We start from the raw sequence: 82,301 nt of genomic DNA, 5'->3' as shown, positions 1-82,301 counted from the left end.
GCCGGCGCCCGCCTGTCCGACATCCGCGCCGCCATCACCTCGATTCAAGACAAGGAGGCGGTGGTCGCCGCCGAAAACGCCGAGGCCAAGGCTGTCGCTTACAAGGGGGCATACTGGAGCTTCGCCATCGGCGGGGTCGTGGCCCTGGTCGTCGCCCTGGGCGCCATCGCCTGGCTGATCGGGGCGCTGAGCCGTCCGGTCGAGGCCATGACGCGCGCCATGGTCCGTCTGGCGGGCGGGGATCTGAACGTCGCCATTCCCGCGATTGGCCGTCGCGACGAGATCGGCCACATGGCCGACGCCGTCCTGACCTTCAAACAGAACGCCGAGGAGAAGGTGCGTCTGGAGGCCGAGGCCGAGGTGCAGCGCGCCGCCGCCGAACAGGCCCGCATCGCCCAGGCCGAACGTGACGCCGAGGCGGCCCGTCAACAGGCCCAGGTCGTGGAAGGCATCGCTTCAGGCCTCGACCGTCTGTCGAACGGTCAACTGGCCTATCGCCTGAACACCGCCTTCGCGCCCGAGTACGAAAAGCTGCGCGCTGACTTCAACGGGGCCATGGCCAAGCTGCAGGAGACCATGCGCGTCATCGTCGACCGCTCCAGCGCCATCGGCGCCAGCGCCCATGAGATCAGCCAGGCCTCTGACGACCTGTCGCGCCGCACCGAGCAGCAGGCCGCTTCGCTGGAAGAAACCGCCGCCGCTCTGGAACAGATCACCGCCACCGTGGCCCGTTCCGCCGAGGGCGCCATCGAGGCGGGCGGCGTCGTCGACGGCGCGCGTCACGAAGCGCTCGAAGGTCAGGCCGTCGTTGGTCGCGCCATCGTCGCCATGGGCGAGATCGAGCAGTCCTCGAACGAGATCGGCAACATCATCGGCGTGATCGACGAGATCGCCTTCCAGACCAATCTTTTGGCTCTGAACGCGGGCGTCGAGGCGGCGCGCGCGGGCGAGGCCGGTCGCGGCTTCGCCGTGGTCGCTTCGGAAGTGCGGGCTCTGGCCCAGCGCTCGGCCGAGGCGGCGAAAGAGATCAAGACCCTGATCTCGGCGTCCGGCCGTCAGGTCGGCGAGGGCGTGGCCCTGGTCGGCGACACCGGTCATGCGCTGGAACGCATCGCCGAACAGATCACCCGCCTGACCGCCATCGCCCGCGAAATCTCGGCTTCGTCGCAGGAGCAGTCCAGCGGTCTGCAGCAGGTCAACATCGCCGTGGCCCAGATGGATCAGGTCACCCAGCAAAATGCTGCGATGGTCGAGGAATCGACCGCCGCCAGCCATTCGCTGGCGCAGGACGCGCGTGAGCTGGACCGGATGATGGGGCAGTTCTCGCTGGAAGAGGCGGCGATGGACGCGCGCGGTCAGCAGCGGATGTTGGCGCGGGCGGTGGCGTAACGCGGCGCGTCATCCCGGCCGGAGCCTCGCGCAGCGAGGCGCAGAGCCGGGACCGCCCAGGACGCCGCCGTCAGCCTTTCCTGTGGTCCCGGATAGCGGCTTCGCCGCTTCCGGGATGACGAGCGTTCGTCAGGCCGCCTGTTGCAGCACCAGGGCGTCGAGGGCTTGGATCAGGTCGGCCAGGATGTCGTCCTGATGCTCCAGCCCGACCGACAGGCGGATCAGCCCGTCGGTAATGCCGGCGGTGACACGCGCCTCCGGCGTCATGGCGGCGTGGGTCATGGTGGCGGGGTGGGCGATCAGGCTTTCGACGCCGCCCAGAGACTCGGCCAGGGTGAAGATGTCGAGGGCTTCGATCAGGTCGCGCACGGCGTCCGTGCCGCCGTTCAGCTCGAAGCTGAGCATGGCGCCGGGTCCCGACTGCTGGCGCGCCGCCAGGGCGTGGCCGGGGTGGGACTTCAGACCCGGATAGTGGACGGCCTTGACCGCCGGGTGCTGTTCCAGGGCGGCGGCGACCAGGCCGGCGGTGGCCTGCTGGCGCTCGATGCGGGTGAACAGGGTGCGTAAGCCCCGCAGGGTCTGGTAGGCGTCGAACGGCGAGCCGGTGACGCCCAGACAGTTGGCCCACCAGGCCAATTCGGCGTGATCGGCCGGATCGGCCGCAATCACGGCGCCGCCGACCACGTCGGAGTGGCCGTTGATGTATTTGGTGGTCGAGTGGACGACGATGTCGGCGCCCAGCTCCAGCGGACGTTGCAGGGCGGGCGACAGGAAGGTGTTGTCGGCCACGACCTTGGCGCCGACGGCATGGGCGCGACGACAGACGTCGGCCACGTCCACGACGCGCAGCAACGGATTGGACGGGGTCTCAATCAGCACCAGCTTGACGCCGTCGGCGAGCGCGGCGTCGAGCGCTTCGCCGTCGTTCTGATCGACGAAGGCGACGCGGAAGTGGCCTTTCTTCGCGCGGGCGCACAACAGGCGGTGGGTGCCGCCGTAGCAGTCGTGCGGCGCGATCAGCAGCTCGCCGGGGTTGAGCAGGCTCAGCGGCAGGTCGACCGCGGCCATGCCGGTGGCGGTGACGACGGCGCCGGCTCCGCCTTCCAGCTCGGCCAGGGTCTCTGCCAGAACGTCGCGGGTCGGGTTGCCCGAGCGCGAGTAGTCGTATTTCCGCTTTTGGTCGAAGCCGGCGAAGGAATAGTTGGACGACAGATACAGCGGCGGCATGACCGCGCCGTGGGCCGTATCCTTGTCGACGCCCGAGCGGGCGGCGATGGTGCGGGGATCGGCGGGACGGGCGGCGCGGCTCATTGGTCGATGTCCTTCAGTACGGAAGTCAGGATGTCGGCGACCAGGGCGTCTTCCTTCAGGAAGGCGTCGTGGCCGTACAGGGAGGGGTGCTGTTCGAAGCGCCAGAGGTTGGGCAGGCGCGCGGCCAGCTCTCTCATGTCGTCGATGGGGCACAGGCGGTCGGTGGTGAAGCCGATCAGGGTGACAGGCGCCGTGATGGCCTCGGGCTCGACCCGGTGGCGGTCGATGGAATCCGACAGGCTCAGCCAGCGCGAGGGGGTGGTGCGGTCGCGATAGGCTCGGCCGCGCGCCGTCAGATAGTCGCAGACGGGATAGGCCTGCCCCGCATGGCTGGGGGCCTCGGAGTCGAAGCGCTCGCCGAACTCGTCGGGGGTGCGATAGGTGGTCATGGCCAGCTCGCGGGCCAGACCGACCGCCTGATCCACGCGGCCGGTCTCTAGGCCCAGTTGCAGGATGCGACGCTGGATGCCGCGCCAGGCGGTGGCCAGGGGGTGAGGGCGGTGGGCGGCGGACACCACCACCAGCTGCTCGGCCCAGTCGGGGAAGAGCTCGCCAAAGGCCAGGGCGATCATGCCGCCGTAGGAACAGCCGATGAAGGCCGCGACCTTGTCGACGCCGAGGTGGTCCAGCAACAGGGCCAGCAGCCGCGCCTGATCCTGGGTGGTGATGGTCAGCGGGGTCTTGGCGTCCTTGACGCCGTCGCCGAATTCCGGCGCGAAATCAAAGGCCAGGACGCGGAAACGGGTCAGGTCGATAGGGGCGCGCACGCCCACGGCGCCCGACCACCAGCCCAGGCCCTTGGTCTCGGTGCGATGGACGTAGCGGTCGGCCGAGATGCCGCCGGCCACGACGATCAGGGGGGCGCCGGCCTTGCCGTGCAGGCGGCCGACCACCTGCTTCTGGTTCAGGGTTCCGCCGAAATCGAGCGGGAAGCCGCCGGGGATGGGGACGAAGACGTCATGGGCCCCGTCGCGCGACAACAGCTCTGACGGGCGGCGTGCGGACGCAGGCCGACAGGCGGGCTCTTCAAAAGGGGCGACGGGGTCGATCAGGGCCAGGGTCATGGGTCTCGGTCACTCAGCAAAACGGCTCGCCAAGGAACCCATGCAGTGACAGACCGTGGAGCTTCGCCTCGTCGATGCTCCACCCATCTCTCGCGGCCCCCAAGACAAGCTTGGGAACCCCGCAGGAGTTGGCACCGTTTCGGGCGGAACCCGATGGTTGCCCCGGCGTCAAAGGGCCTAATCCCTCAGCCGGTCTTGATGAGTGACTTTACGTTGCGGTTGCGAAGGGCGTCGGTCAAGCGAAAAAATTCACCCCAATTTGGCTTGGTGCGGGATGAGGGTGGTGAAAACGCGCTTTTTGCGCTCGTTCGGGAAAAAATTGTTCTTTCGGGGCTTGACGCGACGCGGGGTCGTGCACCACCCTTTGGCTCAGGATTTTCAACCGGACGCCGCCTGTGCTTGACCGCCTCGCCAGCATGATGACGACCCTGATCGCCGCTTCGGCGACGGGCCTTGTCGCGTCCACGATTACCACCGGTACCACCACCACCATGCCCTTGCGGGCGGGGACCGGATGATGCGCGCCGATTAGGCGAAAAACGCAAAAACCGAACACCCCGCCCGGACCCCCGGGCGGGTTTTTTTATGGCCCGAGCCGACCCCAGATCTCCTCCCCAGACCCCGCCTCCAGGATCACTCCGATGCCCGCTTCCGCCCTCGCTCTCGTCGCCGATCAACAGAAACCTCAGCCCGTCCCCAAGGCCGAGGTCGTGGTGCTGAAGTTCGGCTCGTCCGTCCTGCGCAACGCCGCCGAAGCCCCCGCCGTGGCCTCGGAAATCTACGGCCACGTCCGCGCCGGGCGGAAGGTGGTGGCGGTGGTTTCGGCCCTGTCGGGTCACACCGACCGGCTGCTGGCCGACGCTCGCGCCCTGGGTCTGGATCACGAGAACGAACTTCTGCCCGCCTATGTGGTGCTGGGCGAGGAGAAGGCGGCGGCCCTGGTCGCCATCGCCTGCGACCGGGTGGGACTGGACGCGGTGGGTCTGTCGGTACGGGAGCTGGGCATCGTGGTCGAGGGGCCGGCGCAGCACGCCCGCCCGGTCAGCCTGAAGGGCGAGCGTCTGCAACAGGCCCTGGCCGAACATGAGGTGGTGGTGGTCCCCGGCTTCGGCGGGGTGCGCGCGAACGGGCGCGTGGCCCTGCTGGGACGTGGCGGATCGGACCTGACGGCGGTGGTCCTGGCCGCCGAGCTTGGTCTGGACCGGGTGCGTCTGGTGAAGGATGTGGACGGCCTCTACGACCGCGATCCGGCCTGTGAAACGGGCACGCCGCTGCGCTATCGCCGCGCCAGCTGGGAGACGGCGCGCCAGCTGGGCGGCGCCCTGGTCCAGCATGACGCCATAGATCTGGGGATGCAGCATGGCGTCGAGATCGAGGTGGCGGCTCTGGGCCGCGCCGAGGGCACGGTGGTCGGCGAGCGCGGGGCCCCTCCCGGCCCGGTCCAGCCGGAGGCGCCGCTGCGGGTGGCTCTGGCCGGCTGCGGCGTGGTCGGCGGCGGTCTGCTGAACCGTCTGCTGCCGGACAGACGCTATGAGGTGGTGGGCGTTCTGGTTCGTAATCCGGGCAAGAAGCGCGATGTGGCGGCGCCCGCCGATCTGTTCACCAACGATGTCGAGGCCCTGCTGGCCAAGAAGCCCGATCTGGTGCTGGAAGCCCTGTCCGAGGGCGAGGCCGGGCACGCCCTGATCCGCCGCGCGCTGGAGGCTGGCTGCGACGTGGTCAGCGCCAACAAGCAGGCCGTGGCCCGCGACCCGGCGGGCTTGCAGGCCCTGGCCGCCGCCAACGGCTGTCGCGTCGCCTGGTCGGCCTCGGTCGGCGGCGGGGCGCCGATGATCGAGACCCTGCGCGCCGCCCGCGCCGCCGGTCCCGTCGCCGGGTTCGAGGCGGTGCTGAACGGCACGGTCAACTTCATGCTGCAGCGTCTGGGCGAGGGCGCGGCCTTCGCCGACGCCCTGGCCGACGCCCGCGTGGCGGGCTTCGCCGAGGAAGATCCGTCCTCGGATCTGGAGGGCCACGACGCCGCCGCCAAGGTCAAGCTGCTGTCGTTCGAGGCCTTCGGCCGCGCCCCCGCCGACCTGCCGCGCGACGAACTGTCGGCCGAGACGCCGCTGGGCGACCGTCCGGTGCGCCAGATCGGCGCCTGCCATGATCGCGAAGGGCATCTGGAGGCCTCGGTCCGGCTTGACGGCGATCTGAAAGACGCGCTCTTCCAGTCGCTGAACGGAGAGAGAAACGCCTTGAAGGTCTATGGTCAGGACGGTCGCGTCTGGACGTGCAAGGGACGCGGCGCCGGGCGCTGGGCCACGACCGAGAGCGTGCTGGCCGACGTGGCCGACGTGGTGCGCGCCCGTCGCGCGGCGGCGGAGCTGGTCTAGTCATGGCTGTCTTCACGCCCGTCACGCCGGATCAGGCCGCCGACTATCTCATGCGTTACCCCTCGGGCGATCTGGTCGCGCTGACGCCGATCGCCGAGGGGGTCGAGAACACCAACTACAAGCTGGAAACGACGTCCGGCGCCTATGTCCTGACCCTGTTCGAGGGGCGGACGGACGCGGCGTCGCTGCCCTTCTGCCTGGGCCTGACGCGGCATCTGTCGGCGCGCGGGTTTCCGACGCCGTCGCCGGTGGCGGACCGACAGGGCGAGCTGATCGGCCATCTGAACGGCCGCGCCTCCGCCATTTTGAACTGGGCGCCCGGCGCCTGGAAGCGCCAGCCCTCGGACAAGGAGCAGTATCGCGCAGGGCAAGTGCTGGCCCTGCTGCACCTCGACGCCGCCGACTATGCGGTCGAGCGCCAGAACCCGGTCGGACCCGAGGCCTGGGCGGCGCTGGCCGCGCGCTGCGACGGCCCCGCCAAGGGCGTGGACCGAAAAATGCTGGATCAGATCAAGGCCCTGCTGCCGCGCCTGGCCGAGCCGTGGAGCGATCCCGCCCTGCCGCGCGGACCGATCCACGCCGACTACTTCCCCGACAATGTTCTGTTCGCCGTCAACGAGCACGGCCAGTGCGACGTCGGCGGGGTGATCGACTTCTACTTCGGCTGCACCGACGTCCTGGCCTATGACCTGGCCATCGCGCTCAGCGCCTGGGGCTTCGACGCCGAGGGGAGGCCCATGCACTCGGCCCTGCGCGCCTTCCAGAAGGGCTATGAATCCGTGCGTCCCCTGACGCCCGCCGAGGCTGAAGCCTTGCCCGGGTTGGGTGCGGCGGCGGCGGTGCGCTTCACCCTGACCCGACTGCACGACCGCTTGTTCCACGACCCCGCCAACCTGGTCACCCCCAAGGACCCGGCCCCCTTCTTCCGGCGGCTGGACTACTGGAAGGCGGCGGAGGTGGCGTGAGGAGGAGGACGAGACGCCGCTTTCGACTCCGCAGCGGACATAAGTGCGGTTAAGCTCGCTGGTGAGTGTCAACGGGACATTCTGTGGACATCACATGACGCTCCGGCGCGCTTAACTGCGTTCTGTGAGATCGTCCCCAAATGAACGATGTGCGATTCGACGGGCAATGGGTTGGGCGTGACGCCGGAGACACAAACGGATGGGTGACTCTAGAGCTTGAACGGCAAGGCGACCTTATCGAGGGCATTGCCTACCACTACCCAGACGATCCCGACATTGTCTCCATAGCTGTCGAGTTCGCGATGCCAGTTGGGCACACACACGGGTCATTCAAAGCTCTGCCGACGCAGCCATTTCGTCCCCATGACGGTCTCCGGTTCCGCCATGACGAGATGCCAAACTATTTCCCGAATGCACTGGCCTCTCGAACTATCGACCTTGACCTGACGTTTGACGGCCCGAATGTCCATTTCGCCTTCACGGGCCAACCGACAGAGGGCTTTCCTGGGTCAAAAGGTCACGGGACCGCGCTGCGTAGCCACGTCAGTCCGTCTAGGATCAATCCCACACCGATTTCTTGGGCTGATTTCCGCGCATCGGCGTTCACCCAAGAGCGCGGGCGGTTCATACATCGCGGGCAAGCCGAGCCGTGGCGACTGAGAACGTCATTTCATCGCTCGCCTCGCAAGAACCTGAACCGCTATAGGCAGGAGCTTGTCCCTGATGCCCATAGGATCATCGGCAGCCAGTGCGCCTATCGGTTCGATCTGAATCGCCCGGCAGACACGGGAGCTTTCTATAACCTGCTCCAGCACCACGGCTATCCGACCCCGCTCCTTGACTGGACTTGGTCGCCCTTCATCGCAGCTTATTTCGCCTTCGAACGTGTCCCTAGGGAGCGGACCGAGGGGAATGTCCGCATCTATATGTTTGACCGAAAATCATGGCTCGCACTTAGTCAGCGCGACACAGTCGCTTTCACTAGTCTGCAATTTTCTATTGTAGATGTGGAGTCGATTTCTAATAATCGTGTAGTTACTCAGCAGGCATGTGTGACGCTAGCAAATATAGATGACATAGAAGACTATCTAGAACACGCTGAATCGCTCACCAAAATCCCCTACCTGCGTGCAGTAGACATACCCGTTACGGATCGCGAACAAGCCTTGAGCGATCTCGCCTTGATGGGCATTCACCATGGAGCCCTGTTTCCTGGACTCGACGGCACATGCCGGTCGCTCGCCTTCAAACATTTTGGATTCTAGTCTGGGCGCAGTCTCAATTCCTAATAAGAGGCAGTCCGCTTCTCACCCTTAGCCGGCGCTCGCCGGGTCCCTTTACGCCCCCCGTGCAACGATCTCGCCGCGCGTGCCTTTGAGGCAGGGGCAGGCGAGGAGGTTTCGGATGACTGCGCGCGCGGAGGCATGGCCCGAACTGACGGCGGCGCGGCTGTGGCCGACGATGGAGACGTTGCAACTGTGGGCGCAGATCGTCGGCAAGACGCGGCTGTCGCAGACGCCCTGGCTGAACCACGGCTGGCACGTGACGCTGCGGGTCTCGGCGCGGGGGCTGACGACCGGCCTGATCCCCCACGGCGCGGTGGGGTTTTCGATGGAGTTCGACCTTGTCGCCGGGGCCCTGATCATCCGAGTCAGCGACGGGGGCGAGCGCCGGATCGTGCTGAAATCCGGGACGGTGGCCGACTTTTACGCCGAGGTTCAGGAGGCCCTGACCGCCCTGGGCGTGGCCTGCCACATCGACCTGACGCCGGATGAAATGGCAGAGGCGACGCCCTTTCCGCTGGATGAGCGGTTTCGACACTATGATCCCGAGGTCGCGCGCGACTACTGGCGGGCGCTGGTGCAGGTCGACCGGGTCTTCAACCTGTTCCGCACCGGGTTTCTGGGCAAGTGCAGCCCGGTTCATCTGTTCTGGGGCGCGTTCGATCTGGCGGTGACGCGGTTCTCGGGACGGCCCGCGCCCCTGCATCCGGGCGGGGTGCCGAACCTGCCTGATGCGGTGACACGCGAAGCCTATTCACACGAGGTAGCCAGCGCGGGCTTCTGGCCCGGCGATCCGGGGCGCGAACCCGCCTTCTACGCCTATGCCTATCCCGCCCCGCCGGGGTTTGAGGCGGCGACGGTCGCGCCAGTCGCGGCGCACTGAGACGCGGCTTTGGGCGAGTTCGTCCTGCCCTATGCGGTGGTGCGGGCCGAGGACGATCCCGACGCCGCCGTCTGCGCCTTTCTGGAATCCACCTACGAGGCCGCCGCCGATCTGGCGGCCTGGGACCGGGAGGCGCTGGAATGTCCGCGCGGCACGCCGCGCCATCCGCGTCTGGTGGGGTAGTCCTTAGTTCGCGAAACCCTTCACCGCCGCCAGGGCGGCTTCCGCCGTATTGTCGATGATGGTCAGGCGCTCGGGCTGGTCGCCCAGGGCGCGGATGACGGGGGCGGCTTCCGGCTCGAAACCGAGCACGTCGGAGACAAAGGCGCCGAACTTGGACGGGTGGGCGGTCGACAGGGCGACGACCGGGCCGTCAGCACGGTCCAACTGACGCGCAGCGGCCAGGGCCACGGCGGTGTGCGGGCAGACGACGCGGCCCCAGGCGGCGTGGGCGTGGGCGATCTCGGCCTTGGTCGTCGCCTCGTCGATGGAGACGGCGGAGACCTCGGCCTTCAGTGCGGCCAGCAGGTCAGGCGATAGGGTGACGGACCCGTCGCGAGCGAAGGTCTCGAACACCGCGCGGGTGGCCTCGGCGTCGCGGCCCGAGGCTTCATAGACCAGGCGTTCGAAGTTGGAGGGGGCCTGCACATCCATCGACACGCTGCCGCTCTCGACGGCGGGGCGTCGGGCATAGACGCCCTGGTTTATGGCGCGGGCCAGGGCGTCGTTCTGGTTGACGGCGGCGGCGAAGCCCTTGACCGGCAAGCCCATCTTCTTGGCGGCGATGCCGGCGAAGGCGTCGCCGAAATTGCCGGTGGGGACGACGAAGGTCGCCGCCTGACCCAGCTGGGCCGTGGCCGAGACATAGTAGGGAATCTGGCCCGCCAGACGGCCCCAGTTGATCGAGTTGACCGACGACAGGCGGCGGCCTTCGCGCAGGCTCTCCTCGGCCAGAAGGCCTTTCACCAGACGCTGGCAGTCGTCGAAGTCGCCGCGCACGGCCAGGTTCAGGACGTTGTCGGCCTGGACCGTGGTCATCTGCTTGCGCTGCACCGGCGAGACGCGGTCCAGCGGGTGCAGCACCACCAGGTTGATGCGCTCGGCGCCGGCGAAGGCGCGCACGGCGGCGGCGCCGGTGTCCCCGCTGGTGGCGGTCAGCAGGGTCAGCTTCTGGCCGGTCGCGGCCAGGGCCTCGTCCGACAGGGCGGCGACCAGCTGCATCGCCAGATCCTTGAAGGCGGCGGTCGGGCCGTGGAACAGCTCCAGCACGAACAGACCCGGCTCCAGCTCGACCAGGGGCGTCACCGCCGGGTGGTCGAAGCCGCGCGTCAGGCGGTCCAGGGCGCGGTCGAGCGCGCCGGCGGGCAGGGCGTCGCCGATGAAGGGCGAAATCGCTTCTTTCGCCATCTCCGCATAGGTCCGGCCGGGACGCGCCGCGTCGGCGGGCAGGGTCGGCCAGGCCTGCGGCATGTAGAGGCCGCCGTCGGGGGCGATGCCGCGCAGCAGGGCGTCGGCGAAACTGGTCGGGGCGGCGTCGCCGCGCGTCGAAAGATAGCGGTCAGGGGAGGCGGTCATGTCGGGTCGTTTCTAGCCGTCGTTCGGCGCTTCGTCATGATTATTTTGCGCCTGCGAAGGCGATTTCGCGATTTTGCGCAACAAGATGGCGATGCGGGGCGTACGGCGACGGCGACGGCGACGGCGGGGCTGGCGTCTCGTCGCGGTCCGGTCCATGTCAGGGACCATGAGACGCCGTTCCTTCCTGATCCGCGCGGGCGCCGCCGCGGCCGCCGTAGGCGGCGGCCTGTGGCTGAAGGATCATGTCATCTGGCGGCGGCCCCGCCTGACCTTCCCCGAGGGCGGGACCAGCGGCTGGTCGTCCTTCGTGGTCGCGGACGCCGCCACGCCGACCGTGCGGGTGCGGATCGCCGGGCGCGAGATCACCGCCCTGATCGACAGCGGCGCCCAGTATTCGGTGATCGACCGGGCCCTGGTCGAGGCCCTGGGCCTGACGACCTTCTTCGACATGCCGTTGGTGGCCTATGGCGTCGGCGGTCAGCCGCAGGTGGGGCGCGGCGTGACGCTGGACCTGAGCATCGGGTCCCTGGGCGTCGGCGCGCTGCGGGCGGCCATCCTCGATCTGGGGCCTATCGCCTCGGCGGAGGGGCTCGGCGCGCCTTTGGTGCTGGGACAGGATCTACTGGGCGAGGCGGTGCTGGGACTGGACATGAAGCGCCGTCGGGCACGGTTTGCCGATCCGGGCGGTCATGTCGTCTCGCCCGCTCTGCGTCAGGTTCCGGTCAGACGCAGCGGTACGGCGCTGACTGCCGAGGTCACGGTCGAGAGCGCGGTTCTGCGGGCGGTGGTCGATACGGGCTTTTCGTCCCTGATCGCCCTCAGCCAGGGCGCGGCCGAGGCGGCGGGCCTGCTGGACGGTCGGCCCGAGACCGCCGGGTCCAGCATCGTTCTGGGCGGCGTGGCGCGGGCGCGGGTGATCGAGGCGCGGACCGTCACCTTCGGCGACGACCTGTGGCGCGGGGTCGCGACGCCGGTCTTCGCCGACTCGCCCTTGCCGAACTATCCCGACGCCCTGCTGGGCATGGCGGCGTTTGACGATCGCGACGTGAGCCTGGACCTGGGGCGAGGGCTTTTGCACGTCTCGCCCCAGATGGACTTGACGGTGGGCTAGGGCGTCACAGCCCCTTGAAGGTGTCGCAGGACGCCGGATCGCCGGTCTGATAGCCGCGTTGCAGCCACTCGACCCGCTGGGCCGAGGAGCCGTGGGTGAAGCTTTCGGGCGAGACGCGGCCGCCGCCACGACGTTGCAGCGCATCGTCGCCGATGGCCTGGGCGGTCTTCATGCCTTCCTCCAGATCGCCCGGCTCCAGCGCCACCTGACCGCCGGACACGGCGGCGGCGTTGCGGGCCCAGACCCCGGCGTAGCAGTCGGCCTGAAGCTCCAGCGCGACGGAATACTTGTTGCCCTCGGCCTGTGAACGCGCCGTCTGCTGGGCGCGCTGCACCTGGTCGCTGGCGCCGGTCAGGTTCTGGACGTGGTGGCCGAACTCATGGGCGATGACATAGGCCTTGGCGAAGTCGGCGCCCGAGGCCCCGAGCTTGGTCTCCATCTCGCGCCAGAAGCCGAGATCGAGATAAACCTTCTGATCGGCGGGGCAGTAGAAGGGCCCCATGGCTGACTGGCCGAAGCCGCAGCCGGTCGAGGTGCCTTGTTCATAGAGGACGGTGGTCGGCGGGGTGTAGCCGCGCAGCTTGGTCTTCCAGACGTCGTTGATGTTGGAGCCGATGACCTCGACGAACTGGCCCGCCTGATCCTCGGGCGAGCCCATCTTTCCGGCCTGTTCGGACTGGCTGGCGCCGCCGAATTGGCTGGCGACCTGCTGGGTGGTGTTGGGGTCGATGCCGAAGACGAAGTAGCCGATGGCCGCCAGCACCAGAACGCCGATGCCGCCGCCGGCCACAGCGCCGCCGCCCATGCCGCGCCGGTCTTCAATGCCGCCGCCGCGCCGTCCGCCCTGCCAACGCATGATGTCGTCTCCGCCCTGAAATCCCGCCCCAAGCTAGGCGAAAACGCCGGGAGCGGGGAAGGGATGCAATTGTAACGAAGGCTCAGTGCGGGCGGCGGTCCAGCCAGGCGTCGATCTCGGTGACGCTGCGGGTCATTTCCTCGCGCCGGGCGGTCTGGGCCTCGCGGGCCTGCCGCGCATCTTCGGGCGATCGGACATAGGCGGTCGGCGGGGGCATGGGCGGCGTCGCCTGGCGTGCGGCCTGAAGCTGCAGGATGGTCAGTTGCGTCTGCAACCGCTGCTGCTGGACCAGAGCCTCGCGCTCGGCGGCCTGGTTGCGCAGGCGGTCCATCTCGATCCGGTGCTGGTCGGCGATGGCCGAGCCGCGGTCGTAGCCGGGCGGCGGCGGACCGGGCCAGCCGGGCCAGGTCTGGGCGTTCGCGGCCAGAGGCGCGGCGGCCAGAAGCAGCGTCATGAAGATCAGGCGGCGCATGAGGCGAACATGGGCGCCCGTCACCCTCGCGCCAAGCGTGGCCCTAGATGGCGAAGCTGACGCCGCAGCCGCAGCTGGACGAGGCGTTGGGGTTGCGCACCACGAACTGCGCGCCTGCCAGTTCGTCGACGAAGGCGATCTCGGAGCCCTTGAGGAAGGGGATGGAGACGGGGTCGATCACCGCCGCCTGACCGTCGCGGCGCACGACCAGATCATCGGCCTCGGGGGCGTCGACCAGTTCCAGCCGGTACTGGAAGCCCGAGCAGCCGCCGCCGTCGACGGCGACGCGCAGCATGACGGGCTTGCCCTCGATCTCGGCCAGCCCGGCCAGACGTTTCGCCGCGCTCTCGGCCAGAAGGATGCCTTCCGGAGCGCGGGGGGAAACCGAAAGCGACAGGTCGCGGACTGATTCTGTGGATTGGACGGTGCTCACGGCTCTCTATATGAGGAGCTGACAGGCGTTCGCAAAGGCCTGTGTCGCAATAGAAGTGCTGTCCGCCTTGAGCCAGACCCGCGCGTCCTTCGCTGAAGACCCCGCCGCCAGCCGCGGCCGCCATGTTTTCGAGCCCGCCAGCCGCACCCGCACCCCCTTCGCCCGCGACCGCGATCGCATCATTCACGCGACCGCCTTCCGTCGCCTGAAGGAGAAGACCCAGGTCTTCGTGGCGCACGAGGGCGACCACTATCGCACCCGCCTGACCCACAGTCTGGAGGTGGCGCAGATCGCCCGGTCCTTGGCCCACGCCTTGCGGCTGGACGACGACTTGGCCGAGACCATCGCCCTGGCCCACGACCTGGGCCACCCGCCCTTCGCCCACGCGGGTGAGGACGAGTTGCAGGCCCAGATGGCCGACTACGGCGGCTTTGATCACAACGTCCAGAGCTTCCGCGTCATCACCGAGCTGGAAGTCCGCTATCCAAAATTCCCCGGCCTGAACCTGAGCTGGGAGACGGTCGAGGGCGTCATCAAGCACAACGGCCCGGTGATGCATCACCTGGACGACCCGGCGTGGAAGACGGTCGCGGCCTATGCGCCGGGCGGGGCGGCCAACTGGGATCTGCGCCTCGACACCTTCGCCTCGCTGGAGGCCCAGTGCGCGGCGATCGCCGACGACATCGCCTATAACAACCACGACGTGGACGACGGGGTGCAGGCGGGCCTGTTCACCCTGGCCGATCTGGCCGAGGTTCCGCTGATCGGGCCGTGCCTGGCCGAGGTGCGCCGCGACTGGCCCGCCCTGGACGACCGCATGGTGCGTCTGGAGGCCGTGCGCCGCATGATCGGCATCATGGTCGACGACGTCCTGGCCGAGACCGAGCGGCGCCTGGCCGAGCATCGCATCGTCACCGTCGAGGACGTGCGTCTGGCGCCGCAGATGATGGTGCAGTTCTCAGCCGGCATGATGGCCGACCTGGGCGTGCTGCGCCGCTTCCTGTTCGAGCGGATGTATCGCCACTATCGGGTCAATCGCACCCGCAGTCAGGCGCGCCGCGTCCTGTCGCAACTGTTCCACCTGTTCATGGACGAGCCCGAGGTCATGCCGCCCGAATGGTCGGCCCCGGCGATGTCGGATGATCCGGTCAAGCGGGCGCGGGCGGTGTGCGACTATATCGCCGGCATGACCGATCGCTACGCCATCGAGGTCCACGGCAAGCTGTTCAGTCTCGACCTGGCGCTTGATCTGTGATTCGAAAGCGGCCACGGGCGGGTTAGACTGATGCTTCCCGGCGCCGATTCGCGCTGGGCCGATCCAGAAAGCGCGACCCATGTCCTACGACGACGATCACCGAGGCAACCCTAACGCCGGCCGCGAGCGGGGGGCTTATACGCCGCCCACCGACGACGACCTGCCGTTCGAGCGTCGCAGCTATGATCCGCGTCGTGCGCCGGCCGCCAAGTCGCCGCCGATCACCCTGATCATCAGCGCCATCGTCTTGCTGCTGCTGATCGTAGCCGTGGTGGTCTTCTATCGCTCGGGCGTGCGCTCCTCGAGCGACGCCCCGCCCGCCGTCGGCACGCCGGTTGAAAGCATGAAGGTCGAGGCGCCGCTGGACGCCCAGCCGATCGACCCGGAAGCCGGCGTGCGCGTCTATCGCGACGGCGGCGAGGCTGTCGGCGCTGCCCCCACCTTCACGCCTGGCCCTGAGGTGGTCGAGCCGCGCCCCGCGCCCCAGCCTCTGCCCGCCGCGCCGACGGCCCTGCCGCCCGCCGCGCCGGCCGTCGCCGCGCCCGCTCCGGCCAAGCCCGCGCCCGTGACCCCCGCCCCCACGCCCAAGGCGACCCCAGCTGCGGCTGCACCCGCCGCCGGTGGATCGTCGGGTGTGCAGATCGGCGCCTTCTCTTCGACCGCCATCGCCGACCGTGAGTACGCCGCCGTCGCCGCCCGCTTCGGCTCGTTCGCCTCGGGCGCTGAAAAGCGCGTGCAGGAAGTCACCGCCGCCAACGGCTCGACCGTCTATCGCACCACTTTCACCGGCATGAGCCGCGATCGCGCTGTGGCCTTCTGCAACGCGCTGAAGGCCGCTGGCCGCGACTGCATCGTCCGCTAAGGCCTGATTGATGACCTCCGCCGCCATCTACGGCTGTTCCGGCCACAGGCTGACGGCGGAGGAGCGCGCCTTCTTCGCCGAGACCAAACCCTGGGGCTTCATCCTGTTCCGCCGCAACGTGGACACGCCGGCCCAGGTCAAGGCGCTGGTTGACGATCTGCGCGACAGCGTGGGCCGCGCCGACGCCCCCGTCCTGATCGATCAGGAAGGCGGCCGGGTGCAGCGTCTCGGCCCGCCGCACTGGCCCAAATATCCGCCCGGCTCGGCCTATCTGAAGGCCGTCAATGATCCGATGGCGGCGCGCGAACTGGTGCGTCTGGGGGCGCGGCTGATCGCCCACGACCTGCGCGAACTGGGCATCACCGTGGACTGCGTGCCGGTGCTGGACGTGCCGGTGCCGGGCGCCCACGACATCATCGGCGACCGCGCCTATGCCCATGACCCCGCCACCGTGACCCAGCTGGGCCGGGCGGCGGCGGAAGGGCTGCTGGCGGGCGGCGTCCTGCCCATCATCAAGCACATCCCCGGCCACGGCCGCGCCTTCGCCGACAGCCACCACGACCTGCCGGTGGTCGAGACGGACCTGGCCACGCTGGACGCCTGGGACTTCGCCCCGTTCAAGGCCCTGTCGGACATGCCGATGGCGATGACGGCCCACGTCGTCTTTACCGCCGTCGACGCCAAGCGCCCGGCCACGACCTCGAAGAAGGGCATCCGCCTGATGCGCGAGCATCTGGGCTTCTCTGGCCTCATCATGTCCGACGATCTGTCGATGCAGGCCCTGTCGGGGACCCTGACCGAACGCGCCGAACAGTCGCTGAAGGCGGGCTGCGACGTCATCCTGCATTGCAACGGCGACCTCGCTGAAATGCGTCAGGTGGCCGAAGGGACCGGCAAGCTGAAGGGCGAGGCCCGGCGCCGGGCCCAGGCCGCGCTGGCCCGCATCGTCCATACGCCCGAACCGCTCGACGTGGCCGAGGCCCGCGCTCGGTTGGAGGCGGCCCTGAGCGGTCGTTTCGACGCCGCCAAAGGCCCCGATGTCGGCGAGGCGCAAGCCTGACATGATGGATCAGGCGTTCCAGCCCAATCTGGACTTCGCCGCCGTCGATGATGCTGAAGCCGCCGAGGCCTTCGTCGTCGATCTGGAAGGCTATGAAGGACCGCTGCATGTCCTGCTGGCGCTGGCGCGCACGCAGAAGGTGGACCTGCTGAAGCTGTCCATCACCAAGCTGGCGGAACAGTATCTGGCCTTCGTTCACGAGGCGCGGCGGCGCAACTTCGCCATGGCGGCGGACTACCTCGTGATGGCGTCCTGGCTGGCCTATCTGAAGTCGCGTCTGCTGTTGCCCCGCAACGAAAAGGGCAAGGCCGAGGAGCCGCCGGCCGAGGAAATGGCCGCAGCCCTGGCCTTCCGTCTGCAGAAGCTCGAGGCCATGCGCCGCTCGGTCGAGGCCATCACCAGCCGCCCGCAACTAAAGCGCGACGTCTTCACCCGCGGCGATCCCGAAGCCACTGTCATCATCCCGTCCGACCGCGTCGACGCCAGCCTCTATGAGCTAATGGCCGCCTATGTCGCCCAGCGTCGGCGCGAGGAACGTCGCAACTATGCGCCCGGTCAGCGGGTCGAGGCCTTCCAGCTGGAGGCCGCGCGCGACTGGCTGCGCTCCATGATGCCGCGTCTGGCCGACTGGACCCCGCTGGATCAGGTGGCGCCCGCCCGCGAGGACGAAGACGGGGAGGGGCCCAGCCAGGCCAGCTATACCGCCTCCACCCTGTCGGCCAGTCTTGAGCTGGTGAAGGAGGGGGCCATGGACGTGCGCCAGGCCGAGGCCTTCGCCGACCTCTTCCTCAAACGCCGGGGCTTCGGCCAACCGCTGGAACTGACGCCGTGAGCCTGACCTTCACCCCCGACGACACCGAGATCGAACGCCGGGTCGAGGCCCTGCTGTTCGCCGCTGCCGCCCCGCTGTCGGCGGCCGAGATCGCGCGCCGTTTGCCTGAGGGCGCCGACGCGGGCCGGGCCATCGCCGCCCTGCGTCAGCGTTATCAGGGGCGCGGAGTCGAGCTGGAATGCGTGGCCGACCGCTGGCGCTTCCGCACCGCCGCCGACCTGGCCTTCCTGATGACCGAGGAGCGCGAGGAGCCGCGCCGCCTGTCCAAGGCCGCGCTCGAGACCCTGGCCATCATCGCCTATCACCAGCCCTGCACCCGCGCCGAGATCGAGAGCGTGCGCGGCGTCTCCCTGTCCAAGGGGACGCTGGACCTGCTGCTGGAGATGGACTTCGTGCGGCTGCGCGGGCGTCGGCGCACGCCGGGTCGGCCTGTCACCTACGCCACGACCGATCGCTTCCTGGAGCATTTCAGCCTGGCCAGTCTCTACGACCTGCCGGGCGTGCAGGAGATGAAGGCGGCGGGCCTGTTGGATCTGTCGATCCCCGTGGGCTTCGAAGTCCCGGATCCGACCCGCAGCGGCGACAGCGAGGGCGAGGATCTGCTGACCGCGCTGGACGAGGCGTCGCCCGAGTTCGCCCAGGATTTCGTCAGCGAGGACTGAGAGTCGCGCTACAGGCAGCGACGCATCGCCACGGCCGAGACGGAACCAGCAATAAATGCTGAATTTTCAGGTTCTTGGCAGTCGGTTTCCGCGTCTTGACCTTCCGCCCCTCGGTCTATAGGTTCCGCGCCGAATTCAGACCTTCTCGGCGTTCTCGCCGGGCGCTGGGCGAAGCAACCATGTCTCCTACGAAGGAATCGCGCGAAGAGGTGATCGCACGCCTCGCCAAGAGCGCATCCGAACTTGAGGCGCGGACGGCCAACGCCCGGTCGGCGGAAATCTCGGCGCATGCCGTGACGAGCCAGGCCTACAAGATCATCGCCGAATTGCTCGGCGGCGTGATCGTAGGGATTGCTATTGGATTCGGCGTCGACCGTGTGTTCGGCACGGCGCCTTGGGGTTTGATCGGCGGGGTCCTGTTGGGCTTCGCCTTGTCGTTGTGGATGGCGCGCCGGACGGCCAATCGGCTGATGGCGCAGGCTAAGGCGGCGGGGATACAGGCTGAGGCCATCCCCTTCGAGGAAGCCGGCGAGAAAGACTAAGGAGCGAAAGGCCCCATGGCCGATCCGATTCACCAGTTCCAGATCCAGAAGGTCGTGGACCTTCCCGACGTCACGCTGCCCGGCGTGGGCGTGGTTGATCTCGCCATCACCAATTCGCACATCGCCATGACCCTGGGTTTCATCCTGGTGGTCGGCTTCCTGGCCATGGTCACCTCGGGCGCCAAGGTCGTGCCGGGGCGCCTGCAGGCGGCAGGCGAGAGCCTGTTCGGCATGATCGACAACCTGACCGACTCGATCATCGGTCACGAGGGGCGCAAGTATTTCCCCTTCATCTTCACCCTGTTCACCCTGATCCTGATCATGAACATCCTCGGCATGTTCATGACCTTCACCGCCACCTCGCAACTGGCCGTGACGGTGACCTTCGCGGTCCTGACCTTCGGTCTGGTGGTCGTGGTCGGTTTCGCCAAGAACGGTCTGGGCTTCTTCAAGCTGTTCTGGCCCATGGGCGCGCCGCTGGCGCTGCGCCCTGTGGTCGGCCTGATCGAGTTCGTCTCGTTCCTGCTGCGTCCGGTCACCCTGGCCCTTCGTCTGTTCGGCAACATGCTGGGCGGTCACGTGGCGCTGAAGATCTTCGCCGGTTTCGTCGTCTCCCTGGGCGCTCTGGCCATGGGCGGCGGTCTGAACCTGCTGGCCTTCCCGGTCGCCGCTCTGTCGCTGGGCATGGTCGTCGCGCTGACGGCTCTGGAATTCCTCGTGGCCTTCCTTCAGGCTTTCGTTTTCGCCGTTCTGGCCTGCATCTATCTCAATGATGTGGTCAACCTGGACCACGCCCACTAAGGGCTGGACCAGTCTCTAAACCCCAACCTCCAAACTCCAACTCTAGGATACACATCATGGACGCTGAAGCCGCCAAGTACATCGGCGCCGGTCTGGCTACCCTCGGCATGATCGGCTCGGCCGTCGGCGTGGGCAACATCTTCGGCCAATTCCTGTCGGGCGCCCTGCGCAACCCGTCGGCCGCCGCCGGCCAAGTCGGCAACCTGTTCGTCGGCGCCGCCCTGGCGGAAGCCCTGGGCATCCTGGCCTTCGTGCTGGGCGTCCTGATGATCTTCGGCTGATCGGTTCACCCGAACGCCTTTTCGAGTCGGCGCCGCTGGGCCTGGGGTCCGCGGCGCCGCCTTCATTCTGATTTTCGACAGCACGGTTATGGCCACGACACCTACCCCTATTGCTGCGATCCCGCCTTCGGTTGAGGCGGATCTGCACACCGAGACGGCGGTTCCGGAAGCCCATCACGAATCGGGCGGCCTGCCGCAGTTCGACTTCGCCCACTGGGGCGGGCAGATCGTCTACCTGCTGTTCCTGTTCGTCATTCTCTACATCCTGATCGCCAAGGTCTTCGCGCCGCGTCTGCGTCGCGTGCTTGACGAACGGGCCGAGACCATTTCGTCGGCGGTCGCCACCGCGCGTTCGGTTCAGGCCGAAGCCGCCGGTCAGGCCGAAGCCGCCAAGGCCGAGGTCGAAAAGGCCCGGGCCGAGGCTCGCGCCACCGCCGTCGCCGCCAAGGCCCGCGTCGCCGAGGAAGCTCAGGCGCGTCAGGCCCAGGAAGAAGCCGTCGTTTCGGCGCGCATCGCCGAAGCCGAGGCCGCCATCGCCAAGACCCGCGACGCCGCCATGGTTCATGTCTCGACCGTCGCCGCCGACACGGCTCACGCCATGATCGAGCGTCTGACGGGCAAGGCCCCGACCGCCGCTGAAGTCGCCGCCGCCGTCAAGGGAGCCGCCTGATATGAACATGTTCATGGAGCCGGGCTTCTGGAGCCTCGGCAGCGCTGAACTGTGGGTCCTGGTCGGCCTGCTGATCTTTGTGGCCATCGTCATCGCCGCCGGCGTGCCGAAAATGGTCGCCAAGGCCCTGGACGACAAGGGCGCCAAGATTCAGTCGGAACTGGACGAAGCCGCTCGCCTGCGCGCCGAAGCCGAAGCCATGCTGGCCCAAATCCGTCAGGAGAAGGCCGAAGCCGAAGCCCAGGCCGCTGACATGCTGGCCGCCGCCGAAGCTGACGCTCGTCGCATCGAGGCCGAAGCCAAGGCCAAGCTGGAAGAGGCCCTGACCCGTCGTCAGGCCCTGGCCGAGCGTCGCATCGCCCAAGCCGAGGCCCAGGCCACGACCGAGGTCAAGGCTGTGGCCGCCGACCTGGCCGCCAAGGCTGCTCAGGACATCCTGACCGCCCGTCTGGCCGCCGCCAAGTCGGATCCGCTGATCGACGCCGCCATCGCCCAGATCGGCGACAAGCTGAACTGACCGCGGTTACAGTGACAAGCACATCAGGCCCCGCCGGCGACGGCGGGGCCTTTTGCATTTCAGACGCGCGCCCTTCTTAGTGGGCGGGGGCGCCGTGGATGAAGCCGGCGGCGCGTTTCTCGCGAGCCAGCAGGCGGGCGAAGACATTGCCCATCACCCCGCCGAAGATCATGTGGGTGATCAGCATCCAGCCGAAGGTGCCGAAGCCGGCGCTGCCCGAGAAGGTGCGCGGATCGCCCATCATGCTGATGATCAGCATCATGCCTACCCAGGCCGCTACGGCGAACAATATGCCCTTGGTTTCGGGCGTATTGGTCGGCAGACGGGGATAGAGAAGCGCGAACAGCGGTCCCATGACCAGGGACCCGATCACGAAGTGGATGGCCCACCCCGCCATCAGGTTGTCGCCCAACTGGAACATGCGGGCGACGATTTCGGGGAAGGGATCGAAAATCTTGGCGAACAGCAGGTTCGCCGCTTCAAGAATGGAGACCGCGACGGTGGCTGCAAAGCCGGCGGCGATTCCCTGTTTTACGCGTGACATCATGAGAAAAGCGCCTCCCAACGCCATCTGCTTTTTGACTACGCGAGGATGAGCATACGCCGTTCGGCGCAAACGCGATCGCACCGCCGTTCACGTTACCGTGTGCGGCGAAGCGTCGCTGTTCAGCGGAAGGCGCGGCGCAGGACGCGGCGAGCGCGTTTGCGAACCCGGATCAGTTGCCGCGAGGGGCGTTTACGAAGCACCACCTTCTCGGCGCGCAGGGCCTGCTGCCAGAAGACCGGCGCGATCTCCGGCTTCTTCCGCATCAGGCGGCGGAAGGGATAGACCCACTTGGGCCGGGCGTGCTGGGCGCGGATGAACTGGCGCTTGGCCCACCAGGAATTGCGCAGCAGCAGAACCAGTCCCAGAGCGATGACCGGGACGCCGCCGGGGCCGGGCAGGGGGGCGATCAGGATGCCCAGGCCGATGACCAGGAAGCCCAGCGCCATCATGCTCAGACGCTTCGCACGACGCAGCAGGCCGGGCCTCGAGCGAGGCCGGCTGTCGGCGCGGAAGGGGATCAGGGCGAGGGTCACGGGCGTCACGGTCGGGGGAGGAGCGGCGACGGCCTTGGGAGAGGCTGTCAGCCTATCCTAGACACGGGTGACAAGGCCGAACCGTGGCGTGCCCATGAAGCTTTCGTAAGAGGCCTCTGAAATGCAAAACGCCGTGTCTCGAAAGACACGGCGTTTCACTTCAAGTCGGGTTCGCAGCCCTACTCGGCGGCGATGTTGGAGCCTTCCGGGGCCGACCAGCGCAGGCGCGGCGAGCGCGCGGCGCGGGTCTCGTCCAGACGCCGCAGGGGCGCATGGAAGGGGGCGCCCTTGAAGCGTTCGACCTCGCCGGCTTTCGCCGCTTCGGCCAGCAGGCGCATGGCGTGGATGAAGCGATCCAACTCGGCCTTGGATTCCGTCTCGGTCGGCTCGATCAGCATGGCCCCGTGGACGACCAGCGGGAAATACATGGTCATCGGGTGGAAGCCCTCGTCGATCATCGCCTTGGCGAAGTCGAGCGTGGTGATGTCCGTGCCCTTCAGCCATTCGTCGTCGAACAGGGCCTCGTGCATGCACGGCCCTTCCGGGAAGGCCGGGCTCATCAGGTCCTCGAGGCGGGCCTTGATGTAGTTGGCGTTCAGGACGGCGTCCTCGGCGACCTGACGCAGGCCGTCCGAGCCGTGCGACATCATGTAGGACAGGGCGCGCACATACATGCCCATCTGGCCCTGGAAGGCGCACAGACGGCCGAAGGCGTCCTTGGCCTCGTCTTCCTCACGCTCGACCAGCTTGTAGCCGTCGCCGGTGTTCACGACCCACGGAGCAGGGGCGAACGGGGCCAGGGCTTCGGACAGGACCACCGGGCCTGCGCCGGGGCCGCCGCCGCCGTGAGGCGTCGAGAAGGTCTTGTGCAGGTTGATGTGCATGGCGTCGACGCCCAGGTCGCCCGGGCGCACCCGGCCGACGATGGCGTTGAAGTTGGCGCCGTCGCAATAGAAGTAGGCGCCCGCTTCGTGGGTCAGGCGGCTGATCTCCAGGATGTCGCGCTCGAACAGGCCGCAGGTGTTCGGGTTGGTGACCATGATGGCCGCCACGTCCGGACCCAGCTTGGACGCCAGGTCGGCCACGTCCACGCGACCGTCGTCGGTCTGGGCGACCTCGACGACCGAATAGCCGACGAAGGCGGCGGTGGCCGGGTTGGTGCCGTGCGCCGAGGTCGGGACCAGAACCTTGCGGCGCTGCTCATGTTCGCCCTTGGCTTCGTGGGCGGCGCGGATGGCCATCAGGCCGCACAGCTCGCCGTGCGCGCCCGCCTTGGGCGACAGGGCGACCGCGGGCATGCCCGTCAGCGTCGTCAGCCAGTGGGCCAGACTATCCATGAGTTCGAGCGCGCCCTGCACCGTCGACTGCGGCTGCAGCGGGTGGATGTCCGAGAAGCCCGGCAGACGCGCCATCTTCTCGTTCAGGCGCGGGTTGTGCTTCATCGTGCACGAGCCCAGCGGATAGATGGCCAGGTCGATGGCGTGGTTCTTCTGGCTCAGGCGCACATAGTGGCGCATGGCCTCGGGCTCGGACAGGCCAGGGAGCCCAATGGGGGCCTTGCGGACCAGGTCGCCCAGGTCCGAACCGTCGGTGGCCGGCTTGGGCAGGTCGACGCCGGTCTTGCCCCAGCCTTCGCCTTCGAAGATCAGGGCCTCGTCCTGCAGCAGGCCGCGCGCGCCCGTCAGTGTCGGATGCTTGTAGTCGTTGTCTGGCAGGGCGTTCGGGGTGGTCGGACGGCCGACAGTGTTCATCGTGCTCATGGTTCCAAACTCCCTTTAGGCGGCCAGGACCTTGGCGAGCGCGCTCGCCATGATCTTGATGTCGGCGTCCAGCGTGGTCTCGGTGGCGGCGACCAGCAGGACGTCGTCGAGGCCCGCTTCCGGGTTCAGGCGGCTGTAGGGCACGCCCGCCAGGATGTGGTGGTCGGCCAGGGTCTGGACGACCTCGGCGGCGTTCCTGGGCAGCTTGACCGCGAACTCGTTGAAGAAGCGCGGGGTCAGGATCTCGACGCCCGGAATGGCGGCGAGGGCGTCGCGGGTGGCGAGCGCCTTCTCGTGGTTGAGCAGGGCCATCTGGCGCAGGCCCGTCTCGCCCAGCAGGCTCATGTGGATGGTGAAGGCCAGGCAGCAGAGGCCCGAGTTGGTGCAGATGTTCGACGTGGCCTTGTCGCGGCGGATGTGCTGCTCGCGCGTGGACAGGGTCAGGACGAAGCCGCGACGGCCGTCGGCGTCGACCGTCTCACCGCAGTAGCGGCCGGGCGTCTGGCGCAGCAGCTTCTCGCGGGTGGCGAACAGGCCGATGTAGGGGCCGCCGAAGTTCAGGGCGTTGCCGATCGACTGGCCTTCGGCCGCGACGATGTCGGCGCCCATTTCGCCGGGCGACTTCAGCAGGCCCATCGACACGGCTTCGGTGACGACGACGATCAGCAGGGCGCCGGCGGCGTGAGCGGCCGCGGCGATCTTCGTGACGTCGGTGGCGGTGCCGAAGACGTTGGGGGTCTGGACGACGACGCAGGCCGTGTCCTTGTCGATGGCGGCGATGACGGCGTCTTCGGCGTCAACGGCGGCGGTCAGGGCTTCAGTCTCGACGCCGACGGCGTGCACCACGGTCTCGGTGGCCTTGACGTAGTGCGGGTGCACGCCGCCTGAGATGACGGCCTTGTTGCGGCGGGTCACGCGGGTGGCCATCAGCACGCCCTCGGCCATGGCGGTCGAGCCGTCATAGAGCGAGGCGTTCGCGACTTCCATGCCGGTCAGGTTCGCGACCTGGGTCTGGAACTCGTACAGGTACTGCAGGGTGCCCTGCGCGATTTCCGGCTGATAGGGGGTGTAGCTGGTCAGGAATTCCGACCGCTGGATCACGTGATCGACCGTGGCCGGGACGTGATGCTTGTAGGCGCCGGCGCCGCAGAAGAAGGGGACGGTCGAGGCCGTGGCGTTCTTGCCCGCCATGGCCGAGAGGGCGCGTTCGACCTCCAGTTCGCCCGCCACGCGGGGCAGGTCGACAAAGCCGTCGCGGCGCGCGGCCTGCGGCACGTCGATGAACAGGTCGTCGATGGATTTGGCGCCGATGGCGGCCAGCATGGCCTCACGGTCGTCGGGCGTCAGGGGGAGGTAGCGCATTACTTTGTTCCGCTCATCCCCGCGGAAGCGGGGACCCAGGTTTAAGCTTCAAACACCGCTGCTTGATCCCAAAGAGCTGGGTCCCCGCTTCCGCGGGGATGAGCGGAGAAGGCGGGAGCCTTACAGGGTGGTCAGGTAGGCGTCGTAGGCGGCCTGATCCATCAGGGCTTCGACGGCCGAGGCGTCGGCGACCTTGATCTTGGCGAACCAGCCTTCGCCTTCGGGATCGGCGTTGACGGTTTCCGGGGCCGAGGCCAGGGCCTCGTTGCCCTCGATGACCTCTCCGGCGACGGGGGCGTAGACGTCCGAGGCGGCCTTGACCGATTCCACGACGGCGAAGCTGTCGCCGACCGAGACGGTCTTACCGGCTTCCGGCGTCTCGACGAACACCACGTCGCCCAGGGCGTCAGCGGCGTGCTTGGAGATGCCGACCGTGGCGACGTCGCCCTCGAGGCGAACCCACTCGTGATCTTTGGTGAAGCGCATGTGTCTGATCTCTCAGGCTTTAGGTTTGCGATAGTAGCGGGTGGCCACGAAGGGGGTGGCGACGACTTCGGCGGCGGCGGGTTTGCCGCGCACGATGACTTTCAGGTCCGAGCCCAGCTCGGCGAAGGCCGGCGGGACGTAGCCCATGGCGATGTTGTGCCCCAGGGTCGGCGACGGGCCGCCCGAGGTGATCTTGCCGATGACATTGCCTTCCATGTCGGCGATCTCGGCGCCTTCGCGGGCCGGGGCGCCTTCCTTGACGTGCAGACCGATGCGGACGCGCGAGGGGCTATCGGCCAGTTGCTTCAGGATGGTCTCGGCGCCGTTGAAGTCGGCGGCTTCCTTGCGCGACTTCGACAGGGCGAACGTCAGCGCGGCTTCGACCGGGGTGGTCCCGGCGTCGATGTCGTGGCCGTGCAGCGGCAGACCGGCTTCGAGGCGCAGACTGTCGCGGGCGCCCAGGCCGATCGGCTTCACGCGGGCGTCGGACAACAGCAGGTTCCACACCCGTTCAGCGTCGGCGTTCGGCACCGAAATCTCGTAGCCGTCCTCGCCGGTGTAGCCCGAGCGCGAGACATAGCAGTCGACGCCGAACAGCATCAGGCGCGCCGAATCCATGAAGCCCATGTCGGCCAGCACCGGTTCGTGCCTGGCCATGACCTCGGCGGCTTCCGGTCCCTGGATGGCCAGCAGGGCGCGGTCGTCCAGCACGGTCAGCTTGGCGTCGCCGGCCAGGTTGGCGTTCAGGAAGGCGAAGTCGGCGTCCTTGTTGCCCGCGTTGACTACGACATAGAGGCCGTCATGGTCCGGCTTTCCGGCCATCAGGTCGTCCATGATGCCGCCCTCGGCGTTCAGCAGCAGCGAGTACTTCTGCTTGCCGGCCTTCAGGATCTCGTAGTCGCCGGGGACGAAGCGCTGGAATTGCTGGATGGCGTCAGCGCCGGTGATCTTGGCCTGACCCATGTGCGAGACGTCGAACAGGCCGGCGTGTTCGCGGGTCCAGCGGTGCTCGGCCAGCACGCCTTCGTACTGGACCGGCATGTCATAGCCGCCGAACCCGACCATGCGGGCACCGAGCGCGCGATGCGCCGCGTTGAGGGGGGTGGTCTTCAGGGCCTGGTCGCTCATCGAGCATCCTCCGGTCGCGGGTTGCGGCGATAGCTTCGCCGTCGTCGCGCCCCCGCTGTCCTGAAGCCTGAGAGATTCCGACCATCCCCGGAAACGAGGGCGGCCTTGCTCCGTCGGCGCGCCCATGAATCCCGGGAAGGGGGGCGACTTTCCAGCGTCCGTGCGCTTTCGCGGTCCTTTTGCCTGAGCGTTTCCGGGGCGGTTGCGCCTTCGGCCCCGACAGCCGTTTCACGACCGCCGATCTCTCCCGCGAGAGCGCTCGACCTAAGGCCCCGACTCCGGGGCGAAGTCAAGCGGCGCCGGGCTTGCCGTGTACGATCCGAAGGGCCATGAGGGGCGCGAACAGCTCTCGTGACAGGATTGAACGCCGCCATGACCGCCCGCACCGACCTCGCCGCCCACCTGGCCTCTCTCGATCTGCCGCAGGGCCTGAGCCAGACCCTGACGGTCGCCGCCGCCGCCTGCGTCGAAATCCGCAAGATCGTCTCGGGCGGCGCCCTGGTCGGGGCTCTGGGCGCATCGGGCGCGGTGAATGTGCAGGACGAAGAGCAGAAGAAGCTCGACGTCATCTCCAACGACGTTCTGACGGATATGCTTCTGGCCTGTCCGTCCGTGGCGGGCGTGGCGTCGGAAGAAATGGACACGGTTCAGCCCGCGCCCAACCCGGCGGGCGAGTATCTGGTTCTGTTCGACCCGCTGGACGGCTCGTCCAACATCGACATCAACGCCCCCGTCGGCACCATCGTCTCTGTGCTGAAATCACCGTCGGCCACGCCGACCGAGGCCGACTTCCTGCAGTCGGGTCGTCAGCAGGTCGCGGCCCTCTATTGCCTCTACGGCGGCCAGACCATGCTGGTGCTGACGACGGGCAAGGGCGTGGCGGGCTTCACCCTGTCGCATGACGGCCAGTGGCTGATGACGCACGAGAAGATCACCGTCCCGGCGGACACCAAGGAGTTCGCCATCAACATGTCGAACCAGCGCCACTGGGCCGAGAGCGTCCAACGCTACGTCGACGGCTGCCTGCAGGGCGCGGACGGACCCCGGGCTAAGAATTTCAACATGCGCTGGGTCGCCGCCATGGTGGCCGATGTGCACCGCATCCTGATGCGCGGCGGCGTCTTCCTCTATCCGTGGGACAAGCGCGAGCCGAACAAGCCGGGCAAGCTGCGCCTGATGTACGAGGGCAACCCCATGGCCTTCCTGATCGAACAGGCGGGCGGCAAGGCGACGACGGACGGCCAGCAGGCCATTCTGGACGTGACCCCGACCGAACTGCACCAGCGCATCCCTGTGGCGCTCGGCTCGGCCAACGAGGTCGATCAGATCACGGCGGCCTGAACCGTGAGGATCACCGCATCAGACGCGCTTCTGGTCATCGACGCCCAGAACGACTTCTGCGAGGGCGGCGCCCTGGCGGTTCAGGGCGGGGCGAGGATCATGCCCCTGATCAACCGCCTGGCCGAACGCTTCGACACGGTGATCGCCACCCAGGACTGGCACACGCCGGACCAGATCAGCTTCGCTTCCAACCACGACGGAGCGACCCCCTTCACCGAGATCGAGGTCGCTTACGGCCCGCAGATGCTGTGGCCGGACCATTGTCTGCAGGGGACGACGGGGGCGGACTTTCATCCCGAGGTTGCGCCCGCGATCCGCAGGGCGCTGGCCGTGGTCCGCAAAGGCTATAATCCGGCGGTCGACAGTTATTCCGGCTTCTTCGAGAACGACCATCGCACGGCGACAGGCCTGGCGGGTCTGCTGCGCGACCGGGGCGTGACGCGCGTCTTCCTGTGCGGCCTGGCCTATGACTATTGCGTCCGCTTCACCGCCGAGGACGCGGTACGCGAAGGCTTTGAGGCCGTGGTGATCGAGGACGCCTGCCGGGCGATTGCCGAAGAGACGGCGGCGGCGGCCAAGGCGAGCTTTGCGGCGCTGGGGGTGGTTGAGGTCGAGGCGGTCTCGCTCTTTTAGCTGTCATCCCGGCCAAGCCTCGCATCGCGAGGCGCCGAGCCGGGACCGCAGGAAGCTCGACATTCAAACCATCGCGTGTTTGGCGGTCCCGGATCAGGCCTTCGGCCTGTCCGGGATGACGGAAGATAAAATCAGTGCGCCGCCGCGTAGGCGTCCACTTCGGCGATGCGGGCGGCCTTGTCGGCGTCGCTCAGGAAGCTGCCCTCGAAGCTGTTCTTCGCCAGTTGCGTCACCTGCTCGCGGGTCAGGCTCACGGCGTTCGCCAACTGCATGTAGTTGGCGTTCACATAGCCGCCGAAATAGGAGGGGTCGTCTGAGTTCAGGGTGACGTGCAGGCCGCGGCGCAGCATCTCGGGGACCGGGTGGTCCTTCAGATCCTTGACCACGCACAGCTTCAGGTTCGACAGCGGGCAGACCGTCAGCGTCATCTGCTCGGCGGCCAGACGCGCGATCAGGCCCTCGTCCTCCATCGAGCGGTTGCCGTGGTCCATGCGGTCGATGTGCAGCAGGTCCAGGGCTTCGTGCACATAGGCGGGCGGGCCTTCCTCGCCGGCGTGGGCGCACAGCTTCAGACCCAGCTCGCGGGCGGCGGCGAAGACGCGCTGGAACTTGGCCGGCGGATGGCCGACCTCGGACGAATCCAATCCGACGCCGATGAAGTGGTGCAGATAGGGCTTGGCGGCCTCCAGCGTGGCGAAGGCTTCGTCCTCGGACAGGTGGCGCAGGAAGCTGAGGATCAGGCCGCTGGTGACGCCCAGCTCGGCCTTGGCGCGGTCCATGCCCGCGATCAGGCCCTCGACCACCACGCTGAAGGGCACGCCCCGGTCGGTGTGGGTCTGGGGATCGAAGAAGATCTCGGCGTGGCGCACGTTGTCGGCGGCGGCGCGCTGGAAATAGGCGAAGGCCAGATCCTCGAAATCCTGACGCGTCAGCAGCACGGCGGCGCCCGCGTAATAGATGTCGAGGAAGTCCTGCAGGTTCGAGAAGTCATAGGCCGCGCGCACGGCCTCGACGCTGTCGTAGGGGATGGCGACGCCGTTGCGCTGCGCCAGTTCGAACATCAGTTCCGGCTCCAGCGAGCCCTCGATGTGCAGGTGCAGTTCGGCCTTGGGCAGGCCGGCGATGAAGGCGTCGAGGGACATGGGGAGGCTCCGTAACTTGGAGCGCAACCTAGCGGTCTGAGGCCTTGCCGTCATCAGCAGCAGCGATCCTCCCCTGCGTAGCGGGGGAGGGGGACCATGCGGAGCATGGTGGAGGGGGCGAGAGCGAACGCCACAATCGAAGGTCAGGCGCGGGTAGCGAAGATATTCGAGCGGAGCGGTTGAGGCCGCCCCCTCCACCGCTTCGCGGTCCCCCTCCCCCGTAAACGGGGGAGGATTGAGGTTACTACATCCGCTCGGGCGTCTCGATGCCCAGCAGGCGCAGCGCCGTCTCCAGCTGGTGCAGGGTCGCGGCGGCCAGGGCCAGGCGCGAGCCCTTGGCGGCGGCGTCGGGTGCGACCAGGATCGGGCAGGCGGCGTAGAACTTGGAGAAGCTCTGCGCCAGGCGATAGGCGTGCTCGGCGATCAGGTTGGGCGAGCGCTTGTCATAGGCGTCGGCCGTGGCCGCGTCGAAGGCGTCCAGCGTCAGGGCCAGGTCGCGCTCGGCCGCTTCCTCGATGACGATGGGGGCCAGGGCCACGCCCTGTTCCGCCGCCTTGCGCAGCAGGGATTTCACCCGCACGGCCTGATACAGCAGATAGGGGCCGGTCTTGCCCTCGAAGCTCATGAAGCGGTCGAGGTCGAAGACGTAGCTGGTCGTGCGGTTGTTCGACAGGTCCGAGAACTTCAGCGCGGCGACCGCCACCTTGCGGGCGATGTCCTCGAACTCGGCTTCCGGCAGGTCGTCGCCCAGCTTGGCTTCATGCAGACGCTCGCGCGCCTTGTCCGTCGCCTGATCGATCAGGTCGCGCAGCTTCAGGACGCCGCCCGCGCGGGTCTTGAAGGGCTTGCCGTCGGCGCCGTTCATGGTGCCGAAGCCGAGGTGCTCCAGCGACTTCTCCGGGGCGTAGCCGGCCAGGTAGGCGGCGCGGAAGACCTGCTCGAAATGCTCGGCCTGACGCTCGTCGACGACATAGAGGATCAGGTCCGGGCCGATCGACTTCTTGCGGTCGAGGATCGTCGCGAGATCGGTCGTTCCGTACATGGCCGAGCCTTCCGAGCTGATGACCAGCAGCGGCGGGGGCGACGGGGCTTCGATCACCGAGCCGTCGGCCAGCTTCTTCTTGCGGGTCTCGCCGTCGCGGGCGACGTGGACCACCTGGGCGCCGTCGTCCTCGACCAGCAGGCCCTTGGCCTTCAGATCGGCGATCATCTCGCCCATCAGGGGATCGGCGTCGCTTTCGCCGTTCCACAGGTCGAAATCGACCGACAGGTCGTCATACTCGCGCTTCAGCGCCTCGCGGCTGACGGCGACGAAATGCGACCACAGGGCGCGATAGCCGGGGCGGCCGCCCTGCAGCTCCGCCGTCGCCTTGCGGGCGCGGTCGCGGAAGGCGGGGTCTTCCTTGGCCTTGCTCGCCGCCAGCGGATAGAGGCGGTCGAGGTCGGCCAGCGTCACCGGCGTCTCGGCCGGGAAGGGGCCGTCGCCCTCGGCCATGAAGGCGTCGGCCAGACCCTCGTCGCCGCAGGCGGTGATCAGCAGGCCCATCTGGAAGCCCCAGTCGCCGAAGTGGGCGTCGCCGACGACTTCGTCGCCGCGCAGGCGGAACAGCCGCTTCAGGCTCTCGCCGATGATGGCGCTGCGCAGGTGGCCGACGTGCATCGGCTTGGCCACGTTCGGGCCGCCGTAGTCGATAACCACCTTGCGCGGCTTGACGCGCGAGGCGCCGGCCAGTTCCTCGTCCGCCGCGACCTCGGCCGCGCGCTGGGCCAGGGCGGCGTCAGACAGTTTCATATTGATGAAGCCGGGACCGGCGACCTCGACCGAGGACAGGCGCGGATCGTTGCTCAGGCGTTCGGCCACCTTGGCGGCCAGTTCGCGCGGATTGGCCTTCAGCGCCTTGGCGGCGGCCAGGGCGCCGTTCGACTGGAAGTCGGCCAGGTCGGGGCGGTCGGACGCGGTGACGCGGGCCAGGGCCTTGTCCACGCCTTCGGCGGCGAAGGCGGACCCGACCGCTTCGCTGAGAGAGGTCTTGAGATCAGTCATGGCTTTTAGGGATTCGGTTGTGTCTGGCCGGCGGTGACGCGGAAGCGGCTGCCCGAGCGGTTGAACTCGGCCATTTCAGGCGTGACGTCGAAGCCGATCAGGACTTCGAAGTTGTTGCCGCTGGTGGTGGCGTCGGCGCGGGGGATGACGATGGACTGGGCCTGCTGCACCGAGGTGGTCGTCTGGCCTGCGAAATCGACCGGCAGGTCGAAGTATTCCTTGGCCAGGACGGCGTTGTTCCGTTCGGTCACGGCGATCCAGTAGCGATAGGTGCGGCCGTCGCCGCTGGCCTGCGGGCCCTTGCCGAGGTTGAACAGGACGTTGAAGTCCAGGCGGATGGGGTCGGATTCGCGATAGACGCAGTCAGCCGAGACGCCTTCGATCTCGCCGGTGAAGCCGACGCCCGCCGCCGAGGGGCGGCTGAAGTCGGCCATCTCGACATAGCGCGCGGCGTCGTAGAGCACCTTGACGTAGGGGCAGGGGCCGGCGTTGGCACGGCGGTTCAGCGGCGCGATGCGTACGCGACGTGCATTCTGCGAGGTTCCCTGGTCGGGCGATTGTTCGCGGCTTTGCTGGCCGCCCTGGCGGCCGCTGGACTGGGCCTCGGCGGATTGGGGAATCAGCACGGCCGCGATGGAGAGGGCGGCAAGGGCGGTCAGGACGCGACGCATCAGGAGCTTTCCGGCAGTCGAAGGGGGCGTGGAACGATCGGACGTTCGACCAGGCCACGCTCGGTGGTGATAGCGGCTAAAGCGAGGCGCGGCAAACGCGACCACGCAGCCAGTGGCGGCAAGACGCGTGAGCGACTAGGTTCCGCCCATGAACGCGCCCGTAACGCCCTCGAGTTTTGACCGCCGCCCCCTGAACGTGCGCCTCGCCACGCCGCGCGGCTTCTGCGCCGGGGTGGACCGGGCCATCCAGATCGTCGAGCGCGCCATCGAGAAGTTCGGGGCGCCCGTCTATGTGCGCCACGAGATTGTGCACAACCGCCATGTCGTCGAGCGGCTGAAGAGCATGGGGGCGGTTTTCGTCAAGGAATTGGACGAATGCCCGGATGACCGGCCCGTGGTCTTCTCGGCCCACGGCGTGCCCAAGTCGGTGCCGGCGACGGCGCGGTCGCGCGAGATGCTCTTCCTCGACGCCACCTGCCCCCTGGTGTCCAAGGTCCACGTCGAGGCGGAGCGCCATCATGCGGCGGGACGGCATATCATCCTGATCGGCCACGCCGGCCACCCCGAAGTCGTCGGCACCATGGGCCAGCTGCCGCCCGGCGCCATCAGCCTGGTCGAGACGGTGGCGGACGCCGAGACCTTCCAGCGGCCAGGCCATCAGCCCTTGGCCTATGCGACCCAGACGACGCTGTCGGTGGACGACACCGCTGACATCCTGGCGGCGCTGAAGCGGCGATTCCCGGAACTGCCGGACCCGCACAAGGAAGACATCTGCTACGCTACCACCAACCGTCAGGAAGCGGTCAAGCGTCTGGGCGAGGGCTGCCAGCTGGTGCTGGTGGTGGGGTCAAAGAACTCGTCCAACTCGGCGCGTCTGGTCGATGTGGCGCTGAAGGCCGGGGCGGGCGACGCCCGTCTGGTCGATGACGCGGGCGATGTGGACTGGTCGTGGTTCGAGGGCGTGACCACGGTGGGGGTCACCGCCGGCGCCTCGGCCCCCGAGCCTCTGATCGAGGCCCTGATCGACGCCATCCGCGCCCGTTTCGACGCGACCGTGACCGAGGACGACGGCGCGCGTGAAACCGTCTCGTTCAAGCTGCCGCGCGTCTTGACCGCCTGAGGCCGCGCAAGAAAAAGGGCGCGCCCCGCATTCACGAAGCGCGCCCGTTCGGGTCTGGCTGGACCTGAAGTCTTAGAGGCCGGGCAGCTTGAAGCCGCGGTCCTGACGCGGAGCGATCGTGATGCCCTGCTGCGTGCCGGTGAGGGCTTGAAGGCGGGCGTGTTCGGTGCTGGCGTCGATGGTGCGCGCACCATCAGCCGTCTGGGTAACGGTCGCGGTCTGGGTGGCCGGATCGTTCTTGCGCCAGAACATGACGCGGTTGGCCCAGCTTTCTTCCTTGTGCGCCAGATCGCCGAACTCGTCGTCGACGACATAGCGAGCCAGGGGGTCGGCGCGGTCGGCGCCGGCCTGGTTGACCAGGATCTGTTCGCCGCCGGTACGCGTCACGGCCTGGCGTTGGCCGAGAAGAATCTGACGGGCGGCGCTTTCCGGCGCCAGCTCCTGCGGGCGCGGCTGGCCTGGCGACGGCGGGGTCAGGCCGTACTCGGGCGGCACGGAGAGCGGGGCGCTGGCGACCGTGACGAACTCGTCGGGCACGACCTTGGTCAGGCCGATGCTCTGCTTCATGCTCGAGCAGGCGGTCAGGCCGAGGGCGGTGGTGGCGAGAAGTGCCACGGTGAGGGCGCTACGGATACGCATAGGGTCAGCTCGGCTCCGGGAGGCGCGTCCAATGACGCTGGCTCGGGACGGTAACGAAGAGGGGGTGATTACGACTTTTCGTGGGCCGCGCCAACCGTGGAGCGGCGTTCCGACAGGAAGCTGTCGAGGATCAGCAGGACGACGCCCACGGTGATGCCCGCGTCGGCGATGTTGAAAATCCACGGAAACAGGCCGGTTCCCGAGAAGTCGAGGAAGTCGACCACGCCGCCAAAGCGGATGCGGTCGAAGACATTGCCCAGGGCGCCGCCCATCACCAGACCGATGGCGACGATCATCAGCTTGCGGTCCGAACGCGTCGCCCAGACGGCCAGGGCGACGGCCACCAGAACCGAGAAGGCGCTCAGGACCCAGCGTCCGGCGCCGCCGCCGAACAGGCCGAAGCTGACGCCAGTGTTCAACACATAGGTCAGGTTGAAGATCGGCGGCATGACCTCGGCGATGCGATAGCCGTCGGGGATCTGCGAGATGTGGGCCGCGTCGATGGCGCCCAGGACCATGGCCTTGGTCAGCTGGTCCAGCACGATGACGACGAGGGCGGTGCCGTAGGCGGCGAGAGCGAGGCGAGAAATTTTCATGCTGAAAGCCGGTTAGCAGGAAGCAGGGCGAGGGCGAAGAGGGAAAGCGACGGGCACCCGATGGGGACTGGCGCCGGCTGCGGCCTTTCCCCCGGCGGCGCGGCGGCTATAAGCGCTCCATGACCCTGCCTCACGCTCTGCCCCGCCTGTCCGCCGTCGCCGACGACTATGACATCCTGCTGTGCGACGTCTGGGGGGTGATCCACAACGGCCGCGAAAGCTGGCCCGTGGCCTGCGAGGCCCTGACGAAGTTCAATGAGAAGGGCGGCCATGTCGTCCTGATCTCCAACTCGCCGCGGCCCTCGTCGGACGTGGTGGCGCAACTGGATTCGCTGGGCGTGCCGCGCAGCGCCTGGAAGGCCTTCGTCACCTCGGGCGACGCCACCCGCGCCGAACTGGCCCGCCGCGCTCCCGGCCCGGCCTGGATCATCGGCCCCGACCGTGACTTCGTCCTGTACGAAGGGCTGAACCTGACCAGCGCCCATGACGCCTCGGACGCCGCCTTCCTGTCGGTCACCGGTCTGTTCGACGACGCGACCGGGACGCCCGAGGACTATCGCCAGCGCCTGATCCCCGCCGTCGAGCGCGATCTGGAGCTGATCTGCGCCAACCCCGACCGCATCGTGCAGAAGGGCGACAGCATCATCTATTGCGGCGGCGCCATCGCCGACCTCTACGAGGAAATGGGCGGGCGCGTGGTCATGGCCGGCAAGCCCTTCGGTCCCATCTATGAGCTGGCCCTTCGCGAGGCGCAGGGCCTGATGGGCCGCCCCGTCGATCGCTCGCGCGTTCTGTGCATCGGCGACGGCGTGATCACCGACGTCCTGGGCGCCGCCGAGCAGGCGCTGGACTGCCTCTTCATCGCCCAGGGCATCCACGGCGACGCCGCCAAGGGGCCGGACGGGGCGCTGGACCCGGCGCTCGCAGCCGAATTGCTCCGGGCCGAGACGACCTTTGCGCGCTACGCCGCGCTCGAACTGGCGTGGTGAGGCTCGCCATTTCGTCGCACCTGCCGTAAAGCCCGCACATGGTCGAATACGTCACACAGCATCCGTCGGGCGGTTACATCCTCGACGAACTCCACGTCGGCATGGCCGCAGAGAAGATCGTCCACGTCACCGAGGACCGGATTCGCCTGTTCGCCGAGGCGTCGGACGACTTCAATCCGGTGCATCTGGACGAGGAGTTCGCCTCCAAGACCGCCTATCGCGGCCGCATCGCCCATGGCCTGCTCAGCGCCGCCTTCGGCTCGGCGGTGGTCGGCACCATCCTGCCGGGCGCCGGGTCGATCTATATTTCCCAGACCCTGGCCTTCCACTTCCCGGTCCGCATCGGCGATTCGGTCCGCATCGTCATCACGGTGATCGAACTGGATCAGGAGGGCGCCCGCGCCCAGCTGAAGTGCGAGGGCTTCGTCGGCGACAAGCTGATCATGGACGGGGTCGCCGTCGTGCGCGTGCCGCGTCGCCGCAAGCCCTCGGCCCGCTGAGTCTCCGAGGTGGTTGAGGTCATCCGCGGCTGGCGCGATCTGCCGGCCTCGCAGCGCGGGGCGGCGGTGGCCGTCGGCGCCTTCGACGGGGTGCATCGCGGCCACCAGGCGGTCATCGCCTCGGCCCGCGCCGCCGCTGAACGTCTGGGCGTCCCGCTGGGCGTCGTCAGCTTCGATCCGCATCCGCGCCGCCTTTTCCAGCCCGAGGCCGCGCCCTTTCGCCTGATGTCGCCGGACCAGATGGCCCGGGCGCTTGCGCCGCTGGGCGTCGACCGTCTGTACCTGATCCCCTTTGACGCCGAGATGGCGGGGATGAGCGACGAGGCGTTCGCCCGTCGCGTCCTGTCGGAAGGTCTGGGCATCGTCCACGCCGCCGTCGGCTTCGACTTCACCTTCGGCAAGGGCCGCTCCGGTTCGCCCGCCCTGCTGCGCACCTATGGCGAGAGCCTGGGCTTCACCGTCTCCGTCACCGACCGCATCGACGACGCCTCGGGCCTGAAGCTGTCGTCGTCGGCTGTGCGCGAGGCCCTGAAGGCCGGCGACATGGACCGCGCCGCCGCCATCCTGGGGCGTCCCTTCTCCATCCAGGGCGAGGTGATCCACGGCGACAAGCGCGGCCGCACCATCGGCGTGCCCACCGCCAACGTGGCCATGGGCGACTATATGCGCCCCGCCTATGGGGTCTACGCCACCCGCACCCGCCTGCCGGACGGACGGGTGATCAAGGGCGTCGCCAACCTGGGCGTCCGCCCCATGTTCGAGATCGAAGCACCCTTGCTGGAAGTCTGGCTGCTGGACTTCGATGAGAGCCTCTACGGCCAGACCATCGAGACCGAACTGGTCGCCTTCCTGCGCGGCGAGATGAAGTTCGACGGGCTGGATGCGCTGAAGGTGCAGATCGAGGCGGATGCGGCGGCGGCGCGGGCTGTGCTCGGGTCTTCCTAGTTCCCGGACATAGGCTGATCAGCCTCTGCCTTGGCGGCCAAGGCTGCTGCGGCTAGGGCTGACCGCTGGTTGCCGATCTGGATACGCGTCAAGTCAGATTGATAGAGCGCTGAGAGGTAGGCCTTGTCCCAACTTGTCAGACCGGCGGGCGTGGCTACGGTTTCATCGAACAGATTTAGAATGGTGCTGAATTCCCGAGTTTGCCCTGCGGGGTCGATCTGGGCGAAGGCGACCATCGACAAGTAGTCGCTCAGTTGGTCGAGCGAGAGGGACCCCACCTCGTCGGTATCGACGATGATGATGACCTGGGACAGAAAATCGGAAATGGCTGAGCGAATACGAGATGCGCTGGTCGTCCTTACTGCTGGCGCGTAGGCGTGAACATCGCTCCCATCGGCCATCATGCCCTTCGCGTCATAAAAACCTGGCAACCGCACGGCTAGCTCGCCTGTTTCGGCATTGCCAGGGTAGCTGAGATGCCACCAGCGCACTGGGCGTTCGTCCCTTATGAAGGCGTTAAGCTTGGCGCGTCCCTGATCCGTGCCGCTGCCGCCGGTGTGAAAAGACCTGAAGGACTGACCCACGAGCGAAGCCGCTAGGCCAGAAGGGTCATCCGTAACCGAAATAATGATATTGGGTTTGCATCCTGGGTCGCCAGGCGTGAGGCCCAGGTCAATCGCGACTGCCGATATTCGATCGATAATGTGTTGCGCGGCCTCTGGCTGCAGGTTGGCGACGCTGACGCAAACCTCGCTCCGCCAACGCGCCAGGCCGCGACTACCGGCGGGATTGGCGACCGCCCCAACATACCGAGCGGCCGCTTCCTCGAATCTCCGACCGTTCACGATGATGTCCTCGACCTCAACCGGTTCGCCCAGTGAAGTCGAGGGCGTGGAATCCTGAGGCGCGACGCTGATAAGCGCGGCGGCGAAAAGGGCAGCAACGGACATGATGTCTCTTCAAGCAAGGTTCAATTAGAACATGTCGCTCAAGTTGAAGTCACCGCGCATTCAAGTCAATCATGCGGGAACCCTGTTATATCACGCAGGGAAGGTGAGCCGGTATTGTCCGTCCTTGCTGGGCAGAGGCAGGTTTGGTGACGTAACGTCGTAAAAGGCCTAAGATAGCCGGTCGCGGAACTCCGTCCAGTCGAACTCGCGGATCATCTTCAGCTCGTCCGTGGCGCTGTTCCACAGGGCGATGGCGGGCAGGGGGACGCCGTTGAAGGTGTTGGTCTTCACCATCGAATAGTGGGCCTGATCGAGGAAGGCGAGGCGCGTTCCGGGCGTGGGGCGCTCGGCGAAGACGTAGTCGCCGATGATGTCGCCGGCCAGGCAGGACGGGCCGCCGAGGCGCACCGTGACGCCGTCCTCGGGCTCATGCAGCATGGCGGGGCGATAGGGGGCCTCGATCACGTCCGGCATGTGGCAGGTGGCCGACAGGTCGGTGATGGCGATGGGCATGCCGTTGTCGAAGACGTCGAGGATCTCGCCGATCAGGATGCCGGCGTCCAGGGCCACGGCCTCGCCCGGCTCCAGATAGGCGGTGACGCCGTAGCGCGCCTGAATGTCATTGAGGAAGGCGACCAGATCTTCGATCTGATAGTCGGCGCGGGTGACGTGGTGGCCGCCGCCCAGGTTGATCCACTTCACGTCGCCCAGCAGCGGGGCCAGCTTGGGCTCGACCGCCGCCCAGATGCGCGACAGGGGCGCGAAGTCCTGTTCGCAAAGGGCGTGGATGTGGATGCCGTCGATGCCGACCATCTTTTCCGGCGTCAGCTGCGACACGGGATAGCCCAGGCGCGAGCAGGGCTGGGCCGGGTCGTATTTGGCGACCTCGCCCTCGGAATGTTCGGGGTTCAGCCGCAGGCCGATCTCGAACGTATGACCCTCAGCCCGCGCCTTGGCGATCACGTCGGCGAAACGCGTTACCTGATCGGGCGAGTTGAAGATGACGTGATCGGACAGGCGCAGGATCTCGGGCAGATCCTCGGCCTTGTAGGCGGGCGAATAGGTGGTCAGTTCGCCCTTGTAGAACTCACGCGCCAGCCGCGCCTCCCACAGACCGGAGGCGCAGACGCCGTCGAGGTATTCCCCGACGACGTCCGCCAATGACCACATGGAGAAGGCCTTGAGCGCCAGCAGGACCCTTGCGTTGCCCCGGTCGCGCACGTCCTTCAGCACGGCCAGATTGCGCCGCACCGCCGCCTCGTCCACCACGAAGGCGGGCGAGGCGACACGGTTCAGGTCGAAGTGCGTGAAGGCGCCCGGATCACCGGCCTGGGTCTCCATGTGTCTTGATCCCCAGTCTTAGAAGGCCAGCGGAGCGTCCAGCTCCTCGACGGTCCACGGCAGGCCATGCTTGTTCAGCATGTCCATGAAGGGATCGGGGTCCAACTGCTCCATGTTGAAGACGCCGTCGCCCTTCCACGTGCCGGTCAGCATCATGGCCGCGCCGATCATGGCCGGAACGCCCGTGGTGTAGCTGACGGCCTGGTTGCCGGTTTCGGCATAGGCGGCTTCGTGGTCGCAGATGTTCTTGACGTAGAAGGTCTTCTGAACGCCGTCCTTCTCGCCCGTGGCGATGGTGCCGATGTTCGTCTTGCCCTTGGTGATCGGACCCAGCGAGGCCGGTTCCGGCAGCAGGGCCTTCAGGAACTCGATCGGGATGATCTCGCGGCCCTGGAACATCATCGGCTCGATCGAGGTCATGCCGATGTTTTCCAGCACTTCCAGGTGCTTCAGGTAGCTGTCGCCGAAGGTCATCCAGAAGCGGATACGTTTGATTTCCGGGTAGAACTTGGCCAGCGACTCCAGTTCCTCATGGTACATGAGGTACATGTTCTTCTGACCCACGCCCTCGAAGTCGAAGGCCTGCTTGTGGCTCAGGGCCGGGCCTTCGACCCACTGGCCGTTTTCCCAGTGACGCGAGTTGGCGGTCACTTCGCGCAGGTTGATTTCCGGGTTGAAGTTGGTGGCGAAGGGCAGGCCCGTGTCGCCGCCGTTGCAGTCCAGGATGTCGAGCGTGTCGATCCGGTCCAGCAGGTGCTTCTTGGTATAGGTGGCGAAGACCGAGGTCACGCCGGGGTCGAAGCCCGAGCCGAGCAGCGCCATCAGGCCGGCTTCCTTGAAGCGCTCCTGATAGGCCCACTGCCACTTGTATTCGAACTTGGCTTCGTCGCGCGGCTCATAGTTGGCCGTGTCGAGGTAGTTGACGCCGGCGGCCAGGCAGGCGTCCATGATGGCCAGGTCCTGATAGGGCAGGGCCAGGTTGACCACCAGGGCCGGCTTGACCGACTGGATCAGGGCCGTGGTCGCGGCGACATCGTCGGCGTCGATAGCCGCCGTGTCGATGGTCACGCCAAAGCGCGCCTTGACCGATTCGGCGATGGCGTCGCACTTCGACTTCGTCCGGCTCGCCAGGGTGATATGCGAGAAGATGTCCGAGTTCATCGCCATCTTGTGGACGGCGACCGAGCTGACGCCGCCTGCGCCGATAACCAGCACCTTGCTCATGTGTGGCTTCTCCTGAGAAGTCTGAAAGGCCTTGGCGACACCGCCGCCGCTATAAAGGGCGGGGCTCTTAACACGATGATGACAGGATCGCTAACGGTCGCGTGTCGCAGGAGTTGCCGGGCTCAGCCCTCGGCCTTCTCGGCGATGGCCATCAGGGTGTCGTGCAGGGACTTGCCCTTGGCGTCGATGATGTCGGCGATACGCCACATGGGGCCTTCCCTGACCAGCTTCAGCGTCTGTTGCTGCGTCTGGCCGTGGTTGGTGAAGGTCACCTCCGCCGTGGCCGCCTTGTCGCCGTCAGGCGTCATCTTCAGCGCGGTCAGGGCGAAGCCGTCGGCGTCCTGACAGGCGCAGACGGGGTCATAGTTCAGATAGGGAACCTCGTCGCGGGACTGGGCGTCGCGGAAATCGACGCCGATCAGGGCGTTCAGGGTGCGCGAATAGAGCGGGTCGCGACCGGGCTTGACCGTCGCCGCCGCCGGGTCTGGCGTGGCCGAGGGCGGGGCGGCGTAGAGGGCGCGGGCGAAGGCCTCGGCGCTCTGTTCGCCGGCGGCGTAGATGGCGGCGCGCCCGGTCGGCGGGGCCTCGACGGGGGCAGGGGCCTTCTCCTCGGCGGGCGAACAGGCGGCCGCCGTCAGGGCCAGAATCGCCGCCGTCATCATCGCCTGAACGCGCATCCGCTCGCCTCCTGTCTGTTCGCATCGACTATGGCGCAGGCGCCGCCCGGTCTGCTAGACGGTTTCAACCATGACCGTTCGCGTGATCCGTCCGATTTCGATTAGCCGCCCGGCGTAGCGCCAGGGCTGGTCAGCCCCGCGCACGTCGGGATCGAATATCGCCGATGCCGTTCAACGGCCTTCACGCTAGACTGCGTCCGCGCCGCCTCCTCGGCGCCCGCGCTAAAGACAAAGATTACCCCATGGCCGACGCCACCAACGACACCGCTTCCGACGCATCGGGCCGCGACTATCGCGACACCGTCTTCCTGCCCGAGACGCCCTTCCCCATGCGGGGCGGGCTGCCGAAGAAGGAGCCGGAAATCCTGGCCCAGTGGGGCGACCTCTATGGTCACCTGCGCGCTGTGCGTCAGGCCCAGAAGGCGCCCCTCTATGTGCTGCACGACGGCCCGCCCTACGCCAACGGCGACATCCACATCGGCCACGCCCTGAATAAGACGCTGAAGGACTTCGTGGTCCGCTCGCGCTTCCTGCTGGGCTACGACGTCGACTACGTCCCCGGCTGGGACTGCCACGGCCTGCCGATCGAGTGGAAGATCGAGGAGCAGTTCCGCGCCAAGGGCCGCCGCAAGGACGAGGTGTCGAAAGAAGAGTTCCGCACCGCCTGCCGCGAATACGCCGGTAAGTACATCGACCTGCAGCGCGACCAGTTCCTGCGCCTGGGCATCACCGGCGACTTCGCCAACCGCTACGCCACCATGGACTTCACGTCCGAGGCGGCCATCGTCGCCGAGTTCCACAAGTTCAAGAACTCGGGCCAGCTGTATCGCGGCTCCAAGCCGGTGATGTGGTCGCCGGTCGAGCGCACTGCTCTGGCCGACGCCGAAGTCGAATATCACGATCACGTTTCGCCCACGATCTGGGTGAAGTTCCCGGTGGTCGGCGCGACCGACAGCCACCCCGACGACCTGCTGTCCTTCCGCGCAGCCACGCCCTCGGTGGTGATCTGGACCACCACGCCCTGGACCATCCCGGCCAACCGCGCCATCAGCTACGGCCCAGAGATCGCCTACGGTCTCTATGAGGTCACGGCGCTGGAAGAGGGCTTGGACTACGAGCCCTGGGCCAAGCCGGGCGACCGCTTCATCATCGCCGACAAGCTGGCCGAGGACGTGTTCAAGGCGGCCAAGATCAGCGGCTTCACCCGCGTCGACGCCATCAATCCGTCGGGTCTGGAATGCGCCCACCCGCTGGCGGCGCTGGACAGCGGCTATGGCTTCTCCGTGCCCCTGCTGGCCGGCGATCATGTCACCGACGACGCCGGCACCGGCTTCGTCCACACCGCGCCGGGCCACGGCGCGGACGACTTCGCAGTCTGGCTGGCCCACGGCCACCGCGAGGTGCCGGACACGGTCGATCCCGACGGCGCCTATTATGAGCACGTGCCCCTGTTCGCCGGCCTCAAGGTGCTGGAGACCGAGGGCAAGAAGACCGGCAAGTTCGGCCCCGCCAACGGCGCGGTGATGGAAAAGCTGATCGAGGCCGGCAATCTGCTGGCGCGCGGCCGGATGGAGCACTCCTATCCGCACTCGTGGCGCTCCAAGGCCCCCATCATCTTCCGCAACACCCCCCAGTGGTTCATTCGCATGGATGAGACCCTGGAGGACGACAACACCCTGCGCGACCGCGCCCTGAACGCCATCGACGCCACCGCCTTCCACCCCGCGGCGGGCAAGAACCGCATCCGCTCGATGGTCGAGGGTCGCCCCGACTGGCTGATCAGCCGTCAGCGCGCCTGGGGCACGCCGCTCGCCATGTTCGTGGACAAGCAGACGGGCCAGCCCCTGCACGACCCCGAGGTCGACGCCCGCATCGTCAAGGCCGTGGCCGAGGGCGGCGCCGACGTCTGGTTCTCGGCCCCCGACGCCGACTTCCTGGGCGCGCACGATCCCGAGCGCTTCGAGAAGGTCACCGACATCCTCGACGTCTGGTTCGACAGCGGCTCGACCCACGCCTTCACCCTGGACCCGCGCACGGCCGCGCACGGCTATGCCGGCGACCGCCCCTCGCACTGGCCCGCCGACCTCTATCTGGAAGGCTCGGACCAGCACCGCGGCTGGTTCCAGTCGTCCCTGCTGGAAGGCTGCGGCACGCGCGGCCGCGCGCCCTTCAAGGCCGTCCTGACCCACGGCTTCACCCTGGACGAAAACGGGGAGAAGATGTCGAAGTCGCGGGGCAACACGACCGACCCCCTGACCATCATCAAGGAGTCGGGCGCCGACATCCTGCGTCTGTGGGTGGCCCTGGTCGACTATTCGGACGATCAGCGCATCGGCAAGCAGATCCTGCAGACCACGGTCGATGCCTATCGCAAGCTGCGCAACACGGTCCGCTATCTGCTGGGCGCGCTGAACGGCTTCGACGAGGCCGAACGCCTGCCCTACGATCAGATGCCGCCGCTTGAGCAGTTCATCCTGCACCGCCTGCACGAACTGGATGGTCAGGTGCGTCAGGCCTATGAAGAATACCGCTTCCAGGACGTGATCCGTCCGGTGCTGGAGTTCTGCTCGGGCGACCTGTCGGCCCTCTATTTCGACGTGCGCAAGGACAGCCTCTATTGCGACCGTCCCGACAGCGTCCGCCGCCGCGCCGTGCGCACGGTGATGGACGAGGTCTTCAGCCGCCTGACCGCCTGGCTGGCGCCGCTGACGCCCTTCACCATGGATGAGGCCTGGACCACCCGCTTCCCGGAAGCCGGCACCAACTGCGCTCGTATCATCCCGGAAACGCCCGATCAGTGGCGCAACCCGGTTGAGGCCGAGCGCTGGGCCGGGGTCAACACGGTGCTGGAAGTGGTCAACGAGGCGCTGGAAGCGGCGCGTCGCGACAAGCTGATCGGCGGCGCCCTGGACGCCTGGCCGGTGGTCACGGCCCCGGCTGAGCTGCTGGCCCCGTTCGAGGGTCTGGACGCCGCCGAGGTCTTCCGCACCTCGGGCGCTGAACTGACGGTCGGCGGCGACGCCGTCGCCGTCGAGGTCAAGCTGGCCGACCATCCCAAGTGCGCCCGCTCGTGGCGTCGGGTGCCGGACGTCGGCTCCGACGCCGACTTCCCCGACCTGTCGGCCCGCGACGCCGACGCCGTCCGCTGGCTGGACGCTCAGAAAGCTTAAAGGCTCAGGCCCCTTCGTTTCGACGGAGGGGCCTTTTTTCTTCCTTCTCCCCTTGAGGGAGAAGGTGGCAGGCGAAGCCTGACGGATGAGGGGTGTGAGCGCAGCGGCCTAAACGACCGTCGCGGCGCCCGAACCGCCAGAACGTTCAACGTCGCGCCGACACCCCTCATCCGAGCGCCTCCGGCGCCCACCTTCTCCCGCAAGGGGAGAAGGGACTATGGCGCATCATGAAAGATCAGCCCCAGCGTCATGCGCTGGCCCGCCCGCACCACGCTGACCCCGTGTCGCATCTGCACGCGATAGTCGCCGCGCATCCCGGCGACGGGCCGTTCGCGCACGGCGAAGATCACGGCCTCCCCCTGTTTCAGCGGCACGACATGGACCTGTGACTGCGAGCGGGGCTTCTGCTCGACCAGCACGAACTCGCCGCCTTCGAACTCGGCAGGATCGCTCAGCAGGATGGCGGCCTGCAGCGGGAAGACCAGATCGCCGTAGAGGTCCTGATGCAGCCGGTTGTAGTCGCCGGGGCCGTAACGCAGCATCAGCGAGGTCGGCCGTGTCTGGCCCGCCGCCCGGCATTGGGCGGTCAGGTCGTCGAGGCTGTCGGGAAAGCCCGGCCGATCCAGCCGCGCCGCCCAGCCGTCAGCGATGGGCGCCAAGCCTTCATAGAGCCGCGCCCGCAGTCGGGGCAGGGGATCGGGCAGGGGATTGGCGAAATACTGATACTCGCCCTGACCAAAGCCGTGGCGCTGCATGACGATGCGGCTGCGGAACCGTTCGCGCTGGTCGTAGAGGGCTTTCAGGGTCTCGCAGGTGGCGGGCGTCAACAGCGGGCCGATAGTCGCCCATCCCTGGGCGTTCAGATCATCGGCGATGCGGGGCCAGTCGAAGGTGTCGGTCATCGGCGTCATAGACGCTGGTTGAGACGACCTGTCTGGCGGCTTTCGGCTGCGGGATCAGAACCGGCGGCGTTGCTCGGCCGATTTCAGCGTCGAGCGAACGAACTCGACCGGGGGGTCGGTTTCGGCCAGGACGGCTTCCTTGATGGCGCGCGGTTCGCCGAACAGGTGGCCCTGGCCCATGCCGACGTCCAGTTCGAGGATGTCGACGACCTGTTTCTCGCTCTCGACCTTCTCGGCGATCAGTTCCAGGCCGTAGCGGCGCGTCAGCGGGGCGAAGTCGGCGGCCTGGATGTCGGGCTGGGTCGGCAGGGGCGTGGCGCCGTCCAGATCCAGCAGTTGCTCGATCAGCAGGTCGGCGGCGATCTTGATGAAGCGCACGTCCGAGCGTTGCAGGTCGGCGAAGTCCAGATCCAGGGTCTGCACCTTGTCGATGGAGAAGCGGAAGCCCAGGTCGGCCAGCTTGGCCATGTTGCGGGCCTCGGACGCGCCGCGTGCGTCGAAGGTGGCCTGACCCAGTTCGAAGATCAGGGCGTCCTTCAGGTCGCGGTTCTGGCTGAGGAAGTCGAGGAACTGCGGGAAGAAGGTCTCGTCGCCCAGCGAGGCCAGGGAGATGTTGCAGAAGACGCCGACCTTGCGGTCCTGACGCGCCAGACGACGCACGATCTGGGCGCAGCGGAACAGCAGCAGGTTGTCGATGGCGGGCAGCAGGCCCTCGCCCTCGGCCACCGACAGGTATTCGGCCGGCATCATGACCCGGTTGGACGGATCGCGCAGACGGGTGAAGCTCTCGTAGAAGACGGTCCGGCGCTGCGGCAGGGTGACGACCGGCTGCAGATAGAGGTCGATGCGGTTTTCCGTCAGGGCGTCGTGGACGGTCTTGAGCAGGGTGTTCGACTGGACCTGACGACGACCCTCATAGGTGTCGGCGGTGATCGGCGACGAGGCCAGACGCTCGTCGATCGATTCGCTCATCTGCTGGACCAGGCCCTCCAGCATCCGCACCTCGCCGGTCAGGGCCTCCGTCCTGGACAGGGCGCCGCTCTCGATAGCCTCGGCCAGCTCGGTCAGGGCGCCTTGCGTCGACTCCATCGCGTCGGCCAGCAGACGGTGCGCCTCGCGGACCTTGGCGACCTCCTTGCGCAGGGCGCGACGGTCCAGGATGCCGGCGATCACGGCGTGCAGCCCGATCAGGACCCCAAGCGCGCCCAGCACACCCGCCGCGCCCGCGCCGGCGCCCATACCGGCGCGCCAGATCGCCGCCCCGATGGTCAGGGACAGGAAGAGGTAGCCGAAGAACAGAAAACCGCCGGTGATCTTGCGCATGGGGCCGGTGTTGAGCCGCCTTTCCCTTATGGAATCGGCCGAGTATCGGTCTAACTAGAGATAACGGCTAGGGTTGGGGCGCAGAAAACCCGCCCAAAGGGAGGTTAACGCATGGAATTGTTCGATCTGAGCGGCAAGGTCGCGGTCATCACCGGCTCCTCCAAGGGCATAGGCAAGGCGATCGCCGAGCGTCTGGCCGAGCACGGCGCCCGCGTCGTGATCTCTTCGCGCAAGGCCGGGCCGTGCGAAGAGGTCGCCGCCGCCATCAACGACAGGCACGGCGTCGGCCGCGCCATCGCCATCCCCGCGAACATCGCCTCCAAGGAAGATCTGCAGCGGCTGGTGGACGAGACCAACAGCGCTTTCGGCCAGATCGACATCCTGGTGTGCAACGCCGCGACCAACCCCTACGCCGGGCCGATGGCGGGCATCGCCGACGACCTGTTCGAGAAGATCCTTCAGAACAACGTCATCTCCAACCACTGGCTGATCCAGATGGTCGCGCCGCAGATGCTGGAGCGGAAAGACGGGGCCATCCTGATCATCTCGTCCATCGGCGGGCTTCGCGGGAATGCTCTGATCGGCGCCTACAACATCTCCAAGGCCGCCGACATGCAGCTGGCGCGCAATCTGGCGGTGGAATACGGCCCGTCCAACGTGCGCGTGAACTGCATCGCGCCGGGTCTGGTCCAGACTGACTTCGCCAAATACCTGTGGGAGAACCCCGAACTGCTGAAGACGGTGACCGAACCCGCCCCGCTGAAAAGGATCGGCCAGCCTGATGAAATCGCGGGCACGGCGGTCTATCTGTGCAGCCCTGCCTCGGCCTATGTGACCGGGCAGACCCTTGTGGTGGACGGCGGACTGACGATTGCCTGGTGATAAAGACAACAAGGTCGGCTTTTTCCAGGACCTGAACTGGCGGTTGGAGGCGGTGGCGTTCAAGGCGCTGTTCGCCTTCCTGCGGGCGCTGGGCGTCGAAGGGGCTTCAGGTTTCGGCGGCAAGCTGTTGCGCGGACTGGGGCCGCTGACAGGGACGCACAAGACGGTGACGCGCAACCTGCGCATCGCCTTCCCGGACATGGACCCCGCCGAGCGCGACCGTTTGGCCGTGGATCAGTGGGAACAGACGGGACGGACCTTCGCCGAGTTGGCCGTCATGGACCGCCTGACGCCCGAAAGCGGCCGAATCGACATCGTCGGACTGGAGCGGCTGCACGCCGTGCGCGACAGCGGCAAACCGGTGGTCCTGATCTCAGGTCACCTGGCCAATTTCGAGGTCATGGCGGCGGTCATCATGGCGGCGGGCGTGCCCTGCCAGGTGACCTATCGCGCCGCCAACAACCCCTATGTCGACGCCCTGATCCGCCAGAGCCGCGAACGCTATGGCATCAAGTTGTTCGCGCCCAAGGGCGACGGCACGCGCGAGCTGATGGCGGGGATGAAGCGCGGCGAGTCCATCGCCCTGCTGGTCGATCAGAAATACAACCAGGGTCCGGAGGTCGAGTTCTTCGGCCAGCCGGTCAACGCCTCGCCCGGCGCGGCCCGTCTGGCGCTGAAGTTCGGCACGGTGATGCAGCCTCTGTCGGTGACCCGCCTGCCCGGCGTGCGCTTCCGCGTCACGGCGCACGAGCCGATCGCCGTGCCCGACACCGGAGACAAGGCCGCCGACGTCCTGGCGGGCATTCAGGCGGTCAACCGCTTCGTCGAGGATCGGGTGCGCGAGCATCCCGTGGACTGGTTCTGGGTCCACAAGCGCTGGCCGGCCGCTGTCTATGCCGCGCTGAGGGCTTCGGACGCCTAGTCGATCACGGCGTCGCCGGCGCGGCGGAACGGGCCGTCATAGTTGTCCGGCTGGGTCCGGCGCCGGTCGGGGCCGAAATAGTCGCCGCCCCGGATGAAGGGACGCGGGCGCATGATCACCGCCTCGATCCGCGCCAGAAGCGCGGGGGCGTTGACCGGCTTGGCCACGAACTCCGTCACGCCCGCATCACGCGCCTCTGTGACGCGGCGCTTCTCCGAATGACCCGTCATCATGATGATCGGCAGATAGGGATTGGGGCTGTCCTCAGCCGTGCGGATCAGCTGGGTGAAAGTCACGCCGTCCACCGGCAGCATTCGGAAGTCGACGATGGCCATGTCGGCCGGTCGCTTTTTCAGGGCTTCCAGGGCGGCGGCCCCGTCCTCGACTTCGCGCACCCGGCCCACGCCGACTGACTTCAACATAGCCGAGACGATGGCCCGCATGTTGGGATTGTCGTCGGCGAGCAGGATGTCGAGCGACTGCAGGGCGGACATGGGACACGACACGATCTGACGGCCGCCGGGAGCGCGCCGCGAAGGAAAAGCGGATGGCGAGGGTCAGGCGTCGCGCGCGGCGGCCATGAATTCCAGCGGACTGGCGTAGGCTTCCTGCCGCTCGGCCGACCAGTAGCGCAGGGCGGGCAATGGAATAGGCACGCCGCTGACGGCGCAGGTCACATAGGCGCCGGGGCGCAGCACGGCGAACTCGCCGTCGCCGTAGTGGAGCGTGGCGGGCGAGGGCGAAACAGGAGGAGAAGCAGGCGTCGTCATGTAGCGATGATTGGCATGGCTTGTCGCAAGAGACGAGAGGCGAATCGATGTCATTTGAAAACTGGTCAGTGACAGGAACCGCCGATGATCCGTTCGCCTCTTATGTGGTCCGCTTTCGCCCTGGTGACGGTGCTGGCGACGTCGCCGGTCGTCGTGCAAACGGGCGGGGCGCGACCGACGATTCGTGATCTGGGCCGGACGCCGGGCGTCCTGTCGCCCGGACCGCTGAACGCCATCACCGACGTGGCGGGCGTGCGCGTGGGCCAGGTGACGCTGCGGCGCGGCGACAGTATCCGCACCGGGGTGACGGCCATCCTGCCGCATGGCGGCGACCTGTTCCGTGACAAGGTTCCGGCGGGGCTGTCGGTGGCCAACGGCTTTGGCAAGCTGGCGGGCGCCACCCAGATTCGTGAGCTGGGCGAGATCGAGACGCCTATCGTCCTGACCAACACCCTGTCGGTGGCGCGCGGAATTGACGGAATCCTGGACTGGACGTTGAAACAGCCGGGGCACGAGGACATCCGCTCGGTCAACGCCGTGGTGGGCGAGACGAACGACGGCGGCCTGAACGACATCCGCGCGCGTGTGGTGACCGCCGCCGACGTGGTGCGGGCGATCGAGACGGCGACGGGCGGCCCGGTGGATCAGGGCGCGGTCGGGGCCGGGACGGGCACCATCGCCTTCGGTTTCAAGGGCGGCATCGGGACCAGCTCGCGCAAGCTGCCGATCAGTCTGGGCGGTTTCACCGTGGGGGTGCTGGTCCAGTCGAACTTCGGCGGGGTGCTGAGCATGGACGGCACGCCCGTCGGCGAGCCGCTGGGCCGTTACTTCCTGCGTCAGGAGGTCGAGGCCGAGCGTGCGGACGGCTCGATCATGATCGTGGTGGCGACCGACGCCCCCCTGTCGGACCGCAATCTGGAGCGGCTGGCGGACCGCGCCTTCGCCGGTCTGTCGCGGACGGGGGCGGCCTTCTCGAACGGATCGGGCGACTACGCCATCGCCTTCTCTACCCACGAGGGCGTGCGGCGGACGCCCGAGCGGCGTGGCGGGCAGGCGACGGTCGTCGACTGGCCCAACGACCGCATGTCGCCCCTGTTCGTCGCCGTGGCCGAGGCGACCGAGGAGGCCATCCTCAACTCCCTGCTTAAGGCCGAGACCACCACCTCGATCATCGACGGCAAGCCGGTGACGGTCGAGGCGTTGGATGTCGAGACGGTGAGGGGCCTGCTGAGCCGCTAGATTTCTCCATCCGCTCATCCCCGCGGAGGCGGGGACCCAGTAAGAACCTCGCGCTCTGCCATCGGAAATTTTTCTGAAGATCCAAAGCGTAGCGGTTCTAGCCAAAGCACTGGGTCCCCGCCTCCGCGGGGATGAGTGGATTTGGGCTAGAATAGATCGCCCTGGTCCACCGCCGGCGCCTTCGGGCGCGGCACCGGTTTGGGCGCGAGCGGCGTGACTGGGGACGGACGCGGCGTAGCGCCCTCGACGTCGATTGTCGCGCCCTTGACGCCGTCGCCAAAGACGATGCGCACGGCCTGACCCGGCGACAGGCCGGCGGCGGAGGCGATCATGGCGCCGGCTTCGTCCTCGATGCGAGCGAAGCCGGGCTTGGGCCGTCTGGGATCGAGGGTCGCCAGCGCCCGCGACAGGGCGGCCAGCCGCGTCTCGTCGCGGTCCAGCCGCCGCTTCATGGCCGGGCCGAAACGGTCGGCATAGGCGGCCAGACGGTCGCCGCGCCGCTCGATGGCGCGGTCCAGCAGCCCTTTCGACAGGCGCCCGCCGATCACCGCCAGCTGACGCTCGTGCACGGCGACGTTGCGGTGCAGACCCGAACCCAGACGGCTGGCGGCGTGGTCGAGCCTTTGCTGCGGCAGGGCCAGCAGATCTTCAGGCCGGGCGGGCAGGCCGCGCGCAGCAGCGCGCAGACGGGTGCGGCGGTCTTCCAGCAGGCGCGACCCGGCCCGCGCCAGACGCGCCTCCAGATCGCTCAGCGCCCAGCGCAGGTCGGCCAGGACCGGGGTGGCGATTTCGGCGGCCCCGGTCGGCGTGGGCGCGCGGCGGTCGGAGACGAAGTCGATCAGGGTGGTGTCGGTCTCGTGCCCCACGGCCGAGATGATGGGGATGCGGGCCTCGGCCACGGTGCGGGCCAGGGCCTCGTCGTTGAAGCACCACAGGTCCTCGACCGAGCCGCCGCCGCGCGCGACGATCAGAAGGTCGGGGCGGGGGATCGGGCCATCCGTGCGCATGGCGTCAAAGCCGCGAATGGCGTTGGCCACCTGACCGCTGGCGGCGTCACCCTGAACCACCACCGGCCAGACGATGACGCGGCAGGGCCAGCGCTCGGCGATGCGGTGCAGGATGTCGCGGATCACGGCCCCGGTCGGGCTGGTGATGACGCCGATGGTCGCCGGGAAGGTCGGCAGGGGCTTCTTGCGGTTCGGCTCGAACAGGCCCTCGTCGCGCAGCCGCGCCTTCAGCCGTTCCAGCTGGGCCAGCAGGGCGCCCGCGCCTGCCGGCTCCATGCTCTCGATGACGATCTGATAGGAGGAGCGCGCAGGGTAGGAGGTGATCTTGCCGGTGACGATGACTTCCAGCCCGCTTTCCGGCTGGGCGCCCAGACCCTTGACCACGCCCTTCCAGATCACCCCGTCGATGGCGGCCTTGTCGTCCTTCAGCGTCAGATAGACGTGGCCCGAGGCGTGGCGGTTGACCTTGGAGATCTCGCCGCGCAGGCGAACGTGGCCGAAGCGGTCCTCCAGCGTGCGCTTCAGCGCGAAGCTGAGCTCCGAGATCGACAGGGGCGGATTGTTGTCGCGCGCGGCGGCGGGCGCCTCGGCGGGGCCTTCGAAAGCATAGTCGTCGTCGGAGATCATGGCCCGACCTTAGCCCGTCTTGTCGCAGGCGGGAACGGGGCGGGGGCCGCGTCCGTTAGCTTGACCATGGAGCCCGCCGATCCGCCCGGAACCGATCCCGCCGAACGCGCCCCGCGTGAACGGCAGATGTCGCGCCGTAGTCATGCGCCCTCGGTCAGCCCGTGGCTAGTGATCGGCGCCATCCTGTTGCTGGGGGCGGTGATCTATGTCGCCTCCGCCCTGTTTTGAAACCAAGGAAGCCTGATGAATATCCATGCCCTGAGTGCCGCCTCCTTCGCTGTTCTCATGCTGGCCGCCTGTGGCGACAATCGTACCGACGATGTCGTTCAGTCGCCCGCACCCGGCGCGCAACCCGCCCCGGTGACCGAGACGCGCGCCGACGCGGCGACGGCTGACGCAGCCCTGGCCTTCGGCATGTCGCGCTCTCAGTTGGAAGACGCAGATCTTCTGTCCGCCGACAACACCGACCTCGGCGATGTCGAAACCCTTGTCCTGGATGCGTCCGGCAAGTTGACCCACGTGGTGGTCGAACTTGAAGGGCCGGACGACGTGAAGGTGCAGGTTCCCGTCGATCAGATTCGCGGTCTTGCGCGCAACAACGCCGCCGACAAGGATCTGACCACTGACCTGACGGCGCAGCAGTTGGCGGCCCTGCCGCGCTGGACGCCGCCGGCGCAGTAACCCTTTCTCCCGCTTGACCCGGACGGCGGGGGCGGTCATTGCGCGCATATGAACATTCTGCTCGTCGGATCCGGAGGGCGTGAACACGCCCTGGCCTGGAAAATCGCCCAGTCGCCGCTGGTCACGCGGCTCGTCGCCGCGCCCGGCAATCCCGGCATGGCGAAACACGCCGAGCTCAAGTCCGAGATCAAGGCGACCGACGCCGACGCCCTGACGGCCCTGGCGCGCGAGATGAAGGCGGACCTGGTCGTGGTCGGCCCCGAATCGGCCCTGGCCGAGGGTTTGGCCGATCGCCTCAACAGCGTAGGCATCCCCTGCTTCGGCCCGACGGCCAAGGCGGCGCAGCTGGAAACCTCGAAAGCGTTTTCGAAGGCCTTCCTGCAGCGTCACGGCATCCCGACGGCGGGCTACGGCGTCTATGAGAACGTGGCAGAGGCCAAGGCGGCGTTGAACAACTACGCCGCCCCCTATGTCATCAAGGCCGACGGCCTGGCGGCGGGCAAGGGCGTGGCCATCAGCCCCGACAAGGCCGACGCCGAGGCCGAGATCGAGCGGATGCTGGGCGGCCGCTTCGGCTCGGCCGGGTCGCGCGTGGTGATCGAAGAGTTCATGGACGGCGAGGAGGGCTCGCTGTTCGCCTTGTGCGACGGCAAGCAGGCCGTCCTGTTCGGCGGGGCCCAAGACCACAAGCGCGCCTTCGACGGCGACTTGGGGCCGAACACGGGCGGCATGGGCGCCTATTCGCCGGCGCCGGTCTTTACGCCCGAACTGGTGCAGCAGGCCGACGAACGCGTGGTCCAGCCGACCATCCGCATGATGGCCGCCGAGGGCGCGCCCTATCGCGGCGTCCTCTACGCTGGCCTGATGGCGACGGATGAAGGCCCCAAGGTGGTCGAGTTCAACGCCCGCTTCGGCGACCCCGAATGCCAGGTGCTGATGATGCGCTTCGACGGCGACATCGTGCCCCTGCTGCTCGCCTGCGCGCGCGGCGACCTGTCGAAGGCGTCGACGCCCCGGTTCAAGGACGGGGTGGTCATCACCGTGGTTCTGGCGGCCAAGGGCTACCCCGACAGCCCGCTGGAGGGCTCGGTCATTCGCGGCGCCGATCAGGATTTCGGCCCTCACGTCCAGGTCTTCCATGCGGGGACCAGGAAGCGCGACGACGGCGCTCTGGTCGCGGCGGGCGGTCGGGTGCTGAACGTCTGCGCCCATGGCGCCGATATCGCCGAGGCGCGTGCCCGGGCCTATGAGGCGGTCGCCAAGATCGACTGGCCCGGCGGTTTCCATCGCTCGGACATCGGCTGGCGGGCGCTGGAGCCGCGTTAAGCGGCGTCCGGGAATGGAGCCGCGCTGAGCGGCTCCCGGAACAATGTAGCCGCGCTGAGCGGCGATGAAGGGTTCGGCGACGGCTGGCCGCCGAACCCGTCTCCTGATCAGGCCAGTTCCGAGCGACGGCGTTGGATCATCAGGGCGGCGCCGCCGGCCAGGGCCAGAGCGAAGAGGATCATCGCCCATTCCGTCATCGTCGGAACGGCGGCCGGGACGGGCGGCGCGCCCACGGCGTTGGTGACATCGACGCGATAAGCGCCCTTCGTGACCGCCGTGTCGAAAGCCACTACGCCGCTCATCTCATAGCCGTCGGCGTTGGCGGGGGCCCAGAAGTTGATGTCCGTGATCGTGCCGCTGCTGCGATCGAAGACGAAGCCGCTCAACTGACTGCGGGTGAAGGTCGTCGACGTGGGGGCGCCGCCCAGATTGTTGAAGCTTATGGTTGCGGACACCAGTTCCGCAGGAACGGTTCCGAAGTTGCCAACCGTTGTCGTCCCCGTTTGGGTCGAGTTCGCCATTTCCAGCGTCGCTGTGCCGGTCACGCCGCCGGCGCCGGTGAAGCTGCGATGGATGGTGTAGGTCTGGGCGAAGGCGGCAGGCGCGGCCAGCAGAGTCGCGGCGGCGAAGACGACACCGGCGAGGCGACGCAGGATGGAAAACGGCATGAGATGGAGCCCCAGGTAGGAAACGAAGGTTTCCCGAAACGGGACGTCTATCTACCCGAGATCCCCCACGGTCAAGCTTGAAGCTTGCCCGTTACGCCATGGCGAATAGGAGCCGGCCCTCGCCCATGCGTTCGCGCAAGGGGGCCAGGTCGGCGTGGGAGACCGAGAAGCAGCCGTAGGACCGGCCCAGCTTGCCCTCGCGGGCCAGGAAGGTCGGGTCGGCGTAGTCGGCGCCGTGGATGATGATGGCCCGTTCGCGCGCCCGGTCGTTGGAATACTCCAGCCCGTCCAGCAGGACGTTCGGCCCCTGCTGCGAGCCCCAGCTGGCGCCGGCCGTGGCGTAGGCGCCGATCGACGACATGTGGCTGTCCATCTGGTTCGAGAAACGCTGGGCGAAGCCCGAATGGGCCGGGTCCGAGCCGCGGCCGTGGCTGGTGCGATAGGCCGTGACCCAGCCGCCTTCCAGATCGACTTCGTAGAAGCGGTCCTCGCCCGAGAACTTCTGGAAATCGACCAGATACATCCGGTCGCGTTTGGAAATCTTGTGGCCGTGGGTGTCCAGGGCGGCGTGGGCGCGCTCCATCAGGTCCTTGCGGACGACGCCGTGCGGATCAATGACGGGGCCGGAGGCCTTGGCCGTAAGCACAGGCTGGGCCACAACGGTCGGGACCGGAACGACAGGAAGGCTGGCAGGCGCGGCGCCGGCGAGCTGGAGGTTGGTGGTCGAAGCGGCGGAAGAACATCCCGCCAACAGGGCCGAACCGCCCAAGATCAAGCCACGTCTGGAAAGCCGCATGCGACGCCCCTCGCACGATTAAACAACTGTATCGGCTTGTTTCACAAAGCCCCGTAACGACGCAACCTGAGCCTTGGCGAAAGCCGCCGACCCGGTAAGGTGACGCCCGTAGTTCTGGGAGGGACCGATGAAGAAACTGGCTCTGATTGTGACCGTCGCCGTTCTGGCCGCCACCTCGGCGCAGGCGCAGCAAGCCCCTGCGGTCGCTGCCGTTTCAGCGGAACAGCCGACCACGTTCGTCCAAGTGGGGCGGCTTCTGGCCGATCCGGCCAGCGGCCGGGTGCTGCGTGATAAAACTCTCGTGATCAGAGGGAACCAAGTCGTCGAAATCCGCGACGGCTTCGTCGGCGACGGAAAAGTGGTCGATCTGCGCGGCGCCTTCGTCCTGCCCGGCCTGATCGACAGCCACGTCCACCTGACCAGCCAGCAGAACCCCAACGGCCGTCTGGAGAACGTCACCGAGTCGAACGCGACCCAGGCCATGATCGGTGCGCGCTACGCCCGTCGCACCCTGAACGCCGGCTTCACCACGGTCGCCGATCTGGGGGCCAGCAACGAATCCATCTTCGCCCTGCGGGACGCCGTGAAGCGCGGCGACGTGCCTGGACCGCGCATCATCGCGGCGGGCTCGGCGGTGTCCGTCCACGGCGGTCACGGCGACATCAACGGCTATCGCGAGGACGTCATGCACGTCCTGTCGCCGGAAAGCGTCTGTTCGGGCGTCGAGGACTGCATGCGGGCGGTGCGCCTTCAGGTCCGCAGCGGCGCCGACATCATCAAGATCACCGCCACCGGCGGCGTTCTGTCGAATACGGCGGCGGGCCTGGCCCAGCAGTTCAGCGAGGACGAGCTGGCCGCCATCGTCGCCTCGGCCCACCGCATGGGGCGTCAGGTCACGGCCCATGCCCACGGCGTTGACGGCATCAACGCCTTCCTCAAGGCGGGCGGCGACTCCATCGAGCACGGCACCTATCTGGACGACGAGTCCATGCGTCTGTTCAAGGCGCACAACGCCTGGCTGGTGCCGACCCTGATGGCCGGGGACTATGTGGCCCGCATGGCCTCCGGCCCGGACAACTTCTTCACCCCGGCCCAGACCGCCAAGGCGCTGGAGGCCGGGCCCAAGATGCTGGACATGGCGCGCCGCGCCCATGCCGGCGGCGTCCGCATTGCGTTTGGCACCGACTCCGGCGTCTCGGCCCACGGCGACAACGCCCAGGAGTTCGCCCTTCTGGTCCGCGCGGGTCTGACGCCGCTGGAGGCCATTCAGGCCGCCACCGTCGGCGCCGCCGAGCACCTGAAGATCTCGAACGAAGCGGGCCGTCTGTCGCCGGGCATGCCCGCCGACCTGATCGCGGTCTCGGGCGATCCGCTGAGCGACGTGACCGAACTGGAACGCGTCCGCTTCGTGATGAAGGGCGGTCAGGTCTTCCGTCAGGACTGACGGTTCAGTCGACCCAGCGGGAAGTCGGCGAAGGCCGCTTCCTGCTCCAGCCGAGCGACGACCGGCCAGGCGACGATCCGGTCGCGCCACGCGGGCGGCAGGCGCACCCAGTCCTTCTCCGTCGTGACCAGCCCGGCGTCGAACAGGGCCGCGCGCTCGTTCAGGAAGGCGAAGTCGCGCTCCGACAGTTCGGCGTGGTCTGGGAAGGGGACGAAGTCCTTCAGGTCGCAACCGGCGGCGATCAGCGACCGCTCGACCTTCCATGGCTTGGCGATGCCAGCGAAGCCGACCTGCGGTCCTGACGGCGGCGCGGCGGCGGGCTCCAGACGGGCGATGAAGACGGGCAGGGCGCCGAAGGTCTCGACCAGTTCGGGATCGGCTTCTGGCAGGTCGGCAGGCAGGAGGATGACGACCGCGTCGGCGCGCGCCAGACCCGCCTTCAGCGGCTCGCGCATCGGACCGGAGGGGAAGACCGAACCGTCGCCGAAGGGCCATTCGTCGCCGCGCGTCTCGCCATCGACGACGATCAGGCTGAGGGTCTTCTTCAGCGCCGGGTTCTGATGGGCGTCGTCCAGCACCAGGGCCTCGGCCCCGGCGGCGACGGCGGCTTTCGCCCCGGCGACGCGGTCGCGGGCGATCCAGGCGGGGGCGTCGGCGGCCAGCATCAGCGGCTCGTCGCCCACGTCGGCGGCGGTGTGGACGGCCAGATCGACCTGAACCGGGCCTTCCAGCGATCCGCCGTAGCCGCGCGACAGGGCGGCGGCCTTGACGCCTTGGGCGTGCAGCAGGCGCAGGACCTCGCGCGCGATAGGCGTCTTGCCCGAACCGCCGACCGTCAGATTGCCGATGGAGATGACCGGGGCGCCGGGATCGACCGGCGTGGTCCTGGCGATACGGCGGGCGGTGACGCCGCTCCAGATCCACGAGGCGGGCTTGAGCAGCATCCGCGCCACCGGGGCATGGCGGCGGTCGCGGCTGTACCACCAGCGGGGCGTGTTCAGCTTCATCGGCGGCCTCGCGACGGGGCGGCGGGCAGATGGGCCTGCAGGGCCAGCCACAGGCGGTCCAGCCCGGCGGCGGCCTCGGCGGCGGCGCGGCGGCCGCGCTCGCCCATGTCGCGCGCCGCGTCGGGATGGGCCAGCAGCGGGCCGACGATGCCCGGAAGTTCAGAAGGCGACAGGACCGAGACCAAGCCGCCGGAGTTTTTCAACATCCGCGTCACCGCGTTCCAGTTGCTGGCGTCGGGGCCGGTGACGACCGGCTTGCCCAGACGTGCGGGCTCCAACGGATTGTGTCCGCCGACGGCGCCGCCGCCCAAGGCGGGCGCGAAAGATCCGCCCATCACCACCACGTCGGCCAGCCGCATGAACAGGCCCAGTTCGCCGAGGGTGTCGGCCAGATAGATGTCGGTGTCGTCGGTGATCGGCTGACGCAGACTGCGCCGCGCGAAGCTGTAACCGTCCTGAGCCAGCGACCGCGCGATCTCGTCGGCGCGGTCGGGGTGGCGCGGCACGACGATCAGGAACAGCCGCTCGGCCAGATGGTCCAGCGCCCCGACGACAGCCATTTCCTCATGCTCGTGCGTGCTGGCGGCGACGACGACGGGGCGGTCGTCGATCAGGGCCGAGAGGCGCCCGAACTCGCCCTTGTCATAGGGCAGGGGCTCGCCCGACAGCTTCAGATTGACCTGACCATCGACGCGGGCGCCGAGCGCCGTCAGCCGGTCGGCGCTGGCCTGATCCTGCGGCCAGACATGGGCGAAACAGGCCATCAGGGCGCGGGCCATGCCCGGGGCCTTCTTCCAGCCCTCGGCCGTCTTGTCGGTGATGCGGGCGCTGACCAGGGCCAGGGCGACGCCGCGCTTTTTGGCCGCCGTTAGCAGGTTGGGCCACAGCTCGCTCTCGACGAAGACGCCGATGGTGGGCCGCCAGTGGTCGAGGAAGGCGGCCACGGCGCCGGGGCTGTCCACCGGGGCGAACTGGTGGATGACGCCGGGCGGCAGGCGTCCAGCCAGAATCTGCGCCGAGGTCAGGGTCCCGGTGGTGACCAGGACGGTCACGTCGGGGCGGTCCTTTTTGATGCGCTCGGCCAGCGGCAGGATGGACAGGGCCTCGCCGACGCTGACGCCGTGGATCCAGATCAGCGGCCCTGCGGGGCGGGCTGCGCCAGCCAGGCCCAGGCGCTCGTCGACGCGCTGCGGGTCTTCCTTGCCCTGCTTGACGCGGCCGTCGAGCAGGCGCGGGGCCAGGGGTTCGATCAGCCGGGTCAGCAGGCGATAGGCGATCAGGGCGGGGCTTATGATCACGGCCTAGATCCGCTCCAGCCCGACGATGGCGTCGGCGCGGGCTTCCACCGCGGTCAGGCGCTCGGTCCAGTCGGCGGCGACCTCGGACATCTCGGCGCCTTGCGGATACCAGGCCTTGTCCCAGACGACGGCGCCCTTGCCAAACGGAAGCGGCAGGACCGCCCGGTCCCAGCTGTTCAGCCGAACCGCAGGCTTGCATGAAATGCCGATGAACAGGACCGGTGCGCCCGAAATCTTCGCCATCAGGGGCAGGCCCTCGGCCATCTGCCGCGCCGGGCCGCGCGGACCGTCCGGGGTGACCGCCAGTCCGCCGACCTTCAGCTGTTTCAGGCCGTCGCGCAGGGCCTGGGTGCCGCCCTTGGACTGCTTGGCCTTGTCCTTGTTGCTGGAGGAGCCGCGCACGGCGGGGATGCCCAGACGCCCCACGGCGCGGGCGAAGAACTCGCCGTCGGCGCTGAGCGACACCAGGCCCTTGACCGGCTGCGCCCGCTTCATCGGCCAGCAGGCCGGAGCCAGGGCCAGTCGCGAGTGCCAGAAGGCGCACAGGACGCCGCCGCCCTCGGCCCAGACCTCCTCGGCGACCTGTTCGTTCTCGTATTCCCAACGGATGGTGGCGTAGCAGAACCGCATCCATTCCGAGAGGATCCAGGCCATGGAGGTCTGGATGATCGGGTTGCGCAGCGGCCTCATGCGCCGGTCTCGTCGGGCAAGGCGGACGCGTCGACAGGCGCGGGGCCGTCCAGCGACTGCTGCCTGGCCAGACGGGCGTAGAGCCCGCCCTTCCTGACCAGGGCGCCATGCGTGCCCTGCTCGACCACGCGACCCGCCTCGATGACATAGATGCGGTCGGCGTTCTGCACCGTCGACAGACGGTGGGCGATCATCAGGGTGGCGCGGCCTTGCATCAGCCGCTCCAGGGCGGCCTGAACCAGGGCCTCGCTTTCGGTGTCGAGGGCGCTGGTGGCCTCGTCCAGCAGCAGGATGGGGGCGTTCTTCAGGAAGGCGCGGGCGATGGCGATGCGCTGGCGCTGGCCGCCCGACAACCGCATCCCGGCCTCCCCGACGCGGGTGGCGTAGCCTTCGGGCAGGGCGGTGATGAAATCATGGGCGGCGGCGGATCGCGCAGCCTCGATGATGTCTTCGGCTGTCGCGCCCTTGCGGCCATAGGCGATGTTGGCGGCCACGGTGTCGTCGAACAGGAAGGGCTCCTGCGTGACCAGCGCGATGTGATCGCGCAGAGACGACAACCTCAGTTCGCGGATGTCGCGGCCGTTGACGGTGACGGCGCCGGCGGTGACGTCGTAGAAGCGCGGCAGCAGGGACAGGATGGTCGACTTGCCGCCGCCCGACGGGCCGACGAGGGCGATGGTCTCGCCCGGCGCGACGTGCAGGCTGACGTCCGACAGGGTCGGCGCGCCGCCTTCTTCATTGGCGGCATAGGTGAAGGAGACATGATCGAAGGCGACCGTGACCGGCCCGGTCTCCAGCTCGACGGCGTCGGTCGCCTCGCGGATCTCTGGCTCGATATCCAGGGCGGTGAACAGGCGACGCGCGGCGGTCATGCCTTCGCTGAGGACGGTGGTCAGGTTGGTCACCTGACGCAGGGCCTGTCCCGCCAGCAGCAACATGCCGATAAAGGAGGCGAAGGCGCCGACCGTCATCTGGCCCTGACTGGCGCTCCACCCCGCATAGGCCATGACAGCGGCGACGATGGCGTAGGCGACGATGTCGCTGGCGGGGCCGGCGAAGGCGCGGCTGTCGGAGCCCTTGATGATGTGGCGTTGCCGACGGGCGATGACCTCGCCGACGCGGGCCTCCTCGGCGGCTTCGCGGTTCTCGATCTTGATGACGCGGACACCGTCCAGGTTCTCCATCAGGGCGCTGGACAGGGCCTCGGTCTCGACCATGGCGCCGCGCGCGGCCTTGCGCGATTTCTGGCCGAAGCGGCGGATGATCCAACTGACGACGGGCACGCCCAGAAGGACGATCAGGGTCAGCGGCAGGTCGATGAAGCCCATGGCGACGATGACGCCCAGCAACATCAGGGCGTTCTGGGTGTAGTTGACCACGCCCGAGGTGAAGGCTTCGCGGACCAGGTTGGCGTCGAACAGGACGGAAGAGACGAAGGTCCCCGAATGCTGGCCGCGCAGCCGCGACAGGTCGGCCCGGATCATGCCCGAGAACAGTTGCTTCTGGATGTCGCCGACGATGCCGTGGCCCAACCGGTTCACCAGAGCCGCCTGAGCCGCCATGGCCAGCGACCGGATGAGCGCCACCATGATGATGAACAGCGGGATGAGGATCAGCACCCTGTCCGACGGGATGCTGACCAGGCCCCAGACCTGAACCGGCCCTTGGTGCTGGGTGAACAGCAGGTCGATGGCCGGTTCGAGGAACTTCAGCAGCAGGGCGGTCAGGCCGCCCGAGATCGCGGCGCAGAGCATGGAGGCGAAGAAGGCGCCCTTGTGCCGGGACAGGTAGTCGCGCCAGATGCGGCCCAGAAGCGGTCGCAGGGGTTCGCGAGTGTCGGATGCGGGCGCGGGAACGGTCATTGGCTCTCGGTCGAACGGGACGGGCGTCAAGTCAAGCCGCCGCCGTCAAGCTGATGGTGACGCGGTGCGGTTTCGTCGCTATCTGCGGCCTATGGCGCGCTATGATCTGACAACGCTGATGGGCCGGTTCAAGGCGCATTGGTCCTATTTCTGGGCCGATCACGCCTTCCTGCGCACGGCCTTCACCAACGCCCATTGGCTGGGGCCGGACCTGGTGCGCTCCAACCAACCGTCGCCGGGGCAACTGGCCTATTGGCAAAGGCGCGGCATCAGGACCGTCATCAACCTGCGCGGGCAGCGCGACGAAGCCTATTACTGGCTGGAGAAGGAAGCCTGTGCGCGGCTGGGTCTGACCCTGATCGACGCGCCGCTGGATTCGCGCGATCCGCCGGGGCGGGACCGCATCGACCGGGCGCGCGACCTGTTCCGCACGATCGAATATCCGGCTTTGATCCACTGCAAGTCGGGCGCGGACCGAGCGGGGATGATGGCGGTCCTCTATCGCCACTTCCATCTGGGCGAGCCGATCTCGGCGGCCATGTCGGAACTGGGCAAGCGTACGCTGCACAGTCGCGAGGGCCTGACAGGGGTGCTGGATTATACGCTGGAGAAGTATGTCGCCGAGGTCGAGCCGACCGGAGTCAGCTTCGAGGACTGGTTCGCCAGCGACGCCTATGATCCCAAGACGATCCGCGCCGAGTTCAAAGCCGGCTGGTGGGGCAAGCTGGTCGTGGACCGCTTGTTGAAGCGCGAATAGGACTTAGCCCCAGGGGCCGCGCTTCGGGCCGTGCTGGGCCGTTTCCGCGCCGCGACGCGCCTTGCGGTCGGCTTCCCACTGGCGAAACCAGCGAGCATAATTGCGTTCGCGCCCGAGAACGATCAGCCACAGAGCCAGAACGCTGATCAGGGAGATGATCCCGAACAGCTGTTGACCGTCGAGGGTTTGGCCAAACAGGGTCATGGTCACGGCTCCGGCTTGCGGGACGGATGATGATGCCCGGATTCGGCCGGCGTGATGGGGTCGTTCCAGGCTGTGTCCTGATCCTCGCCGGGACGGGGCGTGTGCGCGGGGCCCTTATTCACGACCCAGACGACGGCGACCACGGCCAGGATCACCAGCAGCAGGACGATCAGGGTGGGCGTCATGATCAGCACCTCTTCAGAAACGCCAAAGGCGGCTGACGAGAAAGCGCGTCAGCCGCCTGTGCGGTTCCGTAAACCTCGCCGTGAGGCGAAGGCGGCGGATCAGACGTCCGAGCGCGGGTCGATCAGCTTGTGCGCGTGCAGGATGAAATAGCGCATGTGGGCGTTGTCGACGGTGGCCTGGGCGCGGGCCTTCCAGGCCTGCTTGGCTTCGTCATAGCTGCCGTAGGCGCCGACGAACTCAACCTTGTCCAGGTCGCGGAAGACCGGCTCGGACGGGTGGCGCATCTCGCCGCCGATGACGAGGTGAAGCAGTTGAGGGTCGTGCGCAGTATTGGGGGCGTCAGCCATGGAGAGGGGGTTCCATTGCGAGAGGGGATGATCAGATGGCCAGCGGGATAGGCGCTGTGCGCCTCACGATCAACGGGTGAAGGGCCGGCGCGGCGCAGATCAGGCTGGTTTGTCGCGGATCGGGACGATTAAAGCACCATGGGCGGCCCATGTGGTCGCTGACGCGGGCGCCCGCCTCTTCGGCGATCAAGGCGCCGGCGCAGACGTCCCAGTCCCATTTGGGGCTGATGGCGATGGCCGCGTCAAAGGCCCCGGCGGCGACCAGAGCCATGCGATAGGCCAGGGCGTTGCGCTTGGTGAAGCGCATTTCCGGCCAGGGCTCGGCCCATTCGCGCGCCTCCATCAGCCGGGCGTCGGCCAGAAGCTCGGCGTCCTCCAGGGTGTCGGTGTCCGAGGCGCTGATCGGGCGGCCCTGCAGTCGCGCGCCGTCGCCGAGGGTGGCCTCGAACATCTCGCCCAGCATGGGGGCGTGGATGACGGCGGCGACGGGGCGGCCGTCCTCGACGACGGCGATGGGAATGCACCACCACGGCTTGTTCTTCATATAGGCCACGGTGCCGTCGATGGGGTCGACGACGAAGATGCGTTTTTTCGTCAGACGCTCAGGGCTGTCCGCGGTCTCCTCGGACAGCCAGCCGTAGTCGGGGCGGACGCTCAGAAGCGCATCGCGCAGCAGTTGATCCACCGCCAGGTCGGCGCTGGTGACCGGCGAGCCGCCCTCCTTGGACCAGACCTTCAGTCCTGCCTCGCGATGTTCGAGCGCCAGCTTGCCCGCCGCCAAAGCCGCGTCGCGGATCAGTTCGAGGTCGGCGCTGAGATCAGTCATTTTCCGGCGATGGCCACCGCGTCGAACATCAGGGAGGGGCTGTTGAAGGAACCCCGGAATTCCAGATCCGATCCGCGCACCAGCCGGGCGTAGAGGTCGATCAGATTGCCCGCCACGGTCACTTCGCTGACCGGATAGGCCAACTCGCCGTTCTCGAACCAGAAGCCGGACACCCCGGCCGACCAGTCGCCGTTATTGGCGTTCAGCGAGGGGCCGAACATGGAGGTGATCAGCAGCCCCGACCTGGCCTCGGTCATCAGGCCCGCCTTGTCGCGCTCCCCCGGGGCCAGGTGCAGGTTGTGGGTCGAGACACCCGACGGCCCGGCCAGCCCGCGCGAGGCGTGACCGGTCGAGGCCAGGCCCAGCTGGGCGGCGGCGGCGGTGTTCAGCAGCCAGGTGGTGATGACGCCGTCCTCGACGATGTTGCGTCGTTCGACCGCCACGCCCTCGTCGTCAAAGGGGGTCGAGCCGAGGCCGCGCAGACGGAACGGATCGTCGATCATGTCCACGCCCGCCGGCAGGACCCGTTGACCGAGCTTGTCCTTCAGGAAGGAGCTGCCCCGCGCGATGGCCGGGCCGGAAATGGCGCCCAGCAGGGGCGACAGGACCTGGGTGGCGATGCGGTTCTCGAAGATGACCGAGGCGGTGGTCGAGGCGATCTTGCGCGGGCCGACGCGGGCGACGGCGCGCTCGCCCGCCTTCAGGCCGATCTCGGCGGCGCCGGGCAGGTCCGACAGGTGGCGTGTCGCCCGGCTTTCGCCGCCGCGCTCCATGGCCCCGTCCTTCTCGGCGATGACGCCGACGCCCAGCGAGAAGGCGCTGCCCCGATGGCGGCCGTCAAAGCCGTGCGAGGTGACCAGGCGCCATTCGCTGGCCGACCAGGAGGCGTGACCGCCTTCGGACTTGGACACGCCCGTCACGGCCAGAGCGGCGGCCTCGGCCTCGGCGGCGGCGGCTTCCAGCGCCTCGGCGGTGCGCTCGGACGGATCGAACAGGTCGAGTTCGGCGTGCGGGCCTTGCGCCAGCCGGTCCTGCGGCGCCAGCGAGGCGTAAGGGTCTTCGGGGGCCAGCTTCGCCATGGCCACGGCGCGCTCGACCAGACGGACGCGGGTGGCGTCGGACAGGTCGGAGGCGGAGACGGTGGCCTGACGGCGGCCGATGAAGACGCGTAACCCTAAGTCGCGGGCCTCCTCGCGCTCGACCTCTTCCAGTTCGGCGTTGCGCACGCCGACGGACAGGGAGGCGCGGTGGGCGGAAACCGCCTCGGCGGCGTCGGCGCCGGCCTTCAGCGCGGCGGCGACCAGATCATGCAGGATGTCGGGGGAGGGCGTCTGTGCGGACATGCCCCGATATGGCGGACCCGCCGCCGTATCGCAACCGGCCCGCCGCGCTTCAGAGAATCGACCAACCGATCAGGCTGACCGCCGCCACCAGCAGGGCCAGCCAGGTCAGGATCATGCCGACCGATCGGCCCAGCGACGGGCCTTGCTGGAACAGCAGGCCCAGAGCGTGGATCACCCGGCCCGCGAACAGGGTCCCGCCGACGGCATGGATCAGCAGGGCCGGCGCGCCGAGGAAGGCCAGCAGGATCAGGCCGCACATCCCGGCAGGGATATACTCCGCCGCATTGGCGAAGGCGCGGGTGGCGCAGACCAGCTCGCGCTCGCCGCCGTCCCCGAACTCGACCATGTGCTTGCGGCGACGGCTCACCACCACGCCGGACAGGCCGAACATCAGCAGGATCAGCAGCCCGCCCCACAGGGACGCCGCCTGAATGGTCGGGATCAGGCTCAATGTTCGCGCCCCACAGGATAGAGGCGGAAGCGCTGATCGTAGAAGGGCGTGCGCTCGTAGAACCAGGCCAGGCGGGCGTCGCCATCGGCGGCGAAGGCGGGCTCGGCGGCCAGCTTGGCCTCGAACTCGGCCTTCAGCGCCGGATCGGCCGCCAGCATCTTCTCCGCCAGGGGCGCGATGGCGTAGGCCTCGATGTATTCGACGCGGTTCAGCACCTCGGGGAACATGCCCCAAGCGAAGAAGCTCTCGCTCGACTGCGGCTCCAGCAGCAGGATGGCGACATCGCCCATCGGCTGATCGGTCGGCACGCGCACCGAGCCGACGGGGAAGGTCCAGTCCTTGGCCTCAGGGCGGACCTCGCCGACCGTGATCGGCACATGGCCTTCGTTGGTGCGAGCCGAGACCTTGGGATCAATCAGGCGCAGCATGTCGACGGCGACGGTGCGCGGGGCGGACAGGGTCTCCATCTGCACGCCGTGGGTCTTCAGCCGCTCGATGATGTCGGCGCGATAGGACGGCACCCAGTAGGCGGTCGGGCGCTTCAGCGTCAGCGTCGGGCGCGATCCGAAGTAGGGCACCTGCCACAGCTCCGGGTCCGGCTGGCCAAGCCAGCGCAGCTCGGGACGGCCCGAGGCGACGCTGTCATAGGTGTCGTAGAGGATGCCCTTGAACGGACGGGTGCGGATCGGCTGCTCGTCGCCGACGAAGTTGGCGGGCAGTTCGGCGGGGCGCAGGGCGCGGTCGGCGCTGATGGCGGCGCGCAGGGTTTGGGACTTTTCGGCCAGCAGCTTCAGCGCTTCTTCCAGGAAGACATAGGTCCCCAGAACCCGTTGCTCGTGCGGTTTCAGGCTGTGGTTCTCGATCAGGATGGTCGGGACGTGGGCGGCCGAGCCCCAGCCGTTAGAGTAGCGCTCGCCCAGACCGCCGTCGTTCATGCCCTTCTTCGGGTCGCGGTCATCGATGGCGAAGACCAGCTCGCCGGGGATGTGGCCTTGTGCCTCCAGGGCAGAGTTCATGTCGGGCTTGAAGGCGTCGTCCAGCCATTTGGCGATGGCGGGGCTGCGGCTCCAGACGCCGTCCTCGCCGTTGTAGCCGTAGGTGACGTCGTACTGATAATCGATGCCGTCGGTGACGTGGATGTCGACGTAGAGGTCGGGCTGATACTTGTGGATCAGGCCCATGACGGCCTGCATCTCGGCCTGATCCAGCTTCATGAAGTCGCGGTTCAGGTTCTGGTTGGTCGCCGTGTGACGCCAGCCCTGATTGCGCGGCCCGCGCTGGTTGGGGCGGGAATAGGGGCTGGTACGCTCGTGTCCGTCGACGCTCAGAATCGGGATCAGGATCAGGTTGGCGCGGTCCAGCAGGCCGTCTTTGCCGTAGAAGGCCATGTCGCGCAGCAGCATCATGCCCGCGTCCTTGCCGTCGATCTCGCCCGGATGGATGCCGGCCTGGGCCAGCAGGACGGGCTTGGACGGGTCCAGAGTCGCGCCGTCCTTGGACGCGATCACCGCATAGATGGGACGCCCTTCCGGCGAGACGCCGAATTGCTCGATGCGGATCAGGTCGCTGGCCGCGTCCAGCCGGTCGAACCAGGCGCGGGTGTCGGCGTAGGAGGGCGAGAAGTCATGCCCTGCATCGGCCTCGAAGGCTGTGACCCAGGGATCGGAGGCGTCGCGCAGCAGGGCCTTGGATGCGCCGTTCCACGTCGGCGCGGGCGGCAGGAAGGCCTGGTCCCACGGGGCGACGTTGGGAACGGAGGTCGGGGTCTGGGACATGGCGGGGCTCACGCAGGCGACAAGGGCGGCTACGGCCGCCGCAACGAAGTATTCAGGGCGCATGGCTTTTCGTGGGCTCATCGTCATCGTCTGGCAAGTCACTGACGAGTCTTGGGGGCAAGTCATTGGCAAGGCCTCAGCCCCCGCCGGTCACAGGCGACCAGCCGCCCGCCGCCGCCAGCTCTCCCGCCGAACGGGCCATCTGCCACATCATGTAGAGTAGCACGACGATCAGGGCGCCGACCGCCACGCGCCTCCAGGGCGCGAATGCCGCTGTCGCTGTGCCGGCCACGAAGACGGCGACGCCGATCCAAAGTGGTACTGAACCGGCCAGCTTGGCGAAGCCGGGATCGGCCTGCCCCAGGATGATCACCATCACCGCCACGATCAGATTGGCGCCCAGGATGCAGCCGAACACCAGCTTTCGGTGGGCCCAGAAGTGGGCGTCCAGATCGACGCGCTCATGGGCGCCTTCGGCCGAGACGCGTGGGAAGGTCACGCTGGCGGCCACATAGAAGGTCGCGGCGATGCTCAGGCTGACCAGCAGCAGGAAGGTGTTGAACGGGGCCCCGCGAAAGATGACCCAGGCCTGGTTCCAGAAGGTGGCGATGTCGATGGCCACGAACAGGGCAAGCGCCGGAGTCAGCCAGCCGAAGCGGATACGCTCGCGCTCATGCAGTACTCGCGCGAAACCGCCGACCAGCTCGGCGACCGACAGGCCCAGCAGCAGACCGTAAAAGCTGAAAAAGAACTCGAACGCGCTCAATGCGGCCCCCCGACCATGTCGTGAGGCAAGCTAGACGGTTCCCCGCCGCAGCGCCAGACGGCGGCGGGAATGGCCGGGTGTCAGAACTCTTCCCAGTCGTCGGTCGAGGCCGCGGGAACGGCCGACAGGCCGCGTCCGCCCACGGTCTTCAGGGCCGTCACGGTCCGGGGCGCGGGCGCAGGACGCGCCGCCGGGGCGACTTCCGCGCGGATGCGGAACCGGCCCATAAGTTCGGCCAGGCTGGTGGTCTCCTGCGCCAGCGAGTGGGAGGCGGCGGTGGATTCCTCGACCATGGCGGCGTTCTGCTGGGTCATCTGATCCATCTGGTTTACCGCCACATTGATCTCGCCCAGGCCGGTGGCCTGTTCTCTCGCGGAGGCGGCGATATCGGCGACCAGACCGCTGATCTGGGCCACCTCGTCGATGATCCGGGTCAGGGCCTGACCGGTGTCGTCCACCAATCGGACGCCCTGGTTGACCCGCTCGGTGCTGGAGCCGATCAAGGCCTTGATCTCCTTGGCGGCCTCGGCCGAGCGCTGGGCCAGAGCCCGGACCTCCGAGGCGACCACGGCGAAGCCCCGACCCGCGTCGCCGGCGCGGGCGGCCTCGACCCCGGCGTTCAGGGCCAGAAGATTGGTCTGGAAGGCGATCTCGTCGATGACGCCGGTGATCTGGGCGATCTGCTGGGCAGAGGACTCGATCTCGCGCATGGCCGTGACCGTCTGATCGACCACGTCGCCGCTGCGACGGGCGTTCTGGCGGGTCGTCTCGACGATGTCGCGGGCGCGATCAGCGCCGTCGGAGGCATGGCGGATGGTGGTCGTGACCTCTTCCAGGGCGGCGGCGGTCTCTTCCAGACTGGCCGCCTGTTGCTCGGTGCGACGCGACAGGTCGTCGGAGGCCTGGCTGATTTCGGTGGTGGTCGAGCGGATGCCGGCGGCGCTGCCGATGATGACCGTCATCGTCTCTTCCAGCCGGCCCATGGCCAGGTTGAAGTCGTCGCGCAGCTTGCGATAGTCCTCGGGGAAGGCGGCTTCCAGACGATAGGTCAGGTTGCCGTCCGACAGTTGCGACAGGCCTTCGCCAACCGAGGCGACGACGAGGCGCTGCTCTTCTTCGCTTGCCTGGCGGATGGCGTCGTTGCGCCGGCGCTCGGCTTCGGCGGCGATGCGGCTCTGTTCCTGCTCGGCCCTCAGGCGCTCGGTGTCGGCCAGCTGATGGCGGAAGCCTTCCAGGGCGCGGGCGATGCCGCCGACCTCGTCGGCGCTTTCGGCGCCGCGCACCGGCTCTTCATAGCGGCCGGCGTTCAGCGCCTTGACCGAGGCCGTCAGCCGCGCCAGCGGCTGGCGCACCACCTTGTCGGTGACGAAGAACAGGCTGGCCAGCACCAGAGCCAGAATGACCAGACCCCCGATCATCATGGCGACAGCCAGGCGGTCGGAGGGGCCGTTGATGGCCTTGGTGGGAATGTCGGTCACCAGACCCCAGGTGGCGTTCAGGCCGGGCAGGGGCGCGGGGCTGACGCGGCGCTCGATGCGTTCGCCGGTCAGGCTGCGCAGGCCGCTCAGCAGGGTGGCCTCGTTGCGGCTCAGGACGGCGCGCACGGCCTCGGCCTGATCCTCGGCATAGGGTTTGGTGCGCAGGGCGGCGTTGGGGTGCGACACCCAGGCGCCGGAGCTGGACAGCAGCATGACCTGTCCCGAACCGAGCGGCTTCATCTCGCCCAGCAGGGTCGAGAGATCATCCAGCGCCAGGTCCAGACCGGCCACGCCGATCACCTTTCCGCCCGAGACGACCGGATAGGCCACTGAGGTCATCAGCACCGACTTGCCGCCGACGTCATAGGCGTAGGGCTCGACGATGGCCGGCTTGCCGCTGTTGAAGGGCAGGGTGAAGTAGGGCTGCTCGTAGTCGTTGCCCGCGTTCAGCGGCTGCATGGTGATCACGCCGCCGTCGTTGACCCAGTAGGGCAGGAAGTTGCCGGCGGCGTTCGAGCCCAGATCGACCCGGCCCGCCAGAGAGGCGTCGCGGCCGTCAAAGGCGCCGGGCGCGGCGATGAACCAGCTGCCCAGCACCAGCGGCGTCGCGGTCGCGGCGGGCTTCATCATGGCCATGACCGTGGTGCGGTCGCGCACGCCGGATTCATGGGCCTTGCCGATCATCTCGGCCATCGATCGGGCGGTGGAGGAGGCTTCGCCGATCTTGCCGCTGACGTTGGCCACGGCGCCGTCGCTCAGAGCCTGGGCGTAGTCGTGCGACAGACCACGCGCGACGGTTCGCGTGTTGTGCGAGACGGCGAAGGCCGCGCAAAGCAGCAGGACGCCCGTGACGGCGCCGCCCGCCGTCAGCATTTTACCAGCGACAGTCAGTTTCTTGAAAGCAAGCATGGTCTCTCCCCGATCCTCACCGGCTTAACGGCGAGAGGATTAAGGAGAGGCTATCGCGACTGGAGTTCGGCGATCGCTGTCGGCGCTATTTCCAGATCGGCGTCTTGTCGCCCGGCAGGCCCAGGCGGTCCCAGATATCGTTGACCCGCTCGACCACGGCCTCGTCCATGCGGATTTCCTCGCCCCATTCGCGCTTGGTCTCGGGCTCCCACTTGTCGGTGGCGTCCAGGCCGATCTTGGACCCCAGCCCGCTTTCGGGGCTGGCGAAGTCCAGATAGTCGATGGGGGTGTTCTCGATGACCGTGATGTCGCGGGCCGGGTCCATCTTGGTCGAGACAGCCCACATGACATCCTTCCAGTCGCGGGCGTTAATATCGTCGTCCACGACGATGATCCATTTGGTGTACATGAACTGGCGCAGATAGCTCCAGCAGCCCATCATCACGCGCTTGGCGTGGCCCGGATAGGCCTTCTTCATCGACACCACGGCAATGCGGTAGCTGCACCCCTCGGGCGGCAGCCAGAAGTCCGTGATCTCGGGGAACTGCTGGCGGATCAGGGGGATGAAGACCTCGTTCAGGGCCTCGCCCAGAACGCTCGGCTCGTCCGGCGGACGGCCGGTGAAGGTGGTCAGATAGATCGGGTCTTTGCGCATGGTGATCGCGGTCACCTGGAAGACCGGGAACTTCTCGACCGAGTTGTAGTAGCCGGTGTGGTCGCCGTAGGGGCCTTCGTCCTCGAACTCGTCAAGCAGGACGTGGCCTTCCAGCACGATCTCGGCCTGGGCCGGCACCATCAGCGGCACGGTCTTGCATGGGACCAGTTCGGCCTTTGAGCCGCGCATCAGGCCCGCGAACTGATATTCCGACAAGGTTTCCGGCACGGGGGTCACGGCGGCCAGGATGGTGCCCGGATCGGCCCCCAGAACGACGGCGCAGGGCAGGGGCTCGCGCTTGCCCGCCTTCTTGTGCCGGGCATAGTGCTGGGCCCCGCCGCGATGGGCCAGCCAGCGCATGATGGCCTTGTCCTTGCCCAGGACCTGCATCCGATAGATGCCCAGGTTGAAGTCGTCCTCGCGGTCGTCCGACGGCCCCTTGGTCACGACCAGACCCCAGGTGATCAGGGGCGCCGGCTCGCCGGGCCAGCAGCCCTGGATCGGCAGGCTGGTCAGGTCGATCTGATCGCCCTTCAGCACCACCTCCTGCACCGGGGCCTTCTTCACCGTCTTGGGCCGCATGGACATGACGGTCTGCGCCAAGGGCAGCATCTCCATGGCGTCCGAGAAGCCGCGCGGCGGCGTCGGATTGCGCAGGAAGGCCAGCAGTTCGCCGACCTCGCGCAGTTCGTCCGCCGTGGTGCGTTGCTTCCCCTCCAGCGTCACGCCCATGGCGACGCGCTTCACCGTGCCGAACAGGTTGGCCAGGCAGGGAATGGGGCTGATCGAGCCGTCGGGCATGACCGGCTTTTCGAACAGGACCGCCGGGCCGCCGTTGCGCAGCAGCCGGGTCTGGATCTCGGTCATCTCCAGATGGGTGGAGACGGGCTCCGACACGCGAACCAGTTCGCCGTCGGCTTCGAGGGTCGCAAGAAAATCGCGCAGGGACTTGTAGGCCATGCGCTGACGCTTAGGCGGACGCGAGCCGTCTGTCACGCCGTCCGAAGGTGCGATCGATCGCCACGACGATCAGGCCCACGATCAGGAAGAAGACCAGCAGGCCCGCGAAATAGACTGCGGTCTTGCCCAGCCCCAGTCGATCCACGTCCACGAACCAGTAGGGCCACCAGCCGCTCAGCTTGCCGTGAAGCAGGGTCCAGCCGCCATAGATCAGCACCACGACCAGCCACCGGGCCGGATCGACCCAGCGCAGCCGTCCCTTGGGCGTGAAGACCAGCCAGTCCACGGCGAAGGCGATCGGCATGACGTAATGCAACAGGTTGTTGGCGACCAAAGACCAGCCCTGCGGGTTCCAGGTCGGGGCCAGCAGGAAGTGATAAACCACCCCGACCACGACGATATACATGGTCACGGCGGCCCGGACGCTCTCGCTGAGCGACCAGCGTCCCAGCCGGCTGTTCGGCGCCACGGCCGGCGCCGTCAGGGCCAAGGCCACCAGAATATTCGACAGGATGGTGAAATAGCTGAAGAAGTTCAGCGTCAGCTCGCCTAACCTCATCTGCGGATTGCCGACAACCATCAGTTCGTACTGCAGGCCGAGCGCGAACCAGCCGGCCAGGGCGGCGATGGCGCGATAGAGCCGCGCCATCAGTAGCCCGGCGTATCCGACACCAGCGCCCACACCGGCAGGCGAAGGGCGCGGGTGGCGGCGTCGATGCCGGCGGAATCCAGATGTTCGCGCCCCGCTTCGATGCGGCGCAGGGCCTCGGGCGTCAGGTCGAGGGCGGCGGCCAGGTCATCCGGCGTCACTCCCCTCTGGTCGCGCCAGCGCCGGATGCGGGCGCCGACGACGGCGTCCATCGGATCAATCCCCGGAAAGCCCAGAACCGAACCCATGGCGTCCTCCCGACGCGCGCGTCCTGCGACGCTGTCTATTCAGGCATCCTGATCCCATTGGAAGGCCGCGTCCAGCCAGTCGCCCAGACGGCCGTCGGGGCGCGCCAAAGCGTGAATACGGTCCATTTCGCCCGCCGACAGTTCGAAGTCGAAGATGTCGAAGCTCTCGCGGGCGCGTTCGACCTTTGTGGTGCGCGGAATGGCGATCACGCCCTGCTGGATGAACCAGCGCAGGGTGACCTGGCCATTGGTCTTGCCGTGGCCCTTGGCGATGTCGCCAATCACGGCGTCCCCGGCGATCTTTCCCTGGGCCAGCGGCGACCAGGCTGTGATGGACGAGCCCAGTTCGCGCGCGGTCTCGATCAGGGCCTTTTGCGACAGGTAGGGGTGATACTCGACCTGATTGGTCACCAGCGGCGCCTTCGACAGGGCCGCCGCTTCGCGGAACAGCGCCGAGGGGAAGTTGGACAGGCCGATATGCCGGGTGAAGCCCTGCGCCTGCGCCTCGTTCAGGGCGTCGATGGTCTCCTTGAGCGACGGTGTCGGCTTGGGCCAGTGCAGCAGCAGCAGGTCCGGCGTCAGGCCCAGGCTGATCGCAGACTCTTCGGCCTGACGCAGCAGGGCGTCGCGGTGGAAGTGCTCGACCCAGATCTTGGTGGTCACGAAGATCTCGTCGCGGGCCACGATGCCTTCCGCCACGGCGTCGGCGATGCCGTCGCCCACCGCCTTCTCGTTCTTGTAGATCCAGGCCGTGTCGATGTGGCGATAGCCGATGCGCAGGGCTTCATGCACCATGCGCCGCGCGTCCTCGGCCTCCAGCTGCCAGGTGCCGAAACCGAGAAGCGGGATCTCGACGCCCGAGGCGATGACGGTCGGCTGATCGGAATAGGGCATGGGAGGCTCCGGCATTAAGGAGCGCTCGATATAGGCGCCCGATCAGGCCTCGCCATTGTCCAGCCAGTGGAAAATCCGGTCCCACAAAGGCTCCATGCCCTTTCGGAAGGCGCCTTCGTGGCCGATGCGCCGCGCGCCGAAGTCGCCGGGCGCGTGGACGCTGATCTCGGACGGGGCGTTGGGGTAAACCGTCAGCAGGTCGCGCGCGGTGTTCGGCGTGGCGATGGGATCGTCGGTGAAGATCCAGGATCGGATCGGCGCGGTCACCGCCTCGTAATGATGGGGCCGCAAGCTCGTCTCCAGCTCGCGCGAGAAGTATTCCCGCTTCAGGCACCAGCGCCGCCAGGTGGTGAAGACCCCGCGCGGCAGGTCCGTCCCGCCCCACAGGCCGCCGCCCTTGATATAACCGTGCCGCATCAGGCTGAACGGGCCGAAGCCCAGCCAGAAGAAGAGCTCCATCGGATTGTAGCTGCGGTGGTGCCCGCCCCACCATCCGGTGCCGACCGAGACGAAGGCGTGGCGGTCGATCCGGTCCTGATTGTTCATGAAGCCCAGGAAGTGCCCGCCGACGCTGTGGCCGACATGGACGACGCGCAGGCCCGGCGCCGCCGCGATCAGGGCGTCCAGGGCGGCGGGCATGTCCAGCCGGCCCCAGTCGGGATAGTCGATGGCCGAGCTCTTCAGATCATCAGGCCGCGACCCGGCTATGCCCCGAAAATCATAGGTCAGCACCGCCGCGCCCTGACCCGCCAGATGCCGCGCGAACCGCTCATAAAAGCCCTTGGGGAAGCCGGTGCCGGATGAGACCAGCACGGCGAAGCGCGGCTCCGCCGCCGACACCAGTCGCATCGACAGCGGATAGCCGTCGGCGGCCGGGGCGTAAAAGTCGCGGGTCACGAGCTCGGTCATAGGTCCGTCCTGTTTGGAAACGAACTCTAGCCGAATGACGCGACGTCAGGTCAAGGCTTGGCCGGTTCGGACGCCGTGGTCGGGCCGAGCGCCAGGACGCCGTCGAAGGCGCCGTTGCCATAGGGCTGGATGACGACGCCCCGCGCGGCGGCGTCGTAGGTCTCCGGCAAGGGATTGGCGCCGCAGGCTTCGCCTCTGCAGTTCCAGGCGGTTCCGCCCTGCGGAACCGTATAGAGGCTGACGACCTCGGCGGACGGTAGATGCACCACCGCCGGGGTCAGGTTGAAGCTCTCGATCGTCTTTTTCTGCGCATGAATGTTGCCGACCAGGACCAGCATCCGGCTGTCCGGCGCCTTGCGCGCGGCGGTCGCCAGTCGATGGCCCATGTCCAACTCGGAGTAGGATTGGTTGAAGCCCTGAACGCGCGGGCTGTCGGGGGCGAAGGCGACGACCTTGAGGCTGGGCGTCTCGCGCTGCATCTCGCGCAGGCGCAGCAACAGGTCCAGAACGGCGACGCTGCCGCGCCCGTCATGATGGACGAAGGGGCCATGCGGATAGGCGGCCAGGATGGCGCGCGCTGCCTGCTCGGTTTCGGCCGCCATGAAGGCGTCAAGCATCGACTGCATGCTTTCCGAGAACTCGAGCGCGACCGTCACCGGTCCCTTGTCCCGCGCCGCACAGACCAGATCGGCGAAGGCGGCGGGCGTCTCGGTCGTGCCGTGCATCTCGCCGACGACGACGTAGCGGATCTCTTTCTTCCACAGGGCCTCGACGCCGGGAACGGGCGTGCAGGCGAAAGGCGAAGCGAGGGCGGCGGCGGCCAACAGGGTCGCGATCATGGCGTTCTCCTCAATAGGCCAGCGCGTTGCCGTCCTTGCGCATCTCCGTCGCCGCGCCGTAGGTCCAGCGGCCCTGTTCGTTGATCTGCTTCATCACGTTCTGATAGCCGCCGAAGCCGCCGTCGGGCGGGCCGAGATCCCAGCCCATGGCGGTCAACTGCCTCTTGGTGGCTTCGGGGACCCCCGATTCCAGATGCAGCTTGCCGACGCCCTCGGCGGGCTGGCCGGTCGGCTCGGACGAGCCGTAGTGCTGCCAGCGCGGGCTGTCACCGGCCTGCTGCGGGTCCAGGCCATAGTCGACCATGTTGATGATGATCTGGGCCTGGCCCTGGGGCTGCATCCCGCCGCCCATGACGCCATAGGCCATCCAAGGCTCGCCGTCCTTGCAGGCGAAGCCGGGGATGATGGTGTGGAAGGGCCGCTTGCCCGGGGCATAGACATTGGGATGGCCGTCGGTCAGGGCGAACAGCTCGCCCCGATCCTGGAACATGAAGCCCAGGGTGCCTCCATCCGGACCGTCGGGCGTCAGGCCCGAGCCCATGCCGCGATAGTTGGACTGGATCCAGCTGACCATCATCCCGTCCTTGTCGGCCACGCTGAAATAGGTGGTGTCGCCCTGGGTCGGGGCGTCGCCGGGGAAGACGCGGTCCATGACGCGGTTCGGGTTGATCAGCTTCGCACGCTCGGCGGCGTAGGCCTTGGAGTTCAGCCAGGCCGTCGGGGCCTTGGCGAAGCGTTCGTCGGCGAAGTAGCGGGCGCGATCCTCGAAGGCCAGGCGCTTGGCCTCGGCCTGGACGTGGATCGAGGCGGCGGACTGGAAGCCCATGGCCTTGAGGTCGAACTGTTCGCAGATGTTCAGGATCTGGTTGGTCGACAGGCCCTGTGTGTTCGGCCCCAGGCTATAGACCTCGACCCCCCGATAGGTGGTCATCAGCGGTTCGACCCATTCGGTGCGATGGGCGGCCAGGTCGGCGCGGGTCATCCAGCCGCCGATGCGCTTGAAATAGCGCTCGATATGGTCGGCGATGGCGCCGTCATAGAAGGCGTCGCGGCCGCCCTCGGCGATCATGCGGTAGGTGCGGCCCAGGTCCGGGTTGGCGAAGATCTCGCCCGTCTTCGGCGTGCGGCCGTGGGGGCGGTACACCTTCTTGCGGTTGTCGTTCTCCTCGATCTGGGCGCTGGCGCGGTCGAAGCCGGCCATGTTGCGTTCCAGATACCAGGCGATGACCTCAGGCACGGGCACGCCCTGTTCGCACAGTTCGGCGACGGGAATCAGGACGTCCTTCCAAGGCAGCTTGCCGTAGCGCTGGTGGGCGCTCCACCAGGCGTCGACCGTGCCGGGCACGTTGACGGTCACCGCGCCGTACTTGGGCAGGTAGCCGTCGGGACCGGCCTTGGACCGGGCCGTGGCCAACGACAGGCCGCGCGGGCTGTTCCCCGAGCCGTTGAAGCCGACGACCTTCTTCTGGGCCGGGTCCCACATCAGGCCAAAGGCGTCGCCGCCGATGCCGTTGGCGGTGGGCTCAAGGAAACCGAGGGCGGCGTTGATGGCGATGGCGGCGTCGATGGCCGAGCCGCCGCGTCGCAGGGTGTCCAGACCGATCAGGGTGGCGGCGGGATGGGCCGTCGCCGCCGCGCCGTTGGCGCCCCAGACGGTCGAGCGGCCGACGAATTTCGGCCCCGTCACCCGGTCGCCGATGCCGACGCCGGCGTAGGGATCTGCGGGGCGAGACGAGGCGGCGGCGGCGGCTGCGGTGGCGGGCGCCGGCGTCGTCTGGGCGGCGACAGAGCCGGCCCCGGCCAGAAGGGCGCCCGCAGGCAAACTGGACAGGAAGGTGCGGCGACGCATGGCGGATTCCCCCGAAAACTGACGGTCTGCATCAAGGACCGGCATTGTCTCGGGGGCAAGCGGGGATGGCGTTCAGACCAAGAAAAAGGGCCGCTCCCGGAGGAGCGGCCCTGATTCATTCAGAGCGGAGCTAAGTCCTACTCGATGTCTTCGTTCAGCAGACCGACCTTGTAGAAGCCGTTTTCCTGAAGCTTGTTCATGACTTCCATGAACTGGTTGTACTTCACTTCCGGCTGGGCGCGGACGAAGACGCGCTCTTCGCGGCAGTCCGTCGTCACGTTCTGCGCGGCGCAGACGTCGGCCGGGAGGGTGGCGACCGAGGTTTCTTTCTCGGCGATGTAGATGCTGCCCGACTCCTGGATCGTGACGTACACGGGTTCCTTGGGCTTTTCATTGGTTTCGCTGGGGACCGCCGGCGGCAGGTCCAGCTTGATCGACACGGTGGCCAGCGGCGCGGCGACCATGAAGATGATCAGCAGCACCAGCATGATGTCGACGAACGGCGTGACGTTGATGTCAGCGTTCTGTTCGATCGTTTTGCCACCCTGGCCCGCGGGACCGGAAAGTTTAGAGCCCATACGCCGTCGTCTCCATCACAGCTCGCATTCTCCGGCGAGCAGCACTCAAAGGTATGGATCGTCTCTTGGCGTCCCGCGCCGGGCTTGTAAAGCCGTCTTGCGTGACGAATTCGCGTCAAAGGGCAATAAGATTGCCAAATCGGTCGTTTCGCAGGTGCGAGACGACCGGATCAAACCCCTTGCGACTCAGCCTCTTGTCCTCAGCCCCTGGCCAGCTTGAGGAAGCGGTCGGCCAGGGCCGGGTCGTCCTTGAAGGCGCCGGTGAAGCGGGTGGTGATGGTGGTGACGTGGCGGTGATGAACGCCGCGCGTGGTCATGCACTGGTGCGCCGCATCGACCAGGACGGCCACGCCGCGCGGCTGCAGGTGCGATTCGATGGCCTCGATGATGTCGTTGGTCAGGGTCTCCTGGTTCTGCAGGCGACGGGCGAAGATCTCGACCACGCGCGCCAGCTTGGAGATGCCCACGACCTTCTCGCCCGGCAGATAGGCGACGTAGGCCTTGCCGAGGAAGGGGGCCATGTGGTGCTCGCAGTGGCTCTCGATCTCGATGTCGCGCAGGATGACCATGTCGTCATAGCCGGTCACGTCCTCGAAGGTGCGCGACAACTCCCTGCCCGCATCGGCGTCGTAGCCGTCGAACCATTCGCCATAGGCGTCGACCACCCGCTTGGGCGTGTCGATCAGGCCGGGGCGCGAGGGATCGTCGCCCGCCCAGGCGATCAGGGTGCGCACGGCCTCCAGCGCCTGTTCGCGGCTGGGGCGCACGACGGCGGTCTCTTCGGTGACGAGGACGGGCTTGGCGGGCGAAGTGCTCATGAACTGATCCAGCGGGGCGGGGAGACCGCCAAGGCTACCTTTTACCAATCAAGTATGACTGTGTATCAGGCCGCTATATGGGACACGTCGTCCGTCCCGCAAGAAAACTCGCAAAAGACTGTCACCCATGCCGTTGCACATCCACGACACCCTTCGCCGTGAAAAGCGCGCCTTCACGCCGCGCGATCCGAACCGGGTGACGCTCTATGTCTGCGGCCCGACGGTCTATGACTACGCCCACATCGGCAATGCGCGTCCGCCGGTGGTGTTCGACGTTATGGTGCGACTGCTGCGCCGGACCTATGGCCCGGACAAGGTCGTCTACGCCCGCAACGTCACCGACGTGGACGACAAGATCAACGCCAAGGCGGCGAAGGAAGGGGTCGCCATCGGCGAGATCACGGCGCGCTACGAGGCAGCCTATCTGGCCGACATGGGCCTGCTGAACGTCAGTCCGCCCGACATCGCCCCCCACGTCACCGACTACATCGAGGCCATCACGGCCCAGATTCAGGCCATTATCGACGCCGGCAACGCCTATGCCGCCGAGGGTCATGTCCTGTTCGACGTCTCCTCCTATCCGTCCTACGGCGCGCTGTCGGGCCGCAATCTGGACGACATGATCGCCGGCGCCCGCGTCGAGGTCGCGCCCTATAAAAAGAACCCGCACGACTTCGTCCTGTGGAAGCCGTCCAAGGCGGACGAGCCGTCCTGGCCGAGCCCGTGGGGCGAGGGGCGTCCCGGCTGGCACATCGAGTGCTCGGCCATGATCGAGCAGACGCTCGGCCTGCCCATCGACATTCACGGCGGCGGCATCGACCTGGTCTTCCCGCACCACGAGAACGAGATCGCCCAGGGCGTCTGCGCCCATGGTCACGCCCACGGCGATCAGGCCCATGACGAATACGCCCGCTACTGGATGCACAACGGCTTCCTGACCGTGGACGCCGAGAAGATGTCCAAGTCGATCGGCAACGTCCTGTTGCTGCATGACCTGGTGAAGGCCATGCCGGGCGAGGTGGTGCGCTGGGCCCTGCTGAGTGCTCACTATCGTCAGCCGCTGGACTGGAACCAGACCCTGCTGGACCAGAGCCGCAAGAATCTGGACCGCCTCTACGGCGTCCTGCGCGACGCCGACGCCAGGCTGGCCGATTTCGACCTCTCCGTCCTGGAAGAGGCCGAGATGGAGCTGGCCGAGAACGCGCTGGACCCGGTGCTGGACGCGCTGGAGGACGACCTGAACACGCCGGGCGCCATCGCCCAACTGTTCGGTCTGGGCAACGCCCTGCGCGACCTGCTGAACGACGCCGAGGCCGACATCAACGACGTGGCCATGGCCCGCTGGAGCCTGGTCGAGGCCGCCGGCCTGCTGGGCGTGCTGGCCCTGACGCCGGATGAATGGTTCGAGGGCGGCGATCCGGCCCTGAAGGCCGAGGTCGAGGCCCTGCTGGAACAACGCGCCGTCGCTCGCGCCGAAAAGAACTGGGGCGAGGCCGACCGTATCCGCGATCGCCTGAACGAACTGAACGTCGTCGTCATGGACGGCCCGCAAGGCGCGACCTGGCGGGTGAAGGGGTAGGGGAGGCGGACGACGCGCGGGCGCAATCGCGGACCGGTGAATTCCGCATCCGCCCCGCTATCGTTTCCAACCGGTTAACCGTATTCAGGGCATAGGGGCGGGCTAGTAGTCGGATCGTCCCATGCGCGCGCCCCTGAACACTCTTCACGTCGCTGTCCTGATGGGCGGCCTGTCGTCGGAACGCGAGGTTTCGCTGTCCTCGGGCCGAGGCTGCGCCGACGCCCTGGAAGGGCAGGTCGCCAAGGTCACGCGTGTCGACGCGGGTCGCGATCTGGCCCAGGTGCTGACGGCGCTGAAGCCCGACGTCGTCTTCAACGCCCTGCATGGCGAGTGGGGCGAGGACGGCTGCGTCCAGGGCATCCTCGAGACCCTGCGCATTCCCTATACCCACTCCGGCGTCCTCGCCTCGGCCCTGGCCATGGACAAGGATAAGTCCAAGGCCGTGTTGCGCGCGGCGGGCGTTGTCGTCCCCGGCGGGGGCCTGTTCGACCGCAAGGCGGTGGCGGCGGATCACGTCATTGCGCCCCCCTATGTCATCAAGCCGAACGCTGAAGGCTCCTCGGTCGGCGTCTATGTCATCCAGCCGGGCGACGCGCCCTGCGCCATCGTCGGCGACGACAGCTGGACCTATGGCGACCTGGTCATGGTCGAGCCCTTCATCGCGGGCAAGGAACTGGCCGTGACGGTGCTGGGCGAGGCCGAGGGTCCGCGCGCCCTGACCGTCACCGACATCACCCCGACCAAGGGCTTCTACGACTACGAGGCCAAGTATGCGCCGGGCGGGTCCCGGCACGTCCTGCCCGCTGAGCTGCCGGCCCACGTTTTTGACAAGGCTTTACG

81 protein-coding genes, 1 pseudogene and 2 riboswitches (1 of these 84 only partly in view) are annotated in these 82,301 nt (G+C 67.7%); of the genes and pseudogenes, 32 read left to right on the top strand and 50 right to left on the bottom strand.

The window, feature by feature from the left end:
• Positions 1-1,389 (top strand): methyl-accepting chemotaxis protein (locus tag B3K53_RS09600; RefSeq protein WP_292084007.1); only part of this gene is annotated, 1,389 nt, incomplete at its 5' end.
• A 129-nt stretch (positions 1,390-1,518) separates the two neighbouring features.
• Here B3K53_RS09600 and metB read toward each other — a convergent pair.
• Together metB and metX are read right to left on the bottom strand one after the other, a co-directional pair.
• Positions 1,519-2,700, bottom strand: coding sequence for a cystathionine gamma-synthase (metB, locus tag B3K53_RS09595; protein WP_292084005.1), 1,182 nt, complete (start codon positions 2,698-2,700; stop codon positions 1,519-1,521).
• Positions 2,697-3,764 carry a homoserine O-succinyltransferase MetX gene (metX, locus tag B3K53_RS09590; RefSeq protein ID WP_292084004.1) on the bottom strand — a complete coding sequence of 356 codons (1,068 nt, stop codon included), beginning with the start codon at positions 3,762-3,764 and terminating at the stop codon, positions 2,697-2,699. Before metX ends, metB begins: the two co-directional genes overlap by 4 nt.
• A gap of 80 nt (positions 3,765-3,844) precedes the next feature.
• Positions 3,845-3,969: riboswitch (SAM riboswitch) on the bottom strand.
• 436 nt (positions 3,970-4,405) lie between these two features.
• Here metX and B3K53_RS09585 point away from each other — a divergent pair.
• The 4 genes and pseudogenes from B3K53_RS09585 to B3K53_RS09570 all read left to right on the top strand — a co-directional run bounded on the left by B3K53_RS09585 (position 4,406) and on the right by B3K53_RS09570 (position 9,453).
• Positions 4,406-6,139 carry a Gfo/Idh/MocA family oxidoreductase gene (locus B3K53_RS09585; RefSeq protein WP_292084003.1) on the top strand — a complete coding sequence of 578 codons (1,734 nt, stop codon included), beginning with the start codon at positions 4,406-4,408 and terminating at the stop codon, positions 6,137-6,139.
• A gap of 2 nt (positions 6,140-6,141) precedes the next feature.
• Positions 6,142-7,104: a homoserine kinase gene (gene thrB, locus B3K53_RS09580; protein ID WP_292084002.1), complete on the top strand. Its 963-nt coding sequence runs from the start codon at positions 6,142-6,144 to the stop codon at positions 7,102-7,104.
• 140 nt (positions 7,105-7,244) lie between these two features.
• Positions 7,245-8,369, top strand: a complete 1,125-nt coding sequence (locus B3K53_RS09575) for an FRG domain-containing protein (protein ID WP_292084001.1) — start codon at positions 7,245-7,247, stop codon at positions 8,367-8,369.
• A 139-nt stretch (positions 8,370-8,508) separates the two neighbouring features.
• Positions 8,509-9,453, top strand: a pseudogene (locus tag B3K53_RS09570) (DUF5996 family protein).
• A gap of 3 nt (positions 9,454-9,456) precedes the next feature.
• Here B3K53_RS09570 and thrC read toward each other — a convergent pair.
• On the bottom strand, positions 9,457-10,845 hold the full coding sequence (gene thrC, locus B3K53_RS09565) for a threonine synthase (protein ID WP_292084000.1): 1,389 nt from the start codon (positions 10,843-10,845) through the stop codon (positions 9,457-9,459).
• Between the two features lie 166 nt (positions 10,846-11,011).
• Between thrC and B3K53_RS09560 the strand changes: the two genes are divergently transcribed.
• Entirely contained in the window at positions 11,012-11,956 is a 945-nt protein-coding gene (locus B3K53_RS09560; protein ID WP_292083999.1) for an aspartyl protease family protein, read from the top strand.
• Positions 11,957-11,960: 4 nt separating this feature from the next.
• On the opposite strand, the gene ypfJ is transcribed toward B3K53_RS09560, so the two are convergent.
• The 3 genes from ypfJ to B3K53_RS09545 form a co-directional block, all read right to left on the bottom strand.
• Positions 11,961-12,812, bottom strand: a complete 852-nt coding sequence (gene ypfJ, locus B3K53_RS09555) for a KPN_02809 family neutral zinc metallopeptidase (protein WP_292083998.1) — start codon at positions 12,810-12,812, stop codon at positions 11,961-11,963.
• Positions 12,813-12,894: 82 nt separating this feature from the next.
• Positions 12,895-13,284, bottom strand: coding sequence for a hypothetical protein (locus B3K53_RS09550; protein WP_292083997.1), 390 nt, complete (start codon positions 13,282-13,284; stop codon positions 12,895-12,897).
• A 43-nt stretch (positions 13,285-13,327) separates the two neighbouring features.
• Complete coding sequence (locus B3K53_RS09545) at positions 13,328-13,681, bottom strand: HesB/IscA family protein (protein WP_292084262.1); 354 nt, start codon at positions 13,679-13,681, stop codon at positions 13,328-13,330.
• Positions 13,682-13,784: 103 nt separating this feature from the next.
• On the opposite strand from B3K53_RS09545, the gene B3K53_RS09540 reads away from it, so the two are divergent.
• The 10 genes from B3K53_RS09540 (at position 13,785) to B3K53_RS09495 (ending at position 21,199) form a co-directional block, all read left to right on the top strand.
• Positions 13,785-14,972: a deoxyguanosinetriphosphate triphosphohydrolase gene (locus B3K53_RS09540; RefSeq protein ID WP_292083996.1), complete on the top strand. Its 1,188-nt coding sequence runs from the start codon at positions 13,785-13,787 to the stop codon at positions 14,970-14,972.
• Positions 14,973-15,051: 79 nt separating this feature from the next.
• Positions 15,052-15,834 carry an SPOR domain-containing protein gene (locus tag B3K53_RS09535; protein ID WP_292083994.1) on the top strand — a complete coding sequence of 261 codons (783 nt, stop codon included), beginning with the start codon at positions 15,052-15,054 and terminating at the stop codon, positions 15,832-15,834.
• Between the two features lie 10 nt (positions 15,835-15,844).
• Positions 15,845-16,894: a beta-N-acetylhexosaminidase gene (gene nagZ / locus B3K53_RS09530; RefSeq protein WP_292083992.1), complete on the top strand. Its 1,050-nt coding sequence runs from the start codon at positions 15,845-15,847 to the stop codon at positions 16,892-16,894.
• Between the two features lie 4 nt (positions 16,895-16,898).
• Positions 16,899-17,726 carry a segregation and condensation protein A gene (locus B3K53_RS09525; RefSeq protein WP_292084261.1) on the top strand — a complete coding sequence of 276 codons (828 nt, stop codon included), beginning with the start codon at positions 16,899-16,901 and terminating at the stop codon, positions 17,724-17,726.
• The gene (scpB, locus tag B3K53_RS09520) at positions 17,723-18,388 is read left to right on the top strand and encodes an SMC-Scp complex subunit ScpB (protein WP_292083991.1); all 666 of its coding nucleotides are present in this window, start codon (positions 17,723-17,725) and stop codon (positions 18,386-18,388) included. The genes B3K53_RS09525 and scpB overlap by 4 nt, the downstream gene beginning before the upstream one ends.
• 179 nt (positions 18,389-18,567) lie before the next feature.
• On the top strand, positions 18,568-18,930 hold the full coding sequence (locus B3K53_RS09515) for an AtpZ/AtpI family protein (protein ID WP_292083990.1): 363 nt from the start codon (positions 18,568-18,570) through the stop codon (positions 18,928-18,930).
• Positions 18,931-18,945: 15 nt separating this feature from the next.
• Complete coding sequence (locus B3K53_RS09510) at positions 18,946-19,731, top strand: F0F1 ATP synthase subunit A (RefSeq protein ID WP_292083989.1); 786 nt, start codon at positions 18,946-18,948, stop codon at positions 19,729-19,731.
• A 56-nt stretch (positions 19,732-19,787) separates the two neighbouring features.
• On the top strand, positions 19,788-20,012 hold the full coding sequence (locus tag B3K53_RS09505; protein WP_207822907.1) for a F0F1 ATP synthase subunit C: 225 nt from the start codon (positions 19,788-19,790) through the stop codon (positions 20,010-20,012).
• A gap of 88 nt (positions 20,013-20,100) precedes the next feature.
• A complete protein-coding gene (locus B3K53_RS09500; protein ID WP_292083988.1) occupies positions 20,101-20,682 on the top strand; it encodes a hypothetical protein in 582 nt (193 codons plus the stop codon).
• A 1-nt stretch (position 20,683) separates the two neighbouring features.
• Positions 20,684-21,199 carry a F0F1 ATP synthase subunit B gene (locus tag B3K53_RS09495; protein ID WP_292083986.1) on the top strand — a complete coding sequence of 172 codons (516 nt, stop codon included), beginning with the start codon at positions 20,684-20,686 and terminating at the stop codon, positions 21,197-21,199.
• 76 nt (positions 21,200-21,275) lie between these two features.
• Here B3K53_RS09495 and B3K53_RS09490 read toward each other — a convergent pair whose 3' ends face one another.
• The 6 genes from B3K53_RS09490 to gcvT form a co-directional block, all read right to left on the bottom strand.
• The gene (locus B3K53_RS09490) at positions 21,276-21,746 is read right to left on the bottom strand and encodes a DUF6789 family protein (protein ID WP_292083985.1); all 471 of its coding nucleotides are present in this window, start codon (positions 21,744-21,746) and stop codon (positions 21,276-21,278) included.
• A gap of 119 nt (positions 21,747-21,865) precedes the next feature.
• Positions 21,866-22,279, bottom strand: a complete 414-nt coding sequence (locus tag B3K53_RS09485; RefSeq protein WP_292083984.1) for a PGPGW domain-containing protein — start codon at positions 22,277-22,279, stop codon at positions 21,866-21,868.
• Between the two features lie 179 nt (positions 22,280-22,458).
• Positions 22,459-24,039, bottom strand: a complete 1,581-nt coding sequence (gene gcvPB, locus B3K53_RS09480; protein WP_292083983.1) for an aminomethyl-transferring glycine dehydrogenase subunit GcvPB — start codon at positions 24,037-24,039, stop codon at positions 22,459-22,461.
• A gap of 15 nt (positions 24,040-24,054) precedes the next feature.
• Positions 24,055-25,401: an aminomethyl-transferring glycine dehydrogenase subunit GcvPA gene (gene gcvPA / locus B3K53_RS09475; RefSeq protein ID WP_292083982.1), complete on the bottom strand. Its 1,347-nt coding sequence runs from the start codon at positions 25,399-25,401 to the stop codon at positions 24,055-24,057.
• A gap of 120 nt (positions 25,402-25,521) precedes the next feature.
• Positions 25,522-25,887: a glycine cleavage system protein GcvH gene (gene gcvH / locus B3K53_RS09470; protein WP_207827627.1), complete on the bottom strand. Its 366-nt coding sequence runs from the start codon at positions 25,885-25,887 to the stop codon at positions 25,522-25,524.
• Between the two features lie 12 nt (positions 25,888-25,899).
• Positions 25,900-27,015 carry a glycine cleavage system aminomethyltransferase GcvT gene (gene gcvT / locus B3K53_RS09465; RefSeq protein ID WP_292083980.1) on the bottom strand — a complete coding sequence of 372 codons (1,116 nt, stop codon included), beginning with the start codon at positions 27,013-27,015 and terminating at the stop codon, positions 25,900-25,902.
• 161 nt (positions 27,016-27,176) lie between these two features.
• Positions 27,177-27,275, bottom strand: a riboswitch (glycine riboswitch).
• A 112-nt stretch (positions 27,276-27,387) separates the two neighbouring features.
• On the opposite strand from gcvT, the gene B3K53_RS09460 reads away from it, so the two are divergent.
• Together B3K53_RS09460 and pncA are read left to right on the top strand one after the other, a co-directional pair.
• The gene (locus B3K53_RS09460; protein ID WP_292083979.1) at positions 27,388-28,356 is read left to right on the top strand and encodes a class 1 fructose-bisphosphatase; all 969 of its coding nucleotides are present in this window, start codon (positions 27,388-27,390) and stop codon (positions 28,354-28,356) included.
• Between the two features lie 3 nt (positions 28,357-28,359).
• Positions 28,360-28,989, top strand: coding sequence for a bifunctional nicotinamidase/pyrazinamidase (gene pncA, locus B3K53_RS09455; RefSeq protein ID WP_292083978.1), 630 nt, complete (start codon positions 28,360-28,362; stop codon positions 28,987-28,989).
• A gap of 131 nt (positions 28,990-29,120) precedes the next feature.
• Here pncA and B3K53_RS09450 read toward each other — a convergent pair whose 3' ends face one another.
• From B3K53_RS09450 to B3K53_RS09440, 3 genes are all read right to left on the bottom strand, one after another.
• Positions 29,121-30,131 (bottom strand): adenosine deaminase, encoded by a 1,011-nt coding sequence (locus tag B3K53_RS09450; protein ID WP_292083977.1) that lies wholly within the window; start codon positions 30,129-30,131, stop codon positions 29,121-29,123.
• 244 nt (positions 30,132-30,375) lie between these two features.
• Positions 30,376-32,175 (bottom strand): arginine--tRNA ligase, encoded by a 1,800-nt coding sequence (argS, locus tag B3K53_RS09445; RefSeq protein ID WP_292083976.1) that lies wholly within the window; start codon positions 32,173-32,175, stop codon positions 30,376-30,378.
• A gap of 5 nt (positions 32,176-32,180) precedes the next feature.
• On the bottom strand, positions 32,181-32,846 hold the full coding sequence (locus tag B3K53_RS09440) for a Tat pathway signal sequence domain protein (protein ID WP_292083975.1): 666 nt from the start codon (positions 32,844-32,846) through the stop codon (positions 32,181-32,183).
• A gap of 148 nt (positions 32,847-32,994) precedes the next feature.
• Between B3K53_RS09440 and ispH the strand changes: the two genes are divergently transcribed.
• Positions 32,995-33,966, top strand: coding sequence for a 4-hydroxy-3-methylbut-2-enyl diphosphate reductase (gene ispH, locus B3K53_RS09435; RefSeq protein WP_292083974.1), 972 nt, complete (start codon positions 32,995-32,997; stop codon positions 33,964-33,966).
• Between the two features lie 72 nt (positions 33,967-34,038).
• Here ispH and B3K53_RS09430 read toward each other — a convergent pair whose 3' ends face one another.
• Both B3K53_RS09430 and lspA read right to left on the bottom strand, forming a co-directional pair.
• Complete coding sequence (locus tag B3K53_RS09430; protein ID WP_292083973.1) at positions 34,039-34,605, bottom strand: DUF3035 domain-containing protein; 567 nt, start codon at positions 34,603-34,605, stop codon at positions 34,039-34,041.
• A gap of 68 nt (positions 34,606-34,673) precedes the next feature.
• On the bottom strand, positions 34,674-35,201 hold the full coding sequence (gene lspA / locus B3K53_RS09425; protein WP_292083972.1) for a signal peptidase II: 528 nt from the start codon (positions 35,199-35,201) through the stop codon (positions 34,674-34,676).
• Between the two features lie 119 nt (positions 35,202-35,320).
• Between lspA and B3K53_RS09420 the strand changes: the two genes are divergently transcribed.
• From B3K53_RS09420 to B3K53_RS09410, 3 genes are read left to right on the top strand one after another with little or no spacing between them, the layout of a single operon-like run.
• Positions 35,321-36,190 carry a TIGR01459 family HAD-type hydrolase gene (locus B3K53_RS09420; protein ID WP_292083971.1) on the top strand — a complete coding sequence of 290 codons (870 nt, stop codon included), beginning with the start codon at positions 35,321-35,323 and terminating at the stop codon, positions 36,188-36,190.
• A 38-nt stretch (positions 36,191-36,228) separates the two neighbouring features.
• Positions 36,229-36,690: a MaoC family dehydratase gene (locus B3K53_RS09415; protein ID WP_292083970.1), complete on the top strand. Its 462-nt coding sequence runs from the start codon at positions 36,229-36,231 to the stop codon at positions 36,688-36,690.
• A 9-nt stretch (positions 36,691-36,699) separates the two neighbouring features.
• The gene (locus B3K53_RS09410; protein ID WP_292083969.1) at positions 36,700-37,635 is read left to right on the top strand and encodes a bifunctional riboflavin kinase/FAD synthetase; all 936 of its coding nucleotides are present in this window, start codon (positions 36,700-36,702) and stop codon (positions 37,633-37,635) included.
• Here B3K53_RS09410 and B3K53_RS09405 read toward each other — a convergent pair.
• From B3K53_RS09405 to B3K53_RS09390, 4 genes are all read right to left on the bottom strand, one after another.
• The gene (locus B3K53_RS09405) at positions 37,632-38,585 is read right to left on the bottom strand and encodes a hypothetical protein (RefSeq protein ID WP_292083968.1); all 954 of its coding nucleotides are present in this window, start codon (positions 38,583-38,585) and stop codon (positions 37,632-37,634) included. The genes B3K53_RS09410 and B3K53_RS09405 overlap by 4 nt on opposite strands.
• 168 nt (positions 38,586-38,753) lie before the next feature.
• Positions 38,754-39,926: a carboxynorspermidine decarboxylase gene (locus B3K53_RS09400; protein WP_292083967.1), complete on the bottom strand. Its 1,173-nt coding sequence runs from the start codon at positions 39,924-39,926 to the stop codon at positions 38,754-38,756.
• A gap of 18 nt (positions 39,927-39,944) precedes the next feature.
• Entirely contained in the window at positions 39,945-41,150 is a 1,206-nt protein-coding gene (locus B3K53_RS09395; protein ID WP_292083966.1) for a saccharopine dehydrogenase family protein, read from the bottom strand.
• Between the two features lie 122 nt (positions 41,151-41,272).
• Positions 41,273-41,827, bottom strand: coding sequence for a DUF3828 domain-containing protein (locus B3K53_RS09390; protein ID WP_292083965.1), 555 nt, complete (start codon positions 41,825-41,827; stop codon positions 41,273-41,275).
• Positions 41,828-42,069: 242 nt separating this feature from the next.
• Between B3K53_RS09390 and ileS the strand changes: the two genes are divergently transcribed.
• Positions 42,070-44,997 (top strand): isoleucine--tRNA ligase, encoded by a 2,928-nt coding sequence (ileS, locus tag B3K53_RS09385; protein WP_292083964.1) that lies wholly within the window; start codon positions 42,070-42,072, stop codon positions 44,995-44,997.
• A 215-nt stretch (positions 44,998-45,212) separates the two neighbouring features.
• Here the strand turns inward: ileS and B3K53_RS09380 are convergent, their stop codons facing one another.
• Positions 45,213-45,908 carry a 2OG-Fe(II) oxygenase gene (locus tag B3K53_RS09380; protein WP_292083963.1) on the bottom strand — a complete coding sequence of 232 codons (696 nt, stop codon included), beginning with the start codon at positions 45,906-45,908 and terminating at the stop codon, positions 45,213-45,215.
• A 45-nt stretch (positions 45,909-45,953) separates the two neighbouring features.
• Positions 45,954-47,222: an EAL domain-containing protein gene (locus B3K53_RS09375; protein WP_292083962.1), complete on the bottom strand. Its 1,269-nt coding sequence runs from the start codon at positions 47,220-47,222 to the stop codon at positions 45,954-45,956.
• A gap of 111 nt (positions 47,223-47,333) precedes the next feature.
• Between B3K53_RS09375 and B3K53_RS09370 the strand changes: the two genes are divergently transcribed.
• Both B3K53_RS09370 and B3K53_RS09365 read left to right on the top strand, forming a co-directional pair.
• Positions 47,334-48,104 (top strand): SDR family NAD(P)-dependent oxidoreductase, encoded by a 771-nt coding sequence (locus tag B3K53_RS09370; protein ID WP_292083961.1) that lies wholly within the window; start codon positions 47,334-47,336, stop codon positions 48,102-48,104.
• On the top strand, positions 48,094-49,026 hold the full coding sequence (locus tag B3K53_RS09365; protein WP_292083960.1) for a lysophospholipid acyltransferase family protein: 933 nt from the start codon (positions 48,094-48,096) through the stop codon (positions 49,024-49,026). Before B3K53_RS09370 ends, B3K53_RS09365 begins: the two co-directional genes overlap by 11 nt.
• Here B3K53_RS09365 and B3K53_RS09360 read toward each other — a convergent pair.
• Together B3K53_RS09360 and B3K53_RS09355 are read right to left on the bottom strand one after the other, a co-directional pair.
• Entirely contained in the window at positions 49,023-49,520 is a 498-nt protein-coding gene (locus B3K53_RS09360; RefSeq protein ID WP_292083959.1) for a response regulator, read from the bottom strand. The two genes, B3K53_RS09365 and B3K53_RS09360, sit on opposite strands and share 4 nt — an antisense overlap.
• 63 nt (positions 49,521-49,583) lie before the next feature.
• Complete coding sequence (locus B3K53_RS09355; protein ID WP_292083958.1) at positions 49,584-49,796, bottom strand: DUF2093 domain-containing protein; 213 nt, start codon at positions 49,794-49,796, stop codon at positions 49,584-49,586.
• A gap of 84 nt (positions 49,797-49,880) precedes the next feature.
• On the opposite strand from B3K53_RS09355, the gene B3K53_RS09350 reads away from it, so the two are divergent.
• Positions 49,881-51,035: a P1 family peptidase gene (locus B3K53_RS09350; protein ID WP_292083957.1), complete on the top strand. Its 1,155-nt coding sequence runs from the start codon at positions 49,881-49,883 to the stop codon at positions 51,033-51,035.
• Positions 51,036-51,181: 146 nt separating this feature from the next.
• On the opposite strand, the gene xseA is transcribed toward B3K53_RS09350, so the two are convergent.
• Entirely contained in the window at positions 51,182-52,669 is a 1,488-nt protein-coding gene (gene xseA, locus B3K53_RS09345; RefSeq protein ID WP_292083956.1) for an exodeoxyribonuclease VII large subunit, read from the bottom strand.
• Positions 52,670-52,912: 243 nt separating this feature from the next.
• Here xseA and B3K53_RS09340 point away from each other — a divergent pair, with 243 nt between their 5' ends.
• Entirely contained in the window at positions 52,913-53,350 is a 438-nt protein-coding gene (locus tag B3K53_RS09340) for a PRC-barrel domain-containing protein (RefSeq protein WP_292083955.1), read from the top strand.
• A 48-nt stretch (positions 53,351-53,398) separates the two neighbouring features.
• The gene (purD, locus tag B3K53_RS09335) at positions 53,399-54,676 is read left to right on the top strand and encodes a phosphoribosylamine--glycine ligase (RefSeq protein ID WP_292083954.1); all 1,278 of its coding nucleotides are present in this window, start codon (positions 53,399-53,401) and stop codon (positions 54,674-54,676) included.
• A 107-nt stretch (positions 54,677-54,783) separates the two neighbouring features.
• Here the strand turns inward: purD and B3K53_RS09330 are convergent, their stop codons facing one another.
• Together B3K53_RS09330 and B3K53_RS09325 are read right to left on the bottom strand one after the other, a co-directional pair.
• A complete protein-coding gene (locus B3K53_RS09330; protein WP_292083953.1) occupies positions 54,784-55,344 on the bottom strand; it encodes an IPTL-CTERM sorting domain-containing protein in 561 nt (186 codons plus the stop codon).
• 91 nt (positions 55,345-55,435) lie between these two features.
• Complete coding sequence (locus tag B3K53_RS09325) at positions 55,436-55,990, bottom strand: murein L,D-transpeptidase catalytic domain-containing protein (RefSeq protein ID WP_292083952.1); 555 nt, start codon at positions 55,988-55,990, stop codon at positions 55,436-55,438.
• A gap of 277 nt (positions 55,991-56,267) precedes the next feature.
• Here B3K53_RS09325 and B3K53_RS09320 point away from each other — a divergent pair, with 277 nt between their 5' ends.
• Positions 56,268-57,584: a metal-dependent hydrolase family protein gene (locus tag B3K53_RS09320; RefSeq protein WP_292083951.1), complete on the top strand. Its 1,317-nt coding sequence runs from the start codon at positions 56,268-56,270 to the stop codon at positions 57,582-57,584.
• Here B3K53_RS09320 and lpxK read toward each other — a convergent pair.
• The 4 genes from lpxK to B3K53_RS09300 are packed head-to-tail and all read right to left on the bottom strand — an operon-like array spanning position 57,575 to position 62,441.
• Complete coding sequence (gene lpxK, locus B3K53_RS09315; protein ID WP_292083950.1) at positions 57,575-58,591, bottom strand: tetraacyldisaccharide 4'-kinase; 1,017 nt, start codon at positions 58,589-58,591, stop codon at positions 57,575-57,577. The genes B3K53_RS09320 and lpxK overlap by 10 nt on opposite strands.
• Complete coding sequence (locus tag B3K53_RS09310) at positions 58,588-59,889, bottom strand: 3-deoxy-D-manno-octulosonic acid transferase (RefSeq protein ID WP_292083949.1); 1,302 nt, start codon at positions 59,887-59,889, stop codon at positions 58,588-58,590. Before B3K53_RS09310 ends, lpxK begins: the two co-directional genes overlap by 4 nt.
• 3 nt (positions 59,890-59,892) lie before the next feature.
• Complete coding sequence (locus tag B3K53_RS09305; protein ID WP_292083948.1) at positions 59,893-60,579, bottom strand: lysophospholipid acyltransferase family protein; 687 nt, start codon at positions 60,577-60,579, stop codon at positions 59,893-59,895.
• Entirely contained in the window at positions 60,576-62,441 is a 1,866-nt protein-coding gene (locus B3K53_RS09300) for an ABC transporter ATP-binding protein (protein ID WP_292083947.1), read from the bottom strand. The genes B3K53_RS09305 and B3K53_RS09300 overlap by 4 nt, the downstream gene beginning before the upstream one ends.
• A gap of 91 nt (positions 62,442-62,532) precedes the next feature.
• Here B3K53_RS09300 and B3K53_RS09295 point away from each other — a divergent pair, with 91 nt between their 5' ends.
• Positions 62,533-63,198, top strand: coding sequence for a fused DSP-PTPase phosphatase/NAD kinase-like protein (locus B3K53_RS09295; protein WP_292084260.1), 666 nt, complete (start codon positions 62,533-62,535; stop codon positions 63,196-63,198).
• A 3-nt stretch (positions 63,199-63,201) separates the two neighbouring features.
• On the opposite strand, the gene B3K53_RS09290 is transcribed toward B3K53_RS09295, so the two are convergent.
• The 18 genes from B3K53_RS09290 to folE all read right to left on the bottom strand — a co-directional run bounded on the left by B3K53_RS09290 (position 63,202) and on the right by folE (position 79,882).
• Positions 63,202-63,402, bottom strand: coding sequence for a hypothetical protein (locus B3K53_RS09290; protein WP_292083946.1), 201 nt, complete (start codon positions 63,400-63,402; stop codon positions 63,202-63,204).
• 2 nt (positions 63,403-63,404) lie between these two features.
• Entirely contained in the window at positions 63,405-63,587 is a 183-nt protein-coding gene (locus B3K53_RS09285; protein WP_292083945.1) for a hypothetical protein, read from the bottom strand.
• A gap of 99 nt (positions 63,588-63,686) precedes the next feature.
• Complete coding sequence (locus B3K53_RS09280) at positions 63,687-63,935, bottom strand: DUF4170 domain-containing protein (RefSeq protein ID WP_292083944.1); 249 nt, start codon at positions 63,933-63,935, stop codon at positions 63,687-63,689.
• Positions 63,936-63,966: 31 nt separating this feature from the next.
• The gene (locus tag B3K53_RS09275) at positions 63,967-64,761 is read right to left on the bottom strand and encodes a 3'(2'),5'-bisphosphate nucleotidase CysQ (RefSeq protein WP_292083943.1); all 795 of its coding nucleotides are present in this window, start codon (positions 64,759-64,761) and stop codon (positions 63,967-63,969) included.
• Complete coding sequence (locus tag B3K53_RS09270) at positions 64,758-66,104, bottom strand: TldD/PmbA family protein (RefSeq protein ID WP_292083942.1); 1,347 nt, start codon at positions 66,102-66,104, stop codon at positions 64,758-64,760. The genes B3K53_RS09275 and B3K53_RS09270 overlap by 4 nt, the downstream gene beginning before the upstream one ends.
• A 49-nt stretch (positions 66,105-66,153) precedes the next feature.
• Positions 66,154-66,555, bottom strand: coding sequence for an MAPEG family protein (locus B3K53_RS09265; protein ID WP_292083941.1), 402 nt, complete (start codon positions 66,553-66,555; stop codon positions 66,154-66,156).
• Positions 66,552-68,330, bottom strand: coding sequence for a M14 family metallopeptidase (locus tag B3K53_RS09260; protein ID WP_292083940.1), 1,779 nt, complete (start codon positions 68,328-68,330; stop codon positions 66,552-66,554). Before B3K53_RS09260 ends, B3K53_RS09265 begins: the two co-directional genes overlap by 4 nt.
• Positions 68,331-68,466: 136 nt before the next feature.
• On the bottom strand, positions 68,467-69,096 hold the full coding sequence (locus B3K53_RS09255) for a hypothetical protein (RefSeq protein WP_292083938.1): 630 nt from the start codon (positions 69,094-69,096) through the stop codon (positions 68,467-68,469).
• A gap of 80 nt (positions 69,097-69,176) precedes the next feature.
• Positions 69,177-71,483 carry a methyl-accepting chemotaxis protein gene (locus B3K53_RS09250; protein ID WP_292083936.1) on the bottom strand — a complete coding sequence of 769 codons (2,307 nt, stop codon included), beginning with the start codon at positions 71,481-71,483 and terminating at the stop codon, positions 69,177-69,179.
• 85 nt (positions 71,484-71,568) lie between these two features.
• Positions 71,569-73,098 (bottom strand): UbiD family decarboxylase, encoded by a 1,530-nt coding sequence (locus B3K53_RS09245; RefSeq protein ID WP_292083935.1) that lies wholly within the window; start codon positions 73,096-73,098, stop codon positions 71,569-71,571.
• Between the two features lie 10 nt (positions 73,099-73,108).
• Positions 73,109-73,747 carry a Pr6Pr family membrane protein gene (locus B3K53_RS09240; RefSeq protein WP_292083934.1) on the bottom strand — a complete coding sequence of 213 codons (639 nt, stop codon included), beginning with the start codon at positions 73,745-73,747 and terminating at the stop codon, positions 73,109-73,111.
• Positions 73,747-73,995 (bottom strand): helix-turn-helix domain-containing protein, encoded by a 249-nt coding sequence (locus B3K53_RS09235; protein ID WP_292083933.1) that lies wholly within the window; start codon positions 73,993-73,995, stop codon positions 73,747-73,749. The genes B3K53_RS09240 and B3K53_RS09235 overlap by 1 nt, the downstream gene beginning before the upstream one ends.
• Positions 73,996-74,034: 39 nt before the next feature.
• Positions 74,035-74,889 (bottom strand): aldo/keto reductase, encoded by an 855-nt coding sequence (locus B3K53_RS09230; RefSeq protein ID WP_292083932.1) that lies wholly within the window; start codon positions 74,887-74,889, stop codon positions 74,035-74,037.
• Between the two features lie 42 nt (positions 74,890-74,931).
• Positions 74,932-75,798: a serine aminopeptidase domain-containing protein gene (locus B3K53_RS09225; protein WP_292083931.1), complete on the bottom strand. Its 867-nt coding sequence runs from the start codon at positions 75,796-75,798 to the stop codon at positions 74,932-74,934.
• A gap of 50 nt (positions 75,799-75,848) precedes the next feature.
• On the bottom strand, positions 75,849-76,637 hold the full coding sequence (locus B3K53_RS09220; protein WP_292083930.1) for a hypothetical protein: 789 nt from the start codon (positions 76,635-76,637) through the stop codon (positions 75,849-75,851).
• 10 nt (positions 76,638-76,647) lie between these two features.
• Positions 76,648-78,486 (bottom strand): gamma-glutamyltransferase family protein, encoded by a 1,839-nt coding sequence (locus B3K53_RS09215; RefSeq protein WP_292083929.1) that lies wholly within the window; start codon positions 78,484-78,486, stop codon positions 76,648-76,650.
• A 137-nt stretch (positions 78,487-78,623) separates the two neighbouring features.
• Complete coding sequence (locus B3K53_RS09210; protein ID WP_292083928.1) at positions 78,624-79,064, bottom strand: biopolymer transporter ExbD; 441 nt, start codon at positions 79,062-79,064, stop codon at positions 78,624-78,626.
• Between the two features lie 200 nt (positions 79,065-79,264).
• The gene (gene folE, locus B3K53_RS09205) at positions 79,265-79,882 is read right to left on the bottom strand and encodes a GTP cyclohydrolase I FolE (RefSeq protein WP_292083927.1); all 618 of its coding nucleotides are present in this window, start codon (positions 79,880-79,882) and stop codon (positions 79,265-79,267) included.
• 127 nt (positions 79,883-80,009) lie between these two features.
• On the opposite strand from folE, the gene cysS reads away from it, so the two are divergent.
• Positions 80,010-81,461 carry a cysteine--tRNA ligase gene (gene cysS, locus B3K53_RS09200; RefSeq protein WP_292083926.1) on the top strand — a complete coding sequence of 484 codons (1,452 nt, stop codon included), beginning with the start codon at positions 80,010-80,012 and terminating at the stop codon, positions 81,459-81,461.
• A 121-nt stretch (positions 81,462-81,582) separates the two neighbouring features.
• Positions 81,583-82,301 carry the 5' portion of a D-alanine--D-alanine ligase gene (locus tag B3K53_RS09195; protein WP_292083925.1) on the top strand. The gene runs 217 nt beyond the window's last position, so the window shows 719 of its 936 coding nt (coding positions 1-719); the start codon lies at positions 81,583-81,585; its stop codon lies off the right edge, out of view.

The organism is Brevundimonas sp. UBA7506, assembly GCF_002479495.1.
Classification (GTDB): Bacteria; Pseudomonadota; Alphaproteobacteria; order Caulobacterales; family Caulobacteraceae; genus Brevundimonas.
The sequence above is the reverse complement of the archived record's forward strand: the minus strand, read 5'-3'. Positions and strand labels throughout refer to the sequence as shown.

Excerpts from the sequence above, each read along its gene's own strand:
- metB (WP_292084005.1), bottom strand. The coding sequence starts at position 2,700 with ATGAGCCGCGCCGCCCGTCCCGCCGATCCCCGCACCATCGCCGCCCGC.
- metX (WP_292084004.1), bottom strand. The coding sequence starts at position 3,764 with ATGACCCTGGCCCTGATCGACCCCGTCGCCCCTTTTGAAGAGCCCGCC.
- B3K53_RS09585 (WP_292084003.1), top strand. The coding sequence starts at position 4,406 with ATGCCCGCTTCCGCCCTCGCTCTCGTCGCCGATCAACAGAAACCTCAG.
- thrB (WP_292084002.1), top strand. The coding sequence starts at position 6,142 with ATGGCTGTCTTCACGCCCGTCACGCCGGATCAGGCCGCCGACTATCTC.
- B3K53_RS09575 (WP_292084001.1), top strand. The coding sequence starts at position 7,245 with ATGAACGATGTGCGATTCGACGGGCAATGGGTTGGGCGTGACGCCGGA.
- thrC (WP_292084000.1), bottom strand. The coding sequence starts at position 10,845 with ATGACCGCCTCCCCTGACCGCTATCTTTCGACGCGCGGCGACGCCGCC.
- B3K53_RS09560 (WP_292083999.1), top strand. The coding sequence starts at position 11,012 with ATGAGACGCCGTTCCTTCCTGATCCGCGCGGGCGCCGCCGCGGCCGCC.
- ypfJ (WP_292083998.1), bottom strand. The coding sequence starts at position 12,812 with ATGCGTTGGCAGGGCGGACGGCGCGGCGGCGGCATTGAAGACCGGCGC.
- B3K53_RS09550 (WP_292083997.1), bottom strand. The coding sequence starts at position 13,284 with ATGCGCCGCCTGATCTTCATGACGCTGCTTCTGGCCGCCGCGCCTCTG.
- B3K53_RS09535 (WP_292083994.1), top strand. The coding sequence starts at position 15,052 with ATGTCCTACGACGACGATCACCGAGGCAACCCTAACGCCGGCCGCGAG.
- nagZ (WP_292083992.1), top strand. The coding sequence starts at position 15,845 with ATGACCTCCGCCGCCATCTACGGCTGTTCCGGCCACAGGCTGACGGCG.
- B3K53_RS09525 (WP_292084261.1), top strand. The coding sequence starts at position 16,899 with ATGGATCAGGCGTTCCAGCCCAATCTGGACTTCGCCGCCGTCGATGAT.
- B3K53_RS09515 (WP_292083990.1), top strand. The coding sequence starts at position 18,568 with ATGTCTCCTACGAAGGAATCGCGCGAAGAGGTGATCGCACGCCTCGCC.
- B3K53_RS09510 (WP_292083989.1), top strand. The coding sequence starts at position 18,946 with ATGGCCGATCCGATTCACCAGTTCCAGATCCAGAAGGTCGTGGACCTT.
- B3K53_RS09505 (WP_207822907.1), top strand. The coding sequence starts at position 19,788 with ATGGACGCTGAAGCCGCCAAGTACATCGGCGCCGGTCTGGCTACCCTC.
- B3K53_RS09500 (WP_292083988.1), top strand. The coding sequence starts at position 20,101 with ATGGCCACGACACCTACCCCTATTGCTGCGATCCCGCCTTCGGTTGAG.
- B3K53_RS09495 (WP_292083986.1), top strand. The coding sequence starts at position 20,684 with ATGAACATGTTCATGGAGCCGGGCTTCTGGAGCCTCGGCAGCGCTGAA.
- B3K53_RS09490 (WP_292083985.1), bottom strand. The coding sequence starts at position 21,746 with ATGATGTCACGCGTAAAACAGGGAATCGCCGCCGGCTTTGCAGCCACC.
- gcvPB (WP_292083983.1), bottom strand. The coding sequence starts at position 24,039 with ATGAGCACGATGAACACTGTCGGCCGTCCGACCACCCCGAACGCCCTG.
- gcvPA (WP_292083982.1), bottom strand. The coding sequence starts at position 25,401 with ATGCGCTACCTCCCCCTGACGCCCGACGACCGTGAGGCCATGCTGGCC.
- gcvH (WP_207827627.1), bottom strand. The coding sequence starts at position 25,887 with ATGCGCTTCACCAAAGATCACGAGTGGGTTCGCCTCGAGGGCGACGTC.
- gcvT (WP_292083980.1), bottom strand. The coding sequence starts at position 27,015 with ATGAGCGACCAGGCCCTGAAGACCACCCCCCTCAACGCGGCGCATCGC.
- B3K53_RS09460 (WP_292083979.1), top strand. The coding sequence starts at position 27,388 with ATGACCGCCCGCACCGACCTCGCCGCCCACCTGGCCTCTCTCGATCTG.
- B3K53_RS09450 (WP_292083977.1), bottom strand. The coding sequence starts at position 30,131 with ATGTCCCTCGACGCCTTCATCGCCGGCCTGCCCAAGGCCGAACTGCAC.
- argS (WP_292083976.1), bottom strand. The coding sequence starts at position 32,175 with ATGACTGATCTCAAGACCTCTCTCAGCGAAGCGGTCGGGTCCGCCTTC.
- B3K53_RS09440 (WP_292083975.1), bottom strand. The coding sequence starts at position 32,846 with ATGCGTCGCGTCCTGACCGCCCTTGCCGCCCTCTCCATCGCGGCCGTG.
- ispH (WP_292083974.1), top strand. The coding sequence starts at position 32,995 with ATGAACGCGCCCGTAACGCCCTCGAGTTTTGACCGCCGCCCCCTGAAC.
- B3K53_RS09430 (WP_292083973.1), bottom strand. The coding sequence starts at position 34,605 with ATGCGTATCCGTAGCGCCCTCACCGTGGCACTTCTCGCCACCACCGCC.
- lspA (WP_292083972.1), bottom strand. The coding sequence starts at position 35,201 with ATGAAAATTTCTCGCCTCGCTCTCGCCGCCTACGGCACCGCCCTCGTC.
- B3K53_RS09420 (WP_292083971.1), top strand. The coding sequence starts at position 35,321 with ATGACCCTGCCTCACGCTCTGCCCCGCCTGTCCGCCGTCGCCGACGAC.
- B3K53_RS09415 (WP_292083970.1), top strand. The coding sequence starts at position 36,229 with ATGGTCGAATACGTCACACAGCATCCGTCGGGCGGTTACATCCTCGAC.
- B3K53_RS09405 (WP_292083968.1), bottom strand. The coding sequence starts at position 38,585 with ATGTCCGTTGCTGCCCTTTTCGCCGCCGCGCTTATCAGCGTCGCGCCT.
- B3K53_RS09400 (WP_292083967.1), bottom strand. The coding sequence starts at position 39,926 with ATGGAGACCCAGGCCGGTGATCCGGGCGCCTTCACGCACTTCGACCTG.
- B3K53_RS09395 (WP_292083966.1), bottom strand. The coding sequence starts at position 41,150 with ATGAGCAAGGTGCTGGTTATCGGCGCAGGCGGCGTCAGCTCGGTCGCC.
- B3K53_RS09390 (WP_292083965.1), bottom strand. The coding sequence starts at position 41,827 with ATGCGCGTTCAGGCGATGATGACGGCGGCGATTCTGGCCCTGACGGCG.
- ileS (WP_292083964.1), top strand. The coding sequence starts at position 42,070 with ATGGCCGACGCCACCAACGACACCGCTTCCGACGCATCGGGCCGCGAC.
- B3K53_RS09380 (WP_292083963.1), bottom strand. The coding sequence starts at position 45,908 with ATGACGCCGATGACCGACACCTTCGACTGGCCCCGCATCGCCGATGAT.
- B3K53_RS09375 (WP_292083962.1), bottom strand. The coding sequence starts at position 47,222 with ATGCGCAAGATCACCGGCGGTTTTCTGTTCTTCGGCTACCTCTTCCTG.
- B3K53_RS09370 (WP_292083961.1), top strand. The coding sequence starts at position 47,334 with ATGGAATTGTTCGATCTGAGCGGCAAGGTCGCGGTCATCACCGGCTCC.
- B3K53_RS09360 (WP_292083959.1), bottom strand. The coding sequence starts at position 49,520 with ATGTCCGCCCTGCAGTCGCTCGACATCCTGCTCGCCGACGACAATCCC.
- B3K53_RS09355 (WP_292083958.1), bottom strand. The coding sequence starts at position 49,796 with ATGACGACGCCTGCTTCTCCTCCTGTTTCGCCCTCGCCCGCCACGCTC.
- B3K53_RS09350 (WP_292083957.1), top strand. The coding sequence starts at position 49,881 with ATGATCCGTTCGCCTCTTATGTGGTCCGCTTTCGCCCTGGTGACGGTG.
- xseA (WP_292083956.1), bottom strand. The coding sequence starts at position 52,669 with ATGATCTCCGACGACGACTATGCTTTCGAAGGCCCCGCCGAGGCGCCC.
- B3K53_RS09340 (WP_292083955.1), top strand. The coding sequence starts at position 52,913 with ATGAATATCCATGCCCTGAGTGCCGCCTCCTTCGCTGTTCTCATGCTG.
- purD (WP_292083954.1), top strand. The coding sequence starts at position 53,399 with ATGAACATTCTGCTCGTCGGATCCGGAGGGCGTGAACACGCCCTGGCC.
- B3K53_RS09330 (WP_292083953.1), bottom strand. The coding sequence starts at position 55,344 with ATGCCGTTTTCCATCCTGCGTCGCCTCGCCGGTGTCGTCTTCGCCGCC.
- B3K53_RS09320 (WP_292083951.1), top strand. The coding sequence starts at position 56,268 with ATGAAGAAACTGGCTCTGATTGTGACCGTCGCCGTTCTGGCCGCCACC.
- lpxK (WP_292083950.1), bottom strand. The coding sequence starts at position 58,591 with ATGAAGCTGAACACGCCCCGCTGGTGGTACAGCCGCGACCGCCGCCAT.
- B3K53_RS09305 (WP_292083948.1), bottom strand. The coding sequence starts at position 60,579 with ATGAGGCCGCTGCGCAACCCGATCATCCAGACCTCCATGGCCTGGATC.
- B3K53_RS09300 (WP_292083947.1), bottom strand. The coding sequence starts at position 62,441 with ATGACCGTTCCCGCGCCCGCATCCGACACTCGCGAACCCCTGCGACCG.
- B3K53_RS09295 (WP_292084260.1), top strand. The coding sequence starts at position 62,533 with ATGGCGCGCTATGATCTGACAACGCTGATGGGCCGGTTCAAGGCGCAT.
- B3K53_RS09290 (WP_292083946.1), bottom strand. The coding sequence starts at position 63,402 with ATGACCCTGTTTGGCCAAACCCTCGACGGTCAACAGCTGTTCGGGATC.
- B3K53_RS09285 (WP_292083945.1), bottom strand. The coding sequence starts at position 63,587 with ATGACGCCCACCCTGATCGTCCTGCTGCTGGTGATCCTGGCCGTGGTC.
- B3K53_RS09280 (WP_292083944.1), bottom strand. The coding sequence starts at position 63,935 with ATGGCTGACGCCCCCAATACTGCGCACGACCCTCAACTGCTTCACCTC.
- B3K53_RS09275 (WP_292083943.1), bottom strand. The coding sequence starts at position 64,761 with ATGACTGATCTCAGCGCCGACCTCGAACTGATCCGCGACGCGGCTTTG.
- B3K53_RS09270 (WP_292083942.1), bottom strand. The coding sequence starts at position 66,104 with ATGTCCGCACAGACGCCCTCCCCCGACATCCTGCATGATCTGGTCGCC.
- B3K53_RS09260 (WP_292083940.1), bottom strand. The coding sequence starts at position 68,330 with ATGTCCCAGACCCCGACCTCCGTTCCCAACGTCGCCCCGTGGGACCAG.
- B3K53_RS09250 (WP_292083936.1), bottom strand. The coding sequence starts at position 71,483 with ATGCTTGCTTTCAAGAAACTGACTGTCGCTGGTAAAATGCTGACGGCG.
- B3K53_RS09245 (WP_292083935.1), bottom strand. The coding sequence starts at position 73,098 with ATGGCCTACAAGTCCCTGCGCGATTTTCTTGCGACCCTCGAAGCCGAC.
- B3K53_RS09240 (WP_292083934.1), bottom strand. The coding sequence starts at position 73,747 with ATGGCGCGGCTCTATCGCGCCATCGCCGCCCTGGCCGGCTGGTTCGCG.
- B3K53_RS09235 (WP_292083933.1), bottom strand. The coding sequence starts at position 73,995 with ATGGGTTCGGTTCTGGGCTTTCCGGGGATTGATCCGATGGACGCCGTC.
- B3K53_RS09230 (WP_292083932.1), bottom strand. The coding sequence starts at position 74,889 with ATGCCCTATTCCGATCAGCCGACCGTCATCGCCTCGGGCGTCGAGATC.
- B3K53_RS09225 (WP_292083931.1), bottom strand. The coding sequence starts at position 75,798 with ATGACCGAGCTCGTGACCCGCGACTTTTACGCCCCGGCCGCCGACGGC.
- B3K53_RS09220 (WP_292083930.1), bottom strand. The coding sequence starts at position 76,637 with ATGATCGCGACCCTGTTGGCCGCCGCCGCCCTCGCTTCGCCTTTCGCC.
- B3K53_RS09215 (WP_292083929.1), bottom strand. The coding sequence starts at position 78,486 with ATGCGTCGCCGCACCTTCCTGTCCAGTTTGCCTGCGGGCGCCCTTCTG.
- B3K53_RS09210 (WP_292083928.1), bottom strand. The coding sequence starts at position 79,064 with ATGGGCTCTAAACTTTCCGGTCCCGCGGGCCAGGGTGGCAAAACGATC.
- folE (WP_292083927.1), bottom strand. The coding sequence starts at position 79,882 with ATGAGCACTTCGCCCGCCAAGCCCGTCCTCGTCACCGAAGAGACCGCC.
- cysS (WP_292083926.1), top strand. The coding sequence starts at position 80,010 with ATGCCGTTGCACATCCACGACACCCTTCGCCGTGAAAAGCGCGCCTTC.